97 protein-coding genes and 6 pseudogenes (1 of these 103 running past the window's edge) are annotated in these 115,343 nt (G+C 42.9%); 34 read left to right on the top strand and 69 right to left on the bottom strand.

The features are described from left to right. On the top strand, positions 1 to 211 hold the 3' portion of the coding sequence (gene seqA / locus LGZ99_RS04390) for a replication initiation negative regulator SeqA (protein WP_262978886.1). It extends 314 nt beyond the left edge of the window; only the last 211 of its 525 coding nucleotides appear in the window; its start codon lies off the left edge, out of view; the stop codon is at positions 209 to 211. A gap of 56 nt (positions 212 to 267) precedes the next feature. Continuing rightward, positions 268 to 1,908, top strand: a complete 1,641-nt coding sequence (gene pgm / locus LGZ99_RS04385; protein ID WP_262978885.1) for a phosphoglucomutase (alpha-D-glucose-1,6-bisphosphate-dependent) — start codon at positions 268 to 270, stop codon at positions 1,906 to 1,908. Between the two features lie 60 nt (positions 1,909 to 1,968). On the opposite strand, the gene LGZ99_RS04380 is transcribed toward pgm, so the two are convergent. Beyond that, complete coding sequence (locus LGZ99_RS04380; RefSeq protein ID WP_023045634.1) at positions 1,969 to 2,154, bottom strand: hypothetical protein; 186 nt, start codon at positions 2,152 to 2,154, stop codon at positions 1,969 to 1,971. A gap of 582 nt (positions 2,155 to 2,736) precedes the next feature. Between LGZ99_RS04380 and LGZ99_RS04375 the strand changes: the two genes are divergently transcribed. The 6 genes from LGZ99_RS04375 (at position 2,737) to LGZ99_RS04350 (ending at position 9,015) form a co-directional block, all read left to right on the top strand. Continuing rightward, complete coding sequence (locus tag LGZ99_RS04375; protein WP_036839502.1) at positions 2,737 to 3,969, top strand: MFS transporter; 1,233 nt, start codon at positions 2,737 to 2,739, stop codon at positions 3,967 to 3,969. Further along, a complete protein-coding gene (locus LGZ99_RS04370) occupies positions 3,935 to 4,330 on the top strand; it encodes a ParB N-terminal domain-containing protein (protein WP_021325078.1) in 396 nt (131 codons plus the stop codon). Before LGZ99_RS04375 ends, LGZ99_RS04370 begins: the two co-directional genes overlap by 35 nt. Further along, positions 4,323 to 5,519, top strand: a complete 1,197-nt coding sequence (locus LGZ99_RS04365; protein WP_036839500.1) for a hypothetical protein — start codon at positions 4,323 to 4,325, stop codon at positions 5,517 to 5,519. The genes LGZ99_RS04370 and LGZ99_RS04365 overlap by 8 nt, the downstream gene beginning before the upstream one ends. Before the next feature lie 111 nt (positions 5,520 to 5,630). Then, on the top strand, positions 5,631 to 7,487 hold the full coding sequence (locus tag LGZ99_RS04360; RefSeq protein WP_036839498.1) for an aminotransferase class I/II-fold pyridoxal phosphate-dependent enzyme: 1,857 nt from the start codon (positions 5,631 to 5,633) through the stop codon (positions 7,485 to 7,487). Continuing rightward, entirely contained in the window at positions 7,484 to 8,158 is a 675-nt protein-coding gene (locus LGZ99_RS04355; protein WP_023045631.1) for a formyl transferase, read from the top strand. Before LGZ99_RS04360 ends, LGZ99_RS04355 begins: the two co-directional genes overlap by 4 nt. 35 nt (positions 8,159 to 8,193) lie before the next feature. Continuing rightward, complete coding sequence (locus LGZ99_RS04350) at positions 8,194 to 9,015, top strand: Cof-type HAD-IIB family hydrolase (RefSeq protein WP_262978884.1); 822 nt, start codon at positions 8,194 to 8,196, stop codon at positions 9,013 to 9,015. Between the two features lie 60 nt (positions 9,016 to 9,075). Here LGZ99_RS04350 and kdpE read toward each other — a convergent pair whose 3' ends face one another. The 6 genes from kdpE to kdpF are packed head-to-tail and all read right to left on the bottom strand — an operon-like array spanning position 9,076 to position 16,962. Continuing rightward, the gene (kdpE, locus tag LGZ99_RS04345; RefSeq protein ID WP_039878671.1) at positions 9,076 to 9,762 is read right to left on the bottom strand and encodes a two-component system response regulator KdpE; all 687 of its coding nucleotides are present in this window, start codon (positions 9,760 to 9,762) and stop codon (positions 9,076 to 9,078) included. Next, the gene (kdpD, locus tag LGZ99_RS04340; protein WP_262978883.1) at positions 9,738 to 12,464 is read right to left on the bottom strand and encodes a two-component system sensor histidine kinase KdpD; all 2,727 of its coding nucleotides are present in this window, start codon (positions 12,462 to 12,464) and stop codon (positions 9,738 to 9,740) included. Before kdpD ends, kdpE begins: the two co-directional genes overlap by 25 nt. Before the next feature lie 9 nt (positions 12,465 to 12,473). Then, entirely contained in the window at positions 12,474 to 13,055 is a 582-nt protein-coding gene (kdpC, locus tag LGZ99_RS04335) for a potassium-transporting ATPase subunit KdpC (RefSeq protein WP_023045628.1), read from the bottom strand. Between the two features lie 11 nt (positions 13,056 to 13,066). Then, on the bottom strand, positions 13,067 to 15,133 hold the full coding sequence (kdpB, locus tag LGZ99_RS04330; RefSeq protein ID WP_023045627.1) for a potassium-transporting ATPase subunit KdpB: 2,067 nt from the start codon (positions 15,131 to 15,133) through the stop codon (positions 13,067 to 13,069). Between the two features lie 32 nt (positions 15,134 to 15,165). Continuing rightward, positions 15,166 to 16,872, bottom strand: a complete 1,707-nt coding sequence (gene kdpA / locus LGZ99_RS04325) for a potassium-transporting ATPase subunit KdpA (RefSeq protein ID WP_036839492.1) — start codon at positions 16,870 to 16,872, stop codon at positions 15,166 to 15,168. After that, complete coding sequence (kdpF, locus tag LGZ99_RS04320; protein ID WP_036839489.1) at positions 16,873 to 16,962, bottom strand: K(+)-transporting ATPase subunit F; 90 nt, start codon at positions 16,960 to 16,962, stop codon at positions 16,873 to 16,875. A gap of 181 nt (positions 16,963 to 17,143) precedes the next feature. On the opposite strand from kdpF, the pseudogene LGZ99_RS04315 reads away from it, so the two are divergent. Further along, a pseudogene (locus tag LGZ99_RS04315) lies at positions 17,144 to 17,455 on the top strand (S-type pyocin domain-containing protein); the annotation flags it as partial. Here the strand turns inward: LGZ99_RS04315 and LGZ99_RS04310 are convergent. Both LGZ99_RS04310 and LGZ99_RS04305 read right to left on the bottom strand, forming a co-directional pair. Further along, positions 17,452 to 18,087, bottom strand: coding sequence for a LysE family translocator (locus tag LGZ99_RS04310; protein ID WP_036839484.1), 636 nt, complete (start codon positions 18,085 to 18,087; stop codon positions 17,452 to 17,454). The pseudogene LGZ99_RS04315 and the gene LGZ99_RS04310 overlap by 4 nt on opposite strands. Positions 18,088 to 18,091: 4 nt before the next feature. After that, positions 18,092 to 18,904, bottom strand: a complete 813-nt coding sequence (locus LGZ99_RS04305) for a 2OG-Fe(II) oxygenase family protein (RefSeq protein ID WP_036839482.1) — start codon at positions 18,902 to 18,904, stop codon at positions 18,092 to 18,094. 524 nt (positions 18,905 to 19,428) lie between these two features. On the opposite strand from LGZ99_RS04305, the gene LGZ99_RS04300 reads away from it, so the two are divergent. The 6 genes from LGZ99_RS04300 (at position 19,429) to kdsB (ending at position 26,329) form a co-directional block, all read left to right on the top strand. Continuing rightward, positions 19,429 to 21,765, top strand: a complete 2,337-nt coding sequence (locus LGZ99_RS04300; RefSeq protein WP_036839479.1) for a ComEC family protein — start codon at positions 19,429 to 19,431, stop codon at positions 21,763 to 21,765. A gap of 35 nt (positions 21,766 to 21,800) precedes the next feature. Beyond that, positions 21,801 to 23,549, top strand: a complete 1,749-nt coding sequence (gene msbA / locus LGZ99_RS04295; RefSeq protein ID WP_036839477.1) for a lipid A ABC transporter ATP-binding protein/permease MsbA — start codon at positions 21,801 to 21,803, stop codon at positions 23,547 to 23,549. Continuing rightward, positions 23,546 to 24,541: a tetraacyldisaccharide 4'-kinase gene (lpxK, locus tag LGZ99_RS04290; protein ID WP_023044858.1), complete on the top strand. Its 996-nt coding sequence runs from the start codon at positions 23,546 to 23,548 to the stop codon at positions 24,539 to 24,541. Before msbA ends, lpxK begins: the two co-directional genes overlap by 4 nt. Before the next feature lie 392 nt (positions 24,542 to 24,933). Beyond that, the gene (locus LGZ99_RS04285) at positions 24,934 to 25,149 is read left to right on the top strand and encodes a cold-shock protein (RefSeq protein ID WP_021325185.1); all 216 of its coding nucleotides are present in this window, start codon (positions 24,934 to 24,936) and stop codon (positions 25,147 to 25,149) included. A gap of 247 nt (positions 25,150 to 25,396) precedes the next feature. After that, positions 25,397 to 25,576 carry a Trm112 family protein gene (locus LGZ99_RS04280; RefSeq protein WP_021325184.1) on the top strand — a complete coding sequence of 60 codons (180 nt, stop codon included), beginning with the start codon at positions 25,397 to 25,399 and terminating at the stop codon, positions 25,574 to 25,576. 3 nt (positions 25,577 to 25,579) lie between these two features. Then, positions 25,580 to 26,329 (top strand): 3-deoxy-manno-octulosonate cytidylyltransferase, encoded by a 750-nt coding sequence (gene kdsB, locus LGZ99_RS04275; RefSeq protein WP_262978882.1) that lies wholly within the window; start codon positions 25,580 to 25,582, stop codon positions 26,327 to 26,329. An 80-nt stretch (positions 26,330 to 26,409) separates the two neighbouring features. Here the strand turns inward: kdsB and elyC are convergent, their stop codons facing one another. Then, positions 26,410 to 27,249: an envelope biogenesis factor ElyC gene (elyC, locus tag LGZ99_RS04270; RefSeq protein WP_021325182.1), complete on the bottom strand. Its 840-nt coding sequence runs from the start codon at positions 27,247 to 27,249 to the stop codon at positions 26,410 to 26,412. A 153-nt stretch (positions 27,250 to 27,402) separates the two neighbouring features. Here elyC and cmoM point away from each other — a divergent pair, with 153 nt between their 5' ends. From cmoM to mukB, 4 genes are read left to right on the top strand one after another with little or no spacing between them, the layout of a single operon-like run. Beyond that, positions 27,403 to 28,188 (top strand): tRNA uridine 5-oxyacetic acid(34) methyltransferase CmoM, encoded by a 786-nt coding sequence (gene cmoM / locus LGZ99_RS04265; protein WP_021325181.1) that lies wholly within the window; start codon positions 27,403 to 27,405, stop codon positions 28,186 to 28,188. After that, positions 28,185 to 29,507, top strand: coding sequence for a chromosome partition protein MukF (mukF, locus tag LGZ99_RS04260; protein WP_036839470.1), 1,323 nt, complete (start codon positions 28,185 to 28,187; stop codon positions 29,505 to 29,507). Before cmoM ends, mukF begins: the two co-directional genes overlap by 4 nt. Continuing rightward, complete coding sequence (gene mukE / locus LGZ99_RS04255) at positions 29,488 to 30,210, top strand: chromosome partition protein MukE (protein WP_021325180.1); 723 nt, start codon at positions 29,488 to 29,490, stop codon at positions 30,208 to 30,210. The genes mukF and mukE overlap by 20 nt, the downstream gene beginning before the upstream one ends. Then, the gene (gene mukB / locus LGZ99_RS04250; RefSeq protein ID WP_036839467.1) at positions 30,207 to 34,655 is read left to right on the top strand and encodes a chromosome partition protein MukB; all 4,449 of its coding nucleotides are present in this window, start codon (positions 30,207 to 30,209) and stop codon (positions 34,653 to 34,655) included. The genes mukE and mukB overlap by 4 nt, the downstream gene beginning before the upstream one ends. Before the next feature lie 150 nt (positions 34,656 to 34,805). Here the strand turns inward: mukB and LGZ99_RS04245 are convergent, their stop codons facing one another. Continuing rightward, the gene (locus LGZ99_RS04245; protein ID WP_021325178.1) at positions 34,806 to 35,096 is read right to left on the bottom strand and encodes a HigA family addiction module antitoxin; all 291 of its coding nucleotides are present in this window, start codon (positions 35,094 to 35,096) and stop codon (positions 34,806 to 34,808) included. Then, positions 35,096 to 35,375 (bottom strand): annotated as a pseudogene (locus LGZ99_RS04240) (type II toxin-antitoxin system RelE/ParE family toxin). Before LGZ99_RS04240 ends, LGZ99_RS04245 begins: the two are co-directional and overlap by 1 nt. A 162-nt stretch (positions 35,376 to 35,537) precedes the next feature. Here LGZ99_RS04240 and LGZ99_RS04235 point away from each other — a divergent pair. Continuing rightward, entirely contained in the window at positions 35,538 to 35,978 is a 441-nt protein-coding gene (locus tag LGZ99_RS04235; RefSeq protein ID WP_262978881.1) for an RES domain-containing protein, read from the top strand. A gap of 38 nt (positions 35,979 to 36,016) precedes the next feature. Here LGZ99_RS04235 and LGZ99_RS04230 read toward each other — a convergent pair whose 3' ends face one another. After that, complete coding sequence (locus LGZ99_RS04230) at positions 36,017 to 36,637, bottom strand: DNA-binding protein (protein ID WP_262978880.1); 621 nt, start codon at positions 36,635 to 36,637, stop codon at positions 36,017 to 36,019. A 231-nt stretch (positions 36,638 to 36,868) separates the two neighbouring features. Between LGZ99_RS04230 and LGZ99_RS04225 the strand changes: the two are divergent. Continuing rightward, positions 36,869 to 36,988 (top strand): annotated as a pseudogene (locus LGZ99_RS04225) (type II toxin-antitoxin system prevent-host-death family antitoxin); the annotation flags it as partial. After that, entirely contained in the window at positions 36,981 to 37,271 is a 291-nt protein-coding gene (locus tag LGZ99_RS04220) for a Txe/YoeB family addiction module toxin (RefSeq protein WP_051240244.1), read from the top strand. The pseudogene LGZ99_RS04225 and the gene LGZ99_RS04220, both read left to right, overlap by 8 nt. Positions 37,272 to 37,405: 134 nt before the next feature. On the opposite strand, the gene LGZ99_RS04215 is transcribed toward LGZ99_RS04220, so the two are convergent. Together LGZ99_RS04215 and LGZ99_RS04210 are read right to left on the bottom strand one after the other, a co-directional pair. Continuing rightward, positions 37,406 to 38,296 (bottom strand): N-acyl homoserine lactonase, encoded by an 891-nt coding sequence (locus LGZ99_RS04215; protein ID WP_262978879.1) that lies wholly within the window; start codon positions 38,294 to 38,296, stop codon positions 37,406 to 37,408. A gap of 128 nt (positions 38,297 to 38,424) precedes the next feature. After that, a complete protein-coding gene (locus LGZ99_RS04210) occupies positions 38,425 to 39,120 on the bottom strand; it encodes a helix-turn-helix transcriptional regulator (RefSeq protein ID WP_262978878.1) in 696 nt (231 codons plus the stop codon). A 188-nt stretch (positions 39,121 to 39,308) separates the two neighbouring features. Here LGZ99_RS04210 and LGZ99_RS04205 point away from each other — a divergent pair, with 188 nt between their 5' ends. After that, positions 39,309 to 40,178 carry a hypothetical protein gene (locus tag LGZ99_RS04205; RefSeq protein ID WP_262978877.1) on the top strand — a complete coding sequence of 290 codons (870 nt, stop codon included), beginning with the start codon at positions 39,309 to 39,311 and terminating at the stop codon, positions 40,176 to 40,178. A gap of 230 nt (positions 40,179 to 40,408) precedes the next feature. Here LGZ99_RS04205 and LGZ99_RS04200 read toward each other — a convergent pair whose 3' ends face one another. From LGZ99_RS04200 to LGZ99_RS03965, 48 genes and pseudogenes are all read right to left on the bottom strand, one after another. Further along, positions 40,409 to 41,452, bottom strand: a complete 1,044-nt coding sequence (locus LGZ99_RS04200; RefSeq protein WP_036840767.1) for a fucose-binding lectin II — start codon at positions 41,450 to 41,452, stop codon at positions 40,409 to 40,411. A 62-nt stretch (positions 41,453 to 41,514) separates the two neighbouring features. Continuing rightward, on the bottom strand, positions 41,515 to 42,306 hold the full coding sequence (locus LGZ99_RS04195; protein WP_051769658.1) for a tail fiber protein: 792 nt from the start codon (positions 42,304 to 42,306) through the stop codon (positions 41,515 to 41,517). Positions 42,307 to 42,832: 526 nt separating this feature from the next. Continuing rightward, complete coding sequence (locus tag LGZ99_RS04190) at positions 42,833 to 43,063, bottom strand: hypothetical protein (RefSeq protein ID WP_036840765.1); 231 nt, start codon at positions 43,061 to 43,063, stop codon at positions 42,833 to 42,835. A gap of 216 nt (positions 43,064 to 43,279) precedes the next feature. Next, a complete protein-coding gene (locus tag LGZ99_RS04185) occupies positions 43,280 to 44,080 on the bottom strand; it encodes a cycle-inhibiting factor (protein ID WP_072008874.1) in 801 nt (266 codons plus the stop codon). A gap of 323 nt (positions 44,081 to 44,403) precedes the next feature. Beyond that, positions 44,404 to 45,087 carry a hypothetical protein gene (locus tag LGZ99_RS04180; RefSeq protein WP_235184796.1) on the bottom strand — a complete coding sequence of 228 codons (684 nt, stop codon included), beginning with the start codon at positions 45,085 to 45,087 and terminating at the stop codon, positions 44,404 to 44,406. A gap of 214 nt (positions 45,088 to 45,301) precedes the next feature. After that, entirely contained in the window at positions 45,302 to 46,213 is a 912-nt protein-coding gene (locus tag LGZ99_RS04175) for a hypothetical protein (protein ID WP_262978876.1), read from the bottom strand. A gap of 82 nt (positions 46,214 to 46,295) precedes the next feature. Continuing rightward, positions 46,296 to 46,871, bottom strand: a complete 576-nt coding sequence (locus LGZ99_RS04170; RefSeq protein WP_021326668.1) for a DUF4765 family protein — start codon at positions 46,869 to 46,871, stop codon at positions 46,296 to 46,298. A 41-nt stretch (positions 46,872 to 46,912) separates the two neighbouring features. Further along, on the bottom strand, positions 46,913 to 47,923 hold the full coding sequence (locus LGZ99_RS04165; RefSeq protein ID WP_023046266.1) for a cytotoxic necrotizing factor Rho-activating domain-containing protein: 1,011 nt from the start codon (positions 47,921 to 47,923) through the stop codon (positions 46,913 to 46,915). A 374-nt stretch (positions 47,924 to 48,297) separates the two neighbouring features. Next, on the bottom strand, positions 48,298 to 49,200 hold the full coding sequence (locus LGZ99_RS04160) for a Pvc16 family protein (RefSeq protein ID WP_036840758.1): 903 nt from the start codon (positions 49,198 to 49,200) through the stop codon (positions 48,298 to 48,300). Between the two features lie 24 nt (positions 49,201 to 49,224). Continuing rightward, positions 49,225 to 51,306: an ATP-binding protein gene (locus LGZ99_RS04155; protein WP_036840757.1), complete on the bottom strand. Its 2,082-nt coding sequence runs from the start codon at positions 51,304 to 51,306 to the stop codon at positions 49,225 to 49,227. 9 nt (positions 51,307 to 51,315) lie between these two features. Further along, positions 51,316 to 53,277, bottom strand: a complete 1,962-nt coding sequence (locus LGZ99_RS04150; RefSeq protein WP_036840756.1) for a contractile injection system tape measure protein — start codon at positions 53,275 to 53,277, stop codon at positions 51,316 to 51,318. 76 nt (positions 53,278 to 53,353) lie between these two features. Then, positions 53,354 to 54,715 (bottom strand): phage tail protein, encoded by a 1,362-nt coding sequence (locus LGZ99_RS04145; RefSeq protein WP_051769654.1) that lies wholly within the window; start codon positions 54,713 to 54,715, stop codon positions 53,354 to 53,356. 150 nt (positions 54,716 to 54,865) lie between these two features. Further along, entirely contained in the window at positions 54,866 to 57,766 is a 2,901-nt protein-coding gene (locus LGZ99_RS04140; protein WP_036840755.1) for a baseplate wedge protein, read from the bottom strand. Then, entirely contained in the window at positions 57,759 to 60,464 is a 2,706-nt protein-coding gene (locus LGZ99_RS04135) for a baseplate J/gp47 family protein (RefSeq protein ID WP_262978875.1), read from the bottom strand. Before LGZ99_RS04135 ends, LGZ99_RS04140 begins: the two co-directional genes overlap by 8 nt. An 84-nt stretch (positions 60,465 to 60,548) precedes the next feature. After that, positions 60,549 to 60,965: a contractile injection system spike tip protein gene (locus LGZ99_RS04130; RefSeq protein ID WP_023046313.1), complete on the bottom strand. Its 417-nt coding sequence runs from the start codon at positions 60,963 to 60,965 to the stop codon at positions 60,549 to 60,551. Next, positions 60,962 to 61,408 (bottom strand): GPW/gp25 family protein, encoded by a 447-nt coding sequence (locus LGZ99_RS04125; protein WP_021326070.1) that lies wholly within the window; start codon positions 61,406 to 61,408, stop codon positions 60,962 to 60,964. The genes LGZ99_RS04130 and LGZ99_RS04125 overlap by 4 nt, the downstream gene beginning before the upstream one ends. 12 nt (positions 61,409 to 61,420) lie before the next feature. Further along, the gene (locus LGZ99_RS04120) at positions 61,421 to 63,022 is read right to left on the bottom strand and encodes a phage baseplate assembly protein V (protein ID WP_262978874.1); all 1,602 of its coding nucleotides are present in this window, start codon (positions 63,020 to 63,022) and stop codon (positions 61,421 to 61,423) included. Further along, positions 63,019 to 63,702 carry a CIS tube protein gene (locus LGZ99_RS04115; protein ID WP_036840752.1) on the bottom strand — a complete coding sequence of 228 codons (684 nt, stop codon included), beginning with the start codon at positions 63,700 to 63,702 and terminating at the stop codon, positions 63,019 to 63,021. The genes LGZ99_RS04120 and LGZ99_RS04115 overlap by 4 nt, the downstream gene beginning before the upstream one ends. Then, the gene (locus tag LGZ99_RS04110; RefSeq protein WP_262978873.1) at positions 63,689 to 63,868 is read right to left on the bottom strand and encodes a DUF5908 family protein; all 180 of its coding nucleotides are present in this window, start codon (positions 63,866 to 63,868) and stop codon (positions 63,689 to 63,691) included. The genes LGZ99_RS04115 and LGZ99_RS04110 overlap by 14 nt, the downstream gene beginning before the upstream one ends. Continuing rightward, complete coding sequence (locus LGZ99_RS04105) at positions 63,865 to 64,323, bottom strand: phage tail protein (protein ID WP_023046315.1); 459 nt, start codon at positions 64,321 to 64,323, stop codon at positions 63,865 to 63,867. Before LGZ99_RS04105 ends, LGZ99_RS04110 begins: the two co-directional genes overlap by 4 nt. Positions 64,324 to 64,341: 18 nt before the next feature. Then, positions 64,342 to 65,517, bottom strand: coding sequence for a phage tail sheath family protein (locus LGZ99_RS04100; protein ID WP_262978872.1), 1,176 nt, complete (start codon positions 65,515 to 65,517; stop codon positions 64,342 to 64,344). Between the two features lie 54 nt (positions 65,518 to 65,571). Next, complete coding sequence (locus LGZ99_RS04095; RefSeq protein ID WP_036840749.1) at positions 65,572 to 66,960, bottom strand: phage tail sheath family protein; 1,389 nt, start codon at positions 66,958 to 66,960, stop codon at positions 65,572 to 65,574. A gap of 11 nt (positions 66,961 to 66,971) precedes the next feature. Then, the gene (locus tag LGZ99_RS04090; RefSeq protein WP_036840748.1) at positions 66,972 to 68,054 is read right to left on the bottom strand and encodes a phage tail sheath family protein; all 1,083 of its coding nucleotides are present in this window, start codon (positions 68,052 to 68,054) and stop codon (positions 66,972 to 66,974) included. Between the two features lie 173 nt (positions 68,055 to 68,227). Then, positions 68,228 to 68,677 carry a phage tail protein gene (locus LGZ99_RS04085; protein WP_023046318.1) on the bottom strand — a complete coding sequence of 150 codons (450 nt, stop codon included), beginning with the start codon at positions 68,675 to 68,677 and terminating at the stop codon, positions 68,228 to 68,230. A gap of 645 nt (positions 68,678 to 69,322) precedes the next feature. Then, a complete protein-coding gene (locus tag LGZ99_RS04080) occupies positions 69,323 to 70,225 on the bottom strand; it encodes a hypothetical protein (protein WP_036840746.1) in 903 nt (300 codons plus the stop codon). 275 nt (positions 70,226 to 70,500) lie between these two features. Continuing rightward, positions 70,501 to 70,854, bottom strand: coding sequence for a hypothetical protein (locus tag LGZ99_RS04075; protein ID WP_036840743.1), 354 nt, complete (start codon positions 70,852 to 70,854; stop codon positions 70,501 to 70,503). A gap of 215 nt (positions 70,855 to 71,069) precedes the next feature. Next, complete coding sequence (locus LGZ99_RS04070; protein WP_262978871.1) at positions 71,070 to 72,083, bottom strand: cytotoxic necrotizing factor Rho-activating domain-containing protein; 1,014 nt, start codon at positions 72,081 to 72,083, stop codon at positions 71,070 to 71,072. Positions 72,084 to 72,124: 41 nt separating this feature from the next. Further along, positions 72,125 to 73,072 (bottom strand): YwqJ-related putative deaminase, encoded by a 948-nt coding sequence (locus tag LGZ99_RS04065; protein WP_036840740.1) that lies wholly within the window; start codon positions 73,070 to 73,072, stop codon positions 72,125 to 72,127. Further along, positions 73,071 to 73,688, bottom strand: a pseudogene (locus LGZ99_RS04060) (DUF4255 domain-containing protein); the annotation flags it as partial. The pseudogene LGZ99_RS04060 and the gene LGZ99_RS04065, both read right to left, overlap by 2 nt. 24 nt (positions 73,689 to 73,712) lie before the next feature. Beyond that, positions 73,713 to 75,797 (bottom strand): ATP-binding protein, encoded by a 2,085-nt coding sequence (locus LGZ99_RS04055; protein ID WP_036840738.1) that lies wholly within the window; start codon positions 75,795 to 75,797, stop codon positions 73,713 to 73,715. Between the two features lie 9 nt (positions 75,798 to 75,806). Next, positions 75,807 to 77,465, bottom strand: a complete 1,659-nt coding sequence (locus tag LGZ99_RS04050; protein ID WP_036840737.1) for a contractile injection system tape measure protein — start codon at positions 77,463 to 77,465, stop codon at positions 75,807 to 75,809. Positions 77,466 to 77,522: 57 nt separating this feature from the next. Beyond that, positions 77,523 to 78,746 (bottom strand): phage tail protein, encoded by a 1,224-nt coding sequence (locus LGZ99_RS04045; protein ID WP_262978870.1) that lies wholly within the window; start codon positions 78,744 to 78,746, stop codon positions 77,523 to 77,525. Between the two features lie 101 nt (positions 78,747 to 78,847). After that, positions 78,848 to 82,204: a baseplate wedge protein gene (locus LGZ99_RS04040; protein ID WP_262978869.1), complete on the bottom strand. Its 3,357-nt coding sequence runs from the start codon at positions 82,202 to 82,204 to the stop codon at positions 78,848 to 78,850. Next, positions 82,197 to 84,053, bottom strand: a complete 1,857-nt coding sequence (locus tag LGZ99_RS04035; RefSeq protein WP_262978868.1) for a baseplate J/gp47 family protein — start codon at positions 84,051 to 84,053, stop codon at positions 82,197 to 82,199. The genes LGZ99_RS04040 and LGZ99_RS04035 overlap by 8 nt, the downstream gene beginning before the upstream one ends. Positions 84,054 to 84,138: 85 nt before the next feature. Beyond that, on the bottom strand, positions 84,139 to 84,552 hold the full coding sequence (locus tag LGZ99_RS04030) for a contractile injection system spike tip protein (protein WP_021326054.1): 414 nt from the start codon (positions 84,550 to 84,552) through the stop codon (positions 84,139 to 84,141). After that, positions 84,549 to 84,995, bottom strand: coding sequence for a GPW/gp25 family protein (locus tag LGZ99_RS04025; RefSeq protein WP_021326053.1), 447 nt, complete (start codon positions 84,993 to 84,995; stop codon positions 84,549 to 84,551). Before LGZ99_RS04025 ends, LGZ99_RS04030 begins: the two co-directional genes overlap by 4 nt. A 12-nt stretch (positions 84,996 to 85,007) precedes the next feature. Beyond that, on the bottom strand, positions 85,008 to 86,609 hold the full coding sequence (locus LGZ99_RS04020; RefSeq protein WP_262978867.1) for a phage baseplate assembly protein V: 1,602 nt from the start codon (positions 86,607 to 86,609) through the stop codon (positions 85,008 to 85,010). Beyond that, entirely contained in the window at positions 86,606 to 87,289 is a 684-nt protein-coding gene (locus LGZ99_RS04015; protein WP_021326051.1) for a CIS tube protein, read from the bottom strand. Before LGZ99_RS04015 ends, LGZ99_RS04020 begins: the two co-directional genes overlap by 4 nt. After that, on the bottom strand, positions 87,276 to 87,455 hold the full coding sequence (locus LGZ99_RS04010; protein ID WP_021326050.1) for a DUF5908 family protein: 180 nt from the start codon (positions 87,453 to 87,455) through the stop codon (positions 87,276 to 87,278). The genes LGZ99_RS04015 and LGZ99_RS04010 overlap by 14 nt, the downstream gene beginning before the upstream one ends. Then, positions 87,452 to 87,910 (bottom strand): phage tail protein, encoded by a 459-nt coding sequence (locus LGZ99_RS04005; RefSeq protein WP_021326049.1) that lies wholly within the window; start codon positions 87,908 to 87,910, stop codon positions 87,452 to 87,454. The genes LGZ99_RS04010 and LGZ99_RS04005 overlap by 4 nt, the downstream gene beginning before the upstream one ends. A gap of 18 nt (positions 87,911 to 87,928) precedes the next feature. Further along, entirely contained in the window at positions 87,929 to 89,137 is a 1,209-nt protein-coding gene (locus LGZ99_RS04000; protein WP_262978866.1) for a phage tail sheath C-terminal domain-containing protein, read from the bottom strand. A gap of 54 nt (positions 89,138 to 89,191) precedes the next feature. After that, positions 89,192 to 90,604: a phage tail sheath family protein gene (locus LGZ99_RS03995; protein ID WP_262978865.1), complete on the bottom strand. Its 1,413-nt coding sequence runs from the start codon at positions 90,602 to 90,604 to the stop codon at positions 89,192 to 89,194. An 11-nt stretch (positions 90,605 to 90,615) separates the two neighbouring features. Next, positions 90,616 to 91,716 (bottom strand): phage tail sheath family protein, encoded by a 1,101-nt coding sequence (locus tag LGZ99_RS03990; protein WP_262978864.1) that lies wholly within the window; start codon positions 91,714 to 91,716, stop codon positions 90,616 to 90,618. 62 nt (positions 91,717 to 91,778) lie between these two features. Beyond that, on the bottom strand, positions 91,779 to 92,228 hold the full coding sequence (locus LGZ99_RS03985) for a phage tail protein (RefSeq protein ID WP_021326045.1): 450 nt from the start codon (positions 92,226 to 92,228) through the stop codon (positions 91,779 to 91,781). A 484-nt stretch (positions 92,229 to 92,712) separates the two neighbouring features. Continuing rightward, positions 92,713 to 93,045: pseudogene (locus LGZ99_RS03980) on the bottom strand (ISNCY family transposase); the annotation flags it as partial. A 132-nt stretch (positions 93,046 to 93,177) separates the two neighbouring features. Next, positions 93,178 to 94,152: an Rpn family recombination-promoting nuclease/putative transposase gene (locus LGZ99_RS03975; protein WP_262978863.1), complete on the bottom strand. Its 975-nt coding sequence runs from the start codon at positions 94,150 to 94,152 to the stop codon at positions 93,178 to 93,180. Positions 94,153 to 94,281: 129 nt separating this feature from the next. Then, positions 94,282 to 95,208: an Rpn family recombination-promoting nuclease/putative transposase gene (locus tag LGZ99_RS03970; protein ID WP_262978862.1), complete on the bottom strand. Its 927-nt coding sequence runs from the start codon at positions 95,206 to 95,208 to the stop codon at positions 94,282 to 94,284. Between the two features lie 818 nt (positions 95,209 to 96,026). Then, a pseudogene (locus LGZ99_RS03965) lies at positions 96,027 to 96,164 on the bottom strand (transposase family protein); the annotation flags it as partial. Between the two features lie 706 nt (positions 96,165 to 96,870). On the opposite strand from LGZ99_RS03965, the gene LGZ99_RS03960 reads away from it, so the two are divergent. From LGZ99_RS03960 to LGZ99_RS03910, 11 genes are all read left to right on the top strand, one after another. Continuing rightward, positions 96,871 to 97,443 (top strand): type 4 pilus major pilin, encoded by a 573-nt coding sequence (locus tag LGZ99_RS03960; protein WP_021325162.1) that lies wholly within the window; start codon positions 96,871 to 96,873, stop codon positions 97,441 to 97,443. 181 nt (positions 97,444 to 97,624) lie between these two features. Beyond that, complete coding sequence (locus LGZ99_RS03955) at positions 97,625 to 98,422, top strand: prepilin peptidase (RefSeq protein ID WP_031281658.1); 798 nt, start codon at positions 97,625 to 97,627, stop codon at positions 98,420 to 98,422. Positions 98,423 to 98,521: 99 nt separating this feature from the next. After that, complete coding sequence (pilV, locus tag LGZ99_RS03950) at positions 98,522 to 100,141, top strand: shufflon system plasmid conjugative transfer pilus tip adhesin PilV (protein ID WP_021325165.1); 1,620 nt, start codon at positions 98,522 to 98,524, stop codon at positions 100,139 to 100,141. A gap of 51 nt (positions 100,142 to 100,192) precedes the next feature. After that, complete coding sequence (locus LGZ99_RS03945; protein ID WP_021325166.1) at positions 100,193 to 100,726, top strand: hypothetical protein; 534 nt, start codon at positions 100,193 to 100,195, stop codon at positions 100,724 to 100,726. A gap of 82 nt (positions 100,727 to 100,808) precedes the next feature. Then, the gene (locus LGZ99_RS03940; RefSeq protein WP_262978861.1) at positions 100,809 to 101,150 is read left to right on the top strand and encodes a toxin co-regulated pilus biosynthesis Q family protein; all 342 of its coding nucleotides are present in this window, start codon (positions 100,809 to 100,811) and stop codon (positions 101,148 to 101,150) included. 5 nt (positions 101,151 to 101,155) lie between these two features. Then, positions 101,156 to 102,757, top strand: a complete 1,602-nt coding sequence (gene pilN, locus LGZ99_RS03935) for a PilN family type IVB pilus formation outer membrane protein (protein WP_021325168.1) — start codon at positions 101,156 to 101,158, stop codon at positions 102,755 to 102,757. Positions 102,758 to 102,793: 36 nt separating this feature from the next. Next, on the top strand, positions 102,794 to 104,056 hold the full coding sequence (gene pilO2 / locus LGZ99_RS03930; RefSeq protein WP_081858361.1) for a type IV pilus inner membrane component PilO: 1,263 nt from the start codon (positions 102,794 to 102,796) through the stop codon (positions 104,054 to 104,056). Then, positions 104,043 to 104,582, top strand: coding sequence for a type IV pilus biogenesis protein PilP (gene pilP / locus LGZ99_RS03925; RefSeq protein WP_051769742.1), 540 nt, complete (start codon positions 104,043 to 104,045; stop codon positions 104,580 to 104,582). The genes pilO2 and pilP overlap by 14 nt, the downstream gene beginning before the upstream one ends. Positions 104,583 to 104,604: 22 nt before the next feature. Further along, positions 104,605 to 106,167, top strand: a complete 1,563-nt coding sequence (locus LGZ99_RS03920) for a GspE/PulE family protein (RefSeq protein WP_023046327.1) — start codon at positions 104,605 to 104,607, stop codon at positions 106,165 to 106,167. 6 nt (positions 106,168 to 106,173) lie between these two features. Continuing rightward, on the top strand, positions 106,174 to 107,271 hold the full coding sequence (locus LGZ99_RS03915) for a type II secretion system F family protein (RefSeq protein ID WP_021325170.1): 1,098 nt from the start codon (positions 106,174 to 106,176) through the stop codon (positions 107,269 to 107,271). 14 nt (positions 107,272 to 107,285) lie between these two features. Continuing rightward, positions 107,286 to 108,410: an ATPase, T2SS/T4P/T4SS family gene (locus tag LGZ99_RS03910; RefSeq protein WP_051769744.1), complete on the top strand. Its 1,125-nt coding sequence runs from the start codon at positions 107,286 to 107,288 to the stop codon at positions 108,408 to 108,410. Positions 108,411 to 109,738: 1,328 nt separating this feature from the next. Here the strand turns inward: LGZ99_RS03910 and LGZ99_RS03905 are convergent. The 6 genes from LGZ99_RS03905 to LGZ99_RS24650 form a co-directional block, all read right to left on the bottom strand. Next, the gene (locus LGZ99_RS03905; RefSeq protein WP_036841259.1) at positions 109,739 to 110,242 is read right to left on the bottom strand and encodes a contact-dependent growth inhibition system immunity protein; all 504 of its coding nucleotides are present in this window, start codon (positions 110,240 to 110,242) and stop codon (positions 109,739 to 109,741) included. Then, a complete protein-coding gene (locus LGZ99_RS03900) occupies positions 110,242 to 110,907 on the bottom strand; it encodes an endonuclease toxin domain-containing protein (protein ID WP_051769746.1) in 666 nt (221 codons plus the stop codon). Before LGZ99_RS03900 ends, LGZ99_RS03905 begins: the two co-directional genes overlap by 1 nt. Positions 110,908 to 111,105: 198 nt before the next feature. Further along, positions 111,106 to 111,411 carry a CDI system immunity component gene (locus tag LGZ99_RS03895; RefSeq protein WP_023046632.1) on the bottom strand — a complete coding sequence of 102 codons (306 nt, stop codon included), beginning with the start codon at positions 111,409 to 111,411 and terminating at the stop codon, positions 111,106 to 111,108. 7 nt (positions 111,412 to 111,418) lie between these two features. Next, a complete protein-coding gene (locus LGZ99_RS03890; RefSeq protein WP_152552770.1) occupies positions 111,419 to 112,318 on the bottom strand; it encodes a CdiA C-terminal domain-containing protein in 900 nt (299 codons plus the stop codon). 252 nt (positions 112,319 to 112,570) lie between these two features. Beyond that, positions 112,571 to 112,858 carry an immunity protein CdiI family protein gene (locus tag LGZ99_RS03885; protein ID WP_023046543.1) on the bottom strand — a complete coding sequence of 96 codons (288 nt, stop codon included), beginning with the start codon at positions 112,856 to 112,858 and terminating at the stop codon, positions 112,571 to 112,573. Next, a partial coding sequence (locus LGZ99_RS24650; protein ID WP_315903458.1) for a DUF637 domain-containing protein occupies positions 112,859 to 115,343 on the bottom strand: 2,485 nt, incomplete at its 5' end.

Genomic DNA, 115,343 nt, shown 5'->3' with positions numbered 1-115,343 from the left:
TATGCATGGTCGTACCCGTGTTTATTTTGCCGGTGATCAACAGACGTTGCTTGCCAGTGGCAAACAAACCAAACCTCGTCATATTCCGGGCACACCTTTTTGGGTCATTACTAACACCAATACTGACCGTAAGCGTAATATGGTTGAACAAATTATGCGGGATATGCAATTCGCAGCCAATCTTATTGAAAAGGTGTGTGGCACGATTTAACTGACTAAAGCTGCGCTGCAACAGTCAAGGCGGTGCAGCCATCCAGGAGAGATAAAGTGGCAAATCATCCGCGCGCGGGGCAACTTGCCCGCCAAAGTGATCTGATAAACGTAGCGCAACTGACTTCACAGTATTACACCTTACATCCTCAGCCGGAAAACCCGGTGCATAAGGTTAAATTCGGTACATCCGGCCATCGTGGCAGCTCTCAGCGCAGTAGCTTTAATGAAGCGCATATTCTGGCAATTGCTCAGGCAGTTGTGGAAGCCCGTAAGCAGCGGGGAATAAACGGCCCTTGCTATGTGGGTAAAGATACCCATGCGTTGTCAGAAGCGGCTTTTATTTCTGTGCTGGAAGTGTTGACCGCCAATAATGTGCATGTGATTGTGCAGGAAAATAATGGATTTACGCCAACTCCGGCGATTTCTCATGCCATCCTCTGCTATAACCGTCAAGGTAAGGCGCAGGCGGATGGGATTGTGATTACGCCATCCCATAATCCACCGGAAGATGGCGGTATTAAATATAATCCACCTGATGGCGGCCCCGCCGATACGGATCTGACCGCGATTATCGAACGTCGTGCTAATGAGTTGCTCGAAGAAGGTCTGAAAAGCGTTAAGCGTCTGCCATTCGTTCAGGCATTGAGCAGTGAATATCTGCACCAGCAAGATTTAGTCGAGCCGTATGTCGTTGCGCTGGGTGATGTGGTTGATATGGCCGCTATCCAGAAAGCCGGGCTGAAAATCGGTATTGATCCATTGGGGGGTTCCGGCATTGCGTTCTGGCAGCGTATCGGTGAGCACTACAACCTAGATCTGACATTGGTGAATGATCAGGTAGATCAGACGTTCCGTTTTATGCATCTGGATCATGATGGTGTCATTCGCATGGATTGCTCATCCCCTTGGGCAATGGCCGGTTTGCTGGCAATGCGCGATAAGTTTGATCTGGCTTTCGCCAACGATCCTGATTATGACCGTCACGGTATTGTCACACCAGCCGGTTTGATGAATCCAAACCACTATCTGGCAACCGCGATAGATTACTTGTTCCGTCATCGTCCGCAATGGTCAGAAAGCGTTGCGGTAGGTAAAACGCTGGTTTCCAGTGCCATGATTGATCGGGTGGTTGCTGATCTTGGTCGTAAATTGGTGGAAGTGCCGGTCGGTTTTAAGTGGTTTGTTGACGGTTTGCATCAAGGTAAATTGGGCTTTGGCGGTGAGGAGAGCGCAGGGGCTTCTTTCCTGCGTTTCGATGGTACGCCGTGGTCCACGGATAAAGATGGGATTATCCTCTGTTTGCTGGCAGCAGAAATAACCGCCGTGACAGGGGAAAATCCACAGCAGCGTTACAATAAGTTAGCCGCCCGTTTTGGTACACCGAGTTATAGCCGTATTCAGGCACCCGCGAGCCATCAGCAGAAGGCGTTGTTAGCCAGGCTGTCGCCAGAAATGGTGACAGCAGATAAGCTTGCCGGTGATCCCATCACTGCCCGGTTGACGAATGCCGCCGGTAACGGCGCATCAATCGGCGGCCTGAAAGTGATGACAGAAAATGGTTGGTTTGCCGCCCGTCCATCAGGAACGGAGGAAGCCTATAAGATTTACTGTGAAAGTTTCCTTGGCCCTGAACATCGGGAGAAGATTGAACGCGAAGCGCAGGATATTGTTAACCAGGTTTTTGCCGCCGTTTGATATTTGATTCGATTGAAGAATCCGCAATAGCTGTCACAGGCTGTTGCGGATTTTTGTTTTTCAGCCCAGAGCGACCATTAAGGCACCGGCGGTAATCAGCGCGACGCCACCTGCCGCCACCAAATAAGATAACGGACAAGCTCCCAAAATCCTATTGTTAATATCAAATGAGTTGAGATGATAAGGCAATTCTCTCTGCTTAAATATATCATTACTCTCATTAATGAAACTAAAGAATAAACTCATTACTAATCTCAGTTTTAGTGAGTGAATATTTTGGGGTTGTGGAATGGTTTCCAGTTTTATCTTAGATGGCCTTATATAAATCTATAAATAATAATTATCCCCACCAGAGTTTAGCTATTAAACTAAAATACAATTTTATTTATCTATTTCACTTTGAATATAATATTACAGCTTATTTTTTAGTTAAATTAAGCTGAGTTTTTCCGTTAATTGATCAATATTTGAATAGATAAAGATTGAACTGAAAGGTTTTTATCTGAGATTAAGGACCCTTTTTACCCGTGTTTTCGCCTGTTAAAGTGCAAAGTACTTATGTCATTATGTTGCTCATTAACATCACAAGCATTTGCTCTGCGTTTAACGTGTAACAAAAATGTCATATTTTGTTTGCAATTAACATCTGTTTTGATAATATATTAAAGACAAGTTATACATCGTTGAATTTGCTTTATCGTACAGATCATCCTAACGCTTGCTTCTACATTTGGTTTTTGTAGAGGCAAGTGGATTTTATGGACTTTTATAAATATTTTAAATGCTTGGTTTAAAAGATACCAATATAAATAATATAAGAACATAACAATGAAAAATTTTTCTCTTAAAAGTTATACATCCATCCCGGCATGTATATGGGGTCTATTTCTGGGGACTTTTGTAACAAGGTCAACATCAATGATGGTATGGCCTTTTATCTCCATCATATTATATACAAAGTTCCATTTTACTGCATCGATGATTGGGTTAGTTCTCTCTTTATCTATTGCGATTTCATCAATATTAAGTTTTTATGCTGGTTACTTCTCGGATAAAGTGGGTCGGGCCAGGATAATTATCATTGGCTGTCTTATCTCTTCATTGGCATATTTAATATTATGGCTATCTGAGCATCAGTCTGGTTTTATTATTGGCACGTTATTAGCGAATATCTCTTGGGCGCTGGTTAATAATCCAATAAAAGCAGTTATCGGCGATATTATCGAAGAAAAGCAGGTAAGAGAGAATGCCATGTATTTAAGGTACTTATTTCTGAATGCGGGTGCGGTAGTTGGGCCTTATTTAGGGGTAAAGTTAAGCCTGGATATTAATTCTATCTCTTTTCTGATTGTGTCGGTATCCTATGTGATTTTTATGATCCCGGTTTATCTATTTGGGAAAAAAATAAAAATAAATTTAACTAATGATGATGATTTTAAAGGTACGATAAAGATTTTATTGAATGATCGGGTGTTTTTAATGTTGGTCATCAATAATATTCTCATGATGTTTATTTTTGGTCATTTTGATTCAACTCTGCCGCAGTTAATTACTTCATTAGGGTTTAGTGGATATGCTGAGTTTATTGCTTCGCTTATTATGCTACATGCGCTAACTATTGTGGTTATGCAGTTACCGTTTTCCATGTTAACCCAGCAAATGTCATTAGAAACGAAAATAAAAATAGGCACGGTATTACTCATTTTATCTGAATTAATGTTTTTTATTTCATTTAAGTATTATGATGTTTATTTATTGTGGTATCTGGCTGCTTTTACCATGAGTATCAGTCAAACTATTTTGTTTCCATGTGTGAATGTTTTTATCGATCGTTTGGCGCCAAATGATTTACGTGGTGCGTATTTTGGCGCAGCATCACTTTATAGTATCGGTTTTTCTATCTCTCCATTAGTGGGTGGTACTGTTATTCAATTCTTTGATGGTGGCGTGTTATTTCAATTATTAGCGATATTAAGTGTGTTGGTGTTGGTAATTTTTTGCCGTATGTTTAAACTAAGGGATAAACATGAAATTAATATTAGAAGAAGTCTCGAATCTTAGACCAACTGAATTACATTGTCCTGTTCGTGTTGAGCAGTTAATAGAAAAAGTTAAACTTGAAGGTTTTTGGACTCAACCAATCTGGATTGATGAAGCAACGAATGTGGTGATTGATGGTCATCATAGACTTGAATTAGCCAAAACACTTAAGTTGAGTTGTATTCCTTGTCTGGCATTTGATTATCAGAAGGAGCTGTTGGTTTATTCACGTAATGAAAATAAAACAATTAGTCATGTTGATGTCATCAAGGCGGGTTTGGATGGGCAACCATTGGGTTATAAACAGACTCGTCATGAGTTTGCCGGGAATGTTATTGAAACGCAAATTTCGTTAAAAATGTTAGGGTTTGTCAATGAATAAGCAGTTTTATGATGTTGTAATGTGTGGTGCAGGTCCTGCAAATATCTCTTTAATTCCAGATTTATTAAAAGATGAAGCTGTAAAACATTGTCTGATTTTAGAAAAAACAGATATGGTCGGTTCTGGTGCATTAAAGAAATATAAAATCACTGCGAACTCTTTAGGTAGTGTATTTTTAGAGAAGTTTGACGGTTGTGATGATGAATTAAGTCAATATATAAGATCAACCTCAGAGTGGGAATATTTTAGTGCCAATAGAGATAAACCGGTTGAATTGAGGTTTGTCGGTCAATATTTGGAGAGAATTGCACGTTTTATTCAGGAAAATAAATATGGTGATCAGTTTGGCGTATTGACCGGTGCGGAAGTAAAAAAGATCAAGCAGAATGAAAATGGTGATTATGATATAACTTATCATAAAGATAATGAAGACTATATTGTATCAACGAGAAAAGTCCTGTTTAATATAGGTGGAAACTCGAACGAATCCAGATTATTACATAATAGTAATAATATGACTTCAGGTGATTTCATTAAAGGTGCTTATGATGAAGTCATCAATAAAGGTGATATAAAAAGTATATCCATATTAGGTTCGTCACACAGTTCTGTTTCCTGTTTGATTCGGCTGATAGAACAATTAAAGTTTACCGGCAAGATAAATGTTCTGGTTAATAAAGATTTCAAGCTGTTTTTTGATTCACCTGCAAGTGCGGAATCTTACGGCTATGATTTCACCCAGGAAGATATCTGTCCTTTAAGTGGCCGGGTTAATCGATATTCAGGTCTGAGATATGACTCTTTTGGATTTGCTCAAGAACTTAAAGCAGGAAAACATGAAAATATCTCTATTTTAAATATCTCAGAAATATCTGGTGATGAGGTTATTCAATGTATTAATTGTGACGATTTATTAATTCACTGTACGGGCTATCACTCCAAACTTGTTGAAATCGTTGATAAAAATAATATTTCTCTTGAATTTAAAAGTGATAAATATGGTTTGCTGACTAATGTAAAATTAAATCCTATATCAACCTCGGGTGAAACACTCAATAATTTTCACACATTTGGCTTGGGGTCTGGTGTAAAGACCGGTGGTGAAATTGGTGGCGAGGCAAGTTTCCACGGACGAATTGATGGGGTTTGGGTATATCAGCATGTTATATATGACGCTGTATTTAATTGATAAATAACTCAATATCAATTTTACATTATTAACAGGTTATATTTTAGGTTAATTCTTATTTAAGAATGCCGATAGCTTTCTAACATCTATTTAAAATAAATTATCAAAACTATGAATGAAAAAACAGTAATACTGCTTTGTGCAGGAAGAGGTAGCCGGTTATCTACCAGAACATCTAATAAACCAAAACCTTTGGTAGAAACAAATCAAATATCATTTATCGATAATGCACTGAAAAATATCGAATCTGTCGGTATTAAAAACGTGATTATTGTGGTGGGTTATAAAAGTGATGTTTTAATGTCTCATATTAAACAAGAGACATATAACTTGGATATTGAATTTGTTAATAGTGAAAAATGGGAATCGACCAATAATCTCTATTCTTTATATCTTGCCAGAAACTGGATTAAGCAAGATACACTGATCCTGGAAGGAGATATATTTTTCACCAAGAAATGCCTGGAAACAGTGATGTTAAAAGCAGGAGATCTCAATGTCCTGGTTTCTCCTCTTAGTGGGAATATGGAAGGGACTTATGCAAAAATAGATAAAGATAATATTATTGCATTAAATTCTACCAAGGATAGTGATTATCAGGTTGAAGATGGGCAATATAAGACAGTAAATATTTATCATATTTGCAGTGCTAATTTTGCGGAATATGTGAATAAAGAGTTAGAAAATTACGTTAATAATGGATTAACCGGGCTATATTATGAAGATATATTTAAAAAATCTTTATTGGATAATATAGCTGAATTTAAAGCAAGTATTGTTGATCATTCTCAATGGTATGAAGTCGATAATACTTATGATCTTGCTATTTGTGATTTCATTTCAAGTAATAATAAGCTGGATCTTGTGCAGAATAGGCATGGTGGATATTGGCGTTATCCTATTATTGATTTTGCATTGATTTATAATTTCAACTTTCCACCTAAAAAATTGAAAGATGAAATGAAGAATAATTTTGATGAGATATTACTCAATTATCCTGGTGGAAATCGGTTAGTTGAATACGCTTTATCTGAATTTCTGGGCGTAGAAAAAACGAAATTATGTATTTCAAATGGTGCGGCGGAAATAATAAAACGGCTACCTGAGATTTATACAGGTAAAGTATTAGTCACTGTGCCATCATTTAATGAGTATGCTAATTGCTTTGGTAAAGACAGAACAATATTTAGCTATAGTAAAGAGAACAGAGATTTTGAGATAGATATTGATGAATTATTAATGTTGGCGAAAGAAGAAAAGCCAAGTGTGGTGGTGATTGAGTCACCAAATAACCCGACAGGTAAACTGACGCCGATTAATAGTTTGTTATATCTGGCAGGCGAGTTGTTGACATTAAATATAGATTTGATTGTTGATGAATCTTTCTTGGATTTTTCTAAAATGCGTGATGATACCATGTTAATGCATTTAGATAACTATAAGAACTTATCTGTTATTCGCAGCATGAGTAAAACCTTTGGCATTGGTGGTATTCGGATAGGATATATTGCAACCGCGAATCAAGCATTATTGGGTAAAGTGAGATCAGTATTGCCTATTTGGAATATTAATGGTTTTGCTGAAGAGTTTTTATTGCGGTTGCCGCAATATAGAGAGAGCTATAAATTAAGCTGTGAGCAGGTGATTATTGATACGTTAAAATTACAGCAAGAATTGGATTCAATCGAAGGTATTACTGCCTATGAAACGGATTCTAATTTTGTTTACTGTAAATTCCATGTTTCCGATGCAAAAACGGTATCACAGTTACTTTTAGATATTCATGGTGTGTATATAAAAGAGTGCTCAGGGAAAGGAAATGCCGATTCTGATCTCTATTGCCGGATATCTTGCCGAACACAAAGCGACAATGAAATTTTAATCCATTCATTGCGCATGGTGATGCAGGGGCTGATTAATATTAGTGATATTAGCACGATTAAGGAAATTAACGAGGTCTGCGAATGAGTCATCCAAAAACAGTAGTGATTTGTGGTAAAGGGGAATTGGCAATTTTTATTTGCCAGTATTTCTTAAATCATAAAGATTATCAAATATTGCACGTTGTGGCAGATAAATTTGAACCTGTCAGTACTGAGCAGACATTAATAGATTTCTGTCATGAAAATAATATTTCTATTATTGAAGATAATAAAGTTGAGAATTTACCCGGTTATGAAAGTGGTGATTTCAATTGCGATTTGTGCTTTGTCGTATTTCATAAGCGGATATTGCCGTTAAAATTCATTAATTCTTGTAAAAGAATATTGAATATCCATTTGTCCCATTTGCCTAAATATCGTGGCGTCAGGCCAGTAAACTGGGCTTTGAAAAATGGTGAGTCATCTCATGGTGTGACGATTCATGAAATTAATGAAGGTATTGATGCGGGTCCAATTGTGAATCAGGTTTCATTTTCTATTTATCCAGAATTTGAAGAGGTTATTGATACTTATACCCGGGCTGTTAGTTATGCCAGACAATTATTCCTTGACACCATACCAATGGTGGAAAAAATAAGTCCAAGACCTCAAATGGATTCAGAGGCCAGTATTTATTATGAGAAAGATAATCATAAGTTGGCAGAAAGGATGACATTTACCAAAAAAGCATCGCTTGAATTGCTGAATAAAGCGTAGATAATAATTGCTTTTAATGTACCGGGGAAGTGCTCATGTATAATCTTATTGCTACGGATCTTGATGGAACTCTGTTACTTCAGGGGGATACGGTAGGTAAATTTACCCGCCAAGTGTTGACTGATTTGTCAAATACGGGAAAGCAGATCGTATTTGCTACCGGCAGGCATCATGCTGATGTTAACGCCATTATTGGTGATTTTGATATACCTGTGCATCTGATTACGTCTAATGGCGCCAGATTGACAAGTGCCTGTAAAAAGTTGGATATCAGACAATATCTACCAGGTGATGTAGTAAAAAGATTAATTGAGGAAACGCAGGCAGATCAGGATGTAGTGATTAATATGTATTGTGGTTCTCAATGGTTAACCAGTGAATTACACCATAGTTTCAGTGATTTTAATCAGAATGATAATTTTAATCCCACGATCAGACCGGCTGATGAAATGCCTTGTGATGCTGTTGAAAAAGTTTTTTTCATTCATAAGAGCCGAGATCACGAGGCGTTGGTTAAATTGGAACGCCATTTAATTGCGCTATTTTCTGATAATGTCAGTATCGCTTTCTCATTCCCCTGGTGCCTGGAAGTGATGGACAGCGGTGTTTCTAAGGGACAGGCTTTAATTCAGTTAGCCGGGTTTCTTGGGATCCCAATTGATCAAACTATCGCGTTTGGCGATGGTATGAATGACGTGGAAATGCTTTCAACCGCCGCTAAAGGGGTCATCATGGGAACGGCGCAGGATAGGGTTAAACAAGCGCTGCCTCATGCGGATGTTATTGGTTCCTGCCGCGAAGAGTCTGTCGCTTATTATTTATCTGAACATGTGTGTCAGGTGAATAATCTGCCCTAAACTTTGCTGAGAGCAGTTAATGGCCTGAGACATGAAGAGATTCGGTTCGTGTCTCAGGTATTAAGGCATAAACCGATAGCCAATGCCGGTTTCAGTTAATAAATGTTTTGGCCTGGTGGGGTCAGTTTCCAATTTTTGTCGCAGATGCCCCATATAAATCCGCAAGTAATGGTTATGTTCAACATAGTTAGGCCCCCAGACCTGATTGAGTAACTGGCGTTGTGTCAGTACCTTGCCGCTATTTGCCAGTAATTCACCCAATAAACGAAACTCAATCGGCGTCAGATGCAACTCTTCATCGCTTTTGGTTATCCGGCGGTTAACCAGATCGACAACCACATCAGAAAAATAGACGATAGATTCTTCCTGATGGGTTCTGGCAAAGTGGCGCAGGGCAACCCGTACTCTTGCTAACAATTCACTGATGCCAAACGGTTTACTCAGATAATCATCAGCGCCGGCATCCAGTGCGGCAACTTTATCAGCTTCTGCGTCACGGGCAGAAAGAACAATCACGGGGATGGTGCTCCATTGGCGCAGATCACGGATCAAATTAATGCCATCGCCATCGGGCAGCCCCAAATCCAGAATAATCAAGTCAGGTTTACGGGTTCCCGCTTCAATTAAGCCCCGTTTCAGCGTCTCACTTTCAAATACGCGACAGCCTTCTCCTTCCAGCGCCAGCCGGACAAAGCGTCGGATCTCTTTTTCATCTTCGATAATTAAGATGGTGTTATTGCTGGTAATAGTGGCACCTCCTCAGTCATTTCTTCAATTTCAGGTGGTTTCTCTAACGGTAGAACAAAGTGAAAACTTGCTCCACTTTTTTCGTTATTGGCAGCCCAAATCTTTCCATTGTGAATTTCAATAATTGCACGACAGATTGCCAGCCCAAGGCCCACTCCCGGAATGGCAGATTCTTTGCGGGCGCGGGAAAATTTATCGAAGATTAACTGTTCCTGCTCCGGCGGAATACCTTTACCTGCATCCCAGACTTCAATATGAACCTGATTTTTTTCTGTTGTCGCCTTAATGCCCAGGGGAGTTTGTTCATCGGTGTATTTGATTGCGTTTTCCAATAAATTGATAAATACCCGTTCCAGCAGGCTGGCATCACAATGCAAGAGTAAATCAGATGGCAGGGAAACGGTGACCGGATGGCGATTAAGCGCATATTCCAGTGAACGCAAGGTACTGCCGACGATCTCTTCCAGTGATTGCCATTCCAGATTCAGTTGAATTCCCCCCGATTGGATACGCGCCATATCCAACAAGTTATTGACCAGACGGGAAGTGCTGAGAATTTGCTGACGGATTTGATTCACCTGCTTGGTGTGCGGGGAACCTTCGGCAGATAAATCCAGCATCAGGATTTCTGCTTGCCCGAAGAGGACCGTCAAAGGGGTACGTAAATCGTGAGAGAGTGCCGCCAGAAGTGAGTTACGTAACTGTTCCCGCTCGGCATCCAGTTTTGCCGATTCTGCCCGGCGGGAGAGGTGCAATCTTTCCAACGCATTGGCAATCAGGCCGGTAAATGTTTGCAATAATCGCTGTTGCTCCGGGATAAGCAGCTGGCGCAAATAGGATGGCTCAATCGCCAACACAGCAAACGTTTGTGAAGGTGTTGCGATAGGCAGTAGCTGGTAAGGTACGCTGGGCAAGGTATCGGTTCCTGCGCCCGCCGGCAGATTTTTATCAAAACTCCATTTGGCAATGGCATCGTCAATCAGCATATGACCGCCATTGTTGGTTGTGAGTTGGCGTAAATCGCCATTATCGCTCGGTAAAAACAGGCCGGTTTTCGCCTGAAAACCATTGGCAAGGAAATGGTAGCTGGTACGGGCAATATCTGCTTCATTCAATGCCCGGCTGAGTTCACGGGTCATTTTATAGAGATGGCGGGTGCGTTGTTCGCGGTAACGGGCAATTCGCGCTTGATATCTCATTCCCGCGGTCAGGTTTCCGACCACGACCCCGACGATCAGCATGACAGTGAACGTTAGCAGATACTGCATATCCGTGACGGCAAGCGACCAGTGGGGCTGTACGAAGAAGATATCGAAACTGATGACGTTAATAAAAGCCGCGAATATTGATGGTCGGCGGCCATAAAACAGCGCAATGACGACGACGCCAAGCAGATAAAGCGTAACTAGGTTAGCTTTATCGAGAGTCAGCAAGAATGTCCGGGAGAACAGGGTGATCAGTGTGCAGAGGGCGATTGCGATCAGGCAACCCTGAATCTGTATCCGCCATTTTTCACTGACAGAACGGCTGTCTTGTTCTTTATCCCATTGGCTGCGATCTTCCAGCGCGACAATCACTAAATCCAAATCCGGCCCCAGTTTTCCTAACCGATCAGCAAAACCAGGGCGCCATTTCCAGTTAAGCAGCTTATGTTTGGATTTACAGCGGCGGCCTATCAAAATTTTGCCGAGGTTATGTTCTCTGGCATAACGTAATACTGCTTTTTCTTTGTTGGGATCGGCGAGGGTTGCTGTTTCCGCTCCCAATTCATGGGCTAATCTGAGCGCGGTTAAAATCGTGCGCCGTTTACCTTCCGACAATTGGTGCAGTTTTGGGGTTTCAACATAGATTGCATGCCAGATACAGCCTAACCGGGCGGCAAGCCGGGCGGCGGTACGAACCAGTTTTTCATTGCCCGCGCTGTTACCGATGCACAGCAGAAGATTATCACGGGTGTGCCAGACCGGTTCATGCCCTTGGGTGTCGCGGAAAGCGCGCATTTGATCATCAACGCGATCAGCGGTACGACGCAAAGCCAGTTCCCGCAGGGCAATCAGATTGCCTTTGCGGAAAAAATGTTCAATGGCGCGTTCCGCCTGGCTGGAAATATAGACCTTCCCTTCATTGAGCCGTTGGCGCAGATCATCCGGTGGCAGATCAACCAGGACAATTTCAGTAGCCTGATCAAAGATATGGTCAGGGATGGTCTCCCTGACCTGGATGCCGGTAATATCACCAACCACATCATTAAGGCTTTCCAGATGCTGAACGTTAATGGTCGTCAGCACATCGATTCCCGCTTCCAGTAATTCTTCAACATCCTGCCAGCGCTTGGGATGACGGCTGCCGTGAGGATTGCTGAATGCCAGTTCATCCATCAGAATCATCGCCGGGTGGCGGGCAATGGCGGCATCAAGATCAAAGACGGTGATTCTGCGTTTGCGGTAGTGGATCGGTTTAAGTGGCAGTTGTGGCAAACCATCAACTAAAGCGGCTGTTCCTTGCCGCTCATGGGTTTCTACCACACCGATAATCACATCCAGTCCTTGAGCATGCAATCTTTGTGCTTCCTGCAACATGGCGTAGGTTTTTCCCACGCCAGCGCAGGCGCCGAAAAATATTTTTAATTTACCGCGCTGTTTCTCATTAACCAGTGTCAGTAATTCATCAGGGTCAGGGCGTTGTGGTTCGTGTTGATCCATCTTCCAACCTTACTGTTTTTTCTTTTGCAAATTATCAAGGGCAAGATTGAGTTTTAACACATTAATCGCCGGTTCACCGAGAAATTCCGATGGCGGGGTTTCAGTATTATTCCGGATTAATTGTTTTACCGCTTTAACGGGTAAACGGCGTGCGTCAGCCACTCTTTGTACCTGAAAATCAGCCGCTGCGGGTGAAATATGAGGATCGAGGCCGCTGGCGGACGCAGTGACCAGATCAACCGGCACAGGCATGTTTGGCTGGCGGTTAAATTGGCGCAAATGTTCAACTCTGCGCTTGATTTCATCATCCAATACCGGGTTAGAAACCGCCAAATTACTGCCGCCGGATAACATCGTGTTATAAGGGTAGTCCATTGTCGCGGAAGGGCGTCCCTGAAAATAGATATCTTTAGTGAAGGGTTGACCAATCAGTGCAGAACCGACTATCTGACCGTCTTGTTTCACCATAGAACCTTGGGACTGGTAAGGAAACATCAGTTCTGACAAACCTGTTGCCAGCAACGGGTAAGCCACACCAGTAATCAGAGTCAGGAATAGCAACAATACAACAGAAGAACGTAACCAAATCATTTTCGTCACCTTTATTTAAATATCAGCAGAGTCAGCAACATATCTATCAGTTTGATGCCGATGAAAGGCGCTATCAGACCACCCAAACCATAAATCCACAGATTGCGACGTAAGAGTGACAATGCGTTCATGGGGCGGTAGCTCACGCCTTTCAGAGCCAATGGGATCAGGAAGACAATAATCAGTGCATTGAAGATAACTGTCGATAAAACCGCCGATGTTGGCGAATACAGATGCATGATATTCAAGACATTTAACTGTGGATATGTGACAGCAAATGCCGCCGGAATAATGGCGAAATATTTTGCGATGTCATTGGCGATACTGAACGTGGTCAGAGAGCCTCGTGTCATCAGCATCTGTTTACCAATACGGACGACTTCAATCAGTTTGGTTGGGTTGGAGTCCAGATCCACCATATTGCCGGCTTCCTTGGCTGCCTGAGTGCCTGAGTTCATGGCAACCGCAACATCAGCCTGAGCAAGCGCGGGCGCATCATTAGTACCGTCGCCGGTCATGGCGACCAGACGGCCTTCGGATTGATACTGGCGGATAAGCGCCAGTTTGGCTTCGGGTGTGGCTTCCGCCAGAAAATCATCGACGCCGGCTTCTGCCGCAATTGCGGCGGCAGTCAGGCGGTTATCGCCGGTAATCATCACGGTTTTGATGCCCATCCGGCGCATTTCGCTGAATCGCTCTTTGATGCCGCCTTTTACGATATCTTTCAGTGCAACAACACCCAGTACCCGCTGATTTTCTGCGACAACCAGCGGTGTACCGCCTTTACGTGCTACGGTCTGTACCAGGATCTCGACTGCTTCAGGGAATTTGCCATGATTCACTTCAATATGACGGCGGATGGCATCTACGGCACCTTTACGGATCATACGATTTTCCACATTTACGCCGCTCATTCTGGTCATGGCAGAGAAAGGCACAAAACTGGCATTCAGTGAGCGTAGATCACGTTCGCGCAGGTTGAAGCGCTGTTTTGCCAGAATGACAATGCTGCGGCCTTCCGGTGTTTCATCGGCCAGCGAAGAGAGCTGGGCGGCATCTGCCAGCTGTTGTTCTGTCACGCCGGGAACCGGCAGAAACTGAGATGCCTGGCGATTTCCCAGGGTGATAGTGCCGGTTTTATCCAGCAGCAGCACATCCACATCCCCCGCGGCTTCAACGGCCCGGCCGCTGGTGGCAATCACATTCGCACTCAGCATTCGGCTCATGCCTGCGACACCGATCGCAGAAAGTAAACCGCCAATGGTGGTCGGAATAAGACAAACCAACAATGCTATCAATACCGTGATGGTGATAGGTTGACCGGATTGGTTGGTTTCCACACTGAATATTGAGAATGGCAATAGGGTGACACACACCAGGAGAAAGATAATCGTCAGCGCTGTCAGCAGAATTGTCAGGGCGATCTCGTTTGGGGTTTTGCGCCGTTTAGCCCCTTCCACCATTGAAATCATGCGATCGAGAAAGGTTTCTCCGGGATTGACCGAACATTCGACTATCAGCCAATCAGACAGCACGCGTGTACCGCCGGTAACCGAGGAAAAGTCACCGCCGGATTCGCGGATAACCGGGGCAGATTCTCCGGTGATGGCACTTTCATCAACGGAAGCACCGCCGTCGATAACTTCACCATCACAAGGAATGGTTTCATTGGCTGCAATAATGACGATATCGCCTTTGCGCAGGCTGTCGGAAGGGACCTTTTCTCTTGCTGCATCACGGCTGGCTGAGGCGAGTTTCGTTGCCCAACTGGTTTTTCTCACCCCTTTAAGGCTGGCGGCCTGCGCTTTGCTTCTGCCTTCCGCCAGTGCTTCGGCAAAGTTAGCGAACAGCAAGGTAAACCATAGCCATAAGGCGATATTACCGGTAAACAGCGTATTTCCCTGAAACTGACCAGCCAACATGGCAATCCATAAAATTGTGGTTAACCCACTGCCCAGATAGACCACAAACATCACCGGATTACGCCATTGTGCGGCTGGATGGCATTTTTTTACTGAATCAATAAGAGCATTACGCATCAAAGAGGGTTCGAATAATGTCTGTTGTTTGTTTGTCATGGTGTTCCTCTCTCTATTCCTCATGTCGGCACTTACCGGGACATCAGCCAGATTTGTAAATGTTCAATTACCGGGCCAAGGATCAGTGCTGGAATAAAAGTCAACGCACCAATTAACATAATGGTCAGGATTAATAAGCCGATAAACAGCGGGCCACTGGTGGGAAGTGTGCCGTTGCTGACAGGCTGGCGTTTTTTCACGACCAGAGAGCCGGCAATGGCAAGTACCGGCAGGATCATGCCAAAACGGCCAAAAAACAGGGTGACTGCCAGCAGTAGATTGTAGAACACGCTGTTGGTATTGAGGCCCGCGAAAGCACTGCCATTATTGTTGGCAGCAGAGGAGAGGGCATAAAGCACTTCACTGAAACCATGAGCGCCGGAGTTCAGAATACCGGCACGCCCATTGGTTGTGGATATGACAAGCGCAGTGCCTAAAAGTACCAGTGTCGGGGTGACCAGAATCGCCAGTGCGACCATTTTCATCTCGAATACGTCGATTTTTTTACCGAGATATTCCGGTGCCCGGCCGATCATTAAACCGCCAATAAACACCGTCAGCAGAACGAACAGCAACATACCGTATAAGCCGGAACCCACGCCGCCGAATACGACTTCGCCAATTTGTATCAGCCACATGGGGATCATACCGCCAAGCGCGGTGAAAGAATCATGCATGGCATTAACCGCCCCGCAGGAGGCCGCGGTTGTCACTACTGCATAAATTGAGGTTGCAAGGATACCGAAGCGATTCTCTTTACCTTCCAGATTGATATTACTGGCGGCACCTAACAGACTGAAATGGGGATTGCCTTTGAGTTCGGCATACATCACTCCCGCCGTAGCAACGACGAAGATGATACACATCGCCCATAATAAAGCGTGTCCCTGACGGTTATCGCCAATGACCTGACCAAAGGCAAAACAGAGCGCGCAGGGGATCAGCAGGATAGATAATATCTGAATAAAATTGCTGATAGCGGTCGGATTTTCAAACGGATGAGCTGAATTGGCGCCAAAGAATCCACCGCCATTGGTTCCCAATAACTTAATGGCTTCCTGTGAGGCGACAGGTCCCATCGGGATCAATTGCTGTTGGTCTTCAATGGTATGAGCTAATTGATAGGGTTCGAAATTCTGTATCACACCCTGACTGACAAAAACCAACGCGATAATTATAGACAGCGGTAGCAGCAGATAAAGTGTAATACGGGTGATATCAACCCAGGCGTTCCCCACGGTTTTGACGCCATGACGGGAAAATGCGCGTATCAGCGCAAATACCACAGCGATACCGGTCGCGGCAGAAAGAAAGTTCTGTACGGTTAAACCTGTCATCTGACTAAAGTAGCTTAACGAGTTTTCCCCGCTGTAGGCTTGCCAGTCAGTATTGGTGATAAAGCTGACCGCGGTATTCAGCGCCAGGTCCCATTTGAGCCCGGGAAAATGTTCAGGATTTAGTGGAAGGACGCGTTGGGCGACCAGAAGGGTAAATAACAGTAATAATCCAGTCAGATTAAAAATAATGATCGCTAATGCGTATTGTCGCCAGCTCATTTCTTTCACTGTGCCGCCAGGCTTCTGTAAACCACAGCAACGCCAAAGGCCGGATTCTGCTTTAGTTAGCCAGAGTGGAATATCACCGTTGATCATATTGGCAATAATATTGCCAAGCGGTTTTGCCAGCAGCAGCAAAATCAGTAAGAAACTTGCGATCAGTAAAAAAGCGGATGATGCCATTTAAAAATCCTCCGCATGGAGTAACGCGTAAATCAGATAAATCAGTAACAGGGCTACTAACAACGCGCCGGAAATCAGAAATATGCTCACTGCTTATCTCTCCTGAGAATTTAGATAGGCCAAGGTTAGGCAAGGTGGTGCAAAGAAGCTGATAAAAGAGTGAGTGGATGTGTAAAAAAAGTGTAAAAATGACTGATAAAGGAAGACTCAGAAGAGTGGTGGTCGAAGGCTATTCTGCCTGACATGATTGCCCTAAAAAATCATTTGGTGCAGACCTATAAAATTATGGACGCTGAACGAACAGGAGTTTCAGGTTCCAGCCCATACCGGGAATGAAGAACGGCCGTTTATTCCGCCGCAAATTACGGTATTGCCAATCCCGGAAAGAGTGGGCAGCGATATTGAATCGTTGCCGATGCCGGAGGAAAAGGATTTCCGCGATTATATTTTGATCTTCCTGATCCCGAATATGCCGCCGGTGTATGTGTATTTGAGTACATTTTTAATTATGCCTGAGGATATCCATGAATTTCGGTTGGCCAAAAATTTTATTTATTCCTCAGGCGCCGTGTTTCCTGTTTAAGAAAAGTGCAGATTGAATAATGTTATTGAATATGAAAAGAAATAGATTCCAAGCATAATCAGAATGACTCCACTGGTATAATTAATAAATTTAATAACACGATGACTGAGCATTTTCCTGGAGAAAAAGATAACAGCATTAATCAATGCCACCCAAAATATAACACCAATAATTGTACCTGATGCACCAATAAATAAACTATATTTACCTGATGTAATATTGTTGAGTTGAGCACTTACAGACAACCAGAAAATAACATTGTATGGATTTAAGAGTGTTAATAATACACCATCAAAAAATTGCCTGTGATAGGGCTTTCGTATGATATTTCTATTTTCTTCGCTTTTCTTATTCAGAAAACTGGCAATACCAAACCAAATGACGATTAACGCACCTAAAAAACCCAGAATAGGCATAAAAATAGTATCAGAGAATAATTGCAATACTCCAGCACCTAAAAGTAATAAATAAATTATATCGGCAAAGCAAGCGCCTAAACCGAAAATCACGGCGTGAAGACAACTGATATTCAAGTGCCTGCGCATAATTTCTATATTTATAGGACCAACGGGAGCCGCAGCTCCCAATCCTAAAAGAAAAAACGTTCCTAATGTACTCATTACATCAACCATATAATCAATTCCATAGCATGAGATGTTTATTTAGTGATAATCCAATGAAGCTTTGTAATGATATTCTACACCCATCGGAAAAACTACGAATGGCATGGGGTTTTCTGGTATTTATTATGATCAAATCTCCTTGTTCTGGTTTAATAAGGATGGAAGGCGGAAGAGTGCCTCGCCAATTATTTTCTGCATTATCTTCGATTAATTCGGTGATAGGAATTGCAGGGACATCCCACAGTTCCAGCTCCCCTCCATTTACAGGCATTTTTATATATATATTTACCGAGAATTGCCCTAATAAATTGACAGATTGCTGTTGAAGGCCATCAAAATGAGGTTGTTTTTCAACCATGAAAGAGAGTTCGGGCCTTTTCATAACCCTGGCGATGCCAACGTGCATCTTTTTACCTTCAAAGTTTGCAATACTGGCACCTGCGGACCAAACTTCATCCAACTCTAAACGCAATTTATCGAAAGGAGTCAACATTGGGGCACAGAAATTTCTGACATTTCTTATTGCGGGTAACGCGTTCTCAAAATATTTCTTATAACTATCGCTATCTTTGGGTTTTCCAAAAGTCGTGTTGTAAGATGTACCAACTCTATCAACGCCATAATCCACAAAAATAGTTTTGTCTCCTTTTTTTAAATCATGAGCGTGAAGTTCTAGATTCTCATGAGTGAGGAAAAAATCTGAGAGCTTGTCTGAAATATGACTATCGACATATTTTTTTACATGAATTGCTAACGCTTCATCATTAAATAGTCTAGTGAGGTCATTCTCTTGTAAAGAATTAGATAAAATTATTTCATTTTTCATAAAAACCACCTTGTTTGTATTTAACATGATTTGATGATTTTTCACATAAAAATAGAGTGTAAATAGTAATCTAATCTTATTCGTGTTTAATCAATGCGATATTAATCACAAAAATCAGATAGTGATTTATGTAATTTTACCAAATTAGTATTCAATAATAGAGATAATACCTGATGGTAATGGTTTTTTATTTTACATATGATTATTTTATTGCTTTACAGCCTTTACTAATGATTTCAAAAACAACAAATTTAATGGTAATAATATACCCAATAGATTACAAGCATGAACTCGCAGTGTATTTTATTCGATGTTTGTGCTGAACATAAAGAGAGGAAATCAAAAGTAATATGCCAAATCCTGACTACTTGCGAAGCTGCTCACATTTTTCTATGAAATTATTCTTAACCTAAAATTAATCTGCGAAGGTGTTTGATAATTCTTATGATACCTCTGGCTGCCTTTTAAATAATAAGAAATACTTTGTTGCGTAAAATAAAAGGGTAAGGATAGGGTAAACAAGGATGTGGCTTTCAGTCTTGATAAACAAGATAACGACAAACTGGAAACAACCTGTTCCGGTAATCAGTGTGAATCAGGCTGCGGTAGCCATTATTGCCGGTATTATACCATTGCTTTTTCTGCCTGAATTACCGCAAAAACAGCAAATTATTGCATTGATATTACTGGCTTTATTCTGTTTGTTTTTGCCATCCTGTCTTTGCCGGGTGGTATCAATTTCGTTGCTGGCATTTCTTATCGGATGCTGGCAGGGAAATCATCTGCTCGAACAAATAATCTATCTTAGTGAGAAAGAGCACTTATCGCAGGGAATTGTTGAGAGCTTGTCATTAGGTGATGAAGTCAATGAAGGAAAAAACAGGGTTCTTCTGCGTATTATTGCAGATGAAAATAAAATTATTTTCCCGCCACTGTATATCTCTGCTTATTGGAATATTTCGCTTGAATCTCTGTGTGCCGGTCAAAAATGGCAACTAAAAATGAAATTACGGCCAGTTCATAGTCAGCTAAATCAAGCGGGTTATGATAGCCAGCGCAGGGCATTGGCTATCCGCCAGCCTCTAACAGGGAAAGTGATTCACGCTGAATTAATTGACGGTAAATGTAGTTTACGTCAGCAACTGGTCAGTCATATTGCTCCGGCTATGCGTGAGTTAAAACACAGTGGCATTGCAATGGCTTTGGCATTCGGTGAGCGTCAATGGCTAAATAAGCAGGATAACTTATTATTACAACAGACAGGTACAGCTCACCTTATGGCAATTTCAGGGTTGCATATTACCGTTGCCAGCATGTTTGGCTGGGGAATGGCAAGGTTATTGCAGCTCTTCTTTCCTGTACGCTGGATAGGGCACAAATTCCCACTGATTACCGGCTGGATAGTGGCAATGAATTATGTCTGGCTATCTGGTTGGGGAATTCCGGCTATTCGCGCATTACTTGGCTTAACTCTTTGGCTCTATTTACGCTACAGAAATATTCTGTGTTTTCCTTGGCAGTGGGCATTGTGGACAGCGGCAATTATTCTCTTATTTGATCCCCTGACCGTGCTTTCTGATAGCTTCTGGCTCTCCTTCTTTGCTGTGATGGCTCTGATGTTCTGGTTCTACTGGGCACCGTTGACTGAGCCATTTCGTTATGGCTGGAAGTGGCTATGGTTGCGTGGGTTATATATGCAAATGGGGATGATGCTGATGCTTATTCCTCTCCAGCTATTATTATTTCATGGCGTTAATTTTGCCGCTTTATTTGCTAACTTTTGGGCAGTGCCAATCATCTCTTTTATTACGGTTCCGTTGATTATGCTGGCATTAATCAGCACTTTTTGCCCTGTTATTCAGGCTTTATTATGGCAATTAGTCGATTATTCTGTGACCTTCTCTTTGATCCCTTTGCCAGTTTTGCAACAGTCATGGCGTGAAACTGGCCGTTTTCCTCTATTAATCACATTTATTGCCTGGTTTATTGTCATTATCTGGCGATTCGCCTGGTGGCAATCATACAAATTGCTGATTGGCATTTCTCTAGGGGTCATGCTCTGTTATCTGAGACGCAACGAAGAATATCTATGGCGGTTCTCTATGCTAGATGTTGGGCATGGGCTGGCTGTTATCATTGAAAAAGAGGGCAAGGCGCTGGTTTTTGATACCGGTAATCGTTGGGAAACCGGCAGTATGGCTGAGAGGGTGATAATCCCTTATTTGCGTTGGCACAGGTTAACGCCGGAGCAGATTATTATCAGCCATGATCACCTTGACCACTCGGGCGGGCTGGAATTCTTACAACGGAAATATCCTGATATTCCTGTCAGAAGCCCTTTAATTAACAGTGAACATCTTCCATGTATACGCGGTGAACAGTGGCGCTGGCAGGGGTTGAGCTTCCGTGTATTATGGCCGCCGGCAAGATCATTACGTGCGGGTAACAATGAATCCTGCGTTATTCGTGTGGACGATGGTAAATATAGCCTGCTTTTGACTGGGGATTTGGAAAAGCAGGGGGAATATAAGCTGCTGGGAATAGAAAAAGAGAATTTAAGATCGACGATATTGCAAGTTCCACATCATGGCAGTAACACATCATCTACGGCCGCTTTTATTCATACCGTGGCGCCACAATATGCATTAACCTCTGTTGCACGCTATAGCCCGTGGCGGCTCCCTTCGGTCAAGGTGCAGCGGCGTTATCGTAAGGCCGGGGCAGAATGGCGCACTACCGCGGTGTCCGGGCAGATAACCGGTTATTTTTATGGCGATTATGTTGAAATTGTGGGCTACAGGCAACAAATTATGTCACGTTGGTATCATCAGTGGTTTGGTATTCGTGGTGATCATGAGTAGAATAACCCGCTATTTCTTTTGGTGTTGGTAACTCAATAATGAATGATAAAGACCTTTCTATCTGGCAGACCTTTCGCCGACTATGGCCAATCATTTTTCCTTTTAAGATTGGGCTGATAGTTGCTGCGGTTGCACTGATCCTTAATGCTGCCGGTGATACGTTAATGCTTTCATTGCTTAAGCCTTTACTTGATGAAGGTTTCGGCAAAGCAAGCAGTGATGTACTGAAATGGATGCCACTGGTTGTGATTGCGTTGATGATTATGCGTGGGCTATCCGGGTTTGTATCAAGTTACTGTATCTCCTGGGTCTCCGGTAAAGTGGTTATGCAGATGCGCCGTCGTCTGTTCAGCCATATGATGGGGATGCCGGTGTCATTCTTTGATCAACAATCTACCGGGACTCTGCTTTCCCGCATTACTTATGATTCTGAACAGGTGGCCTCCTCCTCTTCCAGTGCACTGATTACTGTGGTCAGGGAAGGGGCGTCAATCATCGGCCTGTTTATCTTGATGTTTTACTATAGCTGGCAGCTATCCATGATCCTGATTGTGATTGCGCCGATAGTGTCATTAGTTATTCGTGTCGTATCGGGGCGGTTTCGCAGTATCAGTAAAAATATGCAGAACAGCATGGGGCAAGTCACCGCCAGTGCGGAGCAGATGCTGAAAGGGCACAAAGAGGTGCTGATTTTCGGCGGGCAGAAAGTCGAAGCTGAGCGCTTTAATACAGTCAGTAACCGTATGCGTCAGCAAGGTATGAAGATGGTTTCCGCTTCATCAATTTCTGATCCGATTATTCAGCTTATTGCTTCGTTTGCTTTGGCTTTCGTCCTGTACGCGGCAAGCTTTCCGGATATTATGGAAACACTGACTGCCGGTAAAATTACAGTCGTATTCTCATCAATGATTGCGCTGATGCGCCCATTGAAATCTTTGACTAATGTTAACGCACAATTCCAGCGTGGTATGGCTGCCTGTCAGACTCTGTTTGCTATTTTGGATATGGAACAGGAAAAAGACGACGGCAAATTGGAGCTTAAAAAAGCGAAAGGGAATATTGAGTTCCGTGATGTCACTTTCTGCTACCCGACCAAAGAACTGCCGGCGTTACAAAATATTTCCATGTCTATCCCGGCCGGCAAAACTATTGCGCTGGTAGGGCGATCGGGTTCTGGTAAATCCACAATAGCCAATTTGATGACCCGTTTTTATGATATCAGCGCAGGTAACATTTTGCTTGATGGTCATGATTTACGGGAATATACGCTTTCCTCTTTGCGTAGTCAGGTAGCTCTGGTATCGCAAAATGTCCATTTATTTAATGACACGGTAGCGAACAATATTGCTTATGCCAGTGAAAACCAATACAGCCGCGAAGAGATTGAGAAGGCGGCTGAGATGGCTTATGCAATGGACTTTATCAGGAAGTTGGATAATGGTCTGGATACCATGATTGGTGAAAATGGTGTTCTGCTTTCGGGGGGGCAGCGTCAGCGTATTGCTATCGCGCGTGCCTTGTTGCGTGATTCACCGATTCTGATTCTTGATGAGGCAACTTCAGCATTGGATACTGAATCTGAGCGGGCAATTCAGGCGGCATTGGATGAATTGCAGAAAAACAGAACTTCACTGGTTATCGCACATCGTCTTTCAACCATTGAAAAAGCGGATGAAATTCTGGTTATTGAAGACGGGCATATTGTTGAACGAGGTAACCATCTCTCTCTGTTGGAGAACAATGGGGTTTACTCACAACTACATCGGATGCAATTTGGGCAATGATTGAACGCATATGGTCAGGCCGTTCATGGCTTTATTTGCTGTTATTACCTTTTTCAGCCCTTTACGGGCTGATAAGTGGCTTACGGCGATTGAGTTATAAAGTGGGGTTGAATCAATCCTGGAAAGCGCCTGTACCTGTTGTGGTGGTGGGTAATCTGACTGCCGGAGGTAATGGAAAAACTCCGGTTGTTATCTGGCTGGTGGAACAGTTGCAGAAAAGAGGTTACCGGGTTGGTGTTGTGTCCCGTGGCTATGGCGGTAAAGTAGAAAATTATCCTTTGTTGGTGACTGACAAGATCACTACGGCTCAGGCCGGTGATGAACCTGTGCTGATCCATCGTCGTACTGGCGCACCTGTGGCGGTTGCGCCAAAACGGGTTGCAGCAGTAAAAGCGTTACTGGCAGATATTCCATTGGATATTATCGTTACTGACGATGGTCTACAGCATTATGCTCTGCAACGGGATTTTGAAATCGTGGTCATTGATGGCGTACGCCGTTTTGGTAATGGCTGGTGGCTTCCGGCTGGCCCGATGCGTGAATTATCCAGGCGGTTGAATAGGGTTAATGCCGTGATTACCAACGGCGGTACTCCTCAATCGGGCGAATTATCAATGACATTAGCCGGCAGGCTGGCGGTGAATATGGTCAGTGGTGAAAAGCGGGCAGTGAACCGCATACCTCATACTATTGCCATGGCAGGAATCGGGCATCCACCACGGTTCTTTACCACCTTGCAACAGCTGGGTGCTGATGTACAAAAAGAGTATGCATTTGCCGATCATCAAATGTACACCGAAGAGCAGCTGAGTCATCTGGCTGATACAAACCAGAATTTACTCATGACGGAAAAAGATGCCGTTAAGTGCTTTAAATTTGCCCGGCCAAATTGGTGGTATTTACCGGTAGACGCCCAATTACCACAGGAAAAAGGGCAGGCCATGCTGAATGAAATAGATTCATTATTGGAAGAAAATAAAAAGTTTAAGTAAATTTCACAGTTGAACTAAAGCAGCCCAATGTGAGCTGATAGCGGGCAAGGAGGCTGTTCTATCCGCTTCCTTATCAAGCCGTTCTCTTCTTACCAATTCATAAAATTTCAGTAATTATTCCAGATTTATTTGATTTTTTATCATTGTTAAATGATATTAAAACGATGCATTGTGGATGAGCAACCGTTGTATGAACTTGGTTCAGTCATCGGCAATGTTGGCAGGATACTTGTTGTTTGTATCCATTACTTAAACAAATGTGCTACTCGAATTAAGTGTATTTTAACGTATTGAAACTGAGACGAGGTTCTATTCGAAAACTTAATCAAGGGTAAAAAACATCAAAAACAATAAATTAAATTATTGTGAGATGAGCAAATGGGGGATTTATCATGACATTACAATTAAAGATGGGCCGAGTGAAATGGTTTGATGAGAATAAAGGATATGGTTTTATTTCTCCACAAGATGGGGGACAAGACATATTGGTCAGAAGAAAAGCGATTGCTAATACAAAAAGCAAATCACTCACAGAAGGGCAAAATGTAGAATTTTCAATTACTCGCAACGGTTATAGCTTAACTGCAACCGATGTAATTGCATTTTAAGACTTCATCTCATTAGATTATTTTATTTGTCGCTCTTTATGATTAAAGAGAGGGCTAAATTGGTTCTCAGACAAAAGCATAACATCGACTGAGATGGTTCTGAACCTTCACATTTCCTCTATCTGGATTTTTGTGAATGATATTGGGAAAAGGATCGAAAGATCAAATAACAAGAGTTAACGGTGACACCAGGCTTATGTTATTCTGAGCCGCATCAAATGAAAGCTCCATAATCTGGAGGATGTATATGGATCACCGTTTACTCGAAATTATTGCTTGCCCTGTATGTAACGGCAAGCTCAGTTACGATAAAGAGAATTTTGAACTCATCTGTAAATTGGATCGACTGGCATTTCCTGTGCGTGATGGCATTCCTGTTCTGTTAGACCACGAAGCCCGTGGATTACCTCTGGATGAGGGAAAATAAGGCATGTTCACCGTTATTATTCCTGCCCGCTTTGCTTCTACCCGTTTACCCGGTAAACCATTAGCTGATATTCATGGTAAGCCAATGATTGTGCGGGTTATGGAGCGCGCCATGCGTTCTGGTGCTGAACGGGTTATTGTGGCAACTGATAATCACGACGTTGCTGATGCGGTTGTGGCTGCGGGTGGTGAGGCTTGTTTGACTAACGAGAATCATCATTCTGGTACTGAACGGTTAGCAGAAGTTATTGAAAAATATCAATTCTCCGATGATGAAATTATTGTCAATGTTCAGGGTGATGAACCATTAATTCCTGAAGAGATTATTAAACAAGTCGCAGAGAATCTGGCGGCTTGCAAAGCCGGAATGGCAACTTTGGCGGTGAAAATCTGTGATGCGGAAGAAGCCTTTAACCCCAATGCGGTGAAAGTGGTGATGGATAAACAGGGTTATGCACTCTATTTCTCCAGAGCGACGATTCCCTGGGAACGTGACCGTTTTATGCAATCACGGGAAATGGTTGGTGATAATTTCCTGCGTCATATTGGTATTTATGCCTACCGCGCGGGTTTTATCCGTCGTTATGTACAATGGGCGCCAAGTCCGTTAGAGCAAATTGAAATGCTGGAACAATTGCGGGTACTTTGGTACGGCGAGAAGATCCATGTTGGTATTGCACTGAAAGCGCCGGGAGCGGGGGTTGATACGCCAGAAGATTTAGCCGCGGTCAGGAAAGTTTTTGCTGAGATCTAATGACTTATTTGAGCTCATTCTTGGGTTAACGAAAGCGCGTCATTTTATTACTATTTGCGCTTTCGTTTCTCCATGTTATTTCAAGGCGTGGTTTGCCGATCGTTTACCGGTTGAGCAGGCTCTGATGTTTGTGGGGGTTCTGAGCTTTTCGACGGTTTAATACGCTGCCAGATAGTACCTAAAGTTTCATACCATACCCGTTCTGAATGAGACAGGTAATAAGTAGAGGGCAGGTATTTTTCCCAGGGATGTAAAGAGGACGTGATTGCTAATTGATTTGCCGGGCCGGGAATGGGGTTCAATCCACGTTGTTTAAAGAAAGTTATTGCCCGCTGCATATGATTGGCGGAGGTGACCAAAATAAAAGAGCGCTTGCCAATCAATTTCTTAACCTCATTCGCTTCTTGCTCAGTATCCACGGGTTTTGTCAGTGCGATAGTATCTTCTGCGGGCACTCCCAGAGATTGTGCTACTATAGCGGCGACTTCCGCATTGCTTTTAGCATTCTCTCCCCGGCCACCGGTAAAGACCATTTTAGCGCCGGGGTTGAGGCGATATAAACGGATGCCTTCTGTTACCCGTGGCAGACTGTTGTTGAACAGGTTTGAACTGGGTGCCCAATTTGGGTTATAAGTGAAGCCACCACCAAGAACGACGATATAATCAACCGGTGGATTGATATTACTGGGATCAGGTTGGTAGGCTTTAGCGTAAACCGATTCCAATGGCAACAGTAACTTATCGGCAATGGGTTGCAGACTGAGCAGAAGCAGAGCAAGCCAACTGAACGTCAGAACCGTTTTCCCTGTTTTTTGCCAACAGGTAAACCACAACAGGAATAAGGCAGCAAGTGAAATCAGTAATATTAATGGCAGAGGCATTACCATTGCACCCAGGTACTTTTTAAATAAAAATAACATTTATTTGCCTTAATTTGATTGAATTATAGCCATATGGCCCATAGTTTGTAGTCAAAAGTGGTTATGTTAATGAATGCTGTGCCAAAATAGCAGCCGGCATAATGAAATCTCAACAGATAAATCAGATCTATTCCATTAGTGAGGCAGTTTTTCATGCGGGATCGCAATTTCGATGATATTGCAGACAAATTCTCTCGTAATATTTACGGCACAACCAAAGGTAAAATCAGGCAAGCCGTTGTCTGGCAGGATATCAGCGAATTACTGGCTCAATTACCACGACGTCCACTACGTATTTTAGATGCAGGTGGCGGTGAAGGGAATATGGCATGTCAATTAGCTGAATTGGGTCATCAGGTGATACTTTGCGATTTATCAGAAGAAATGATCCAACGGGCAAAGCTGACCGCCGAAGAAAAAGGGGTCAGACAAAATATGCAATTTATACAAAGCCCGGTACAGGAAATTAGCCAATATATAGAACAGCCGGTAGATCTGGTATTGTTTCATGCCGTACTGGAATGGATTACCGATCAGAAATATGCAATAGAAGTGTTAACGAATATCATTAATCCTGGCGGCGCTCTGTCTTTAATGTTTTACAATGCCAATGGTTTGGTCATGCGTAATGCTATTTTAGGTAATTTTCATTTGGCGACACCCAATATGCCGCGTCGCAGAAAACGTTCACTGTCTCCTCAGAATCCGTTGGTGCCTGAACAGGTATATCAATGGCTTGATGAATTAAATATGGTGATTACCGGTAAAACCGGTGTGCGTGTTTTTCACGACTATTTGCAAAGTCGCCAATTACAGAGCAAAAACTTTCCGGCGTTACTGGAATTAGAGCAGCGTTATTGCCGGCAGGAGCCTTATATCAGTTTGGGGCGTTACATTCATGTAATGGCACGCAAGCCAGCGTTAAAGGATGAATTATGAGTGAATATTCCCAGACTATCCCGGAACTGGTGTCCTGGGCCAGGAAAAATGATTTTTCCATCGCCTTGCCGGTGGAAAGGCTGGCTTTTCTGATGGCAATCGCGGTATTAAACAGCGAGCGTCTTGATGGTGAGATGAGCGAAGGGGAGCTGATTGACGCTTTTCGTGAAGTTTGCAAGGGATTCGAGCAAACTGCGGAATCCGTCGCGGTGCGGGCTAACAATGCCATCAATGACATGGTGCGCCAGAAACTGCTTAACCGCTTTACCAGTGAACTGGCCGATGGCAACGCAATCTATCGCTTAACACCGCTTGGCATCAGTATCAGTGACTACTACATTCGCCAGCGGGAATTTTCTACCTTACGCCTCTCTATGCAGCTTTCGATTGTGGCGAATGAGCTGCACCGGGCGGCAGAGGCGGCGGAAGAAGGGGGAGATGAATTTCATTGGCATCGCAACGTCTTTGCGCCGCTGAAATATTCTGTCGCGGAAATCTTCGATAGCATTGATATGTCCCAACGTCTGATGGACGAGCAGCAAAACTTCGTTAAAGAAGATATCGCGGCGTTGTTGAATCAAGACTGGCAAGCAGCGATTGCCAACTGTGAACAGTTGTTATCAGAAACATCAGGGACATTACGGGAGCTGCAAGACACACTGGAAGCGGCCGGGGATAAACTACAGGCCAATTTGCTGCGTATTCAGGATGCAAATATGGGCAGTGGCGGATCAGAGCTGGTTGATAAATTGGTATTTGATCTGCAAAGCAAACTGGACCGTATTATCAGTTGGGGCCAGCAGGCGATTGACTTATGGATCGGCTACGACCGCCACGTTCACAAATTTATCCGTACCGCGATTGATATGGATAAAAACCGTATTTTCTCTCAGCGCTTACGTCAATCAGTGCAGCACTATTTTGATAACCCGTGGACCCTCACCGTTGCCAACGCAGAGCGTTTGCTAGATATGCGTGATGAAGAACTGGCGTTACGTAATGAAGAAGTGACCGGCGAACTGCCGTTAGAACTGGAATATGAAGAATTCAGTGAAATAAACGATCAACTGGCAGCCATGATTGAAAAAGCCCTGCTGGTGTATCAGCAGGAACAACGCCCGCTGGATTTGGGGGCGGTGCTAAGAGACTACCTTGCTCAACATCCACTTCCCCGTCACTTTGATGTGGCGCGTATTTTGGTGGATCAGGCTGTGCGGTTGGGGGTTGCAGAAGCGGATTTCTCTGGGTTGCCAGCGGAATGGTTAGCGATTAATGATTACGGAGCCAAGGTACAGGCACATGTCATCGACACATATTGAACAATTTATGCCGGTTAAACTGGCACAGGCGTTAGCCAATTCACTTTTCCCGGAACTGGACAGCCAGCTTCGTGCGGGCCGTCATATCGGGATAGATGATCTTGATAATCACGCTTTTCTGATGGATTTTCAGGAGCAATTGGAAGAATTTTACGCCCGCTATAATGTGGAGTTGATCCGTGCACCGGAAGGCTTCTTCTATCTGCGGCCTCGTTCGACCACATTGATCTCCCGTTCGGTACTCTCAGAGCTGGATATGATGGTAGGCAAAATCCTCTGTTATCTCTATCTCAGCCCGGAACGCCTGGCTAATCAGGGGATTTTCACTTCTCAGGAACTGCATGAAGAACTGATTTCACTGGCTGATGAGAGCAAACTGATGAAGTTTGTCAACCAGCGTTCTTCCGGTTCGGATCTGGATAAACAGAAATTGCAGGAAAAAGTGCGCACGACGCTCAACCGTCTGCGTCGCTTGGGCATGGTCTACTTCCTGCCGAATGACAACAACAAATTTACCATCACTGAGGCGGTATTCCGTTTTGGTGCTGATGTACGCAGTGGCGACGATCCTCGTGAAGTACAACTGAGGATGATCCGTGATGGTGAGGCAATGCCGGTTGAAGGCAGCTTGTCGCTTGATGACAGTGAAAATGATGAAACACCGGATAACTCAGCAGAAGGTGCGGGAGATGAACAACCATGATTGAACGCGGTAAATTTCGTTCGCTGACGCTGGTTAACTGGAATGGTTTTTTTGCCAGAACTTTTGATCTTGATGAACTGGTGACCACCTTATCAGGCGGTAATGGCGCGGGTAAATCCACCACCATGGCGGCATTTGTCACAGCGCTGATCCCTGACTTGACGCTGCTCCATTTCCGTAACACCACTGAAGCCGGCGCCACTTCCGGCTCCCGTGATAAAGGCTTGCACGGTAAGTTACGCGCGGGAGTCTGTTACTCAACTCTGGATGTGATTAACTCCCGCCATCAGCGGGTGCTGGTTGGAGTGAGACTGCAACAGGTGGCGGGCCGTGATCGAAAAGTTGATATCAAACCCTTTATGATTCAGGGCTTGCCGACGGCTATCCAACCCACTCAGCTACTGACTGAAAATGTGGGTGAAAGACAGGCGCGTGTATTGCCGTTGAATGAACTGAAAGATCGCCTTGATGAAATGGAAGGCGTGCAGTTCAAACAATTTAACTCCATCACGGATTACCATGCCTTGATGTTTGATTTGGGTGTTATTCCCAAACGCCTGCGTTCAGCCAGTGATCGCAGTAAATTCTATCGTCTGATCGAAGCTTCTTTGTACGGGGGTATTTCCAGTGCGATTACCCGCTCCCTGCGCGATTACCTGTTGCCGGAAAACAGCGGTGTCCGGAAGGCGTTTCAGGATATGGAAGCCGCATTGCGCGAAAACCGCATAACGCTGGAAGCCATTCGGGTAACCCAATCTGATCGCGATCTGTTCAAACATTTGATCACCGAAGCAACTTCCTACGTTTCTGCCGATTATATGCGCCATGCCAATGAGCGTCGTACTCATTTGGATGAAGTGTTAGCATTGCGTGGTGAACTGTTTGGCAGCCATAAACAACTGGCGACTGAGCAATATCGTCATGTCGAAATGGCCCGCGAACTGACTGAACAGAGTGGCGCCTCTTCTGATTTAGAAACTGATCATCAGGCTGCCAGTGACCACTTGAATCTGGTGCAGACTGCTATGCGCCAGCAGGAAAAAATCGACCGTTATCAGGTAGATCTGGAAGAGCTGTCTTACCGTCTGGAAGAACAGACAGACGTTGTCGAAGAAGCAGGAGAGCTTCAAGCTGAATATGAAGCCAGAGCAGAAGCGGCGGAACAGGAAGTGGATGAACTGAAAAGCCAGTTGGCGGATTACCAGCAGGCACTGGATGTTCAACAAACCCGGGCTATTCAGTATCAACAGGCATTACAAGCGCTGGAACGCGCCCGTGAGCTTTGCCGGCTACCGGATCTTTCCGTTGATAACGCAGAAGAGTGGCTGGAAACCTTTCAGGCTAAAGAGCAGCAGGCGACAGAATCCCTGTTGGCGCTGGAGCAGAAATTAAGTGTTGCGGACGCGGCGCATAATCAGTTCGAACAGGCGTATCAACTGGTCAAAAACATCGTTGGAGAAACCAGCCGCAGTGAAGCATGGCAGAGCGCCCGCGAATTGCTGCGTGACTGGCCGTCACAGCGACACTTGGCGGATCGGGTGCAGCCATTGCGGATGCGGTTGTCTGAACTGGAACAGCGGCTGAACAACCAGCAGAACGCAGAGCGTTTATTGGGTGAATTTTGTAAGCGTCAGGGGCGTCAGTATCAGGCTGAAGATCTGGAAGCGTTGCAAAATGAACTTGAAGCCCGGCAAGAAGCGTTGAGCCTGAGCGTCAATGAAAGCGGTGAACGCCGCATGGAGATGCGCCAGGAACTTGAACAACTGAAACAGAAAATTCAGTCACTGACTGCCCGCGCACCGGTCTGGCTGGCTGCGCAGGATACCCTGAACCAACTGTGTGAACAGAGTGGTGAGACGCTGGCAAGCAGTAATGACGTGACTGAATACATGCAGCAGCTGCTTGAGCGTGAGCGTGAAGCCACGGTAGAGCGTGATGAAGTTGCGGCGCAAAAACGTGAGCTGGAAAAGCAAATCGAGCGCCTCAGTCAGCCAAGCGGCGCGGAAGACAGCCGAATGATTGCCTTGGCAGAACGTTTCGGCGGGGTTTTGCTGTCAGAAATTTATGACGATATCACCATTGATGATGCGCCGTACTTCTCCGCCCTGTATGGACCGGCGCGCCACGGCATTGTGGTGCCGGATCTTTCTCTGGTACGCCCGCATCTTGAAACGCTGGAGGATTGCCCGGAAGATCTCTACTTAATTGAAGGGGATCCACAATCCTTTGATGACAGCGTATTTAATGCCGAAGAGCAGACCAATGCGGTGCTGGTTAAATCTTCCGACCGCCAATGGCGTTATTCCCGTTATCCTGAATTGCCGCTGTTTGGTCGCGCTGCCAGAGAAAACCGTTTGGAAGCCTTGAACCTGGAGCGTGATGCCTTGGCAGAGCTTTATGCCACGCTCTCTTTTGATGTGCAGAAAATTCAGCGTGCTCATCAGGCGTTCAGTCAATTTGTTGGTAAACACCTGTCGGTGGCATTTGACACCGATCCGGAAGCCGAAATCCGTGAACTGAGACAGCGCCACACGGGACTGGAACGTGAAGTGTCCCGGTTTGAAGATCAAACTCAACAGCAGCGCCAGCAATATGCACAGGCGAAAGAGAGCCTGACGACATTAAACCGCTTGATCCCTCAAGTGACTCTGTTATTGGATGAAACTTTAATTGATCGCGTAGAAGAAGTGCGCGAAGAGCTGGACGAAGCGCAGGAAGCGGCGCGTTTCCTGCAACAACATGGTTCGGCGTTGACAAAACTGGAACCTATGGTTGTGGTTCTGCAAAGTGATCCACAACAACATGAACAATTGCAGCAGGATTATGAAACCGCCAAACACAGTCAGCATCAGGCTAAACAACAGGCTTTTGCGCTGGTGGAAGTTGTGCAGCGGCGTGCGCATTTCAGCTACAGTGATTCTGCGGGTATGCTCAGTGAAAATGCGGATCTGAATGACAAACTGCGCCAGCGTCTGGAACATGCGGAATCGGATCGTAGTCGCGCCCGTGAACAACTGCGTCAACAGCAAGCGCAGTATTCCCAATTTAACCAAGTGCTGGCATCCCTGAAAAGCTCCTATGAAACCAAACAGGATATGCTGAAAGAGCTGCTACAGGAGATGAAAGATATCGGTGTGCAGGCGGATGCGAATGCTGAAATTCGTGCCCGCGAGCGTCGTGATCGACTCCATGAAGCACTCAGCGTTAACCGTTCCAGAGTCAATCAACTTGAGAAGCAGATCGCCTTCTGTGAAGCGGAAATGGAAAGCGTGCAGAAAAAACTGCGGAAACTGGAACGCGATTACCATCAAATCCGTGAGCAGGTGGTTGCGGCTAAATCGGGTTGGTGCGCAGTGATGCGCATGGTGAAAGACAATGGCGTTGAACGTCGCCTGCATCGCCGTGAACTGGCGTATATGGAGGGTGGCGCGTTACGTTCCATGTCGGATAAAGCGTTGGGTGCATTGCGTCTGGCGGTGGCTGATAACGAACATCTGCGTGATGCTTTGCGTTTGTCGGAAGATCCCAAACGGCCTGAACGTAAAGTACAGTTCTTTATTGCCGTTTATCAACATCTGCGTGAACGTATTCGTCAGGATATTATCCGTACTGACGATCCGGTTGACGCGATTGAACAGATGGAAATTGAATTGGCCCGTCTGACGGAAGAGCTGACTGCCCGCGAGCAAAAACTCGCTATCAGTTCGAAGAGTGTGGCGAATATTATCCGCAAAACCATTCAGCGTGAGCAGAACCGAATCCGCATGCTAAACCAAGGGCTGCAAGCTGTTTCCTTCGGACAAGTCCGTGGTGTGCGATTAAATGTGAATGTGCGTGAAAGCCATGCGATATTGCTGGATGTGCTTTCTGAGCAGCAGGAACAACATCAAGATCTCTTTAACAGCCAGCGATTAACCTTTTCGGAAGCAATGGCAAAACTTTATCAGCGCCTGAATCCGCAAGTGGATATCGGGCAACGTTTGCCGCAAACTGTCGGTGAAGAATTGCTGGATTATCGTAACTATCTGGAACTGGACGTTGAAGTTAACCGTGGATCGGATGGCTGGTTAAAAGCAGAGAGTGGGGCGCTGTCTACCGGTGAAGCGATTGGTACCGGCATGTCGATATTGGTGATGGTGGTGCAGAGTTGGGAAGAAGAATCCCGCCGTTTGCGTGGTAAAGATATTTCTCCTTGTCGGTTGCTATTCCTGGATGAAGCGGCGCGTCTGGATGCTAAATCTATCGCTACTTTGTTTGAACTATGTGAACGTTTGCAAATGCAGTTGATTATCGCCGCCCCGGAAAATATCAGCCCTGAAAAAGGGACCACTTATAAACTGGTGCGTAAGGTGTTTAAAAACCACGAACATGTGCATGTGGTTGGGCTGCGAGGATTTGGGCAGGATGCGCCGGCAACTCAATTGATTTCAGATGTTACCGCTTAATTAAATGGATAGTTTACGGTAATTGTAAGATAGGGAAGATAAAGAGAGTGCGCCACGGATGGTGCAACGGATTATTGACAAAGTGCAGTTTTTTTATCCGGCACTCTGTTTTAATTCAGCTCCGTTCACCAGACGGAGCTTGCGGCCATGTTAAGGTACTGGCGTAAACAGGGGAGTTAGACGAGTTAAATCTATTTCCTGTTTAACTTGTGCCAAGCTATACGCTTCCTGGAGTCTCAGCCACATTTCCGGCGTACTGCCGATCACGTTGGCTAAACGAACCGCCATTCCTGGCGTTACTGCCGCGCTACCTTCAACAACACGCCCAATAGTTGACGGTGAGACATCCAGCGCACGCGCAAGCGCTCTAAGACTAATATTTAAGTGCTCTATCTCGTCAGAGATATAGCGCCCCGGATGGGGTGGCATACGTTTAGTCATTAATGATAGTCCTCGTAGTTCAGTATATAAACATCACCATCGTTAAATTCGAAAGTTAACCTCCAGTTACCCGATACGCTTACCGCCCAAATACCCTTTCGATCTCCTGTAAGTGGGTGAAGTTGAAAACTCGGTAAACTCAAATCATTCAGGCAGCTTGCTAAATCTAATGCGTTTAACAACAGGTCTAGCCTGATTAGCGTGGGGGGCAACAATTCCCGCCGTGGTTCCCTTCTCGTAATACTTTCGTAACCCTTTATGCTTCCAACTTTTAATCATTGTTTGCGTCCTGTTGCGTTACGAGATACAGCATAACACGTGTCGATCGTTGCGCAACAACGTTTTTTTGATAAAATAATATCAGATTATTGACAAAGTGCTGTTTTTTTATCCGGTACTTTGTTTTAATTCAGTTCCGTTCACTAAACGGGACTTGCCACCATGTTAAGAACACCCCCTTTCCAGACTTTCCCGCCAGAAACGCTCTCGCTTGACGAGCTGGTTCCTAAAAATCATTTGGTCTGTCAAGTCGATGCCGCCATTGATTTTGTCGATGTGGGGAAACTTCTGGGAATGTTGCATATTACGTTAGACGTCTCGGTCGGAGACGACTACACCGTGACACAGAGAGTAATTATGTGCCTCTACAAGCTCGCCAGAGATAAGTTTGACGGTGTTTGTTACTTATCGAGGCATTTTCCTTCCACTGATTTCTGCTATGCAGTCTGGGAATCGGATGAAGAAAGGTTTGAAGATGTAGGAATGAAGAATCTCGCGGAATACTACGATTCAGAATACATGCCATCGAACTGGAAATACTCCGGCATCACTGCTGAAGAACTGCTCGAAGACGTGCTTCGATTCAAGGTTGTCCCGCTTTAAGTTTGTGCCAGGCGTGTCCTTTTCGAAAGGACACGCTTTTAACTGGCGATCTGTTCGCCCATCTGTTTCGCTGCACGGAGCATTTTTGAAACATCATCAATACTGCTATCTTCTTTCATGATCTCGATAGGGGTTTTCCCTTTACCGTTCTTGTCGCTCAAGGGGGTAGTCAAAAACGATATTCTGGAAACAGGCCCGATATCATTGCTCATTGCTTTCATGACGTCTTCAAAGTGAGGTAACAGCCCTCCCTCTTTGAATTGAAAGAGCGGGAAGACATGATCGCCGTTTTTCTTGAAAGCGAGCAGCTTATTTCCCTTCACTCGCAAATTGACGGCCTGACGCGTGATACCGAGAATATCAGCAACATCCACTGCTTTAATCACGCCACCCATGCGCTCAATTTCCTTATAAAAATTGGACAGGTTCTCTGCGCGACGCTTTAGTTTGCGGAGTTCGCGATCGGGAGTCCTGGCACTCTTTTCAAGTACGGTTGAGTACAGCAGCCCAAAAAGTTCGCTGTCCGGAAGAACAAGAGCATCGCTGGCCTTCGCCTTTTCAGCAAACTCAGGCATCAACGAGCCGAGTATTATGTCAAAGCGTTTTTGCAGTAACACCTGTAGCTCATTCAAATTACGTTGCTTGGTTATAGTGTTCATAAAACCCCCTATTTCTTGACCATTATTTTATTCTTTCAATAAGAAGTGGTCAAGTAACATGGTGCAAATCAAAGGTGATTTGCAATCAGATAAAGCCATCAACTTTTACATTAGGGCGGATAGGGATCGTGCGAATAAAGAGATTGCTCCACGGATAGCGCATATAGATGTTTAGCTTGATGTTGTACTACTCTGCTGTATAATATTTATACTACAGTGAAAAGGGCATATTATGCAAGCCTTGAAGAGACCGCCTATCTGCTACGTTCACCGGCTAACGCTAAGCATTTGCTCAAATCATTAGAGCAGGTGAGTAATGGAAATTTACAAGAAAGACAGTCACATGTATAAGATCTTTACTGATGAATCCTGGCAAGATTATCTTTACTGGCAACAAAATGATAAGAGGCTCGTTAAGCGGATTAATGAGCTTCTTAACGATATAGGAAGAACGCCATTTCGAGGTTTTGGTAAACCTGAGCCATTGAAACATAATCTCACGGGCTATTGGTCACGTCGCATTACTGATGAGCATAGGTTGATCTATAAAGTGGAAGAGGAGCGGACGATCATTCTTTCTTGTCGGTATCATTTGAAGCAGGAACCTACTGAAATGATTCAGACTCCGGTCTGAACATAGTAAGAATCCTCGCCCTCCTTTGGGGGGCGAGGATGTCAAAGTGGAGTTCTGTTTCATCACGAAGAGCGAAGGTGGATTACAGGTAAGATCCGTATGAAAAATAGAGCTCACAGTAATCCAATAATCGTTTATGACTTAATAACTTGATCTTCAATATTAAATTTGAATAATGCATCCTCATTTAAAGTTCTTGGTAATAGCATTTTAACAATAGGCAAAAATTTACCTGTTGCGTTTTTATAATCACGCTGATCTTTTTGTGCATCAGCTAAACCTGAATTTTCTGAATAAAAAAGGGCTTCAATAGGTAATTTATTAGGATCATTTTCTTCCCAGGTTGAAATTCTGATTTCATTCTGTTTTGGTGGAGTATTAGGAGTACGTGGAAGTTTCTTGATACTTTCTAACATTTGATAGAAAGCTATAGCTGGATTATTTACATCTTTAGTAACATTAAATCCACATTGAAAAAGATCTTGAGAGTTTACTTTCCTATAATTTTTTATCCAATCATCGGAATTCATCACATTTTGTTCTTGGCAAGATTTACCTTTACCTTTCGCCTTAGTAATATTTTCACCACAACCTTGATTCGCTCTCTCATTTGTATAGCCATCAATAGGAAATGCACACAATACAGAAAAATCGACTCTATCTTTAGGTGCTATATGTTCAGGGAAAGCAATAAATCCATTTTTATATCCATAAGCTAAGCGTTTAAACTTAGCGTCTTTCCTTAAATATGAAAAAGAAACAGCACCACTTTTTATAGATGATGGGCTAGGTTGCCAAAATTTATAATCATTTGAATGTGTAGTGCCCCGCAATATAATTCCAGAGCAAAGAAAAGCGGGTGATTGAGCATCACCACAATCTTTAACGGTATTATTATATTGTTGAGTTAATATATTAGTAATATCATTTTGTACATCGGTTTTATTTTCCGTTTGCGTGAAAGCAAAAGTATTTGCTGAAAAAAAGGCAATACTAAGGAGCAAACCTACGATAGGCTTTTTCATAAAATCCTCACTTAATTTAAATTAAAGTGTGTTAATTGAAATTAAATTGTTTCTTATTCACTTCCTAGTAAAGTTTTTCATTATTTTTTTTATATCACAACTATCAAATTTGATAGTAAAACAAGGCTTCATAATTCTATTTGGCCATTTTCAATGGCCTTTATTATGGCTGCACCTCTAGAGTTAACATTAAATTTTTCTCTAATTCTTTTAAAATGAAAATTAATATTTGCTTCTGAGCAATTAAGTATGCGTGATATTTCCCATGTTGTTTTTCCAATTAAATACCAAGAACAAACTTCTTTTTCTCTTTCACTTAATTTAATGTTGTTTTTTTTGTTTTTTAAAATAATTAAATAATGTAGTATTATATCTCTTAATGCCATTAATTGATTGAAATTTCTGTTTATTGTCCTTATATAACCCTCTTCGTTGCAACAAAAAGATAAAGTTAAAATTCCAAACTCATGATTAATACCATGCATAGGAAAAGATATGCCATGGTTTATTCCATAATCTTTAATTTTATGGAAAAAAAGTGATTTTTTTTCTGGTTTATTGCAATCCCATATGAAAGGGATAGTGTTTTTTATGCAATATTCAAAAACGGGATTTTTATTAATATATTTTTCTTTTTGATATTTTAAGGCTAATTGATCATTATTGGTAATGAAATTTGCCTCTTTAATATTATTTTTAGTTGAAGAGTAAAAGAGAGAGTACCATTCTATATCAGTAATAGATTGAATGGTTTTAATAACAAAATGAAGATCATTAAACTCCTCAACAACACAATCCGAATAAAATTCATATAAATTAATCATAATTTAACCTAGGCATTGTTAAATATTTCAAAACATTAATATTAAGACTAGTCCAATAATTGACTAGAACAACTATCAAATTTGATAGTTGTGATATAAAAAAAATAATGAAAAACTTTACTAGGAAGTGAATAAGAAACAATTTAATTTCAATTAGCATACTTTAATTTAAATTAAGTGAGGATTTTATGAAAAAGCCTATCGTAGGTTTGCTCCTTAGTATTGCCTTTTTTTCAGCAAATACTTTTGCTTTCACGCAAACGGAAAATAAAACCGATGTACAAAATGATATTGCTAATATATTAACCCAACAATATAATAATACCGTTAAAGATTGTGGTGATGCTCAATCACCTGCTTTTCTTTGCTCTGGAGTTTTGATGAGAGGGACTCGGCCTGGATTTAATTTTTGGAAGTTAAATCCATCTTCTATAAAGAATAATGGAGTTTCTTTTTCATATTTAAGAAAAGATGCTAAATTTGGCAATACATTTGCTAGCGTTAATGGTTTTATTCTTTTTCCTGAACAGATGGCCCCTGAAGATAAGGTTAAAGTTCCTGTATTATGCTCCTATGTTCTTGATGCAAATACTTGGGCGCGTCAGGGAAATTACTGTGGTGCACCGCCTAAACCTTCGGATGGGAAATCCTGCCAAGATTTTGGTGTTTTCACAGCTCATCAATTAAATAAAGCTATTGCAAGAAAATCTGCATGGGGAATCTGTGCATTTGATGTTAGATCGACGGCTAAAAATCCAGCAGATGCTTTTTATCAAACATTACTTGCAATGCCTTATCATGGTAATGGTTTAAATTATAATGAGATAGTGGTTCAACCTTGGGATGAGAATCAGCCACAAACAGTACCTATTGAAGCCCTTTTTTATTCAAAAGATCCAGGTTTAATTAATGCACAAAAAGATCAACGTGATTATAAAGATGCAACAGGTAAATTTTTACCTATTGTTAAAATCGAATTACCTAGCGGTATAAATGTAAAACAGGCAACAGATGCTGTATTTGCATTTAACCCTAAAGATCAAGTTGTGAGTCAGTAGTATAATATTTTAGTTATACCCTATGGATTTCAAGATGCATCGCAGCGGCAAAGGAGCGAATCCCCGGGAGCATGGATAACTATGTGACCGGGGTGAGCGAGTTTACTTAAATCATTAGAGCAGGTAAGTGGTGGGAGTTTGCAGGCAAGAGAGTCAGATAAATAAATGTTTTAATAAAGAAAAAGCGCCAAGAATGGCGCAATTATTATTCGAAACCGAGAGTTTTTAGTTTATGTCAGCGGCCAATTCAAGAACACCACACTATCATTGTAATTATCATTGGTACCATTTTCAGCGCTGATAATAGCGGTTCCCGGTTTGCCATCAAATATATTATCGAAATAACGCAGCTTGCATGGTTTGCCATCCCCCTCAATTTCAATACAGATTTTGCCTGTACCTGATGTGTAGGCTTTAGTCGCCATTAGATTATTTTGCCCTTTACCGGTTAATGTATCTACCAGAAGATTATCAATATATACTTTTACAGTTTGCGGAATATTTGTATTAGCGTAGGCTGTCAAGCCAAATCTAATACTTTGAGGTAACTTGAAACAATGTTTACCCGTGTCATTAGTACCACATGTTCCACTACAGACGCTACTATTGCCCCCATTATTGCCACGGTGACTGCCTAATAAATCGGTATCAATCGATACTGCCGCTTGAACATTTTTGAAGGCTAATCCTCTCCAACCATTATTATCGCTGGAGATAATGATAGGCCCGGCATCAAGTGCATTCAAATTTGGGTCGAACCGAATAAAAGAATCACCTTTGAAAAAATAAATAAAATTTCCATCGATATCTGGCCATGAAATAATAGCATCCAGATTGCTACTAAATTTTTCATATTCCTCTGTCATTCCCCACCGGTCTGAAATAGTACTTATCTTAACTGTGTGTAAATCGATGGTGTAATCTATGCAATGTCTACCTTTAAAGAAACAAACGGTGTTGGTGGTCAATTCTATGGCTGCATCTATTCCATTTTCAAGTTCTGTTCCTTTTAATCCAGGCCAGCCATCTATAATGAAGTTTGGGCCATCAACGACCTGTGCTTTCTCGATATCGAATTTAAGATATAGTGAACCTTTAAAAAAATATAAAAAACCATTTAAATTAATAACATCGTCAATATATCTTTGGAACCCGGTAGGCAGGTTGGGCCAATCTTTACCGATGGGTTGGGGATAATCCATGTATGTATTTAAACATTGATTATTGAACTTAATGTTCTCTTCATTTAGGAAGAAATAACTAGATATATTCATTGTTATGTATCCTTTGTGGTTAGAAAATAAGAGATAATTTAAATCTTTTTGGTGAAATGGAATTAAAGTTTCATAATAAAAGCCAATAAATAATAAGGTGGAATAATATCAACACTATGATCATGTGCAAGAGACGATGCCGTTGCCGGGTGGTTATGTCCTTGTCCTCCTCCTGTGTTTGATGTGTTGGCATAAATATTAGATCCTAGTGTAGGTTTCTGCCATATTGAGCTATTACCGCTAATATCTATTTGAAATTCGGTTCGGGGATAATGGCTATAACCATATTTCATTCCAGTCCAGAAGCAATAAGACATACCCTCAATATGTTTATGACTAGGTATTTGTGATTCTGTTAATGTTGTATTTTCCACAGTAACATTTACCGAAGCCACAGTTGATGTTGTATTTTTGGAAAAGCTTTTTTCGCTGCCACTACCATTAGCTTTACTACTGCTTTGCCCTGTCTCAGAAAGAGTTTCACCACACATAACAAAACGGCTTCTTAAATCTGGTGTTCCGTTATTACCATCACAAAAAGCCCAGCCGGTAGGAGCATCCTCACCGGAGAACATCATAATCATTCCTTTTGGTAGTACATTATCGGGATCAATACTGATGCCGCTACTGTCTACTTTAATACCATTACCCGCTTTTACATTTAATCCGTCTTTATCTGCTGTTAAGCCACCGTTAGGGTTAATTTTTATTGCCTGTGTATAGTCATCACCCGGTTTTAGCGCTGAATTTAGATTATCAGTCCGACTGGGTGTTTTACCAACTGTATGGTGATCCATAGTATTGGTATTCTCTGTATTGGACTCTGAAGTTGACCAGTTATATTCTTTTTCCATTTTAATCACCTTGTATATGATATTGAGTTTTTTTGTTCAACAATGAAATTGATGATTTTTTCCTTTATTTACTATTTACATTTAAAATATAAAAAACGTTTATTGATTTGTTTTCATTAGTTTTGATTCAAGGGTATAGCTACCGCAATAACATGATTTATAGATGTTATTATTTATATTCAAAAATTTATCCAATAGTTATTTAAATAATTCTCTGTGAAACAAAATAATTATGGGAGATGAGTGTTTAGACGCAACATCAATTAATAATAGTGACTGTTAAATGTTTAGTGGGTTGTTTATATTAATAAATAAAACAGTTATGGTTTGGAAAATAATTTTAGATTATTTTTTGCAATATTCGAATGAAATATCTATGGAGATAGAAATAGAGAGCAGTGGGATTTATTATTTATTTGTTACGATCGCCAGCTAATGAGAAACATTTACTTAAATCATTAGAGCAGGTAAGTGGCGGAAATTTTCAGGAAAGATAATTAAATAAATAAGCGTTTTATTGGTAAATTCATGAAAAATGACTTCCCGCACTTTCTACCTTACCAGTAACAACATTGACTGGTGCTGATAATATTACAGAGCAATTATGGCAAGCAGCAAAATCACTTCCAGCTTGTCTTGTTGTCAGTCGCTGAGTAATACCCGCCATCGTGGGTAATACACCTGCATTATTAATCATATGCTCTTTAATTAAGGATTCAGTTATTGGGTGTAAAGGATTTCCTGCCTTCTCATACATATCCTTTATCCCTGAAATAAAGGATGTAGAGTCAGTGATTATATAAGCTATAGATTCATTTGTTGGTTGAATTTCCGTTTGTCCCTGTCCATTTTTTTTATTAATTCTTTATGGTGTTTAACCAAGTCAATACCGGGAAATAGTTTTCCTTTAGCTAAATTTCTATCATTATCCTTAATTTAATATTTGAATGGAGAGTGGGTTATTTAATTGAAATCAAATGTCAAGTTTGTCTTTTAACATTTCAATATTTTCAAAGAAATTATTTTTATCATATTCTTTTAGATAAATATCTACATTTTTATCTTTTTTGACCTTATCTAGCTTTACGCAGGAAATATTTTTATCTATCTCAAGCAATTCAGCAATTAATTCTTTTTGTTCACTTTTAGATAATTCATTAAATTCATTGCTTAATAATTGATTTAGTTTATGAGTATTAATGGGTTCCTTTGCTCTGGAATTTAACCAATCTGCTATGTTAAGTGCAGGTAATACTCCATTGCCTAAATCTGACTGATAAATATATCCTACAATCTCCTGGTTGGTTGATGGAATGTCAATTAGAAACATATGTCCAAATCGGTGATCATTAACTAATGCAACATAACTACTTGAACTGTTGAGTTGATTAAGTTTTACGGAAAATTCATTGCCATTTATTTTTTCTTTTTTAAGTTGCTCTACGGGATTAACAGCCTGTTCTCCTTCGGTCATTAATTTAAATATATTTTGTGCAGACAAACCGCAAACGGGTTCGGTAGGATCGTAAGGATTTACTCCGACGATATCTTTATATGCTTCAAGCCCTCCGAATTGAGAAACATTTTCATCAATCATTTTAAGTATAATATCTAGATCTCTATCGATGATTTTATCTTCCCAATTGTCATGCCAAAGTAGTTTGTTACCCTTAGAATTATTATGTAATTTTATAATATCATCCACTAGTTTTGCAGAGTTTAAATTATAGTTTTCAGGGATTAACTTATCTTCTTGATTGTATTTATGCATCATATTATTTCCTATTGATTATTTGGTAAAGAGTCTACGTAAATAATATATAGATTAGATTAACAAGGATATTCCAATTTTTCTTAATATTATTAAGAGTGATTTGACGGTTGGGGTTAAAATTATATTCTGCTGTGGGTAGTTAAGAGAGGGATAGGAAAAGGGCACTGCATAATGTATTTAAGTTAGATAGATAAGTATCCCTACATTATGAGGGATATAATTTAATGCTTTGAAATTGCAGAGAGTGCGCCACGGATGGCGCAATAGATGTTTAGCCCGATATTTTACAGTTATTGTTGACCACTTCTGCGTCCTACTTTTAGTTAATTATCAATATAACTTTTTACTGGATTTGTATTGGTATAAAAGCGCAAAGCTTGATCATTACGGCTAAAACAATAGCCTAAAATAACATGATAATCTGGAGAGTTAATAATTTCTTCCATCTCCTGATAGGTAGTTTTTCTGACATCTTTGATATGTATTGGTTCACTCTTATCATATTCACCTTTTCTGTCATCTCTGTCTTCGTTAAAAAATAGCTTTTCACGCAAGTCCTTTCTTCTAACTCCATTTGTATTAGCATCCCAATTAAACCCAAAAGCATCACCGTGAGATCCCGTTAAGATTAAAATTGGTTTACCGTCATAATCAGGATTGGATGTAATCATTCTTATCGGGTGATTTAAATCATAAGCTGTTATTGCGGTATCTGAGCCATAAATTTCTTTACCATTAAATAATATAGAATGCCAATTTTTTCCACTGGTATTTCTTCTTTTGAGCTGTTGTTTGGTTAAAATACTTATTTTAGGATCATGCAAATGTTGAAACTCATTAGGTATATTCGGTTGCTTACTAAAAGCGGGACCTCTCATATTGCTGCTGCATAAATTATCAGTCTCTGATACAGCCTCATTTTTTCCAGTCATATGGAATTTAGAATTAAAAAGTGAATCGGTGGGAATTTCTCCTTGATGGTCTGTTTTGGCTGCTTCGTATTTCATTGAGTTTGCTTTTTTACTTGAGTGGTTATCTTTTCTATTGAATATGGAAAACATATTATCACCTAAATTTCTGATAAAGGATATATTAGGAGTAAGTAAAATATAAATTAAATTGCCATTAGTATTTCACTTTCATCTAAGAGATAATGAGATCAACTTTAAATATATTAATAAAAATGGTGATTATATATCTACCTATTTCTCTTTCCTCCTTTTAGATGATAGGAAGTGTAGGTGCCTTATCTCGGGTAAATATAATTTGGTGTTTAAAGTTAAATTTTTCCCTCATTTTATTTAAATGTTCCTGCATAGGATTAATACTTAGGTGAGCATCTCCTATGGAGACGACAAATGTATGATTTTCCTTTTCAGCGGCGTGTTTTGCAATTTTCTCTGCTAACGTTGGATTGATGTATTCATCGCGCCATGTACCCGAAGTAAAGCGGAGCATTTCTGGCGCAACGTTCTCCAGTTCCCCTTTACTGCCGGCTTTCGCCATAATTTCATTCAATTCATTGCCTAGTTTTTTGAAATTAGGTAAAAAACTCTGGATAGCAATCATATAGAATTCATAAAATGAAGAAATATCTTTTTCTGTTAACTTCGTTGGTTCACTTATTGATGTCATCGATAGATCAAACATCTCTTTCATGGCATTGGATAACGCTGAATCCTCCCATCCAACAATTTCAGCCCGCCTATTTTTATTCATAAATAGTCCTGGTTTTGCCATAAATTCTTTTGGTATATATTCTACTTTATTTTCATTTATCTGTTCATCTGTTGCCTCAATATAAAGTTGAAGTGTACCAGCATCAAAACTACTATTAACATCAGGTATATTTTTTGCGTATTGAAATGGTGGTTTATTATGACCATCACCAGCAATAATAATTTTAGGCTGTTTATTGGAGAATATTTCTTTCATTCTTTCTGTAGTCAGTTCCACCTCTTTATCACCTTCATAAGTAAACCATTTTTTATGATGATCGGCAGGTGTGACGGAGTTGGAATTTTTCTCCAGTTCTAATTCCAATGGATTGCTATCATGATGAGTTGCGTTATTTGACTGTAATTGGCGTCTTTTTTGTTTTTGCTGTTCTTTTTCGCTATATTCGTGTTCCATATTATCACCTGTTAGGTTGATGTAAGAAGTATATTGAAGAGGGTAGATTCACATAATAACTGGTAATATTTTTTATCCTAAATTATGATGCATTGGGCAAGGACTTTTCAGCCTTGCCAAACGTCCTGTCATATATTTTTAAAATTTCTATAGGTGCATCTTTATTGGTGACAAAACCTGATTCACTTTCACTACCCAGTGATAAATATTTTGATTTTATTTTAACGACTACTCCATATCTGTTCCTTGAGAAACGATCAAATACACTTTCATCTACCGAAAACTCTGGCAAATATGCACCTTTTCCTACTTGTTGGCGAGCATTTTCTGTTGTGGGAGGAGGACTATCGATATTGGCAGGTTCTCCTCCTGCACTACTATTCTTATACATGTCGAAGGCTGTTTTACTACTGACTCCACGATATAAAATGAAAGATGCCTCTGGATCTATTGCTTCTTTAATAAATTTGGCTACTGTGTGATATTCTAAAGTCTTCAATTGACCGGAAATTATGTCATCTGGTAATGGACCATCTTCGTCTTCATCTGAATCATAATTATCATCATCTTTAGGAAGTTGATTATAAGCTAAAAGTTGCTGTGAATTGTCTTTTAGCCAAGATTTATCCGTTTTTTCTTGGTTTTTATATGTAGGCATAATTTCTCCTTAATATATTAGGTAATAATAACCTCTGATGGTTATAACAACCGTTTTTTGAGTGAATTGATAACTTTAATGGCATTGCCTTTCTTGTTTGATGGAACAATAGCATCTTCCGACAATACTTTGACGTTCACTTTTCCTTTATCGTTAGCCAGTAGCGCATAGCTGTAGCCAACCCTGCCAAGATAGGGTTCTGTAGGCTTGCTTTCGTCATAGTTAAAAACGCTGACATTTTCTGCTTTTGCTGGATTGTTAATTTCAACTCCTCGTTTTCCCATATAGGTAATAACACTCTGATCATATGTTGCAAAAATATTTATTAAATCGTTGTTATGTTCGCTAACCGTAATGGGTTCGCTGTTTGGCAAAAGGGCTCTATGGCTTTGATTGGTAGCGGTAACGCCTTGCCGACCTGTTTTCCATTCATCATCACCGGGTTTCTGCCCTGTGTGATAGGCAAAGAAATAGTTACCCTTCACGGCATATACCATGGTACAACCGCTCAACGCGCCGGATGTAACAATAACCGGATATCCGGGTTGAATATCTTTTAAATCAATTCTTATTCCTACGGTTCCCGATGCGCCATTAGCTACATTAATACCGGTAATATTGGGATCCAACGTGTTTTTTCCCCAATGTATTCCTATTGTTCCCGAGCCCGATTCTGAAGATGTCACTTGGTCCCCATGGAATCCTGTAATCACATCATGAAAAGAGTTTTCCTCATTTCTTAAGGAAACCGCATGTGCAAGCTCTTGGTTACTGTCATAACGATGAGCTGTAACTTTTACGTTGATAGGTGTATTACTGCTACCGACTAATAACCCTTTATTCTCCAGCGGAGAAATGTGCCCTTTGTTAATTTTTTTATCCGCAAGAAATTGTTTTAATCCTTTCATCTGCCTGTCGGTATGGCCTTTTTTATCTTGCTGGAGAGTAAGGGATTCATTTGGTAGTTGGCTGTCCTCATCTGAATCATCTTTTTGCCATCTATTCTTGTTAGTTTTACTGATGTTTTCTTGGTCTTTATATAATATAGGCATAATCGCTCCTTAATATATTAATGAAAATCAGATCCCAAGTTTAGCTTTTAAGTTTTTAATATTTTCATCATATTCTCTTAAATAAATATTAACTCCTTGATATTTTTTAAATTTATCTAACTTTACATTTGATATGTTTTTATTTATTTCAAGTAATTCTGCAATGAGTTCCTTTTGCTCACTTTCAAATAATATATTGAATTCATTATTTAATAATTTTTTTAGCTTATGAGCATTAATTGGCTCTTTTCCTCTGGAATTTAACCAGTTTTATAACATGGAAAGCTGAAATAAACATATTAAAAATCATTAGTTTTAATAAATAATTATTTGTTAGGTGAGTGATTGTTTTTTATTTTAGTATAAAAATAATTTTAAATCCCAATTAACTTATCAGCATTTTCTTTAGAAACAACAATGCCAACACTGTTTATCTTAACAATAGCCGCTTGGCTGTTTTTCCATTTTTCAAGTGTATCTTTTATTTGTGGTAAATACGTTGCACTCGTCATACCGGAAACTTCAACAATAACACTTTCATCTTCTTGATTTTGATTATTTTCTGTATCAGGCTCGGTTGTCAGATTCACTTTAGCAAGGGCAAGACGTACATCTTCTGTGCCGCCTAATTCCACGCATAATTTATCTATTAAAGCCTGATTTATTTGTGAATTATCCAGACTGGGTTTTTGGTCTACAGAAGCGGAGATTTTGCTGATTGGTATTACGCTGTCTTCAATATTTTGCAATTTCATTGGTACAGTAATGGAATATAATAGAGAGAGGCGAGGGCGATTACCAAGAGCCTGCCAAAAGTTACCTAAGCTATTCAAATTCTCCTGTTGTGGGATTACGCGGGTATATGCGCCGGGTATGCCGGTTAATTGACGATTATTAATCAATGCATTTAAAACTCGGGTCATCACTTGTGCCGCCTGATTATCCGGCTGGCTGTCTGGGCTGGAGCTGTCGCTGGACGGTTTATTGGCATCCCAGTAAGTCATTAAATAGTTACAATTGATGTTGAACCATCCCGGTAATAATGTGTTAGTTGCCGGGTTATAACGTCTTGATTCGGCGGATCGTAATTGTAGATCTTCATGTATATCATAAAGAAATACACTGACTGTTGGTTCTGATTGAATAGAGTTAATTTCGGGTAGATCAAAGCGGATATCAATATTCTGACCAGGAATGTTTAAATATTTAATTAGAATTTCATTTAATGCTTTATTAATCTCGATAATCGCATTGTCAGAAGAAATTATAGTTGTCATGTTGACTCCAATTATGCTTAATTTTTAAAATGCTAATCGGCCTGTTTTATTTAATTCAAGTATCACGGCCCGTTCTATATGTTTATTTTCAACTTGTCCAATATTATCATTTGTGGCTAATATGGATGATAATAAAGCTATATTTCTAATGTTTGCTCCGGTTAAATCAGATCGTTTAGCCAGATGGGCAAAGTCAATTTCATTGGATAGTGTCAGTTGTTCCGGCCAAATGACTTGCCACATTTTTTTACGTAATGCTTCATCGGGATAAGTAAAACGGGTAATAAAGGTAAAGCGACGGTTAAACGCGCTGTCCAAATGACTGCGGTTATTGGTGGCTAAAATGACTAATCCCGGATAATTTTCCAGCCGTTGTAATAAATAAGAAACTTCAATATTAGCATGTCTGTCTTGGGCATCTTTGGTTTCACTGCGTTTACCAAATAAAGCATCCGCTTCATCGAAAAATAGCACGCCGGAATCCGCTTCGGCCAGATCGAAAATACGAGAGATATTTTTTTCCGTCTCACCGATATATTTATTTACCACGGTAGCGAGGTCCACTTTAATTAAATCAACCCCAAGATAACCGGCAATCACCTCAGCGGCCATGGTTTTACCGGTACCCGATTCTCCGTAAAATAATGCGCTAATGCCGGTACCGTAGCTGATTTTTTCCTGAAATCCAGCGCTTAGGATTTGGTCACGGTAATGAATGGCTGCAATGATTTCTTTTAACTGTTGCGCCAATGTATCTGAAACCACTAAATCATTAAAATTGCGTTTTGGGGTGATTCGTTGGGCTAATTTACCGAAATTCTGTTGAGCGCGAAAACTTAATGCCTTACGCAGATCTGTTTCTTTTATTTGATCTTCTGGTTGCCGAATTATTTGATATTGATGCGCTTCTTCAAGAATGAGCGGTAATGTTTCCGCGGTAAAGGAGAAACGTTGACAGAGCTGAGTAATATTGATTTCCTGAGCGACATTCTCCGGTAAACTTGCTTTTAGCATTGTTTTTCTCTCTGCTAAAGTTGCTATTGGCATATCAATTTGCACCATTGGTAAATGTTTAAGCCAGACTAATGTATCTCCCGGTTCTGTCAGGCAAATTATTTTTAATTTCGGCTGGTTCAGTAAAACAGATAATTCATGGTGTAATCTTTTCTTTTCCTCTGCAAGCAAAGAAAAATTACGGATGAGTAAACAAGCATCGTGTAACCGAATTTCCCGTATTGCGCCCGTTAGTATGGATATTGTGACACTATTTTCTTCGTCGGGCAGATGGGCTAAATCCAGGACTAAGGTATGAATACCATGAGCTGCCATAATATTGTTGACCGCTAATGCTCTGGCGCTGTCCTGTTTTCCTCTGAGTATGACTAATGGGCGTATTTCATCGGTGTCATTCAACAATATCTTTTCAAGAGAAGAATAAAGAGTTTGCGGATACCAATTATGTGAGGCTGGAATACGCCAGTTAGCACAGGTTATTAATGGCGGTAGGATAACTCGTTGTCCCGATAGAAAGTGCCATACTGCGTTGTGAGTTAAGAATTGTGTCTGTAGCCAAATAGATTCTTCGTGGTTATTGAGCCGTAATAGTTGGTTACTCATTAATGGTGTTTGTGGCAGAAAACTATTTTGCAGTAATTGTCGATCACTTTGACATTGGTTGAATAATTCAATCGCTAAAGCAAAACTGGGCCACTGTTTTTTACTGTTACCATTTAGAGCGGCAAATAACGCATGATAACGGCTGTCAAAATGGGGCAATAAACCTAACAGTAAAACATCACGTTCAAATTCAGTCAGTTCAAAACGTTCGACCAATAATGATAATGCATCAAGGTCAGGGCTTTTCTCGATTTCTGGGTAGCGAATAGGATTATTTACTTTAGTTAGCCAATGAGGAATACCCTGTGGTGATATTAAACATTGTTCTACTTCATTTTCAGTAAGTAAAAAACTTTCCGGTAATGAATCGTACTGGTCTCCCTTTTGATAATAATAGTGCTGTAATAGCAGATCGATACGTTCTAGGTGGGGATAAATCCCGCGTAATTCAGCCACGATACAGTGGTTATTTGTCAGTAGGTAGTCCATATAAACCTTTTAAATGTTTTGCCAGTCAATTAATAAATGGCGATCCAGCCAGGGAAATTTGGCGATATTTAATGGCCACGGCCAATTGGTTAACAGCACATCAAATGGCTGATGTTGTACCGTGATTTTAATTTCCTGATCACTGATCAGCAATTCACCCGGTCGTTGTAAAAACAGTTGGCGAGCGTCATTACGGGTTAATTTTTTCCAGCCGGGAAGTTGACTGATAATGGTATTTATCCATTGATCTATTATCAACTCTTTTTCCGGTTCAAGCGGAGTTAATTGAATAATTTCGTCAGCCGTTAATCCGCACAGAACGTTATTCAATATATTTTGCTCTGTCTGTATTTCTTCGTTTCCCCAAATCAGATAGTTAAGGAAATTAATTGCACTTAATTGTGCTTGATGATGAATAAATATTTTATCATCAAGTAGGCCGAATTGATTAAATAATGCAGGTATCATCGGCCATAAAACTAATATTCCAGCATTATTTATCTGATATAGAGGAGTTTGTTTAGGCAATAAAGCGTATTCAGAATGTGTTTTATTGATATTATGTAATTGGTTAGAGTTATTTTTTGTAATATGCGGGTTATTCGATGTTGGTAATATTTTTTGGTTTTCGGATATTACCTCCTGATTTGCAATGTATTGATGTGTCTGAGTATTTTTAATATCAGCGTGTGTAACGGCTAATTTCTTATTAGATTTATTTTTATCTGTATGGCCTGAAATAAAGCGTTCTGGAATATATTGGTTTCCATGAATATTTTTTCTGTTAGTGTCATGAATGACCGATTGTTTACTGGATTTGTTTTTATTCGTACGGTTTTGAGTAAAATATTTAGGTAAATATTGATCTCCCTGAATATTTAGGGTGTCATGATTAGTAGCAATTAATTTTTTATCGAGTGTATCTTTATTTGTATGGTTTGAAATAGAATATTCAGGTAAATATTGATCTTCCTGAGTATTAATGTTGCCATGATTAGTGACAATTAATTTTTCACTGAGTGTATCTTTATTCGTATGATTTGAAATAGAATGCTCAGATAAATATTGATATTCTTTAGCTGATAGATATTTTTTACTAAATTTTGTAACAGTAATAGTTTGCCAGAATTTTTTTAACCAACTATTTAATGGAATATTGTGAGTGATAATCTGGCGAAATAACGCAATAATAGATGCTGCATTAATTGTACCGTTATCTAATTCAGTGGTGATATGTGATAGCACTTTCGCATCCAGTTTAGGTATCTCCTGTGTATGATTTAGCTGTATATATTGCAACGCATTGAGTATCAGTTGTCCGGGGGAGATAGGCTCCCCCGGATATTGTGGTTTGTTTATTCCTTCGGATAGTCTGTGGTTAATAGCGCTTAATAAATCGGGTTGCTTAAGCGCTAATAACCGCTGTAGACTTGGTTCAGATAAACAGCTTTTTGCTAAAAATAAAGCCAATTTATCTTCTATTCTAGCTAATTGATTAACTAATTGTTGGATATTGATGTCAATATTTTGATGATGAGTTTTAATCTCTATTGAATTCAATGCGGAATTCTTTTGATTTAAATAATGAATGAAATCTTCAACATTAATTGAATTGTTGACATATAATAAAGAAGATTTGTTGGTTATTTTTTGCGATTTTGATTCTATTAGGGATGTTTTTTTCTCCTGATGATTAATTTGATATTGGCTTAATGCTTTATTTAGCGCAGTATTAAGCTTTACAGGGAATAGTGAATTAAAATTATGTAAATTTATTTCACCAAGATCCAGAGTTAATGTTTCTAAATAGATATCCTGATTAATGGGATGTTGAGTAAAGAATGTGTTAAATAATTTATTGATATCAGTTTGATTAAGCAGGGAGCCATGCAATACTTTTCTAGCTACCTGTTGATTATTAGCCTCAATAGTAATGGTAATCCGGTTGAACAGGTTTGGCTCCCAAGGCATATTAATATTTCCTCTGTCGTGAATTTACGTAATGAATGTGAGGTGGGTTTTATATAGAATATATCACTATGATTAACTAACTTATTTTTTTCATAATATATCTCATGAAATATACATTTGCTACTACATGTGTTCCATAATCTAACTGCCAATAATTAGTATTTTTACCCGTAGAACCTGAAATTAAATTAATATGGTCAACTGAGTCATGATGATTATTATTAGTATTTAAGTCAGGTGTGCCATTACTTCCATCACACCATACCCAACCAGAAGGAGGGTTATCATAATTACCATAGAATGGCACAATTGTTCCAGGTGGAATGATTAAATTAGCGAGTTCTGATGCAATTGATTGTATATCAATGCTTACGCCATCACTGTCTACTTTAATACTACTACCAGCCTTAGCTTTTACAGAGACGCCATTACTATCAACATTAATTCCATTGCTGGCCTTAACATCCAATCCTCCTCCAACTTTTACCCCCCAACCAAGATTCACAGATATTCCTGTGGGATCAACTCTAATTGTATTATCTTTGGATCTTACAGAGACACCATTCCCATCAGCGGTAATACCATTGCCGGCCTTAACATCTAATCCATCACCTATTTTTATTCCCCAACCAAGTCTTACGGATATCCCTGTAGGGTCAACGTTAATTGTGTTATCTTTGGCTTTTACAACGACACCATTACTATCAACATTAATGCCGTTGCCTGCTTTAACTTTTACACCGTCTGAACCTAGGCTTAATCCACTTACACCACTCCAACTATTACCGGAATTACCCCCTGCTAATTTTAAATAAAGGCCAGAGCCGTCAGTGACTGTAATACCACCGTTATCCCAACATTTAACAGCTACCCCCTCGTTATCAACGGCAATAGCGCTGTTGGCCTTAGCTTTTACAGAGACGCCACTGCTATCAACATTAATGCCATTATTCTCCTTAGCTTTTACAGAGACGCCACTACCATCAACATTAATACCATTACCCGCCTTAACTTTTACACCGTCTGAATCCAGTCCCAATCCACTTACACCACTCCAACCATTACCGGAATTACCCCCTACTAATTTTAAATAAAGACCAGCACCGTCAGTGACTGTGATACCACCGCTCGGCCAACATTTAACAGCTATGCCGCTAGAATCAACAGAAATACCGCCGGTAGGGTTAGTTTTTACTTTCAGCCCGGAGCTATTATCCAGTTCCAGCGCTGAATTTGGATTATTAGTTTGATCTGGTGCTTTGCCCACTGCTCGGCGCCCGATATCAGCAATATCAATCAGGTCTGAATAATCAGTTTGTAGGGGAATACTGCCCGCTTTAAAACGATTTTTTAATTCATCTGATGAAGGCCCTATTGATTCAGGATTGGCATTTTCTGTATTGGATTGCCCAGTAGATAGATTATATTCTTTTTCCATTTTAGTGACCTTATATATAATATTGAATTATTCTGTTTTAAATATCCTGTAAATATTTCCTGATCATAGGAGAGTAATCGGAGGATATTTTATTTAGTAATGAAACTGAGGTTTGTTTTTATAGTGCGATATTAATTTCTGCAACTATTTTTATTTAGATTTAATATTAGCTTGAATTTTCGGTACATATAATAACTGATTATCTTCTATTACCTTTTCGTTCCATTCGGTTCCAGAGTCGCCGATAACCTCTTTGCGCTGCTGTTCGGTGGCGATTCGCATATTACCCGTACCGGTTGCCGTTGAAGGTAAACGCCCTAACGTTAAGGTTTCTAAAATATTATAGGCTTCATCACCCAGAGGTGCGCCATTATTCTGCCAACGTTTATAAGTACTGGCAAAATTCTTGAAATGTTCTGGTGATAGCCAGTGGAAAATCATGGAAAGATGGGCTGGAAATTCGGCTAAGATCTCCGTTTTTACCCACGCCTCCAGTTTATAAGGATCGACCTTATCATTCTCAATAAGCTGACGATTAATCACTACACTGACCATAAATGAAAAGCGGTCAGCCAACGCGTATTTTTCATTGGAAAAGTACCAATGATAACGCCATGCGTCTTCTGGTTTTGGAAAATTATATTGTTGGCCCGATATTTTTTTAATTAATATCCGGCCTTTAATGCGATCAAATTCCACGACTTGTGCTTTAAGTTCATAATCGGTTGGAGAATCACTATTAGCTAATATTGTTGTCGGTGGTCCATCGGGGGTAATAACATATTTCAGGGTGACTTCATCCTTTACTTCGATCATAGTAGGGAAGGGACTTTGGGTGCTGGAGGTGATCCAACGTTCATCTTCTGTTCCCGTTTGATATGTCTCACTGGCATAAACCAGTTGATAATCCATATCTTCCATCCATACCGGGCTATTACACCAGCGTAAATTACCTTGCTTAAACGCTTGTTCCACGCGGTTTAAATTGCGCTCTAGATCAGTGCTATTACGGGTATTAAGAGAGAAGGCGTCTCCTGTAATATCGGTGATCATTTGGCCCCGTAATGTGAATTTTCTGTCGCCCTCAATAATAATCAGATTAATTACCTGCCCGTGTAATAATTGGTCCGCCGCTCCTTTCTGGGTAATGATTAATTGATGATTTTTAGCATTGGGTTCACTTTTTATTTCCAGATTATCGGGCTTTTGCTCACTATCGAATTTTTTGTCAGGCTTTACCGGTAATAGCTGACGATGTTCAATCAGATAGAAAGGCAAATTAGCCAAGTTGGGGTTGTCTTTAAAACACTCTCCACCTAAGCCAATACGGGCGGCAATCCGTTTTTGCAGCGCTGACACTTTATCAATACGAATATTATTACGCTGGTAGGTCAATTCAGGTTGTTGAGCCAAATAACCGCGCTGAGTAGAGAGAAAATCCAATGAATCCAGAGTGAGTGGTCTGGCCGCGCGATGAGTGCCAAAATATTCCAATAAGTCATTCAGGATTGATAATTCTTTTGCATAATTTTGCCGATGGATACCGTCATCATTATTAATTTGGGAATCATTATTTAGTTGTTTGATTAAATTGGGCATGATCTCCTGATGGACTTTCTGACCAACAGTATTGGCTTTAAAAGGCCATTGTGCACCATATACCGCATTTCCCCGTTGTTTAAAGGCTAACAGTTTCGGCAAAATAGCAAGTTCAGCGCAGCCGTTAGCCAGCATCTGTTCAAAAGGCAACATAAATTGGTGCAAGTGTACTTGCTGTTGAGTTTCCGCGTAGGTCTGTAATCCATAGCAGGTGGGTAATTTATTGCTGATTGGATAGTAGTCCAAAACTTTACGATGTTTGCCCCAGTTTAATAATTCAGGCTGTGTCTCAATCAATGGCTCAGCAATAATTTTGCTCTCTATATCTTGTTTAGATACGGCGACTTTTACTCCACCTTTGGCGGTAATAATGAGCGGGCTTGCTGGCGAGGAAATTAAGCCTAAGGGATCGTTACCCCATAGCCTGGGATAATATCTTTGAGCGATTGTCCAGGACCAATTATCGTCCGCCAGCGGAGAAATGTTTTCATCGTGTTTGCCTAATGCCAATTGGGTAATACTTTGTACTCCGGGAATAGCCAATAAACGATTAGCCAGATGGCTGAGCTTTAATTCTGTCGCCGTGGTGTAATCTTTGGCCGCAGGTAGTTCAGGTATCCAGCCGTGATGTAAATAAGGTCCCGCGAATATTTCTTCATTGCTGTAGCCTAATTCTTTCATGGCTTGAGTGGTATAACGTAACGGTTTTGCCAGTACCGTCTGTGCGGTTGTAATATAGACTTTGGCGAAGATGTCAGCAATATCTCTCACATCATCATCCAGCTCAATAGCAAGCTGCAACAGGAAATCCGTGGGTTGTAGCCAGATAATTTTACTGACGGATTCCCCTAGATTACGGTTGTTTTTTAAGAAAGCGGCCAGACTTTGCTGTGCCAGTACCTTATCGGCCTCAGTTTCCCGGCCAGGGAGTAGATAAAGCCAGTAATTGCCTCTCAGCGTTAACTGTTGGCTGTCTGGCGTCTGAATGAAACTGTATTCACGTTTCTGTTTGTTATACCAGTATTGATAACGTTCACTTTCAGGTTCACGAACTAGCTGTACATCGTTAAAGAAAAAATAACCTGTGCTTTTGTCGTTAATGTTATCGCTGCTATGCAAATCCAGTAAGGCGCGGCGATAATCTTCTGCGGTAATTGGGCCACAGGTCAGCATTTGTTGCGGGCCGAATTCCTGTGGAAAAATGCCATCGTCCGGTGTCTGTTCCTCTTTTTTCGGCGTGAGGAGATCTCTCAGTGGCAGCGAATGGCGATAGGCTAGATCAGATGCACCGTAACAACCGGCTTCTAATAAAGTGATACCGGGATCATTTTCTGCTGTATTGCTCCAGAGTTGCCCAGACTGTTGCTCAACTACCGTCTTGGCTTGAGTGAGTAAGGTTTCAAAGGCGATATCGTCTTTAACGATGGGAAACAGGGCATCCTGATTATCCATTGTCTGCTCCTTTATTAGCGGAACTCTTTTCTGACCAAACCAAAATCAGTACTTCATTATCAGCGGCTTCTACACTGTCACCGACTACTCCTGCGGTTTGGGGCGATTTTTTCAACGTTAAGTTGGTGACCCGTTCCACTAGAGGTGACTGCTGAATGGTGGCTAATAACGGGTAGTAATCAATGCGGTTGCCGGTTGTGACGCCGATAGCGCTATCTTCTGCCCACGGCATATATTTTCGGCTGAGTTCCTGCTGTAACTGATGGCGGCCATAGTCGGGATTAACCCCCGTAGCAAACACCAGTTGATAGCTGATCAGCACGTCAACATAGCTGGGATTGTTGATTTTGAGGGTGGTCCAGGGACTGCTGAGTTGGCTTATCCAGTCGGCCATTTCCGCCAGTCGGGCCGGATTCAGGATTGGGCGTAGCGCATCGTCGTTATCTTTGTAGCGGCTGTTAGGGATCACAATCAGTTGTTGCGTTTCCGGAGCCGGGATTTTGGTTAATTCATTAGCGGAAGGGTATTTGACATCAAATATGCTGATAAAATTCTCTTTCAGTAGCGTAACGATATTATCCCAACTTAAAGCACGGTTACGATGGGATAACCGGGGCGGAATTCGCGTAAGAAAAGCGGATTCTGTTTCTTTCGGACGACCGTTCCAGGATGCCCAGGGTTGCTTCACACGGCTAATGGCGACGGACGCGCTGACGGTTTGCTTGATGCTATCGGCGGCTAATCCATCGATAAAGTGATTATTTTCAACAGTTTCTGGGTTGATTAATGTAGCGGTGGTGGCGTTATACAGTATGCCTTGCATTTTGGGGTAATTCTCAGGGGCGGTTTGTTGAGAGATCTCTGCTTTCAACCAGTATCGTCCTGACGGCATTAAGGTTGCCTGATTTGACGCGTTTTGTGGCAATAACGTACTCCATATTCCCCGGTCAAACAGGTTGTGAGTTTGATCATGAACCAGTTGATTTAATGGACTCCAGACATTTTCCTGATTCAGATAAGACCAGAATAGTGTAAGTTCTTGAACACCGACCAATTGCCAGTATAGGGATAAGGTTTGTCCCGGTAATACGTTGGTGAAGCCCAAATAGAGTGCGTCATTAGCGAATGACGGCGTTTCAGCGTTCGCGTTTCCCCAACCAAAAGGAGTAAGAGGATAAACGGTGTATTGCTCAGTTTTTGCTTTAACGTTGAATGTGATTTGCAACGCACTGATTTGTGGGGTGTAGGGTAAATTCTTACCGGTCGGATCTTGCCAGTATTGGGTGTGCATAAAATCCTGTTCAGCCAATTCTATGCGCACTGATGCAGGCCAGTCATTAGGTGATGGACTATCAGACACAGAGTAGTCCATTGTCGGTAAGGTAAAACTCAGGCTTTGTCCTTGTGGTACATCGGTTCCGCCAAATAATGATGGGGTGCCAGTGAGCTTCTTTCTTTCCTGAGGCGTGACTAAATAGCCCTGGACTTTAAACGCGCTATTATCCGGTTCAGGGGTATACCCTTTATACCACGCTTTAAAACTCTTTGTGGGCAAGCCAACCCATTGCGGAATCAGGGTAAGCGTCGCGTTTTCAGAACCATACCATTCAGGGGCAACCAAATTAAAACCGGAACCCAACGAGGGATATTGACCAAAGGGGAAACTGGTTTTATCTGTTTGTTCAGTTCCACCATCAGAGGCATAGTGCACACTGCGGTTGCCGTTGATATTGATTTCAATACCGGTAATTTTGGGCAGTATGGGTTTCTGAGTAGTGCCTAATGTTAATACCGGTACGTCGAATGTCATGCCATCAAGGTTATCTGGCGGGTTGATAGGATCAGCGGTGGATGATAATCCCAGTTCAATATTCTTTTTGTCGATAAGTTTTACCGACAACGATAACCAGTGATCTTTTGCACTAATTTTGGCGGTGAGATGTTCAGCTTGACCTTCCCAATCGTTTTCCAGCGTCAATGTGATATGGCGTTCTCCGGCGGACATAGCAAATAAAGATGAGGTAATCAGATAACCGGATAGCACCGACACATCATTAGCTGTTGGGCTAAAAAGTCGGATACCCTTTTCAGGTAATGCAATGTTATCCGAAAGATTAAAAGGTATTGCCGATTGCCAGCCATTGTTGCCATCTTTCCGATACCAACGCAGGTCGGTCAGCGCCCCTTGATTCGCCAATAAATCCGCGTCTGACGCATACTGTAACGAATTGCCGGCGCTATCTTGCCCGGCATCAAACAGGGTGCCTTGTGCTACCAGAAATTCCGCGTTATCTGTATTCAGGGTAACGCTGATAGCAACGCTATCAGCCTGGGCATTTCTGGGGTTCAGTCCCAGTAATTCTCGATAATAAAGATCACGGTGTCGTGCCGGGAAGGTGTTTAATAAGCGTTTGGTTGTTTCTAATAGTTTTAAAAAAGCCAATATAAAAGCTTGATGTGGCGGTAAAAGACCATCGGCTTGATTCGCCTGTTGGTAAATATTGGCTAATTGTTGAGGATCGTTTTTATGAATAAAGTAGAAACTGTCCCAGAACTGTTTTTTATCTTGATCGAAAGGGATGATTGCGGAGTATTTTTTAAGCCAGTTTAAAATATCCAGCGTGCTTCTTTCATCAAGTTTAAACGCAGTATTTGGCACAATAGTGGAGAGTTTATTATCTAACTCGGCCTGTCCCATATTGACACCACCTATTATTTGAATATATTCCTGATAAATTTTCAGGAGATCATGGTTATTTAGAAATAAGGTTGAAGGGAGGATTTATCCGGCCGTTACAATATATTGGCTGGCAATAAAACGGCCTTTTCCCATACTGGGCATTGTCACATCCGGGCCACTCGATGGATTATTCGCCGGTTGTGTCGGGGTGAAACGGGCGGTAAATTGCTGCCCGACCACGATCACCGTGGCGGTGCTGCGACAAAAGTTTGCCTGCTGGCTGGCATCCAATTGAGCAATGGTGATCATCCCCATGCCGGGTATCGGGTGGCTAGGGGTAATATATTGCGCCTGAAATTGGACCTTTTTTTCGTCACCCACAATGGCGATCTTTTTACCTTGGATCTGGGCGTGCCCGCTGCCTCTAATGGTTGCTGGTCCCAGAAGGGTGACTTGCCGGTTGCCGAATAGCGGTTCAAATAGCAGATTGTCACCATCCACCACCAGTTGTTTACTCATAGGTTCACCCACACCTGGCCTTCGCTGACTTCAAGGATGCCGTCAAGTTGTTGGCTGATTTCGCTGCCTCTTAGGGAGTAAGTCACTTGGACATGCAGGGTATTGGGGAAGTCCGTTTTCTGGTTTATCTGAATCGCGGTAATGTTTGCGCGTGGTTCATAACGCAGTACTCGTTCTTCAATCCGGGTTTGGATCTCTGCCATCAATTCATCACTGATATTTTCAAACAGATAATCATTCAGGCCACAACCATAATCTTCACGCATAATCCGTTCGCCGGGTTCAGTCAGAAAAAGAATTTTCATACTTTGACGAACATTTTCCGCACCTGCTGCCATTTGGACACCGGTGGGTATTTCTGACTGTATATTCTCTTGGATAAAAAACTGTGGCGGAAAAGCCCAACCCCGACCATAAATATCGGCTAATATGTTGTCTGTCATTTTGCTGTCCTATTATTGTGTTAAGTTGATTTTCGCACCTTTAATATCGACGCCGGACTTTCCAGTGGCTGACAAGGATTTTTCCGCCTGTAGGTTAATTTCCTGGCCTTTGGTGATAATATTCTTCGCTGAGTTTATCGTAATATCTTTATCCTGTTGCAGTGATAATGAATGTTTTCCGCTATTAAGGGCGGCAATTTTATCTTGATGATTGAACACTAATGCTTGTTGATTATCCCCTTGTTTAATGACCACGGTTTTTATTGGATTTTTTTCACTGGGTTCTATTGGCGCTTTATTTTTCGGGTTGTGCATAGCGCCTAATATCACCGGGAAGCGGGGATCGCATTCAAAGAAACCGATAATCACCTCATCCCCCGGTTCCGGGTAGAAACAGAACCCGCTTTCATGACTGGCATAAGGTTTACCCAGTCGGGCAAAGAGTACACTGTTGGTTAAGTTCAACGCCGGTATCCTGACCGGAATTCGGTCCAGTGACTGCTTGTCCTGTTGGTATTTTTCCACAATCCCCACATGCAGCTCTTTAACCGGTGGGACCACCGGTTCTGTCTCCGGCAACAGGCCCAGAGTTAGCCGGGTACGCCAACCTTGTCGCTGATTGATGGTTTGGCTGACGCCGGTGATAATTCCTTTACCATCCATTCCCTGACCAAAGCCGCTTAACGCCAGAACATCCCCCGGTTGATAGTGGCTATTCCCTGCAACTTCAACATTGCCGGAGACGTTATCACTTCGCAGGTTATTCAGGATGCCTTGCGCAAGGTATTTGGCTTGTTCATTATCTTGCGGATAGCTAAAAACCCATTGCCATGTCTGATCGGATAAGGTTGCCAAACTGTCTGGCGCGAGTTGACCACTGCCAAGCCGACTGTTTTTTGCCTGAGTGGCCTGAGATAGTTTTTGTTGTGCGATATCCCAGGATTGTACACTCACCGTTTTGGGGCTGTGCCGGTTATCCCATTGCAGATCTGCCTCAAACAGCACAATGTCTTGATCACCGGCACGTTGTTTAATTGTGTGCACAGTCGATTGATTAAGTGATTCCGGCGTCACCAGCGTGACCGTCTCGTTACCGGGTAATAACCAGATATTGGCGGCGACCAGCCGGTTTTTTAAGAATTTCCAGTCATGGCAGCGAAACTGGACCATTTGCTCATGTTCAGTTTTAAGCTGAGGCGCCTGTTTTATCGTGACAGGTATCCCTGCTTGACTGAATAGTTTTCTGATAATGGCTTCATCACTTTGTTGACTGAATAACTGTGAATGGAAATTGTCAGTGAGTTTTTGCAGTGGATGTTTCGCCGTTAGGGTAACCAGACTGTCCTGACCTTTGAATTTAAGCGCTTGCCGAACAATGATCCCCTTAAACAACACGGTTTTTTGCAGTCTCACGATCAGTTCTTGATTGGGCCGACAGCTTGTGAGTTCAGCTTGAGCTTTAGCGGCAAAAATCTCGTTGGCGTCACCGGCTACGCTAAGCGTGATATTGGCGGTGGGGATACCGTTGATTTGGTGGTTTACGGTCAGACTCATCACAGAAAACTGGCTGAGGGTTTTTCCCGCTATTTTAACGTCTATCGCCGGTATCTTCATGCATCCCCCTGTGCCTGTAGCGTTTGCCCCGGGGTGAAATCATCAAGATTATCCAGATTGTTTTGCCAAGCGAGGGTGAGATAATCAATGCCGCCTGCCAGAGAAGCCCCGGCGCCTAAGGCGATTAATGGCAGAGAGAGCATATCGGTCACACTGACTGCGGTGATCGGCGGTGATTTTAACTGCTGTTCAGTGGCTTGAATAACAAAGCTTTCGTCCGCGATCAGCGATAAAGTGGCGCTGGCTCGCAGTGGCGTAGCGTCCCGGTCAAATAGGGTGTAATTGATGGTGAGATCACTAGCCCGGCAGGCGAAATAACCTTTGTTTTCCCAACGCATTTTGCCCCATTTGATTTTGAGGAAGTGGGGCACGTTGGTGCTGGCATCCACCGTACACAAAGCTTTCAAGGTTGCGAGTTGGGTTTCTACCGGGATGTTGTTGCCCGGCATAGTCGCGTCAAATAGCAGGACTAATGTCAAACCGGCGGGTTGTGATAGCACATAGCGGCTGCTTTGGCTGGCATTGTTAACGCTTTCATCCTGTTGGTAGTGGGTTTGATAATCGAGCTGAATCCCATCAGGGTTATACATGGCCTGTAAGCTGCCTACGGAGATTTTCCCTTCCCGGTCTTTAAAGGCGGTAAGGGTGAGTTTGGACAGGCTGCGTTCAATTAAGCTCATAATAGCCTCCTGTTTCACGCAACGCCTCTAACACTTCCCGTTTGATAATCTCGATCAGACGGATGTTATCTAGCGTCTCTTGGGCTAATGTCTGTGATGTGATGGGATTACTCTCGGAATCAGTCACTTTAGCTCGAATAATCAGCTCCTTAATTTCGACGGTCATACTTTTACTCCTAACCAGCGCATATCTTGATAACGCAACTCCAGTGAATTCACCAAAACGGTATTGCTATTGGCGTCAAAGTCGCCGGTGGACCAGCGTACCGGTAGCGCGTTGCTTAATGTCCAACTTGCCACGGGTAATGAATTTTCATTCAGTAACATAATCACGACATCGGCATAGACCGCTTTTTCGCCACGCAGGACACGATCAAACACCAGCGTGAGTGGTGTCACCGTCATCACGCCACGCTCCAACATCAGACTGCCATGTTGGATTTTTTCGGCCAGCCAGGTATTTCTGGCGTTTTCCCCGCCTTGGCTGTGTTGGCTAGTTTGTAACTCACGGCTCAGGCCCGATATCCGTTGAAAGGCGATATCCAGTGGACTGGGAATGTTGTTAAAAAGAAAACTGGCGATAAAACGGTGTGACACTGCCGGGGTGTAGAGGTTGTTCATATGTTGCCTCTGTTTGACTTAGCGGGTGGTACCGGTATGGGTATCAAATGTCAGGCTTAGCTCAATAAATTCGGCCGGAATTAAGACTGCGAGGCTGATTTTCATGATCATTTTTCCGGCCCGTATATCGGCTTCACTCATTGATTCACCCACACCCAATAACACCTTGAACGCCTGATCTTCTTGGGTGCCTCGTAGCCCGCCGTTTAACCATAACTGACGCAGCCAGTTATAAGCTTGTCCTTTAAACTTCATCCAGGTGATGGCGTTATTGGGTTCAAAGACAAAGGCGCGGCCCAGTTGGGTCATATGGGCTTCGATATAGGAAACCAGACGGCGGATCTGGATATAGCGCCAGAGGGAACCGGGGGTATTTTCCAAGGTTCGGCATCCCCAGATCCTAATGCCTTTGCCGGGAAAGCTGCGCACCAGATTCAGCGAGGCGCCAGCCGGGTTAAACAGTGCATTCGCTTCAATATAAGAGTGTACCGGGCTAATTACTTTGGCTAAGGCAATGTTGGCCGGAGCGGTCCAGACGCCTTGTTGGTTATCGTTACGCTGGATGACGGCAGCTATTGCGGCGGTGGGTGAAAGCACGATAGGGTTTTGCGCATTATCCAGATAGGCGCTTTTTAGCTGCGGCCAGTATACCGCGCCCCATTGTCGATCAGCGGAAGAAAACCGTTTTAAACATTCAGCGGCTAATGTCGGGTCATCAGGGGAATCCAGTAATGCCATAATGCCGCGTCGGCTCTTACAAAGATTGAGCGCCGATTGCCAAAATTGTAACCAAAGATCTCTTTGAGTGTAGGAAATCTCTGTCTGATTAAAGCGAATAGCATCCGGGGTGATAATCAGAGTAATGTCGTTCTCTGCGGAAATCGTTTGTGTCAGCCACGCTTGTTGCAGTGCGGTGATCAATGACGGAAAATCGCTTAATTGTTTCTCCGTACCCAGTGATAGCACATAAGCTTGTTGACCGCCGTTTTCAAAGAAATGGCGCACAGAATAGTACATTAATCCTGACTCAGGAAATGACCGGGCAAAGTCGGCCAAACTGTTAAGCTTGATAGCCGTTTTATTGACCAGCGATGAGGTATAACCAATAAAAACCGGTATACCGATAAACGTGTCATCCTGTTTTGGGGATATCAGATTTTCTGTGACGCTGACGCTCGGCTGTGTTATCTCCATTATCGTCTCCTTAACGACTGAATAGACGCGGTGTTTAACCGCGTCTCAGTACGATTACTGGGCTACATTTTGTGAAAACTGAAGGATAATAAATTCAGCCGGACGTACCGCGGCCATGCCCACTTTGACAATCATTTTCCCTTGTTTAATGTCGTCGTCGGACATGGTGATACCTTTACCAATCTGGACAAAATAGGCTTCCTGCGGTTTATTTCCGGCTAATGCCCCTTGTTGCCAGAGGGAGTAGAGATAGTTGTCAATGGCTGATTTCACCCGTTCCCAGGTGGGTTGGCTATTGGGTTCAAAGACGACGGATTGCATTGCCTGTTTGATATCCCGCTCTGCGCTATTAAACAGACGCCGAACTGGAATGTAACGCCAGTTGTCATCATTTTTCAGAGTGCGTGCGCCCCACACGACAAAACCTTTGTTGGTGAAATAGCGGATGGCATTGATACCTTTTTGGTTCATGGTACCTTGCTCATCGTCAGTGAGCCGTTCGGTGATATCACTGATCCCGCTCAGTACAACATTTGCCGGTGCTTTCCAGACACCCCGGCTGGCATCAGTGGCGCAATAGATACCGGCCATGACTGCACTGGCAGGAATGACGTTGTTGGATTTTGTTTTGTCCTGTATTGCTTGGACAGCTTTTTTGTAGACATCCAAGTTTTTCTCTTTGAGCTGCGCTAGATTTTTGACTTCATCGGGTTTTGTTTTTGCATCTTCATAACCTGAAACTGTGATTAGGCTATCTTCCTCTTCCGCTTGAATAGGGTGTGAAATTTTAACCGCCGGATAATAAGTCGCGGTTTGTGATTGCACGTTAACGCCAGGTGGGGTTGTTTTGTCTTGGCTGTCAGCGATAAGGAAATAGCCGGTATTCAATAATGCGGATGTCAGGCTGTTGTATATCGCTCTCTGGTAGGAAGAATCCTGTTCAGGGCAGACGATTAACGTAATCTCCAAAGCTTGCTCAATTAGCTGTGGAATTAACACCGTAGTTTTAGCATCTGCTGAATCGGCAATTGGCAGGATATAACAAGGTCCGCCGCCATTTTGGAAATAGAGTTTTAGCGCATCGTTGCCCGTTGTCGAGGTAACTGTATTTATAGCGTAAGTGTAATCTGTGTTTGTATCGTCTGCGTCAAGAGCAATATCGGCAGTTGCTGTATCGCCTTCAACGTTCTTGGAAGGCGGAGAGGGAGGCGGTGGCGTTGGTTTAGTCGATGTGATAGCGATTGACGTAATACAACCGACATTAAATAGATTCGTAAAATCCAGCCAGCTACTAACACGTACCGCTTTTAGGGTTGCGCTGGTTTTTTTAGGTAGGAAGCGGCCAATAAAAACAGGTATTGCGGTATTCCCGTGGCTGACAGAGAGCGATAATGACGCATCTTCTTCAATATAGACGCCGGGATAGGTCGGTGTTGTTGGCATGCTGCCTCCCATTATTGTGCGATATTCTGCGTGAACTGCAAGATAATGAATTCGGCTGGACGGACAGCGGCCATACCGATTTTGACGATCATTTTGCCTTGCTTGATATCATCATCGGTCATGGTGATGCCTTTACCAATTTGAACAAAGTAAGCCTGTTCGGCTTTGTCGCCCATTAACCCGCCTTGCTGCCAGAGGGAATAGAGGTAGTTATCGATAGCCCGTTGCACAGCTTTCCAGGTGGGTTGGCTGTTAGGCTCAAATACCGCGAAACTCATGGCATTTTTAATGTCCCGTTCCGCGCTGTTAAACAGGCGGCGAACTGGGATATAACGCCAGTTATCGCTGTCCTCAAGGGTTCTGGCTCCCCAGACCAGCGTACCGCTCTTAGGAAAGGTACGGATCATATTCAACGCCTTACCTTGGTTATATTTCCCTTGCAGGTCGTCGGTCATCGGATATTTAGGTTGTAATCCGCCCTGAACAGGGACATTGGCGGGAGCTTGCCAGACACCCCGGCTGTTATCGACACTGGCATAGATACCGGCCATGACGGCACTGGGCGGAATATCAATACTGGCTTTATTTTCTCCCCATGCAGCGGTCAGCCAGGGATAATAAACCGCGCCATATTGTGTTGCTGAATAAGGATTAAGTACATCGTCTGGTTTTTGGTCTGAGGTTATTTGAGTTTTAGGGCCGTCAAAAATGGCGAATAATCCTTTGCCTAATTGACAAAGTGTTCCGACGGCGGTTGTGATCTCTTCTCCGGCGGCAACCAATAGCGTGACATCATCAAGTACCGGTACTTGCTTTTCTAAATCTTGCGTTTTGACGAGATAACCATATCCACCGCCGTTAATAAAATAGGCGCGCAGTGCGATATCCAGTTTATCGGAAGGATTAAATTGTCCACCTTTTAGTGTTAAATACTCCAGCCAGCTACTGACGCGAATATAGGGCTTACCTGATATTAATGAATTATTATTTGCGACGGCAAAAACAGGCACTGCCGTTGCACCGGAACGAACAGAAAGGGACGGTGAAGCGTCCTCTTCAATATAAACGCCGGGATAAGTTGGGGTTATTGGCATATTGCCTCCAAGTTATAGTGCGATATTTTGCATGAACTGAATGGTGATGAATTCAGTTGGACCGATGAGCCATGCCAATGTTGATCATTATTTGTTGGCGTACTGGCAATTGATCGTGTCAGACGATTATCTTTTCAATATAAACACCGGGATGGCTTGTTATTGGGGATGTATTAAGCAGCCTGAATGGTGACGCGATCTGCGGTCAACGTGATTTCCTGAACGGCAATATCATTGCTGGTGGCATCAAAAGAGGGGGAGGTGAATGACGTTGGGAAGGCATTTGTCACATTCCAGGTCATTAGAATTTCGGTGCCGGCTTCGTTGGTCAGGCTAATTGCAATATCTTTCTTCTCAACCTGATTAAGTTGAATAGAGTTAATCCAGTCAAAAAGTTTAGTGTCGCCAGGGAATACCCCTTTACGCAGGGTAATATTGATCGATTGACGTTGGCCCGGCATTTTGTAGTAATTCCCGGTGCCATCTTTATATTCGATAACTTCATGAGAAATATCTAGCCCGGAAACGTTGTTAAAGGGGATTTGTTCGTCACCAACCGAGACAACAAACCGATAAGTAGGAATGGGATAGTCAACCGCGATTTGTTCTGGAGTTGTAGCCATGGTTTTTTCCTTTATTATTTACATTTGAAATAGAAGAAAAACGTCTATTATTTTTTTCCTAGTACTTGACTATTGGGTATAGCTACCGCAATAACCTGGTTTACATAGGTTATTGTTCGTGTTTAAAAAATTATTCAATGATTATTTAAATCACCTTTGATAAAACAAAATAATTATAGGGGATGAATTCTTATGAGGAATATCAATTAATAATAATGGTAATTGTTAATTAATATGGTAGGTGTTAATGATTTCATATGTCAACATTTCTCTATTGTTTCTATAAACAGGGTGATAAATTACATTTGTGATATTTAATTTTGAATAATATTGTATGTTTATGGAATGTTTTATTGTCATGGTGGAATGGTTTTGCTGATAAACTAATAATCAGGAAAAAATTAATCACTCTGATGATTATTAATGGAATAGGTTAAAATGCTTATTGGAGTACAAGGGAATGAGCTTTATTCTACTATTGAAGATGGGATGGCGCTAAGAAGAGGGTATTTCAGATGCTATGGTTTAATCCAGTGGATTGTTTGCAGTAGTTATGGATAGAGAAAATAAAAGAGAGTGCGCCACAGGTGGCGCAAAAAAAATATTATACGAAATACGCCATATAAAGACGGGTTAATCTCTTTTTTATTCCTTTGGACCAGGCATTTTATGCCAGGTGTTTGTGCCTTTCTTTTTATATGAAGTGATATAATTCAGGGGAATCGGGGTAATAAATGTCAGTTCTTCTGTACGCGCGGGCATCATTGCGACGAATTCTGATTGTTGAAGAGTCTGGTGGCTCATCAAAAATTCAGGATAATTAATTCCTCTTTTATCTTGCCTGATTTCCTGACCAATAGTTTCTCTACTCATCTCCTGCGGTCTTAGTCCAGGAATTTCCATCTTGTACAGGTAGGCAGCGTGTCCCCCATATCCACCACAATCTGTATTTATTCCTGTGGATACATAGTTCTGATTTGGACTCCTGACATGTCCTACCATATGCGCTGATGGTCCATCACTAATAAATGCATCCGTCAATGCATTCTTAATCTCGGTAATATGCTTTTTTGACCATGGATAAAATCCACCTGCGGCTACGATTTTTTCAGGATCCCGATTATCTCCTCTAAAAATAATGACATCTTTTTGATCTGTCAGTTCTAATTCATGTTTGCCAACGGATAAAGTTGAAGATGTTATGTCATTAAAACTTGATGTTAATAATGTCTCAGAATCTACAGTGGAAGACGTTGATCGATTAGCTGCTGATGTTGAACTTTCCGCAGTTGTAATAACTGGCAGTTTTTTTCCCTGTAATGATTTTGGCTTTGGTTTTGGTTCTGGTTTATTAGTATTTACAGAAGAGCTGCTTGATGAAGAGGGCATCGCAAATTGGGAAGTCGATTTTTTGGTGTCGGATAATCCTTGTTCATTCAATGCCTTTATACGTTCACTTATTGTCAATGTGCGGTTAGTCGGAGCCAAATTATCAATTTGTGATGAGCTTTGTTTTTGCTTCTCACCTTTGTTAGATTCGTTTTCCATATTATCACCTATTTGTTTTGCGTAAGAATGACATTTGTGAGCAAATAATTATATTAATAGCCTATATTTAATTCAATAGTCTTACCTTACAGCGCAATGCTGTATATTTTTATTTTTCTATTTAACTGTTTGTATTTAATGAGTGAATCACAAAATAGATATTTTAATTGAAATGTATTTTCAGACATGTCTTATTTTTTAATAAACATTTTGTCACAATAACAATCTGATTAATCAGAAAAACAATAAAATAGATGGATTTCAAAGATAAGTTATTATTGGGAGTGGGAAAATAGGGTTTGTAATGCAGTCGTCTCTATATTTTTAGCCATATTACTTCCGGCAGATTCAGGGGAGTCCATTGATTTTAAGGTCCAGTCTAATTTTTTTAAGTGACCTTTAACCACAACCATCCATTTGTAATATTCGGAAATATTCTCTTTCCAAAATGTATATTCATTAATTTGGTCTGAACTAACAGCACTATTTCCCCTCATGTGATTTAAATCCAACCCCATACCTAATGACGTGCTGCCTATATTACTCTCATCATGTGCAGTCTGTATTGAGGATCTTTTAACGCTATTCTCTGAATGTTTAGCCGTTTCACTGTGTTTTTTGTTTGGCATATTACCAGCTTTTTATTTATCCAGGATATACCCTTCATCTTTCAAGTTGCTGCTTTGTTGGCCGCGTTCACTTACCCCAGTCACATCGTTATCTATGCTCCTGGGGATGCGTTCACTTGCCGCCGCGCTGCAACTTGAAATCTATTGGGTATAAGTCCATAAATTAAGATATTATTGGCGGGTGAAATTTTCCCAGTACCATTATTTCAGGCAGATTATAACAACCGTTTTTTAAGTGAATTGATAACCTTAATGGTATTGCCTTTCTTGCCCGGCGAAACAATAGCATCCTCCGATAATACCTTGACGTTCACCTTGCCTTTATCATCCCTAGCCAGCAGCGCATAGCTGTAACCCGCTCTGATAGCCAGCTTTTCAGGTTTGATTTCGTCATAGTTAAAAACGCTGACATTTTCTGCTGTATTATCAATTACAACTCCCGGTTTTCCCATATAGGTAATGACACTTTGATCATACTTGGCGAAAATATTGACTAAATCATTATTATGTTCACCAACCGTAACCGGCTCGCTATCCGGTAAAAGGGCTTGATGGCTTTGGTTGGTTGTGACAACCCCCTGTCGTCCTGTTTTCCATTCATCATCACCCGGTTTTTGCCCCGTATGATAGGCAAAGAAATCGTTATCCTTTACCGCATACATCATGGTACAACCGCTCAACGCGCCGGACGTGATAATGACCGGACATTCAGGTTGTATATCCTCTAAAGCAATTTTTATCCCTACGGTTCCTGAGGCGCCATTAACCACATTTATACCGATGATATTGGGATCCAAGGTATTTTCTCCCCAATGCACGCCTATTGTTGCCGAACCTGATTCGGAAGAGGTGACCTGGTCGCCGCTAAATCCGGCAATAACGCCATGGAAAGGATTTTTATGATTGGCGTGGCTATCTTTCAGCGGCATCGGCTGTGCAAGCTGATGGTGACTGTCATAGCGATGAGCTATGGCCGGTAGGTTAATTGGCGCTTCCTCGCTGGCCACCAATAACCCCCTATTTTTTAGCGGGGAAATATGCCCTTTGTTAAGCTCTCTATCCGCGAGAAATTGTTTTAATCCTTTAGTGTGCTTGCTTTCATGGTCTTTCTTCACTGGCTGAAGGGTAAGCGGCTCATTTCCATCAGAAAAGTCTGATAATGGCGATATTTTGGCGGTATTTTTAGAACGTCGTCTGGATGTTGTTTGAGAATTAGCTCGTTTGAACATGAATAAGCCCTCTTAAGTTAATCATTTAATCACATACCGTTTTATATTGGCGATTCTTGTGATGTTTTATATCGAGATAATGCTAATGAGAAATTACTTCCTGAACTCGCTACTTTCCCTGTAATAACATTGACTGGTGATGACAATATTCCAGAACAATTATGACAAGCCGCAAAATCATCACCGGCTTGTTTTGTTGTCAGTCGCTGTGTAAAGATAGAGGATTCCAACATATCCCGAATGTATTCCCCTAGATTGCGGCTGCCAATAGATTTTCCCGCTCTCTTATCCCCGGAAATGAATAAGTTGTTAAGTGCTTGTACTTCTGCATGTAAGCCTGCAATACCCGCCATTGTCGGTAATACACCTTCATTATTAATAATATGCTCTCTAATCAAGGACTCAGTTATCGGATGTAAAGGTTTGTTTGCTTGGTTATACATCTCTTTTATCCCTGAAATAAAAGATTCAATGTCGGTGATTTGATAAGCTTCGGCTTCCTCTCTGAGTTGTGTTTCCGGTTTTTTTGTTTTTTCATTTTTTACTCTTAATAGCTTCGGATGTTTAATCAGGCTAATACCCGGAAAGAGTTTTCCGTCAGCTAAATTTTTATCATTATTCTTGAAATTGACAAATTCATCTTCATAGCGACCATTATGTTCATATCCTGCATGAGCCGCATAATTTTCCAAAGATTTTTTCCCATAAGCAAATCGTCCATCAGAAATACCATCGTCTTTTAGACCCGGTTTAGAATAATTGCGCTGCTTTGCCGGTTTTAATTGCCCAAATTCTTTTGAGGCGCTGAGGATTAATTGTGTTATTTTACTAAAGTCTTTCAATTCAGGGATCTGTTGTTGATAAGCCGTTGTTACCGCGTTGGTATCAGGAATTTCCAGATGTAATCTATCTAATAGAGTCGTATCTGAGTTTTTATTTTTGGAATGAGCTTTTTTAATTGTTTTTTTACGAATATCATTTTTGAACATTTATAAACCCTCCATCATGGTTGGATTTTTGATCCACAGACGCGGAGACTTCGCTGATGGGTATTACACGCTCTGCAATATTTTGCAGTTTCATTGGTACGGTAATGGAATACATTAAAGAGAGACGCGGGCGATTACCAAGAGCTTGCCAAAAATTACCCAGGCTGTTTAAGTTTTCCTGTTGTGGTATAACCCGGGTGTAGGCACCGGGAATGCCGGTTAATTGGCGATTATTGATTAATGCATTTAAAACCCGTGTCATCACTTGTGCGGCTTGATTATTGGGTTGACTATCCGGGCTGGAACTGTCGCTTGATGGTTTACTGGCATCCCAGTAAGTAATTAAATAGTGACAATTGATATTTACCCACCCCGGCAATAATGTGCTGGTCATCGGGTTATAACGTCTTGGTTCAGCAGAACGTAATTGCAGGTCTTCATTGATATCATAAAGAAATACACTTACTGTCGGTTCCGATTGAACGGAATTAATTTCAGGTAGATCAAAACGAATATCAATTTTATTCCCATTGGTATTTAAATATTGGGATAAAATATTATTTAATGCTGTATTAACCTCAACAATAGCATTGTCGGAAGCAATGATATTTGTCATATTGACTCCAATCTTATTAATTTATTAAAAAACCAGTCGGCCCGTTTTGTTTAATTCAAGTGTAACTGCACGATCTATATGTTTATTTTCGATCTGTTCACTGTGATCATGTTTCGCTAACATTGATGCTAATAAAGCAATATTTCTGATATTAGCGCCGGTCAAATCAGCCCGTTTAGCCAGATGTTCAAGATCAAGTTCATCGGATAGTTTAAGTTGTTCAGGCCAAATCACTTGCCACATTTTTTTACGTAACGCTTCATCAGGATAAGTGAAACGAGTAATAAAGGTGAAACGGCGGTTAAATGCACTGTCCAAATGACTGCGATTATTGGTAGCCAGAATGACTAACCCGGGATAATTTTCCAGCCGTTGTAACAAATAAGAAACTTCAATATTGGCGTGTCTGTCTTGGGCGTCTTTGGTTTCACTGCGTTTGCCAAATAAGGCGTCGGCTTCATCGAAAAACAGTACGCCGGAATCCGCTTCGGCCAGGTCGAAAATTCGGGAGATATTTTTTTCCGTTTCACCGATATATTTATTTACCACGGTAGAGAGATCCACTTTAATTAAATCAACCCCAAGATGCCCGGCAATCACTTCTGCGGCCATGGTTTTGCCGGTCCCGGATTCGCCGTAAAATAGCGCGCTAATGCCGGTGCCGTAGCCTATTTTTTCCCGAAATCCGGCGGACAGGATTTGATCACGGTAATGAATGGCCGCGATAATTTCTTGTAATTGTTGAGTTAATGCATCTGAAATGACTAAATCATTAAAGTTGCGTTTGGGGGTTATTCTCTGGGCTAATTTACCGAAATTCTGTTGGGCGCGAAAACTTAATGCCTTATGCAGATCGGTTTCTGCTAATTGGCCTTCTGGTTTTCGCAGTATTTGATATTGGTATGCCTCTTCAATAATCAGTGGTAATGTTTCCGGTGTAAATGAAAAACGCTGACACAATTGAATGACGCTCATTTCCTCGATTATATTATCCGGCAAGTTTGCTTCCAGCATCGATTTTTTATCCGCCAGCGTGAGGGCGGGCATATCAATTTGCACCATTGGCAGATGTTTAATCCAGACTAATGCCTCTCCCGGTTCTACCAGACAAATTATTTTTAATTTTGGTTGATTCAGTAAAGTGGATAATTCGCTATGCAATATTTTCTTTTCATCTGTGAGTAAAGAAAAGTTACGGATTAATAAGCAGGCATCGTGTAGCCGGGCTTCCCGTACTACATCTGTCAGTAAATTAGATATTGTGGTTTGGCTCTCGTCATCAGGCAGGAGAGCTAAATCGAGAGTTAAGGTATTTATATTATGGGACGCCATAATATGACTGACCGCTATTTCTCTGGCGCTGTCCTGTTTTCCTCTGAGTATCACCAGTGGGTGAGTATCGTCTGTTTTATTCAGTAATACTTTTTCAAGTGAATGATAAAGGGCTTGTGGATACCAACTCTCTGAGTCTGGAGTACACCAATAAACACAGGTTGTCAGAGGCGGTAAAATAACCTGTTGTCCTGATAGAAAATGCCAGACAGCGCTGTGAGTTAAAAATTGCGTCTGTAGCCAGATAGGTTCTTCGTGGTGATTGATTCGTAATAGTTGGTTACTGATTAACGGTGTTTGCGGTAAAAAGCTGTTTTGCAGTAATTGCCGATCACTTTGGCGTTGGCTGAATAGTTCAATCGCTAAAGCAAAACTCGGCCACTGTTTTTTACTGTTACCATTGAGAGCAGCAAATAGTGCATGATAACGGCTGTCGAAATGGGGTAATAAACCCAATAGCAAGGCATCCCGTTCAAATTCAGTCAGTTCAAAACGCTCAATTAATAGTGACAATGGATCAAGGGCAGGGTTTTGCGCTGTTTCTGGGTCGCTAATAATATCTTCCGTTTTAGTTAGCCAATGGGGAATGCCCTGTGGTTTTGTCAGACGTTGTTCTAATTCATCTTCGGCGAGTAAAAAACTTTCCGGTAAGGAATCGTATTTATCACACTTTTGGTAATAATAATGCTGTAACCGTAGATCGATACGTTCCAAATGGGGATAAATCCAGTGTGATTTTGCCGTTATATCGTGGTTAATTGTCAGTGAGTAATCCATATAAACCTTCTAAATATTTTGCCAGTCGATGCGTAAAGGGCGATCCAACCAGGGAAGTTTGGCGATATTTAATGGCCACGGCCAATCAGCCAACAGCGCATCAAATGGTTGATGCTGGATGGTGATTTTGATTGCTTGCTCGTCTGCCAGTAATTCCCCCGGTCGTTGTAAAAACAGTTGGCGGACATCATTACGGCTTAATTTTTTCCAGCCGGGAAGTTGGTGGATAACGGCATCCAGCCATTGATCTATTATCAATTGTTTTTCCGGCTCGATAGGGATTGATTGAATATCTTTATCGGCCATTAACCCACACAGAACGTAATTCAGTGCTTTTCTTTCTGCTGGTCTCTCTTCGGTGCCCCAAATCAGGTAGTCAAGTAAATCAACAGCATTGAACTGAGCCTGATGATGGATAAACTTCTGTGCTTCAAGCAGGCCAAGTTGATTAAACAGCGTGGGTAGCATCGGCCACAGAATTAATATCCCGGCATTATTTACTGGGCGTGGAAGAGGGTGTTCAGGTAATAAAGTCTGCTCAGGGTGTAGTTTGTTGATGGTTTGAAATTGGTTGCGGTTATTTCCTCTGATAACCGATGGGTTATCTGATATTGATAATGCTTGCGGATCTTCGTCAGTTACTTTTCGATTTGTCGGATGTTGATATTTCTGAGCGTTTGAAGAGTTAGCGCCACTGATGAAGGGTTTTATCTCAGATCTATTTTTATCCGTGTGATTTGGTATAAAGCATTCCAATAGATATTGGTGTTCTTCAACCGACAGATGCTGTTGGCAAAGCTGTGAAATAACAGCTGTTTGCCAGAGTTGTTTTAGCCAATTATTTAATGGGATATTGTCGGTCATAGCCTGGCGAAATAAGGTAATGACAGACGCGGCATTAAGTGTACCGTTATTGAGCTCAGTTGTAATACGCGAGATGATTTTTGCATCGGGTTTAACTATTTCCTGTGCATTATGCCGCTGTATATATTCCAGTGCATTGAGTATCAGTTGCCCAGAGGAGGCAAACGCCTCCTGATATTGTGGTTTGTTTACTCTTTCGGATAATAATTTTCGGTTGATGGCGCTCAATAAAGAGGGTTGTTTGATAGCTAAAAGCCGTTGCAGACTATATTCAGATAAACAGCTTTTTGCTAATAATAATGCTGATTTGTTTTCTATCCGTGTTAATTGATTTATTAATTGCTTAATCTTGATATCACTGTTTTTATTGCTCGCTATTGCCTCCACTAGATTTAATTGGGGATCTTTCTGATATAAGAAGTTAATGAAATTCTCTGCATCAATGAAATTATTATCGTCAGATAAAGAAGAATTATGGGGGATTTTATTTGGCATTGGTGCATTCAGGCGAATTTCTTCCTTATTATTTATCTGATATTGGTTTAATGCTTTAATCAACGCAACCTTGAAGCGGGCGGGAAATAATGCATTAAAGTCGTGAAAATTTATTTCGCCAAGATCCAAGGTTAATGTTTCTAAATAGATATCCTGATTAATAGGATGTTGAGTAAAGAATGTATTAAATAAGTTATTTATATTGGCTTTATTAAGCAGGGAGCCATGCAATACTTTTTTAGCTACCTGTTGATTATTAGCTTCAATAGTAATGGTAATCCGATTTAACAGATTTGGCTCCGAAGTCATATTAATATCCTCTTTATGATTAATGGATGATTTAAATTTTCAATTGTTTAATAAATATTAGGTTTTCATGATGAAAGCAAGAATGTAATAAGGGGGGGTAATATTAGCATTCGCATCAACCGCATGGGTGTGTTCCCCCCCATTCCCAGTACTAGATGTGTAAAGGTAATGAGGGCCAACATCATTTCCTGAAAAAAGGTTTCTTTTTCCACCTAATGTAGCGCTCATAAAGTCAAGTTTACCGGGGTTATTATCAATTTGTTTGCTTTCTTTTGTTTCTCTAATATCGCCATATCTTGAGCCTGTAGCATCATAGTAAGCCATTCCCCCGATATGTTTGTGTTCTGGTATTTGGCTTAAGGAAAGTTCTGTACCTTTTATTGTGATTGTGAGTTTTTTATTCGTTGTACTTATTCTGAATTCTTTAGCATTGATACTACCTGAAGCTTTGTCATTACTCTTTCCATTAATATCGGAGAGTTTGCCTCCTAAAATAAATCGATCGATTAAATTTGGTGTACCATTATTACCATCGCACAGCGCCCATCCTACAGGAATACTACTACCGGAAAACATCATAATCATTCCTCTGGGGAGTACTTTGTTGGGATCAATACTGACGCCACTTGAATTGACTGTGATACCGTTACCTGCTTTGACTGAAACACCATTGCTATCAACGTTAATACCATTACTGGCCTTAACATCTAACCCATCACCTATTTTTATCCCCCAACCAAGCCTGACAGATATCCCTGTGGACTCGACATTGAGCGTTTTATCTTTAACCTTTACAGAGACTCCATTAGTATCAACATTGATGCCATTGTTGGGTTTGACTGAAACACCGTTGCTATCAACGGTAATACCGTTAGCCGGTTTAACCGCTACATTATCGTTATTTACAACAATTCCATTACCCGTGCCAACGCATATTCCATTGGTTTTATTAACCAGTCCACTACCAAGGTCTACAGATAAAATATCTTTTTCTAGTATTAATGGAGAAAAGTCTTGGCTGGAAATCTCCCCCATTTTTAAATTGAGCGTACCATCATCACCCAGTTTCAATCCTTTTCCTGGGCCATTTTGTTGTGGTGCCTGGCCACAGGCTCTGCGGCCCATATCAGCAATATTAATCAAGTCGGCATAATCGGTTTGTAATGGAATACTGCCCTCTTTAAAACGCTTTTTTAAATCATCTGCTGATGGGAGATTTGATTTAAGGTTAATATTTTCCAGATTGAGTTCTGCACTGTACAGATTATATTTTTTTACCATTTTTATCACCTTATATTATATGTGCTATTACACTAAGATATATTTAAATAATAGGGGGATTCTTAAAGCATTATGATATGGGAATAAATGAGTAACCTATTTTATCTTTTATTTCCATCATAAGTAAAATGAAAGCCAAATTTTGTCCGTGTTTCTCCTTTAAGGTCATTAGAAGCAGATAGGTAATTCAGTGATAAAATAAGAGGTTTTTCGGTATAGAATAATGCGCCAGAAAGGTCCTGATTATCACCTAATACAAATCCATAATAGAATGACCAGCTATTTCCTGCCGGGAGATCATATAAATTCATTGCTTTCCATGATAAGTTAACGCCTACTTTTTTTCTTCCTTTAATATGCAATATCTCATCGGTAATAATACCATTTTTGTTTTTCTTAACTTTGATATAGTAATCTGTCCATTCATTAGCTGATTCCAGTACCGCATATTCAGGCCCTATTTCTTTATCATCGGTTAAGAAAACCAATTTTCCTTTATTATCTACAGGTTGATACAAAAATTCGGAGACAACAGTAGCTTTATCATTCTCTTTATTAAGGTCAATATCTACCCATACTACTCTTTTAGTATAAGGCACATACAGGAGCTGATTGGATTTTATGACGTCTTCGTTCCATTTATCCTCAGATTCACCAACCACCTCAATACGCTGCTGTTCGGTGGCGATTCGCATACTGCCAATACCTGTTGCGGCAGAAGGCAGACGTCCTAGGGTTAAGGTTTCTAATATATGGTATGCCTCATCCCCTAAAGGCGCGTCGTTGTTTTGCCAGCGTTTATAGGTGCTGGCAAAATCTTCAAAATGCTCCTCTGAAAGCCAGTGAATAATCATCGAAATATGAGCGGGGAATTCAGCCAAAATCTCAGTTTTCACCCAAGATTCCAGTTTGTAAGGATCAACATGCTCATTCTCAATGAGTTGGCGGTTAATTACGACACTCACTACAAATGAAAAGCGATCAGCCGCAGCATATTCTTCGCTGGAGAAATACCAGCGATAACGCCAGGCTTCTGCTTCTAATGGAAAGTTATTCTGTGAGTCTTTGTTGCGTTTAATTAATATTTTACCCTTAATGCGATCAAATTTAATGACGCGCGCCTTGAGTTCATATTCGGATCGAGGTTCAGTACGAACTGCACGAGCTGATATTTTTTGGGATGGCCCAGCGGGTGTAATGACATATTTCAGCGTGATTTCGTCATCTACTTTGATCATTGCAGGGAAGGGGCTTTGGGTGCTGGAGGTAATCCAACGTTCATCTTCGGTAACATTTTTATACGTCTCATCAGCATAAACCAGTTGATAATCCATATCTTCCAGCCACACCGGGCTATTTTGCCAACGCAACTTACCATCATCAAATGCCTGTTGCACCCGGTGCAGATTGTGCTCCAGATCCGTGCTGTTACGAATTCCAAGAGAGAATGTATCTCCTGTCACTTCGGTGATCATTTGGCCCCGTAACGTAAATTCTCTGTCATCTTCAATGATAATCAGATTAATCACCTGACCTTGTAATAACCGGTCCGCTGAATTTTTCTGTGTGATCTTTAATTGGTCATCTTCAATTTCCAGAGAATCAGGTTCTTTCTCAATATCGAATGTTGTGTCGGGTTTTATCGGCAATAACTGGCGGTGTTCAATCAAATAGAAAGGCAGTTCAGCCAGATCGGGCGTGTCACTGAAACATTCCCCACCTAAACCCAACCGGGCCGCAATCCGTTTTTGCAGTGCCGATACTTTATCAATACGAATATTATTACGTTGATAGGTCAGTTCCGGCTGTTGAGCCAGATAGCCGCGTTGGGTGTTCAGAAAATCTAGTGTGTTTAGTGTCAATGGCCTGGCTGCGCGATGAGTACCAAAATAACCTAATAGGTAATCCAAAATTGTCAGCTCTTTGGCATAGTTTTTATCTTTATTATTTCCCTTATCATAATGGATTTGAGAATCATTATTGAGCTTTGCTATTAAATCAGCTTCTATGCTTTGATGGGCTTGTTGGCTGACAGTATCGGCCTTAAAAGGCCATTGTACACCATATACTGTCTCTCCCCGTTGTTTAAAGGCTAATAGTTTTGGTAAAAGGGCGAGTTCGGCACAGCCGTTAGCCAGCATTTGTTCAAAAGGGAGCATAAATTGGTGTAATTGCACTTGCTGCGGCGTAGGTTTGCTGGTCTGCAATCCATAGCAAGCCGGTAATTTATTGCTTACCGGATAGTAATCCAGAACTTTACGATATTTACCCCAATGCAGTAATTCAGGTTGGGTATTAATCAGTGGTTCTGTAATAAGCTGTTTCTCTATATCTTGTTTGGAAACGCCAATTTTAACGCCCCCTTTGGCAATAATGGTAAGTGGGCTGTTTGCTGAGGTAATTAATGCCAGTGGATCGTTACCCCATAATCTGGGGTAATATCCTTGAGCGATTTTCCAAGACCAATTATCATCCGGCAATGGAGTAATGGTTTTGTCGTGATTAGCTAATGCCAGCCGGGTGACACTCTGAATACCTTTAATAGCCAGTAGCCGATTAACCAGGTGGCTTAGATTTAATATCGTCGAGTCGGTGTAATCTTTGGCTTGAGGTAATGCCGGTATCCAGCCGTGATGTAAATAAGGGCCGGAAAATATCTCTTCATTACTGTAACCCTGCACTTTCATGACTTGGGTGGTATAGCGTAATGGTTTTGCCAGTACCATCTGTTCCGCTGTCATATAGACTTTGGCGAAGATATCGGCAATATCTTTAACATCATCGTCCAGCTCAATATCAAGCTGTAATAAGAAATCCGTTGGTTTTAGCCAGATAATATTACTGACGGATTCCCCCAGATTTCGATTATCTTTTAGGAAAGCTTTCAGCCGCTCTTGAGCCAGGGTTTTATTATCTTCCGTTTCCCGGCTGGGGAGTAAATAAAGCCAGTAGTTTCCTCTGAGTGCTAATTGGCTATCTGATCCGGAATTTTTAAAGCTGTACTCACGTTTCTCTTTGTTGTACCAATATTCATAGCGTTGATTGTCTGGTTCACGAATTAGCTGTACATCGTTAAAGAAAAAATAACCTTCACTTATTTCATTGGCGGTGTCGCTGCTATGTAAATCCAGTAAAGCCCGGCGATAATCTTCCGTAGTGATCGGGCCACACGTCAGTATTTGTTGCGGACCGAACTCTTTAGGGAAAATACCGTCGTCGGATGTCTGCTCTTCTTTTTTCGGCGTAAGCAGATCTTTGAGCGGTAATGAGTGACGGTAAGCCAGATCGGAGGCGCCATAACAACACGTTTCTAATAAGGTGATGCCGGGATCATTTTCACTGGTATTGCTCCAGCATTGGCCGGATTGCTGTTCAATAACCGTTTTGGCCTGAGTGAGTAAGGCATCAAAGGTAATATCGTCTTTGACGATGGGAAACAGGGCGTCCTGATTATTCATTGTTAACTCCTTGGCTTGAGTCTGACCAGACTAAAATCAGCACTTCATCATCGGCGGCCCCGATACTGTTACCTACGGCAGGGGTGGATGGGGCATCTTTAGTTGCGTTGATCTTGCTCACCGGCGGGATAACTTTTTCCAAAGTTAAATCCGTGACCCGTTCAACCAGAGGGGATTGTTGGATGGTGGCTAATAACTGGTAATAATCAATGTGGTTACCGGTCGTCACGCCGATAGCGCTATTTTCTCCCCACGGCATATATTTTCGGCTGAGTTCCTGCTGTAGCTGATGATGACCATAGGCGGGGTTAATACCTGAAATAAATGCCACTTGGTAATTGACATTGACGTTAATGTATTTTGGGTTATTGATCTTAATCGTTGTCCAGGGGCTGCTTAATTGGCTTACCCACTCGATCATCTCTGTCAGCCGGGCTGGGTTCAACTCTGGACGCAGTGCATCATCGTTATCTTTGTAGCGGCTGTCGGGGATCACAATCAGTTGTTGTTCTTTCGGCGCCGGGATTTTAGTTAACTCACTGGCAGAAGGGTATTTGACATCAAATAGGCTGACAAACTGCTCTTTCAATAAGGTGACAATGTTTCCCCAGCTCAACACCCGGTTACGGTGAGATAACCGGGCCGGGATCCGCGTCAGGAAGGTTTGCGCTGTTTCTTTTGGGTGACCATCCCAAGATAGCCAGGGTTGCGTCACACCACTGATGGCGACGGATGCGTTGACCGGCTGTTTAATGCTTTCTGCGGCTAATCCGTTGATAAAGTGATCCTGCTCAATGGTTTCTACGTTGATTAACCTGGCGGTGGTGGCGTTATACAGGATGCCTTTAATTCGTGGATAATCCTGGGTTTCAACCTTATTGGTTATCTCGGCTTTCAGCCAGTACTGTCCCGTTGGCATCAAGGCTGCCTGATTTGACGCATCCAGCGGCAATAGTGTGCGCCAGATCCCCCGGTCAAACAGGTTACGGGTTTGGTCGTGGATCAGTTGATTGATTGGCTGCCAGATATTTTTCTGATTTAGATAAGACCAGGATAAATTAAGTTCTTTAACGCCTTCTGACTGCCAGAATAAAGATAAAGTTTGTCCCGGTAATACATTGGTAAAGCCTAAGTAGAATGTGTCATGGGTTAATGACGATATATTTGCTTCGCCCCAATTCAGGTGGTCAGGTTGAACCTCAAGATCATTGGCTGTTTCGCTAAAAAGTTGAATACCGTTTTTGGGGAATTCAATGTTGTCTGAGTCACTGAATAGTATTGCTGATTTCCAGCTATTGCCAACTTTCCGATACCAACGCAGATCGGTTAACTTTCCCTGATTCGCCAGTAAATCCGTATCAGAGGCATATTGTAACGGATTACCGGTATTGTCTTGCCCGGCATCAAATAGCGTTCCCCGGGCTACCAGAAATTCTGGGTTGTCGGTATTCAGAGTCATACCGATAGCAACTTTATCCGCTTGGGCTCTTTTAGGTTTCAGCCCCAATAATTCCCGGTAATAAAGATCACGATGTCGTGCCGGGAATGTATTTAATAATCGGTTGGTTGTTTCTAGTAGCTTTAAAAAAGCCAATACAAAAGCTTGATGTGCCGGTAAAGATCCATCCGCTTGATTAATGTTTTGGTAAATATCCGCTAATTGCTGCGGATGATTTTCCTGAATAAAATAGAAACTGTCCCAGAACTGATTTTTGGCTTGATCGAAAGGGATGTTTTTAGCGTAGGCTTTAAGCCAGTTTAAAATATCCAGCGTACTTCTTTCATCAAGTTTAAATACAGTATCCGGCACAATAGCAGAGAGTTTATTATCTAACTCGGCCTGTCCCATATTTATACCACCTGTTATTCGAATATATTCCTGATAGATTTTCAGGAGCGCGTTGTTATTTAAAAATAAGATTGAAGGGGATTATTTACCCGGCACTGACAATATATTGACTGGCAATAAAACGGCCTTTGCCCATACTGGGCGTTGTGACATCCGCGCCTGACGGATTAGTCGCCGGTTGTGACGGGGTAAAACGGGCGATAAATTGCTGGCCGACAACAATAACCGTGACAGGGCTGCGGCAAAAGTTCGCCTGCTGGCTGGCATCCAACTGAGCAATGGTGACCATTCCCATGCCGGGTACCGGGTGGCTGGGGGTAATATATTGCGCCTGGAGTTGGACCTTTTTTTCATCGCCGACAATCGCGATCTTTTTGCCCTGAATTTGGGCGTGCCCGCTGCCCCGAATGGTTGCCGGTCCCAGAATAGTGACCTGCCGGTTGCCGAATAACGGTTCGAACAGCAAATTGTCGCCATCAACGACCAGTTGTTTGCTCATAGGTTCACCCGTAACTGGCCCTCGCTAACTTCAAGCACACCTTCAAGTTGCTGGCTGATTTCGCTGCCTCTCAGGGCGTAAGTGACCTGAATATGCAAGGTATTAGGTAAGTCTATTCTCTGGTTCACTTGAATCTCGGTAATATTTGCGCGCGGTTCATAGCGCAGTACCCGCTCTTCAATCCGGGTTTGAATCTCTGCCATCAATTCGTCACTGATATTGGCAAACAGATAATCATTCAGGCCACAGCCGTAATTTTCACGCATAATCCGTTCGCCGGGTTCGGTGAGAAAAAGGATTTTCATATTCTGGCGAACATTCTCTGCGCCTTCCGCGATGGTAATGCCGGTGGGTATTTCAGGATGAGAATCATCTTTTATCGAAAACTGTGGCGGAAATGCCCAGCCCCGGCCATAAATATCGGCTAATATTTTGTCTGTCATCGTACAGCCTTATTATTGTGTTAAGTTAATTTTCGCCCCTTTAATATCGACCCCGGATTTTCCCGTGGCTGACAGGGATTTTTCGGCCTGTAGGTTAATTTCCTGGGCATTAATCATGAGATTCTGAGTGGAATTAAGCGTGATATCTTTATCTTGTTGCAGCGACAACGTGTTTTTTCCGCTATTGAGTGTGAGCGTTTTATCTTTATGGTCGAAGATTAATTCCTGTTGGTTATCTCCTTGTTTGATGACCAAGGTTTTCGTTTGATTTTTTTCACTGGGTTCTATCGGTGCTTTATTTTTCGGGTTGTGCATGGAGCCTAATATCACCGGGAAACGGGGATCGCATTCAAAGAAACCGATAATGACCTCATCCCCCGGTTCAGGGTAGAAGCAGAATCCGCTTTCGTGGCTGGCATAAGGTTTACCTAAGCGGGCAAAAAGTACACCGTTGGTTAAGCTTAAGGCGGGGATCCTGACCGAAATACGCCCCAGCGACTGGTTATCTTTTTGGTATTTTTCCACGATACCGACATGCAGCTCTTTAACCGGCGGTACAACCTGCTCGGTTTCCGGCAACAGGCCCAGGGTTAACCGGGTGCGCCAGCCTTGCCGCTGATTAATTGTCTGATCCACGCCGGTGATAATTCCCTGACCATCCATCCCTTGACCAAAGCCGCTTAATGCCAGGATATGGCCCGGTTGATAACGATCATGGCCTTCGACTTCAAAACTGCCGGAGACATTATGATTTCGCCGGTTATTCAGGATGCCCTGAGCAAGATGTTTGGCCTGTCCGTTATCCAGCGGATAGCTGAAAACCCATTGCCACTCCTGACCGGTCAGTGGTTGCAGATTATCTGCGGCGAGTTGACTGCGGCCAAGGCCACTGCTTTTTGCCTGATTTGCCTGCGATAATTTTTGCTGGGCGATATCCCAGGATTGCACACTCACTGTTTTCGGGCTGCGTTGGTTATCCCATTGCAGATTAGCCTCAAATAGCACCACATCCTGAGCGTTGGCTCGCGGGTGGATCGTATGCACAGTTGACTGATTCAACGATTCAGGGGTGACCAGCGTCACGGTGTCATTGCCGGGCAGCAGCCAGGTATTGGTGGCGGCCAGTCGGCTTTTTAGGAAGGTCCAGTCATGACAGCGGAACTGCACCATTTGTTCATGCACCGTTTTGAGCTGAGGCGCTTGTTTTATCGTTACCGGTACGCCTGTTTGGCTGAATAACTTTCTGATAATTGTTTCATCACTCTGTTTGCTGAAAAGTTGGGAGTGAAAATTGTGGGTTAATTTTTGCAACGGATGTTTGGCTGTCAGGGTGATGATGCTGTCCTGACCTTTAAGCCCAAGCGCTTGCCGAACGATGATCCCCTTAAACAACACGGTTTTTTGCATCTGCACGATAAGTTCATGATTTGGGCGGCAACTTGCCAGTTCAGCCTGAGCTTTAGCGTCAAAAATATGGCTGGCATCACCGGCGATCCCCAGAGTGATGTTAATCGCGGGAATACCATTGATATGATGGTTTACTGTCAGGCTGATAACCGTAAGTTGATTGAGTGCTTTGCCGCCTATCTTGATGGTTATCGCAGGTATTTTCATACATCCCCCTTGGCTTGCAGCGTTTGTCCGGGGGTGAAATCGTCAAGATTATCCAGTCCGTTTTGCCAGGCCAGAGAGAGATAATCAATGCCGCCTGCCAGAGAAGCGCCGGCACCTAAGGCGATCAACGGTAGGGAGAGCATATCGGTTACGCTGACCGCGGTGACCGGCGGCGATTTTAATTGCTGCTCGGTGGCCTGAATAACAAAGCTTTCGTCCGCCACCAGAGATAACGTGGCGCTGGCCCGCAGTGGGGTGGCGTCCCGGTCAAACAGGGTGTAATCAATGCTGAGGCCACTGGCCCGGCCAGCAAAATAGCCTTTGTTTTCCCAGCGCATTTTGCCCCATTTGATTTTCAGAAAGTGGGGCGCTTTGGTGCTGGCATCCACCGCACACAGGGCTTTCAACGTCGCCAGCTGTTTTTCTACCGGCGTGTTGTTGCCGGGCATCGTGGCATCAAACAGCAGGATTAACGACAGACCTGCGGGTTGGGATAACACATAACGGCTGCTCTGGCTGGCGCTGTTAACGCTTTCATCTTGGTGATAACGGGTTTGATAATCGAGCTGGATGCCATCGGGGTTGTACATCGCCTGTAAACTGCCCACAGCGGTTTTTCCTTCCCGGTCTTTGAAAGCGGTGAGGGTGAGTTTGGACAGATTACGTTCAATTAAACTCATAATGGCCTCCTGTTTCACGCAGTGCGTCCAGGACTTCCCGTTTCACCCTCTCAATCAGGCGGGCGTTATCCAACGTTTCCTGAGCTAATGTCCGTGGAGAGACCGAGTTATTCGTTGCATCGGTGACTTTGGCCTGAATAATCAGTTCCTTAATTTCGACAGTCATACTTTCACTCCTAACCAGCGCATATCCTGATAACGTAATTCCAGGGAGTTCACCAAAACGCTGTTGCTATTGGCATCAAAGTCGCCGGTGGACCAGCGAACCGGCAGGGCGTTACTTAACGTCCAGCTTGCCACGGGGATTGAATTTTCATTCAGCAGCATAATGACGACATCGGCATAAACCGCTTTTTCACCGCGCAGGACGCGATCAAACACCAAAGTGAGTGGCGTCACTGTCATCACACCGCGCTCCAGCACCAGACTGCCGTGCTGGATCTTCTCAGCCAGCCAGGTATTTCTGGCGTTTTCCCCGCCCTGGCTGTGTTGGCTGGTTTGCAGTTCACGGCTGAGGCCTGATATCCGTTGAAAGGCAATGTCGAGCGGACTGGGGATATTATTAAAAAGAAAACTGGCGATAAAACGGTGTGACACCGACGGGGTGTATAAATTGTTCATATTTTGCCCCTGCTTGATTTAACGGGTGATTCCGGAACGGGTATCAAATGTCAGGCTTAACTCGATAAATTCCGCTGGAATTAACACTGATAGTCTGATTTTCATGATCATTTTCCCGGCTCGCAGATCGGCTTCGCTCATTGATTCATCGAGGCCCAGTAATATTTCAAATGCTTGATCTTCCTGGGTGCCTCGCAGTCCACCTTTTAACCATAACTGACGCAGCCAGTTATAAGCCTGACCTTTAAACTTCATCCAGGTGATGGCGTTATTGGGTTCAAAAACAAAAGCGCGGCCCAGTTGGGTCATATGGGCTTCGATATAGGAAACCAGACGGCGGGTCTGAATATAGCGCCAGGGAGAACCGGGGGTGTTGTCCAAGGTGCGGCATCCCCAGATTTTAATCCCTTTGCCGGGGAAGCTGCGAACCAGATTCAACGAAGTGCCATTGGGATTAAAGAGGCCATCGGCTTCAATATAAGCGCGTATCGGGCTGATCACTTTGGCTAACGCGACATTAGCGGGTGCATTCCAGACGGCCATTTGGTTATCGTTACGCTGGATGACGGCAGCAACCGCCGCGGTAGGTGAAAGCACGACAGTATTTTGCGCGTTATCCTGATAGGCGCTGTTTAGCCGGGGCCAGTATACGGCGCCCCATTGTCGATCACTTGAAGAAAACTGCGCTAAACATTTCCCGGCCAATCCAGGATTATCCGGGGCATCCAGCAATCCCATCATGCCGCGCCGGCTCTTGCAAAGATCGAGTACTGATTGCCAGGACTCCAGCCAGAATTGAATTTTGTCGTGTTGAACGATGTCTGAATCGGGATCATCCATCTGATTAAGGTAGACAAGATCAGGGACGACAATCAGCGTGATTGCACTCTCTGCGGTAATCGCTTGTTTAACCCAATCCTGCTGTAATGTGGTGGTCAACGATTGAAAATCGTTTAGTGGTTTATCCGTTCCCAGTGGCAATACATAGGCTTGCTGACCACCATTTTCAAAGAAGTGACGCACTGAATAGTACATCAATCCTGATCCCTCAAATGACAAGGTAAAATCGGCCAGACTGGTGAGCTTGACGGCGGTTTTGTCGCTGACACGGCTATTTTTGGCCGGTTGGGGATAACCAATAAAAACCGGTACACCGATAAATGCATTATCCTGTTTCTGGGATATCAGGCTCTCCGTTATTGTGACGCCAGGCTGTTTTATATCCATTATCGTCTCCTCAACGACTGAATAGACGCGGCATTCAACCGCGTCTCAGCACGGTTACTGTGCTACATTTTGTGAAAACTGAAGGATAATAAATTCCGCCGGACGTACCGCCGCCATCCCCACTTTGACAATCATTTTCCCTTGTTTAATGTCAGTATCGGACATGGTGATACCCTGACCAATCTGAACAAAATAGGCTTCCTGCGGGTTATTACCGGCCAGCGCGCCTTGTTGCCAGAGTTGATGGAGATAGTTGTCAATGGCTGACCGAACGCGTTCCCAAGTCGGTTGGCTATTGGGTTCAAAGACAGCAAATCGCATTGCCTGCTTGATATCCCGTTCTGCGCTATTAAATAAACGCCGAACTGGAATGTAGCGCCAGTTGTCATCATCTTGCAGGGTACGTGTACCCCAGACGACAAAACCTTTGTTGGTGAAATAGCGGATAGCATTGATACCTTTTTGGTTCATGGTACCTTGCTCATCTTCAGTGAGCCGTTCGGCCACATCACTAATGCCGCTGAGAACAACATTCGCCGGCGCTTTCCAGACGCCACGGCTGGCATCAGTGGCGCAATACACGCCCGCCATGACTGCGCTGGCAGGAATAATGTTGCTTATGTTCTGTATTGCATCAACAGCCTGTTGATAGACACCCGGATTCTTCTCTTTGAGTTGCGCCAGATTTTTAACTTCGCTTGATGCCGCATCCTCGTAACCTGAAACTGCGATCAAACTATTTTCTGCTTGAATAAGTTGTGAGACTTTAACTGCTGGATAATAAGCTGCGGTTTGTGATGGTTCGCTAACATTGAGCGCGGTTGCTTTATCCTGATTGTCAGCGATAAGAAAATATCCGGCCTTGAGTAAAGGGGTCAGGTTGCCATATATCGTATTCTGATAAGAAGGATCCTGTTCAGGGCAGACGATTAAGGTAATTTCTAAAGCCTGCTCAATTAACTCAGGGATTAATGCCAAAGTGTTGCTATCGCTGGTATCAGAAATTGGCAGGATATAACAAGGGCCGCCGCCATTTTGGAAATAAAGTTTTAAAGCATCACTGCTTGTGGTGTAAGTACCGACAATGACCTCGTAGGTATAACCGGGTTCTTTATCTTCCGCATGGGGAGCGGCTTTTACCGCGGCAACAACTTCTGTTTCTGTACCTGTATCGCTTTTGGCTCCTTGATTGTCTTCGACTGAGACATCGCCGTCGACGGTTTCAGGTTTTTTAGGAGGAGTCGGTTTAGTTGATGTGATGGCGATTGACGTAACACAACCCACATTAAACAGATGAGTAAAATCCAGCCAGCTACTAACGCGAGTCACTTGTGGGGTGGGGCTGGTTTTTTTGGGTGAAAAACGGCCAATAAAAACGGGGATAGCTGTGTTTCCATGACTGACAGAAAGCGCCAGTGATGCATCTTCTTCAATATAGACGCCAGGATAAGTTGGTGTTGTTGGCATATTGCCTCCCATTATTGAGCGATATTCTGAGTGAACTGCAAGATAATAAACTCGGCTGGGCGAACAGCGGCCAGACCCACTTTGACGATCATTTTGCCCTGCTTGATATCATCATCGGTCATGGTGACGCCTTTACCGATTTGAACAAAATAAGCTTGCTCGGCTTTATTGCCCATCAAACCGCCTTGCTGCCAGAGGCCATAGAGATAGTTATCGATAGCCCGTTGCACGGCTTTCCAGGTGGGTTGGCTGTTGGGCTCAAAGATCGCGAAGTTCATGGCGTTTTTAATATCCCGCTCTGCGCTGTTAAACAGACGGCGAACCGGGATATAACGCCAGTTATCTGTGTCCTCAAGGGTTCTGGCTCCCCAGACCAGCGTGCCGCTTTTAGGAAAGGTACGGATCATATTCAGCGCCTTACCCTGGTTATATTGTGCTTGCAGGTCATCGGTTACCGGGTATTTAGGTTGCAATCCTCCTTGAATCGCCACATTAGCCGGTGCTTGCCAGACACCCCGGCTGTTATCGACACTGGCATAAATACCGGCCATCACTGCGCTGGGTGGAATATCAACCGGGGCTTTCTTCGCTCCCCATTCAGCGGTCAGGTAAGGGTAATAAACTGCGCCATAAGGCGTCGGGGAATAAGACTCGAGGCGTTTTTCTGGTTTTTGCTCCGAAGTGATTTGATCTTTTGGACCATCAAAAATAGCGAATAATCCTTTGCCTGGTTTACACAGTTTTCCCGTCACCTCATTGATATTTTCTCCGGCGGCAACCAGCAATGTGACATCGTCGAGTTTTGGAACTTGTTTTTCTAAATCTGTGGTTTTGACCAGATAGCAATATCCACCGCCGTTAATAAAATAAGCGCGCAGTGAGATATCAAGCGTATTATCAGGATCAAATTGCCCATCTTTTAGAGTCAGATATTCAAGCCAGCTATTAATTCGGGTAGAAGCATCATTTGGTATAAATGAATTTTTATCTTTATCGACGTCGGCGGCAACGGCAACAGCAAAAACAGGCACGGCTGTCGCACCGGAGCGGACAGAGAGTGACGGTGAAGCATCTTCTTCAATATAGACGCTGGGATATGAATATGTTGGCATGTCGCCTCCAATTATTGTGCAATATTTTGAGTAAACAGCTTTATAAAGTGAGCCTTAAAGACTTAAGAGGCTTGAATAGTTACTCGATCGGCTGTCAGGCTAATTTCCTGAACGGCAACTTCATTGCTGGTGGCATCAAAAGCAGGAGAGGTTAAAGAGGTTGGGAACGCATTTGCCACGTTCCAGGTCATTAAAATTTCAGTACCGGCTTCGTTAGTCAGGCTGATTGAAATATCTTTTTTCTCAACCTGATTAAGCTGGATGGAATTAAGCCAGTCGAACAGTTTCGTATCACCGGAGAAGACACCTTTACGCAGCGTAATATTGATCGCCTGACGTTGGCCCGGCATCTTATAGTAATTACCGGTGCCGTCCTTATATTCGATGACATCATAATTAATATCGAGCCCTGAAACGCTGTTAAAAGGGATTTTTTCATCACCGATTGAGACAACAAACCGGTAAACAGGGATCGGATAGTCAACAGCGATTTGTTCTGGAGTTGTAGCCATAATTTTTTCCTTGATTAGTTATTTACGTTTAAAAGATAAACAGAGCGCTATCGCCTTGTTTTTGCTGGCATTGAGCTATGGGTATAGCTACCGCAGCAACCTTACTTATGGAGGTTATTATTCATATTGAAAATTTTTCCTAAATGATTATTTAGGTCATCATTAATAAAACGATATGATTATAATCAATGAATCTTTAAGGGGAATATTAATTATTAATGGGTGATAATTATTAATTGGTATGGCAGGGTTATCCATTTTAGGTATTAACGCAGTTTTATTTGGTTTTAGGGATAGGAAAATTATGAATGGATAATTATTTTCTATTTTATCAATCAATTGATGATAAAAAAATCGATAGGTAAGTATGATTATACAAATTCGCGTTCCCCATGCTCTTAAGGTGTCATTTTGCTCCCTATAAATAAGAACAAAAATGCCGATTTTGAATATCGGCATTTTACTGTATAAAGAGAAGATTAATTTAATGCTTTAACGCTTCAATTTTATCCCGGCTCAGCCCGGTACTGGTAACAATAATGTCCAAACTCACGCCATGCCGTAATAAGGCCCGAGCCGTTTCCACTTTACCTTTCTCTCGGCCTAGTTCAATACCTCGCTCAAGCCCTTTTTGTTCAAGCTGTTCTGCAATAGTCATCAACATCGTTTCATGCTCCGGAGATTGTTCAATCAGTTGATGGACAAATTGGGAGAGATCCAGCGTATGTCCATTCAGTAAAATATAGCGTAACACCACATTGCGCTGCTCGGCTGTATTATACCCTGCATTCAAAAGTTCCACCAATTGGGGGATCCATTAGAGTTATCTATGCTCCCGGGGATTCGCGCTCTTGCCGCTGCGGTGCACCTTGAAATCCATAGGGTATAAATAAGAACAAAAATGCCGATTTTGAATATCGGCATTTTACTGTATAAAGAGAAGATTAATCTAATGCTTTAACGCTTCAATTTTATCCCGGCTCAGCCCGGTACTGGTAACAATAATGTCCAGACTCACGCCATGCCGTAATAAGGCCCGAGCCGTTTCCACTTTACCTTTCTCTCGGCCTAGTTCAATACCTTTCTCTCGGCCTAGTTCAATACCTTCCTCTCGGCCTTGCTCAATACCTTTCTCTCGGCCTAGTTCAATACCTCGCTCAAGCCCTTTTTGTTCAAGCTGTTCTGCAATAGTCATCAACATCGTTTCATGCTCCGGAGATTGTTCAATCAGTTGATGGACAAATTGGGAGAGATCCAGCGTATGCCCATTCAGTAAAATATAGCGTAACACCACATTGCGCTGCTCGGTTGTATTATACCCTGCATTCAGGAGTTCCACCAATTGGGGGACCCATTCCAGCATATCCCGGCAGCGGATGTGTTTTTGCACCAGCTCCATCAGGGCAACCCCTTTATGCGTCAGGATCTCTTCATCGCTGAGCATACTGACGTCCACCAACGGAAACGCCTGGCGGTATAAGCGGGCAGCCTGTTCTGGGAGCGTAAAACAATCCAGCCACTGGTTTGAGTAAGGATACGGCCGAATCTCGCCATGATAAAACAGCAGCGGCGCCACCAAAGGGAGTTCGGTATGGCCTTTTTTCAGGTGGGCCGCCATGGCTGACATGGCATAATACATCAGCCGCCAGGCCATCAACGGGTCAGGGGTGGACTGATGTTCAATCAGACAATAGATATAGCCTTGTCCTCGGGCCGTTTCAACCGAGTAAAGCACATCACTGTGCAACTGACGTAAATGCCGGTCCACAAAACTGCCGGGCTCCAGTTTCAATGTGGCTAAATCACACAACAACTGGATCTCTTCGGGCAGATAAAGGGATAGAAACTCCCTGGCCGTTTCGGGCTGCGTTAAAAAATGCTTGAATAACGCGTCATGGTGAGGCCGTTTTTCTTTCTTTGCCACAATCTGTTTCTCTGTCTTATCAGGGAGTCATTACTACTCATTGTCTATCCCCGTCATCCATAGGGTATAAATAAGAACAAAAATGCCGATTTTGAATATCGGCATTTTGCTGTAAAAGAGAAGATTAATTTAATGCTTTAACGCTTCAATTTTATCCCGGCTCAGCCCGGTACTGGTAACAATAATGTCCAAACTCACGCCATGCCGTAATAAGGCCCGAGCCGTTTCCACTTTACCTTTCTCTCGGCCTAGTTCAATACCTTCCTCTCGGCCTTGCTCAATACCTTGCTCAAGCCCTTTTTGTTCAAGCTGTTCTGCAATAGTCATCAACATCGTTTCATGCTCCGGAGATTGTTCAATCAGTTGATGGACAAATTGGGAGAGATCCAGCGTATGCCCATTCAGTAAAATATAGCGTAGCACCACATTGCGCTGCTCGGTTGTATTATACCCTGCATTCAGGAGTTCCACCAATTGGGGGACCCATTCCAGCATATCCCGTCGGCGGATATGTTTTTGCACCAGCTCCATCAGGGCAACGCCTTTATGCGTCAGGATCTCTTCATCGCTGAGTACACTGACGTCCACCAACGGAAACGCCTGACGGTATAAGCGGGCAGCCTGTTCTGGGAGCGTAAAACAATCCAGCCACCGGTTTGTGTAAGGATACGGCCGAATCTCACCATGATAAAACAGCAGAGGCGCCACCAAAGGGAGCTCAGTATGGCCTTTTTTCAGGTGAGCCGCCATAGCTGACATGGCATAATGCATTAGCCGCCAGGCCATCAGCGGGTCAGGAGTGGACTGATGTTCAATCAGACAATAGATATAGCCCTGTCCCCGAGCCGTTTCAACCGAGTAGAGCACATCACTGTGCAGTTGACGTAAATGCCGGTCCACAAAACTGCCGGACTCCAGTTTCAATGTGGCTAAATCACATAACAGCTGGATCTCTTCGGGCAGATAAAGGGATAAAAATTCCCTGGCCGTTTCGGGCTGCGTTAAAAAATGCTTGAATAACGCGTCATGGTGAGGTCGTTTTTCTTTCTTTGCCACAATCTGTTTCTCTGTCTTATCAGGTAGTCATTACCACTCATTGCCAAGGTATAGTATTTCTACCAAGTTACAAAAAACATTGTCTCAGATTTCCTCAGGCAAATCTTTACCGAATGAATTAATAGAAGAGCCTAAAGAATAAAATATCAGAAAAGGAAAAACGAGAAAATATTATATTTACAACAATGACTTTATGAAAGTCATTCATTTCAATCAGTTTTTAACTTGCATTCGCATAATAATCCCTTTATCAAAATATCGATTACTTATATTTCCGTTAATCTTGGATGTTCAGATCGCAAAAATTGGACTGAGTTCCCTCCAGATGATCTATTATCTTGAAATCCATAGGGTATAGTGATTTATTTTGCAGGACGTTGTTGACGTGATAATAATTTATTTTATTTTTTCCGGCTAAATCGGGCCATTCCCGGCTTTTGTGGATTGGAAACGAATCCGGGATTTTCTGCGCCTGGTTTCCAGCTCACTTTCATTTTTGCGCCAATACTATTATAAAACTGATTCAGTTCATCGATATTATTGGCAATTGTCTATTTCCCTTTACTGACGATAGCAACCGGAAATTCGCCTGGTTCAGCAACTGCTTTAACAATTCCGCCGTGTTTCTTTATTTCTTTTTTTTCTTTATCCATCGCAAAAGCAGGGTAGCTTACTTGAGGACCATGCCTGATAATATTGTGCTCTAGATCTTTAAATGGTCGGTTTGAATCATATTTATCGATATATTTGTTAATGTGATTGATGATTTTCTTTTCTTCTAATGAATAGGATGGTATTGAATGCGGTTGAGTAGTGAAACTAATCATGTCATGAACAGGCAACCCTGTTTGAAACAGCCCCTTTTGCTGAAGCCAATCGAGGCACATTTTCCCGAAATCTTCAATATCTTCCCATCCTTCAGCACCGGCGATAACAGCGCACATGGTCAGAAAAAGCGTCGATATTCATGGGGGCACTCCTGAAAAAAGGAGTATGAGATCATAAGTTGCTCCGTGGGTCAAACTGAACGATTTTGATTAAATAACGTTCGCGATCTCACCCTAGTTAACAAACTCTATTGAAAAGATAGGGTTTGTTTTTTAGTCATAGAAAATTTCAAACATCATTTTTAGCCGTTGACGAGTTTCTGGCGGCTTCAAAATCCTGCTCAACGGTTTTCCAGCATTAAGTTGGTGGATTTTATCTGCCGATAATAGGAAGTATCCCACCCCCATTCTCACCAAAATGTGATCTGTGACAGACGTAGAACAACAGTAACGCTTAACAACAACCCTGCTAAATTTATTAAAAATATTTATAAATAATCATTTCTAACTATTTGACAGAATAAAATCCTTTGATTTTTTAATGAGCTATATCATTAATTTTAATCGATACTCACGATGAAAATTAATATATTTGATAGTTTTTAACGATCGATAGTATGATTTTTGAACGTTTTAAACAATTTTATTTTTCAAATTATAACGCATAAGATTTATTTCAATTTGAAATATTTAAATTTTATAAATATTTTGATTAATGTGATTATAACGTATATGTTTTATTTATTTTTGTAAGCATGTGAGTTTTCAGTTCAAGCGGCAGTTCTGAAGTCGCGCATTGTAGCGCGTCTATCATTTTGATTTTGGAGTTATCAGCATGAATAAGAAAGTCAGTGTGTTACTCAAAACCAAGCGTCAATCGGGCTTTACGCTGATTGAAGCGTTGGTTGTGATGATTGTTGGTATTGTGATATTAGCCGCAGCCGCAGCGGGGATTGGTAAGTTGTTCCGGGCGTCGGAGATTTCAACAGAATCGTCGAATATTACTCAGATGGCAGCAAATTTGAAGTCAATTAAAAACGGCGCCAAAGGCTATGACAGTTTGGATAACAAGATTGCCATCCATTATAAGGTTGTTCCGGCCAATATGACTCAGGATGGTACCAGCGGAATTATTTTTAATAGTTGGAATGGCAAGGTGCTTATTTCGCCGGGAGATGCGACCGCTCAGACGTTTAAGATTGAGTATCAGAATGTGCCTGATGAGGCTTGTCAGCAACTTTCGTTGAAGTTGCGGGTGGCGGGTTGGTCGAAAATGACCGTCGGTGGGGGTGGCGGGAAGGGGCAACAGTCGGCCACGGAAATTAAGCCGGATTCGACGTTGGCTCAAATTAATACCGCATGTAATGCCAATGATGCCAATACGGTGACGTTTATTTCTGCCAGTTAGGTCATTTTATTCAGTCTTTATGTGATGTGTAGCTTGGTCGTCTTGTTGAAGACTTCTCAAGCTGCACTTTCTGTGGTGCAGGAAAATGGCCGGTCTGCTTTGGTTTTGTTGGTGTTTCCTCACTGCTTGTTTTCCTTACTGAATGGGGCGCGTTTTGCGTTAAATATGTCGGGAGATCATCATGGTAATGGGATGGCTGCAATCTTCTGCGGGGTGTTTGGTCCTGGCGTCGGGGTTGCTGGGGTTGTGTGTCGGCAGTTTTTTGAATGTGGTGATCTGCCGTCTGCCGATCATGATTTTCTCTGAAATCAATAATGAGGCGGCTGGCTTTAATCTCTGTTTTCCCCGTTCACATTGTCCACGTTGCCGTCATGTGTTAGCGGTCCGCGATAACATTCCGCTGTTGAGCTATTTATGTCAGAAAGGGCGCTGTCGATATTGTAACGGGATGATTTCAATCCGCTATCCGCTGGTTGAGGGAACGGTGGCAGTGCTTTTCTCTTTGTTGGCTTTGGATATGGGCTGGAGCTACTCGCTGTTGGGGCTGTTGGTGCTGAGTTCTTTGTTGATAGCGTTGGCGGTAATAGATTTCGAATATTTGTTGCTGCCGGATCAACTGACACTTTCTTTGTTGTGGCTAGGGCTACTGTTCAATCTGCAATCCGCCGGATTTGTGGCACTGCCTTTGGCTGTGAGTGGTGCGGCTTGTGGATACCTGTTTTTCCGGCTGGTTGAGTGGATAGCCCAGCGATTGACTCAACGTGATGCATTGGGAATGGGGGATGCCAAATTCCTGGCGGCGCTGGGTGCCTGGTTGGGGGTGGAAGCGCTTCCATCAGTGGTTTTGCTGGCGGCAGAGTTTACGCTGATAACTTATCTGGTGATTCGCTGGCGACGCAAAATTAAAACGGTCCCACAGATACCTTTCGGGCCGGGTTTGGCGATGGCTGGATTACTTGTGGCGTTTTTCCATCGATAGCCGGATATGAGCTCGGCGCAGCGCTTTTGGGTGGAATCCCTTTTGGGTAAAGAATTCATCGGATGAAATAAATGTTCATACTTTTAAGAAGGGCTATTTATGCATGATGAATCTGTGTCCATATTAATGATACGCCGCCGTAATGCAGGTTTCACTTTACTGGAAGTGACGGTTGCACTGATGGTGCTGGCGTCAATGATGGTGGTTGGTGTGGTTTATCTGAACAGGCAGAGTGATATGCTGGTTAATCAGGTGGTTGCCGGGCAGATCCAGCATCTAGGCGATGCAGTGGCGGATTATGTGAATGATAATTACACCGCTTTAAGTCAGGGGCCCACTCCGGCGCCTATCAATTGGGCAGAAATGCTCCCCTATTTACCCCCGGGACTGGACCAAAATACGGTCAATCCACTGGGTCAGAAATATGATGGCGTATTACGTGTTGTTATGTTGCCTAATGGCAAGAAACGCATTGATCCGTTGATTTACACCGTTCCGGCAATGGCTGACGGCAAGCCGCCGGATGTTGCGGGTCATTCGATGAAAATCGCGCAGTTGATTGGTGTTGGCGGTCTCTACCTGGATTACCGGGATCGTGACAGTCATAATCCGGCCACTTATTGGAACAGCTACGGTCAGGTCAATGCGCCTGAATCTTTTGCCGGTTTCTTCCATGAGCAACCTAATGAAATCGGACGCATTTTTTATGCTCCGTTCATCCGGGACGCGTCAACCTATGGGCCAGGGACATTAGCCGGTGATTTGCTTCACCGACAAAAAATAGACGCTCATCCTGAGTGGAATCGGATGGAAACCAGCATCAATATGGGCGGTAATAGACTTGATCAGGTGGATACGCTGTCAATGCAAGGTGCGGGTGTTGTTAATGGTGTGAATAAGATGGCTTTTTCTTCCCGTTTTCAGGAAAAACAATCTTATGTCGCGCAAGGTGATGATGGGGAAATTGTTGTCAATCCGGCGCATGGTACGTTGTTTATCCTGGATGGTAACGCCAGTTCTAATAGGAAAGGTACCTTGGCTGTTGGTGATGTTCATGCAGATAAGGATGTGGTTGTTGGCAACAATTTAGTGATAAACACCAAAACCGGAAGCTTTGCCGGTGGTGATTGTCCGGCGTTGGGTAATGTATCCATGAGCAAGGAGGGAGAATTGTTGGTGTGTCAGCAAATAAGCGCCCGTATTCCGGCTTTGCAATGGAGAGAGGCGACCGGAGGCGGTGGCAGGTTGTTTGCGAAACAGGCGGGCATCGGCAGCGGCTATTGGTCTGCGGCGGGGGTGAAACCTGAATTGACGGGGGAGATAGCGACCTATTACGCCAGCAGTGGTGGTAAGGCAAACAGTCAGCCTTTCTTCAATAATTCGGATTCTCCGGTGCGAGTCACCGCCTCCACGCCACCGCTTTCTGATGGTTATCATATGCGTTGCGTATTAGCCGTGTATGAAGCGGATAAAAATGGTAACAGTCAACAATTTGATTTACCGCTAATTTTTCAGGATTCTGGATTGACGGATTATCTGGAAGGCCGTGCCAATATACACCTACACAATGCTGGGTCTTGTGCTGTGACATTCATTGCCGGGCCGCACCGCAAATATAACATTACCAGCGTATTTCACTCTGCTAAAAACAGCGACCCTATTTGGGAAGTGATAACTGATGATCAGGCACCTCCCGTGCACCTTGTTATTTGGAATTAATGAGTTTGGTTTAGTGAATTTCTGCTGTCTTTAACTTACAGGAGAACAAAAATGTGGTCATTAGCTATTGTTGGGATCGTCATCGTATTTTTTATGCAGCTGATTTTCGGTCAGTTATTGCATGAAGTCCGTGTGCAATCGGTGCGTGCCAGAACGGATGTGGCTGCGTTGTTTCGTAGTTATGCTTCAGCCAGTGAGCAACTGCTTAATCATCATGCTCAGGGAGAGGTCAAGCGCCGGAAGATGCGGCAGGTATTGACCGCAATGCACATGGAGTGGGTGAACACCGATGCTTGGTGTGACAACTTTTCTGGCAAGTCTGGCAAGTGTCTCTGGGGAGCATTTATCTCAAGGTCACATGTCTATATTTTCCGCAAAAATATCAGCTACGGTGACAATGTGTTGCTACATGGCGCTTTTGCGGAATTGCTGAGATGGGGGGCGGAACCCGATCAGATTGGTTTCAAGCACGGTTCCAGTCTGATTGACGGCAGAGGAAAACGAATAGGCAGCCCGCTTGCCAGACAATTACCCGATGGTGTCCGGAAATTTGTGTCTGACGGCGCGCTGGTGGAAATACTGTAATTGCTATTCGGTAAGTGGGGTTTTCGGGTAACTGGCTGATTAATAAGTTGTTTGGCTGCTTCTTTTTCTTTGGAAAGATCTAATGAACAAAATAATCGCATATGTTTTTACGGCTCTTGTTTGTATATCGAATGTCGCCGTTTACGCAACACCTGTGCTAACGCGGGCTCCTTTGGCTGCGGTGTGGGCAGCAACTCCGGGGCAAACTCTGCGTGATGTGACGCAAGCATGGGCGAGCAGGTCCGGCTATGAAGTGGTATGGGATGCCTCTTATGATTTTCCGATCCGGGCTGGCCTGCGTTTCAAGGGGACGTTTATTCAGGCGATGAGTGAGCTGTTCGATGCTTACACCATGGCGAACCGTCCTTTTACTGTTGATATTTATCAGGAACAGCGGCTTGTTCATGTACAGGCTCAGGGGTAATAACCATGTCTATTCAGTTTTTGACGTTTTCCAGATTGATATTGCTGTCTTGCATGGCTGCTGGTCTGTCAGGTTGTGCGGCAATCAACAAGGTCGATCAGCAGGCGGATACTGAGATGGCGAATGCGACCGAAACTATTGAGGGATTACGCAATAGTGCCGCCGCCACTGCGGTGCATGTTCATGAACATGGTTATTGGGTGTCAACCAAGGAGATCCCATCGAAGAAGGAGAGTGAAACCGTCTCCTGCAACTTGACCTTGCAGGAAGCAGAGCCGATGACGTTGAATGAGTTTGCCGGCAAGGTCAAACGCATTTGCGGTGTACCGGTAGTGATCAGCGCTGATGCGCGGCTTGTGGCGTATCCCAGTTCGTCATCGGGTGAAAAGGGAAGTGAGCGGGGGGTGGTGGTTGTCAATTCAGGTACACAGCCAGTATCTGAAGGTAGTGAACCGGAAGCGTTGAAAATCAATGTGAATTGGCATGGATCTCTGGCGGGTTTGCTCGATTCAGTCATTTTATCATCAGGGTTGCATTGGAAAGTACATAATGGCGTAGTGTCTATTTTCAAAACAGAGACGAGGGTGTTTCAAATATATGCATTGCCGGGTACGGATGCGTTGTCTTCCAGCGTGACCGCGACGACCAGTGCGACGTTCGGTGGTGGAGCCGGTGGGACTGATAGTGGTAACAGCGGTAGTACTCAAACCCTTGCGACGTCTTTGACACGTTCAGTGATGGATGAGATCCAAAAAACGGTGTCAGGGATGCTGACGCCGGATGAAGGTAATCTAACCTTGTCTATGGCAACGGCATCATTGGCGGTAACCGACTCACCTGAAATACTCGACAGAGTGAAAGATTATATTGATCAGCAGAATAAATTGCTGACTACGCAGGTGGTGCTTAATGTCAAGATCCTTAATCTGACGTTTGATCGGGATGATCAGTATGGTGTCGATTGGTCGTTGGCTTATAAAAGCGCTCACATAGGATTGGTTGATAAGAACTCGAGTGCTATTGATGAGGGAAGTATCAATGCCAATATCCACATTCTCAAAGGACCCTTCAGTGACAGCACTTTGCTGATTAAGGCGCTATCGGCTCAAGGCAAAGTATCCATAGTGACTCAACCCTCTGTTACCACGTTGAATTTACAGGCGGTACCGATGCAGGTGGCAACCCAGACCGGTTATGTTTCATCAATTTCTAGCACGCTGACACCACAAATCGGGACTTCGGTGGGGATTGAACCCGCGACAGTGACGACCGGTTTTAATATGTTGATGTTGCCTTATGCCATGGCCGACAAGCAAATCTTGTTGCAATACAACATTAGTTTGAGCGATTTGAAAAAGCTGGCGAAATTTGGCAAGGAAGAGACCGGTCAGGTGCAATTGCCGACAATAGATTTACGTGCATTTAGTCAGAAGGTGCGGCTGCATTCAGGTGAAACCCTGGTGCTGTCAGGATTCGAGCAACAGTCGGATACCAGTGAACGCAGTGGCTTGGGTAGCCCGGATAATCAGTTCCTGGGGGGAAGTCGCGAGGGTAAAAGGAATCATAATGTGATCGTGGTCATGATTACCCCTATAGTGGTAGATTGAAAGTTGACCAAGACAGAGACAGACGTGGAGCACGTCATGCAAATCAAGTTATATGGTAAGACTCTGGTGGCAGGCATCATCTGGCGACCACCGGTAACTGTGTTAGCGCGTTCTAACATGCGCAGAAATGGGATTGCGGCGGGGTTTACCTTGGCTGTCCGGCATCGTGTCGGGCAAGGTATTCAGGTCGGTTATATACCCAAGGAGGTTGGGGCGCCGGGTAATTATTCATTGGCCGCGGCCCTTGCCAAAGTGGTAGATAAACCTAACTGGATAGGTGCGTTTCGTTTGTCTGATGGGCATTATGCGTTAGTCGCGGTACATCAGGGTGCAATAATGGCTGGGCGTGACTTGATCGGACCTCGCGAAGAGATCGAAGCGAAGTTGCGTGATACGGTCCAGTTGGTAGAAGGCGCTAACGGGGTATGGAATGCGATTTATGCACCGAAAGAGTTTGAATCGTTGTGGCCGGAGATGCCGTTGGTGCAGTTGTTGCCGAAATCCGCATTGAAAAAATCTGTCGGTCAGTTGGAAAGTTTAACCGGTGAAATGTCTAAGTATCAAATTAAGCTCTTTGGCATGACCACGGGTTTGGCGCTTTTGCTGGTCGGTGGCTGGTGGGGGTGGCACATCTATGAGCAGAATACGGTATTGATCATACCGGATGTACCCCATGAAGTGGAAATTCCACCGCCGCATCCGTGGCTTACACAACCACGAATGGAATGGCAGTTCTCTGTATGGAAGAGAGCCTTAGCTAGGGTTCCCTTATCCCTTGCTGGTTGGCAGGTTGAATCCATTCTCCTGGATACTGATACGGTTTCCGTGAGCTATCAGCGTCATGAAGGGATGCCGATCAATATTTTTCAGGTTGCTGCTATCAATATATTCCGGTCTGGCCCTGTGATTTCCAATGGGGGAGAGCAGGCACAGGTATTGATACCGTTCAATCAGCAGAGTGAGGATCTGCCGGAAGGCGACGACGACGCATTGCCGTCGTCAGATCAGGCGCTGATTGGGTTAATGTCTTATTTCCAGGCATTGGGTTTGCCCCCTCCGGTTTTAACTGAAAGCGCTTCTGTTCTGCCACCCCCTCCTCCTACGGTAGAAGGAGAGACTCATGTGTGGGCTAACCCTGACTGGCAGACTTATAGCTGGACGCTCTCTTCTCAATTACCGCCGGATGCCTTGTTTTCAGGTAAGCCACTCCCTGGGTTGAGGGTCACCAGTGCCAGAATTGTGTTATCTGATGGTTTTCCTCAGTGGGAGCTTAGTGGAGTTTTCTATGCAAAAAATTAGTCAGTTTATGATCAGTGTATTTGTGGTGTCGGTATTTTCCTTGGCATATGCACAAACATCACCCACTGAGATCCCGGCGGTTCAGGCAAAGCCCGTTGTGCAGAAACCGGTATTGCCGGCGGCAACGACTGACAGTGTTGCTGAACAATTGGCAAAGTTACAGACCGAGGTGATGTTACTTAAAGCTGAGACTGCCAGGGCAAATGCGCAGGCTGAACTCGATAAAATTTCCAGCGTCGTGAATAAAAGTGGTGTGGCTAATAATGATCTGCCTCTAGTTAAGTCAATCTTTGGGCGCAACAGTGCTCTGATTGCCACGCTGCGGTTTCGTTCGGGAGGCATTATGGATGTGAAAGCCGGTGATCGGTTGCCGAATGGTTACAAAGTGATCCGCATTAATAACGGTGTGGTCACTTTGACCAAACAGGGGCGATTCTATGATGTGGGACTGACTGCGACTAATGATGCGTCGTTATTGGATAGTCTGGATTTAATGGTTGCGCCGCCGTTGCCGTTAAGTCGTTAATTGCTGATAGGTGGAAATTCCTATGGTAATCACAAGTTCCGATCTGCTGTGTATGGTCAGGCAGGGGGCGAAAGTGTTATCCGCCCTGAGCGGCGCACTTGAAATAGAGTTGGCGAATCGCAGTTTGATATGCCTTATTGAGTTACCTCAGCAACAGGGGCAATGCGTGCTTGCTGTGTCAGCCTCTCACCGGCTTGATCCCCATGTACTGGCTTATGAGGAAACAGTTAAAAGACACGGTTTCATTTATCAGATAGTCACCTGTGGGATGGGGAACATATTGGAGTTGTACCGTCTTAGCAAGAGTCATCATCATAGCCATGGGTTGGGAGGCACTGAGTCCGATGTTCAGCGTTATATCATTCGCTTAATCAGTGAAGCCACGCAGGAGCGAGCGTCGGATTTACATATCGTCGCCCGGCATAATTATTGTGAGATCCGGTGTCGTATTGATGGTTATTTGCGGCCTGTGGAGCAGTTGCGTCCGGAAGAAGGATTACGACTGTGTGCGACGATTTACCAAAGTATGTGTGACGTGGCAGAGCCGACTTTTAAGCCGATGCAGGCACAGCGTGCGCGCATGAAGGATGAGTTTCTTACCGAATGCGGGCTTTCTGGGGCGCGGATTAATACCCGTCCGCTTGATCGAGGCATGTTAATGGTACTGAGGTTGCTGTATGCGGATAGCCCCGGTACGGTGTGCACCCTGAGCGATCTTGGCTATTTGCCGGAGCAGTGTCAGATATTGGAAGAGCTGATGGACCATCGGGCCGGGGTCGTGCTTTTGTCCGGTGCGACCGGTAGCGGCAAGAGCACGACCCTGAAAGTTGTGATGCAGAAGCTGATAGCTGAACAAGCGGGGATTCACTTGCTCACGCTTGAAGATCCACCTGAATATGAGATTGAAGGTGCCAATCAGTCACCCATAACCGGCGATCGTGGCGATAGCGTGGTGGTTGAACAAGAATGGGCAATGGCAATCGCTGATGCGATGCGACTCGATCCCGATGTGATCATGGTCGGCGAGATACGTGATGCGGTTACCGCAAAGATGACGTTCCGCGCTGCAATGACAGGCCATCTCATTTGGACCACGATACATGCAAACGATGCTTTAGCGATCCTGCCCCGTTTGCAGGATGAGGCGGTAATGGAATCACTGTTGATGGATTCGCGGTTAGTGATTGGTTTAGTCAGTCAATCGTTGGTTCAGGTGTTATGCCCTCGTTGCAAAGTTCCCTTGCAAGGACATGAGCAGGAAATTTCCGGGCGTCTGTTAAAACGGTTGAATCTTTATTGCCAGCCGGAATCGGTTTGCCTACAGGGAGAAGGCTGTGATTATTGCAAGCAGAGCGGCATCGTGGGCCGAACGGTAGTCGCTGAAGTGGTACGTACTTCTCCGGGCTTAATGCAAGCTTATCGAACCGGTCATCATCACGGGGCAACCCGGTATTGGATGACGGAAATGGGCGGATTAAGCAAGATTGATGCACTTATTTACAAAATAAATGACGGAATTATCGATCCCCGTGCTGGAGAGCGCGTCATGGGGCCGATTATCCCCACGATCCATCAAATAGAGTAAAACACTATGTTCCTGACCGATTTTATTGAAAGACTGAACTATCGAATGGCGAAGATCCAGTTCGGTAAGAAAGCGCGGATTCGTTTCTACGGGCATCTTATTATGATGCTGGAAAATCGTGTCATGCTGATTGATGCATTACGCGAAATGTATAATGTCGCCAGCAATGAAGGTCAGAAACCCAACGGTGGTTATGCGTTGGTCTTGAGTCGTTGCTATGAATCTGTGAGTGAGGGCAGCACTTTGGCAGAGAGCTTACAGCAATGGATTGGTCCTAATGAAGTCGCGGTGATTGCTGCGGGCGAGCGCTCCGGCGACATACATAGTGCTTTCATGGATGCGATCGCCATGATCGAAGCGGGTAGCAAGATCCGCAATGCGGTTATCGGCGCCTCTATTTATCCGGCGGTACTGATTGGGATGATATGCGTCTTGTTGCACATTGTGGCGGGTAGTCTGGTTCCCAAACTGGCGGCGGTTTCTAAGCCGGAAACCTGGGATGGCGCGGCTTATACCCTTTATGTGATGGGAACATTTGTTAATGACTATGGGCTGTATTCGCTGATATTTCTGGTGATATTGATAGTTTTATTGTCATTATCGATGCCTTTTCTGGGCGGGCGGTTGAGAACGGTGCTTGACCAGTTTCCGCCGTGGTCACTGTACAGAACCATTCATGGCAGCATGTTTATACTGAATGTATCGTTGCTGATCCGCTCAGGGATGATGTTGCAATCGGCGCTGGAATTGCTGTTGGAACAGGCGGGTTCGCGTTGGTTGTATGTGCGTATTGCTGCCACACTCGAACATATTTCACTGGGGGCTGGTTTTGGCGAGGCGCTGCGCGATACGGGTTATCGTTTTCCCGATAACGAGGCGATCAGTTATCTGAGGCTATTGTCACGATTGCAGGGTTTTGATCAGTCGATGGCGAAGTTTGCCCGGCACTGGTTGGATGAAACGATAGTCAAAGTTCAGATAGTCACCCGCGGATTCCTGCTGGCTTCAATTCTTATGATTGGTGGTATGTTGATGCTGGTGGTTACGGCGGTGTCTGGTATTGAAAATGCCATTGAACAATCGTTATCTCTACCGTCTGCTTAACGTTGAAATGAATGATGAAAACCAGACTGGACATTGAAACTGGAACCCGTGAAGTTCAGGGAACGGAGGGAACGGATAGTGCATGTCGTGAGGAAATGCTGGATGAGCTTAGACAAGCTTGCGGGCCTATTATCCTCCAGGCGCTTGATGATAAGAATGTGGTGGAAATCATTATTAATCCTGATGGAAAACTGTGGATTGAATTGCATAACCAGAACATGAATGAAGCGCAATCCGATTTTCCGGCAGAGGCGGCGGAGCGGATTTTGCTTATTTCTGCTGCATTGCAAAAATCGGATATTGGTACCGATGTGGGCCTGATTGAGGGTGAATTTCCGTTGGGCAGCGCCCGTATTGCTGGCGTATTGTCTCCGCTTGCCAATGCGCCTGCTATTGCCATTCGCAAACACTCTCCCGTTGTATTATCGCTGTCTGATTACCGGAAAAGCGGCATTATTAAGCCGATAGGCGCTGGCGCCATGCGGCAAACTTCCGGGCTAGCGATCCACAAACGTAGCTTTGAGCACCCGATTGAGGCAATCCGTGAAGCGGTGGTTATGCGCAAGAATATCTTGATCGTTGGCGGTACCGGTAGCGGGAAAACGACGCTGACGAATACTATTTTGCATGAGATTAGCCTGCAATGCCCGTGTGACCGTATCGTGGCGATTGAAGATACGATGGAATTGCAGCTTAACAATGCTAATCGAGCACTGTTACGAACCAGTAAGGATGTGGATATGCGCCGTTTACTGCGAACGACGATGCGTTTGCGTCCGGACCGTATCGTGGTAGGAGAGATTCGTGGTGGTGAAGCTTATACTTTGCTGAAAAGTTGGAACTCCGGGCATCCTGGAGGCGTAACGACAACACATGCCAACTCATCTGAAGAGGGGTTGCAAAAATTGGCGCATTACATTTATGAAGATGAAGCCGCGCAGGGTTTTACTCCCGGGACGATCGGCTGGATGATCGCCAGAAGCGTGAATCTGGTGATCGTGATAGAAAAGATTGCAACGGAACCCGGGCGAATGGTGACGGAAATCTGCGAAGTGACTGGATTTATGAATGATCGTTACAATATGAATGTTTTGTGCTTGCAGAGTAATGGACACTGTGAATTCAGGCCACGTATTTGAGGTTGGGTTTGATGTTACAGGTTTTTCAAAGCATAGTTTTAAATAAAAAGTTTTTAACTTTTTAAAAAGAGGTTTGTTTTATATTTGATATTTGTTTTACGGGTTAATGGATTTTTTTTCTTGTCTTCATTAAAATGGCTATTTTAGCGTAATAAATAGTATGTGCATTTAGTTAATGTCATTTTTAAAAGATTGGAGTCATAAAAATAAAATCGTTTATTTAATAAAATAGGCTCGTTATATGATTTTAGCTTTTAGCTTAATCCCATTTATCCATGTTTATTTAAATGATGTTTAAATATCTCGGTAAATTCATTTAATAACGATTTATTGCATCAATAATAATGAAAAGTCTGGCGAATTAATTAGCCTGAAAGGTTATAATGATTAAATAGGTATTTAAACGATAATAAATCACGAAAATAGCTTTGGAAAATAACGATATGAATTGATTTTATCGTTAAATAACATTTAAGACATTATTTAAATAAAACTGTAAAAAAACAAGGCTGTTTGACGGGCTAAAATAGTGTAAAACAGGTTTAAACGGGCGTATTTAATGTATTTTATGAATGATTATTTAACGGGCTTATGAAAAATTTATCCCCAATTGAAAACGTTATTAAAATAGGTCTATTTTGGAAAATAGATTATTTGATTAACCGATTTATATTTTTATTTATCCTTTTTTATAGGGTATATAAAGCATTAATAAAGCCAATTGTTTTTCTCATTTTCATTGGTGGATTTATGATAGTTGGGTTTTTAGTTGTTATTAAAAGCCATTTCTTAACCTCTGGTTTTAACTAGTATAATAATGTTTTAGTCGTTGTTTTTACTGCTTTTAATACTTGATTTTTATTAAGTTTAATCATCATGGCATATTGTTTTTTACGTTTAATCAATGTTGATTATAGATACTCTTTTATGTTTTTTCGGACAATACTCTTTTTCTCGTTGATTTATTTTTAACTTTCTTTTAATGGTTAATGGACTTCGATTAAATTTAATTAATGTCATTTTAAAAAGTTGCACTTATAGTTAAATCCGTTTTTTATACAAAAGTTTTAATATCTCTGTTTTCGTGCTTTTAAATGGTCATGGTAGGTTAGGTAAATGTAAAAAAAGCGGAGGGTAGCATTGTTGATAAATACATTAAACATGACAGGGAATAAGCCGTTTTTAGTCACTCTGTACCTTTTCAAAATCTGACATTAATGGATGCCTGTTTTTTTATCCTCAGATAACTAATCACTGAAAAGAAAACAGCTTGCCAATCGTCCAAAAAGGGAAAAAAATCCCAGCTTTTTTATGGCTGGGATCTTGATTTAACCGATACAGCGACTAAGAGCTAATCTAAGAGCTGCTCCAATTTCCTCCGAAGAACTATCTATCGGAAGAACAACATAATCAGATTCTTTAATTCTGCTACCGCTCCAAGCTTCAAGCTTTTCGTGGTAACTTGGCTGAATGCTTATTAAGCCATTAATACAATGAATAGTGCAGTTTTTCATGCCCTTGAATAAGGCGCGTTTAGTTTTATAACCATACCTCTCCATGAGCATGCCTACTTTTTCGTTATATCTCTCTTTTCCCTTTACAAGATCAAAGAAAACTACACGCTCATCAAGAGAAGTTAATGTTCGACTATCTGACAGAGCTTGCATCAGTGTTTCACCGATATCTCTATTATTAGCATCCGGTGTAAGTAGATGGCGGGGAAATAAAGGATCGACCCCAACCATTCCCAATCCAGAATAAGTCTCAATAAGTAAAAACTCTTTCGTGCTGTAGCAACCAGCCCAATAATCCTGATCTTTGTTGAACATCATCATTTCACCTGTGTTACTGTGACCTTAACACCCTGATTTATCCCGTATTCAATAGCCCGATTTATTTCTGACCATTGAGCCTTTGTTGTATTCGCCGGAACGGCTAATCTGATTTCTCTATTAGCAATCATTGAAGTATTCAATTTCCTATCTAATAAAGTATAAGTCTTGAACAACGAAGCAGCATCAATATTTCCTTTGAGCGAGCTATATATCTGATTTGGCTTGGTCAGTTTTGACAAAGTTTGTGTATCCATAGTTTTCACACTGATTGCTGTTTTGGTTACACCATCATAATAATCAAAAGTCTTAAAGTTCTTCGGTAATCTGGCATCGGCAGGAAGCTGTGTTCCTACATAGTCTTCCCAAAGCATACCTTGCTTCATATTACCCTTGCCCCATTGGATACCGGTTTCTGAAGCGCTGACAGTCGCTGTTGCCGAGTTGCGCTCTATATACAACGCTTCTTTTTCCATCAAGCCAGTTACGGTATTGGTATTAGGTTTGGCATTACTTAACAGTGGTTTTGAGGCATGACTCAATTCTCCTGCCAGATTTTTCGCACCTTCTTGGGTATTACCTAATACTTTTACGGCTCCAGTTGCTAAAACTCCTGTTCCAACAGCCGCTTCCGGCGCAATGGCATCTGCAACAAAAATGCCCACATTATTCAAGCACAGAGCCGGATTAGTTTTACACCCTTAAAGGGCTCTGACTGGAACAACTCGGTTTTTATGCTGGCAGACCGGTTGTCATAAAAATAGAAGAATATAGCCCCCGATTGGATGAACTTCCCCCCGAATGTTATATGTTTGTCTAACCATTCGGGGTAGGAGTTCATGGGTGATCGGGGGGAACAATATTTAAATTAAAATTTCACCTTCAAAAAGAACAATAATATTTGAAGCACCTAACTCTTTTTTTAATAAATTAGCCATATCTGTTATAGATATTTTTGATTCTTTATTATTCATAGCAATCCTAAATATAGATAAAGGATCTAAATTGTTTTCATTTGAAATCTCTTTTTGGATCTCATCTGGTTCTCTAACTGGATATACAATATACTCGCTAGGGAATAAACTTGAATATTTAGAAACAAGCTCATTTACCTTATTTTGTAAGGTTAAGGGTCCTATAGTTGTATAACATACTAAATTAATAGCCATTTTGTCCTCATTTCAGTTTAATTGGTTTGCCAGATTTATCTATTACTATGACTTTATCAAGACCATTAATTGGGTATTTACTGAATTGATTTTTTAAATCATTTAAAGTCACTTTAGTATCTGATGTATTGATGACAACATTTTTAGTTTGTCCTTCATCTACTTTACCTTTTACTTCACTCCAAATATTCCTAACACTGCTAGAGCTAGGGGCATAATTATCGAAAATTTCCCCGTTTACTTTATAATCGGGTTTTTTATCTCCTATAACTTTCGGATTTTGTTCGACATGATAGCCATTTTGAGCCAATATCTTGGCACTCTCGTTTTCCCTTGTTAATGAACGTATTTGTTCTGTAGAAGCATTAGGAGATATTTTGGCTGGGTATCCTGTTAATGAACCTGCATCTTTTCCAGCTTGTGTCGTCTCCTTTCCGGCATACAACTTCTCTTTTTCAATCAAACGAGTTACAGCATGGGTATCAGGTTTAGCATTGCTTAACAGTGGTTTTGAGGCATGACTCAGTTCTCCTGCCAGATTTTTCGCACCTTCTTGGGTATTACCTAATACTTTTACGGCTTCGGTCGCTAAAACGCCCGTGCCAACAGCCGCTTCCGGCGCAATGGCATCTGCAACAAAAATGCCCACATTATTCAGGCACAGAGCCGGATTAGTTTTACACCCTTCAAGCGCAATACGCCCTGCCGCTGCCATTTCAGCCGATCCGGCCACCAGTATATAACCGCCATAAGCCAACGCAAATCCGCCTGCGGCCACTGCGGTCACGGTTATCGCGGCATCACGTCGCGCGATAATGCGTTCTGCCGCCGATTTATCCCCTTTCTCTGCCGCCAGGATATCTTTTTGATTATCAACCGATAGCTGATGCAACATATGCTCAGTCATGTTGTTACGGTAGACAAGCTCTGCGCTGTTAGCCGCACTATAAACGCTTTCTAGGGGATAGCCTAATCAGTGCCCAGACCTCAACTCACTATTAAAGGGCTCTGACTGGAACAACTCGGTTTTTATGCTGGTAAACCGGTTGTCATAAAAATAGAAGAGTATAGCCCTCGATTGGATAAACTGCCCCCGAATGTTATATGTTTGTCTAACATTCGGGGGGTAGTTCACTAACGATCGGGGGATTAGTAATCATTATTGATATACTACTTCATAGTCATTGCCCAATTCAGTTTGTAGTTTTTCTCGCAGATATTGACCTTTTTCCTTAAAAACTATTTCTGCTTCTGGGGTTGAAAATCCAGAGCTTAAAGGGTCATCCAAATTTAATGTTTCATCATATTGTTTAGACCAATTATTTAATTCCTCTTTGAGAGAATCACTAATTGGTAAAACATCAGGATCAATATTCCCAATCTCATCATCTGAATCAAGCCATAATGGATAACAATCGTAATCAACCATTAATTTTATTCTTTTCATCTATTTACTCCCTGCTGGATTAGCACCAACAATAAAGCCATTACTGCCAGTAGTCACTGCTATTCGTTGCTTTTGTCCATTGATTGTAATTTCATAAATCGGACGTCCAGTACCTTTTCCTTGATAACCGACAACCTTTCCTTTAGAAACAGCATCCATGACTATATTTGGTATTTGTGATTCTGAAACACCTATTTTGGCAAAGTCATTTGCATGGCGTTCTACAATATGTTGAAGCCCCGCCGATGAATTACCTTTCTCAAGAAACACTATTTTACCATCAGCTAACTTTTCAGCTCTTAAGACATTTTCAGGTGAAAATTTGACACCATTCTTAGACATTTCTTTAAGGTATTGTTGGTTAATCGTCCCCTTTCCAGCATATAACTTCTCTTTTTCAATCAAGCGAGTTACAGCATGGGTATCAGGTTTAGCATTGCTTAACAGTGGTTTTGAGGCATGACTCAATTCTCCTGCCAGATTTTTCGCACCTTCTTGGGTGTTGCCTAATACTTTTACGGCTCCGGTCGCTAAAACTCCTGTTCCAACAGCCGCTTCCGGCGCAATGGCATCTGCAACAAAAATGCCCACGTTATTCAGGCACAGAGCCGGATTAGTTTTACACCCTTCAAGCGCAATACGCCCTGCCGCTGCCATTTCAGCCGATCCGGCCACCAGTATATAACCACCATAAGTCAGAGCATATCCGCCTGCGGCCACTGCGGTCACGGTTATCGCGGCATCCCGTCGCGCAATAACGCGTTCTGCCGCCGATTTATCCCCTTTCTCTGCCGCCAGGATATCTTTTTGATTATCAACCGATAGCTGATGCAACATATGCTCAGTCATGTTGTTACGATAGACAATCTCTGCGCTGTTAGCCGCACTGTAAGCGCCTTCGGGTGTATGACTAATCAGGGCACCTGACAACGCTCCGATAAATTTGGCTGTTTGGGTCTTAGCTTCATTACCCGTAAGCGCTTCTTGAAGTTTATGAATTTGTCGCTCGGCTTCATTCTTGTATGACGGTTCAAATAGCCGGCTTTCCATTGTAATTGCCGCCAGTTCTGCGGCCAACGCCCCCACAGCCGCCCCTTTGGCATCACCGCCCGCGATTTCCGCCGCCAGGGCAGAAACCACTGCATGGCTGAGGGCTTTACCGGGCACACCCAGAATTTCCCCGTTGTCCCCAATCAGCCCGGCCCCTTCTGTATTAATCTGATTGCCGATATTGGCAAGTAATGCGGTGGTGAGGTTATCTTTAAAGCTGCCGCCATTGATGGTTGTCCCCAGACTGGCACCGATAATGGACTGACCCGCAACCCGTTGAGCCACTTTGCTCCAGTCGCCGTTGCTCAAGGAAGGTAACTTCGCCTTTGATGGATCCAGTTTTGCGCTATTCGCTGCTTCATCCCATCCCATTACCGTGTCAAAGCCCGCCAGTGCGCCACCCATCGCCATTGAAGTCAGGGTTGATTTAACGGTATCGCTGCTTCCCATCGCTTTTAAGGTTTTGGACAGGTCACCTTGATTATCTACCAGGGCGACCGCTGCCTGAGAGGCCAGAGCCGCCATGCCGGAAGCCGTCGCGCCGTAAGCCATTGAGCCCACAGTAGCAGCGGTGCTGGCGGTTGCCCCCGCTGCCGTCGCCGCTGAACCTGCCGTGCCTGCTGCTGATCCGGCCACCGAAGCCGTTATGCCTGTGCCTGCCGTCACGGTAGCCACGGCAATCGCGATGACCGCCGAAACCACCGGGTTCAGATGCTGGCTCTTATAATCCCAGCTGTCATACGCATCTTTGACTAAGTTCCATTGAACATCCTGACGTTCATTCAGTCCTTTCAACCAGGCGGTTTCCGGGGTATTACCGAGGACGGAGACGACAGCCTGTAATGACTGACCATTTTTAGCTTTAATATCTGCGCTGACACCGTTGGCGGCCTCTACAGTGAGTTTTCCACCGAGATGAATAGCAGGAAGCACCCATGTATTTTCGGTGTAACCTTTATCTGTCTGCTTGATGTAGAACCCTTTGGAATGGGTAATCGTTTGCGCAAAGGTGCTGTTGTTTACTGCTTTAAAATTAACCTGACCGTGAGTACTGGTCAGTTTGGCATTTTGATTGGTGGCGATTTTGCTGGCTTCATAAGTGCTGTCATCCCGGCTTAACAGGTTAATATCGCCGCCGGCGGTAAATTCAGTCACTTTGTTAGTAACATCATGACGGGTGTGTTTAATGGTTTTCTTTTTGCCATACCATTTGCGCGTGGTTTCTGTTTTCTCATAGTGGCTGGATTCTTCCATCGCCTGAGCGTACAAGTAACCGCCTTGTGCCGCGACATCCATTGCCCCTTTAGCCGCCAGTTTGGTGGCCTGGAAAAGAATGCTGCCGGTTGAGATAACCGTGAGTATGCCGCCGCTGGTCAGTTCAGTGCCTTGCTGAGTCACTGATTCGGTGAATTCCCGGTTACCTTCCCGGTAGGTG

Source organism: Photorhabdus temperata (genome assembly GCF_025384845.1).
In the GTDB taxonomy this organism is placed as follows: Bacteria; Pseudomonadota; Gammaproteobacteria; order Enterobacterales; family Enterobacteriaceae; genus Photorhabdus; species Photorhabdus temperata.
The sequence above is the reverse complement of the archived record's forward strand: the minus strand, read 5'-3'. Positions and strand labels throughout refer to the sequence as shown.

Excerpts from the sequence above, each read along its gene's own strand:
- LGZ99_RS04380 (WP_023045634.1), bottom strand. The coding sequence starts at position 2,154 with ATGAGTTTATTCTTTAGTTTCATTAATGAGAGTAATGATATATTTAAG.
- LGZ99_RS04375 (WP_036839502.1), top strand. The coding sequence starts at position 2,737 with ATGAAAAATTTTTCTCTTAAAAGTTATACATCCATCCCGGCATGTATA.
- LGZ99_RS04370 (WP_021325078.1), top strand. The coding sequence starts at position 3,935 with ATGAAATTAATATTAGAAGAAGTCTCGAATCTTAGACCAACTGAATTA.
- LGZ99_RS04365 (WP_036839500.1), top strand. The coding sequence starts at position 4,323 with ATGAATAAGCAGTTTTATGATGTTGTAATGTGTGGTGCAGGTCCTGCA.
- LGZ99_RS04360 (WP_036839498.1), top strand. The coding sequence starts at position 5,631 with ATGAATGAAAAAACAGTAATACTGCTTTGTGCAGGAAGAGGTAGCCGG.
- LGZ99_RS04355 (WP_023045631.1), top strand. The coding sequence starts at position 7,484 with ATGAGTCATCCAAAAACAGTAGTGATTTGTGGTAAAGGGGAATTGGCA.
- LGZ99_RS04350 (WP_262978884.1), top strand. The coding sequence starts at position 8,194 with ATGTATAATCTTATTGCTACGGATCTTGATGGAACTCTGTTACTTCAG.
- kdpD (WP_262978883.1), bottom strand. The coding sequence starts at position 12,464 with ATGGATCAACACGAACCACAACGCCCTGACCCTGATGAATTACTGACA.
- kdpC (WP_023045628.1), bottom strand. The coding sequence starts at position 13,055 with ATGATTTGGTTACGTTCTTCTGTTGTATTGTTGCTATTCCTGACTCTG.
- kdpB (WP_023045627.1), bottom strand. The coding sequence starts at position 15,133 with ATGACAAACAAACAACAGACATTATTCGAACCCTCTTTGATGCGTAAT.
- kdpA (WP_036839492.1), bottom strand. The coding sequence starts at position 16,872 with ATGGCATCATCCGCTTTTTTACTGATCGCAAGTTTCTTACTGATTTTG.
- LGZ99_RS04310 (WP_036839484.1), bottom strand. The coding sequence starts at position 18,087 with ATGGTTGATGTAATGAGTACATTAGGAACGTTTTTTCTTTTAGGATTG.
- LGZ99_RS04305 (WP_036839482.1), bottom strand. The coding sequence starts at position 18,904 with ATGAAAAATGAAATAATTTTATCTAATTCTTTACAAGAGAATGACCTC.
- LGZ99_RS04300 (WP_036839479.1), top strand. The coding sequence starts at position 19,429 with ATGTGGCTTTCAGTCTTGATAAACAAGATAACGACAAACTGGAAACAA.
- lpxK (WP_023044858.1), top strand. The coding sequence starts at position 23,546 with ATGATTGAACGCATATGGTCAGGCCGTTCATGGCTTTATTTGCTGTTA.
- LGZ99_RS04285 (WP_021325185.1), top strand. The coding sequence starts at position 24,934 with ATGACATTACAATTAAAGATGGGCCGAGTGAAATGGTTTGATGAGAAT.
- LGZ99_RS04280 (WP_021325184.1), top strand. The coding sequence starts at position 25,397 with ATGGATCACCGTTTACTCGAAATTATTGCTTGCCCTGTATGTAACGGC.
- kdsB (WP_262978882.1), top strand. The coding sequence starts at position 25,580 with ATGTTCACCGTTATTATTCCTGCCCGCTTTGCTTCTACCCGTTTACCC.
- elyC (WP_021325182.1), bottom strand. The coding sequence starts at position 27,249 with ATGTTATTTTTATTTAAAAAGTACCTGGGTGCAATGGTAATGCCTCTG.
- cmoM (WP_021325181.1), top strand. The coding sequence starts at position 27,403 with ATGCGGGATCGCAATTTCGATGATATTGCAGACAAATTCTCTCGTAAT.
- mukF (WP_036839470.1), top strand. The coding sequence starts at position 28,185 with ATGAGTGAATATTCCCAGACTATCCCGGAACTGGTGTCCTGGGCCAGG.
- mukE (WP_021325180.1), top strand. The coding sequence starts at position 29,488 with ATGTCATCGACACATATTGAACAATTTATGCCGGTTAAACTGGCACAG.
- mukB (WP_036839467.1), top strand. The coding sequence starts at position 30,207 with ATGATTGAACGCGGTAAATTTCGTTCGCTGACGCTGGTTAACTGGAAT.
- LGZ99_RS04245 (WP_021325178.1), bottom strand. The coding sequence starts at position 35,096 with ATGACTAAACGTATGCCACCCCATCCGGGGCGCTATATCTCTGACGAG.
- LGZ99_RS04235 (WP_262978881.1), top strand. The coding sequence starts at position 35,538 with ATGTTAAGAACACCCCCTTTCCAGACTTTCCCGCCAGAAACGCTCTCG.
- LGZ99_RS04230 (WP_262978880.1), bottom strand. The coding sequence starts at position 36,637 with ATGAACACTATAACCAAGCAACGTAATTTGAATGAGCTACAGGTGTTA.
- LGZ99_RS04220 (WP_051240244.1), top strand. The coding sequence starts at position 36,981 with ATGTATAAGATCTTTACTGATGAATCCTGGCAAGATTATCTTTACTGG.
- LGZ99_RS04215 (WP_262978879.1), bottom strand. The coding sequence starts at position 38,296 with ATGAAAAAGCCTATCGTAGGTTTGCTCCTTAGTATTGCCTTTTTTTCA.
- LGZ99_RS04210 (WP_262978878.1), bottom strand. The coding sequence starts at position 39,120 with ATGATTAATTTATATGAATTTTATTCGGATTGTGTTGTTGAGGAGTTT.
- LGZ99_RS04205 (WP_262978877.1), top strand. The coding sequence starts at position 39,309 with ATGAAAAAGCCTATCGTAGGTTTGCTCCTTAGTATTGCCTTTTTTTCA.
- LGZ99_RS04200 (WP_036840767.1), bottom strand. The coding sequence starts at position 41,452 with ATGAATATATCTAGTTATTTCTTCCTAAATGAAGAGAACATTAAGTTC.
- LGZ99_RS04195 (WP_051769658.1), bottom strand. The coding sequence starts at position 42,306 with ATGGAAAAAGAATATAACTGGTCAACTTCAGAGTCCAATACAGAGAAT.
- LGZ99_RS04190 (WP_036840765.1), bottom strand. The coding sequence starts at position 43,063 with ATGTATGAGAAGGCAGGAAATCCTTTACACCCAATAACTGAATCCTTA.
- LGZ99_RS04185 (WP_072008874.1), bottom strand. The coding sequence starts at position 44,080 with ATGATGCATAAATACAATCAAGAAGATAAGTTAATCCCTGAAAACTAT.
- LGZ99_RS04180 (WP_235184796.1), bottom strand. The coding sequence starts at position 45,087 with ATGAAATACGAAGCAGCCAAAACAGACCATCAAGGAGAAATTCCCACC.
- LGZ99_RS04175 (WP_262978876.1), bottom strand. The coding sequence starts at position 46,213 with ATGGAACACGAATATAGCGAAAAAGAACAGCAAAAACAAAAAAGACGC.
- LGZ99_RS04170 (WP_021326668.1), bottom strand. The coding sequence starts at position 46,871 with ATGCCTACATATAAAAACCAAGAAAAAACGGATAAATCTTGGCTAAAA.
- LGZ99_RS04165 (WP_023046266.1), bottom strand. The coding sequence starts at position 47,923 with ATGCCTATATTATATAAAGACCAAGAAAACATCAGTAAAACTAACAAG.
- LGZ99_RS04160 (WP_036840758.1), bottom strand. The coding sequence starts at position 49,200 with ATGACAACTATAATTTCTTCTGACAATGCGATTATCGAGATTAATAAA.
- LGZ99_RS04155 (WP_036840757.1), bottom strand. The coding sequence starts at position 51,306 with ATGGACTACCTACTGACAAATAACCACTGTATCGTGGCTGAATTACGC.
- LGZ99_RS04150 (WP_036840756.1), bottom strand. The coding sequence starts at position 53,277 with ATGCCTTGGGAGCCAAACCTGTTCAACCGGATTACCATTACTATTGAG.
- LGZ99_RS04145 (WP_051769654.1), bottom strand. The coding sequence starts at position 54,715 with ATGGAAAAAGAATATAATCTATCTACTGGGCAATCCAATACAGAAAAT.
- LGZ99_RS04140 (WP_036840755.1), bottom strand. The coding sequence starts at position 57,766 with ATGGATAATCAGGATGCCCTGTTTCCCATCGTTAAAGACGATATCGCC.
- LGZ99_RS04135 (WP_262978875.1), bottom strand. The coding sequence starts at position 60,464 with ATGGGACAGGCCGAGTTAGATAATAAACTCTCCACTATTGTGCCAAAT.
- LGZ99_RS04130 (WP_023046313.1), bottom strand. The coding sequence starts at position 60,965 with ATGAGTAAACAACTGGTGGTGGATGGTGACAATCTGCTATTTGAACCG.
- LGZ99_RS04125 (WP_021326070.1), bottom strand. The coding sequence starts at position 61,408 with ATGACAGACAACATATTAGCCGATATTTATGGTCGGGGTTGGGCTTTT.
- LGZ99_RS04120 (WP_262978874.1), bottom strand. The coding sequence starts at position 63,022 with ATGAAGATACCGGCGATAGACGTTAAAATAGCGGGAAAAACCCTCAGC.
- LGZ99_RS04115 (WP_036840752.1), bottom strand. The coding sequence starts at position 63,702 with ATGAGCTTAATTGAACGCAGCCTGTCCAAACTCACCCTTACCGCCTTT.
- LGZ99_RS04110 (WP_262978873.1), bottom strand. The coding sequence starts at position 63,868 with ATGACCGTCGAAATTAAGGAGCTGATTATTCGAGCTAAAGTGACTGAT.
- LGZ99_RS04105 (WP_023046315.1), bottom strand. The coding sequence starts at position 64,323 with ATGAACAACCTCTACACCCCGGCAGTGTCACACCGTTTTATCGCCAGT.
- LGZ99_RS04100 (WP_262978872.1), bottom strand. The coding sequence starts at position 65,517 with ATGGAGATAACACAGCCGAGCGTCAGCGTCACAGAAAATCTGATATCC.
- LGZ99_RS04095 (WP_036840749.1), bottom strand. The coding sequence starts at position 66,960 with ATGCCAACAACACCGACCTATCCCGGCGTCTATATTGAAGAAGATGCG.
- LGZ99_RS04090 (WP_036840748.1), bottom strand. The coding sequence starts at position 68,054 with ATGCCAATAACCCCAACTTATCCCGGCGTTTATATTGAAGAGGACGCT.
- LGZ99_RS04085 (WP_023046318.1), bottom strand. The coding sequence starts at position 68,677 with ATGGCTACAACTCCAGAACAAATCGCGGTTGACTATCCCATTCCTACT.
- LGZ99_RS04080 (WP_036840746.1), bottom strand. The coding sequence starts at position 70,225 with ATGGAAAACGAATCTAACAAAGGTGAGAAGCAAAAACAAAGCTCATCA.
- LGZ99_RS04075 (WP_036840743.1), bottom strand. The coding sequence starts at position 70,854 with ATGCCAAACAAAAAACACAGTGAAACGGCTAAACATTCAGAGAATAGC.
- LGZ99_RS04070 (WP_262978871.1), bottom strand. The coding sequence starts at position 72,083 with ATGTTCAAACGAGCTAATTCTCAAACAACATCCAGACGACGTTCTAAA.
- LGZ99_RS04065 (WP_036840740.1), bottom strand. The coding sequence starts at position 73,072 with ATGTTCAAAAATGATATTCGTAAAAAAACAATTAAAAAAGCTCATTCC.
- LGZ99_RS04055 (WP_036840738.1), bottom strand. The coding sequence starts at position 75,797 with ATGGATTACTCACTGACAATTAACCACGATATAACGGCAAAATCACAC.
- LGZ99_RS04050 (WP_036840737.1), bottom strand. The coding sequence starts at position 77,465 with ATGACTTCGGAGCCAAATCTGTTAAATCGGATTACCATTACTATTGAA.
- LGZ99_RS04045 (WP_262978870.1), bottom strand. The coding sequence starts at position 78,746 with ATGGTAAAAAAATATAATCTGTACAGTGCAGAACTCAATCTGGAAAAT.
- LGZ99_RS04040 (WP_262978869.1), bottom strand. The coding sequence starts at position 82,204 with ATGAATAATCAGGACGCCCTGTTTCCCATCGTCAAAGACGATATTACC.
- LGZ99_RS04035 (WP_262978868.1), bottom strand. The coding sequence starts at position 84,053 with ATGGGACAGGCCGAGTTAGATAATAAACTCTCTGCTATTGTGCCGGAT.
- LGZ99_RS04030 (WP_021326054.1), bottom strand. The coding sequence starts at position 84,552 with ATGAGCAAACAACTGGTCGTTGATGGCGACAATTTGCTGTTCGAACCG.
- LGZ99_RS04025 (WP_021326053.1), bottom strand. The coding sequence starts at position 84,995 with ATGACAGACAAAATATTAGCCGATATTTATGGCCGGGGCTGGGCATTT.
- LGZ99_RS04020 (WP_262978867.1), bottom strand. The coding sequence starts at position 86,609 with ATGAAAATACCTGCGATAACCATCAAGATAGGCGGCAAAGCACTCAAT.
- LGZ99_RS04015 (WP_021326051.1), bottom strand. The coding sequence starts at position 87,289 with ATGAGTTTAATTGAACGTAATCTGTCCAAACTCACCCTCACCGCTTTC.
- LGZ99_RS04010 (WP_021326050.1), bottom strand. The coding sequence starts at position 87,455 with ATGACTGTCGAAATTAAGGAACTGATTATTCAGGCCAAAGTCACCGAT.
- LGZ99_RS04005 (WP_021326049.1), bottom strand. The coding sequence starts at position 87,910 with ATGAACAATTTATACACCCCGTCGGTGTCACACCGTTTTATCGCCAGT.
- LGZ99_RS04000 (WP_262978866.1), bottom strand. The coding sequence starts at position 89,137 with ATGGATATAAAACAGCCTGGCGTCACAATAACGGAGAGCCTGATATCC.
- LGZ99_RS03995 (WP_262978865.1), bottom strand. The coding sequence starts at position 90,604 with ATGCCAACAACACCAACTTATCCTGGCGTCTATATTGAAGAAGATGCA.
- LGZ99_RS03990 (WP_262978864.1), bottom strand. The coding sequence starts at position 91,716 with ATGCCAACATATTCATATCCCAGCGTCTATATTGAAGAAGATGCTTCA.
- LGZ99_RS03985 (WP_021326045.1), bottom strand. The coding sequence starts at position 92,228 with ATGGCTACAACTCCAGAACAAATCGCTGTTGACTATCCGATCCCTGTT.
- LGZ99_RS03960 (WP_021325162.1), top strand. The coding sequence starts at position 96,871 with ATGAATAAGAAAGTCAGTGTGTTACTCAAAACCAAGCGTCAATCGGGC.
- LGZ99_RS03955 (WP_031281658.1), top strand. The coding sequence starts at position 97,625 with ATGGTAATGGGATGGCTGCAATCTTCTGCGGGGTGTTTGGTCCTGGCG.
- pilV (WP_021325165.1), top strand. The coding sequence starts at position 98,522 with ATGCATGATGAATCTGTGTCCATATTAATGATACGCCGCCGTAATGCA.
- LGZ99_RS03945 (WP_021325166.1), top strand. The coding sequence starts at position 100,193 with ATGTGGTCATTAGCTATTGTTGGGATCGTCATCGTATTTTTTATGCAG.
- LGZ99_RS03940 (WP_262978861.1), top strand. The coding sequence starts at position 100,809 with ATGAACAAAATAATCGCATATGTTTTTACGGCTCTTGTTTGTATATCG.
- pilN (WP_021325168.1), top strand. The coding sequence starts at position 101,156 with ATGTCTATTCAGTTTTTGACGTTTTCCAGATTGATATTGCTGTCTTGC.
- pilO2 (WP_081858361.1), top strand. The coding sequence starts at position 102,794 with ATGCAAATCAAGTTATATGGTAAGACTCTGGTGGCAGGCATCATCTGG.
- pilP (WP_051769742.1), top strand. The coding sequence starts at position 104,043 with ATGCAAAAAATTAGTCAGTTTATGATCAGTGTATTTGTGGTGTCGGTA.
- LGZ99_RS03920 (WP_023046327.1), top strand. The coding sequence starts at position 104,605 with ATGGTAATCACAAGTTCCGATCTGCTGTGTATGGTCAGGCAGGGGGCG.
- LGZ99_RS03915 (WP_021325170.1), top strand. The coding sequence starts at position 106,174 with ATGTTCCTGACCGATTTTATTGAAAGACTGAACTATCGAATGGCGAAG.
- LGZ99_RS03910 (WP_051769744.1), top strand. The coding sequence starts at position 107,286 with ATGAAAACCAGACTGGACATTGAAACTGGAACCCGTGAAGTTCAGGGA.
- LGZ99_RS03905 (WP_036841259.1), bottom strand. The coding sequence starts at position 110,242 with ATGATGTTCAACAAAGATCAGGATTATTGGGCTGGTTGCTACAGCACG.
- LGZ99_RS03895 (WP_023046632.1), bottom strand. The coding sequence starts at position 111,411 with ATGGCTATTAATTTAGTATGTTATACAACTATAGGACCCTTAACCTTA.
- LGZ99_RS03890 (WP_152552770.1), bottom strand. The coding sequence starts at position 112,318 with ATGACTGAGCATATGTTGCATCAGCTATCGGTTGATAATCAAAAAGAT.
- LGZ99_RS03885 (WP_023046543.1), bottom strand. The coding sequence starts at position 112,858 with ATGAAAAGAATAAAATTAATGGTTGATTACGATTGTTATCCATTATGG.